Here is a 115,343-nt window from a genome sequence, read left to right as displayed (position 1 = left end):
GCAGGCCGGGATCCAGGTAGGCATGGGCGGGAATGAAGGATGACCATGTGTCGGGACCGCCGTGCCCGCCATCGTGGCACGGCCATCGCGGGCCGGGGCCGGCCGTTTCGACGCCCGTCACGTGGCGGGAAACCTGGATCCCGGCCTTCGCCGGGATGACGGTGTAAATGTCGGTGCAGAGGCCGGCAATTGCGAACAGGGCATGAATAAGAAGACATGGCGGACTCTGCGTAATGTGACGCACCGGTATAGATGTGGAGGCGTCATTTGCGGTGCGGCCGGACATGTCTTGAAGACAACAAAAGAAATGATCCGACGGGAGGATTGCATCATGACGACCACCAGGACCCCGCTGTCTCGAAAACTGGCCTCGCTGGCCGTGGCCGCCGGCGTTGCCGCAGCCGGTATTTTTGCAGGCCAGGCCGCGAAGGCCGAAGAGCTGCGCTATGCCATCGGCTTCCCGGCCAACACCGCTTCGACCATTGCGGCGGATGTGTATGTGAAGAAGGTGCAGGAGCTGAGCAAGGGGACGCTGTCGGTGAAGGTGTTCCCGCTGTCGCTGCTGAACCTGGCGGAAACGCCCGGCGGCGTGCGCGACGGCATCACCGATATCGGCTATGTGCTGACCGCCTACAACCCGGCCGAATTCGCCAATATGAACCTGGCCGGCGACCTGACCATGCTGCTGAACCTGATGGATACCGGCGGTCGCGACGGGCTGATCTTCCAGAGCGCCATGCTGGAATACATCTTCCTGCACTGCCCGACCTGCCAGAACGACATGAAGACCCAGAACCAGGTCTTCACCGCTTCTGCCGCCTCCACCCGGTATATGCTGTTGTGCAACAAGAAGGTGACCAACGCCGAGGAGATCAAGGGCAAGCGTCTGCGGGTCAGCAGCCAGAACTGGCGCCGCTGGTCGGAAAGCGTGGGCGCCACCGCGGTCTCCATGCCCGGTAACGAGATCTTTGAGGCCCTGACCCAGGGGGCGGTCGACTGCGCGATCATTTCCGCCCCGGAGCTTTCGGGTCTGGCGCTGATCGATGCGGTGACCGATATCACCCCTGAAGTGCCGGGCGGCGTGTTCGGTGCCTCGGCGATCGCCAACATCAATGCCGACACCTGGCAGGGGCTGAACGAAGACCAGCGCGCGGCGCTGCTCCGCGCCGGCACCTATATGTCGGCCCATGCCGGCTGGCAGTATGTGAACTTCGAAGGCCGCGATCTGAAGCGTGCCGAGGCCAAGGGCATCCGTGTCCACAAGGCCGATCAGGCGCTGATCGACCAGACCCAGAGCTTCGTGCAGGCCGATATGAAGACCATCGCCGAGTTCTACGCCTCGAAGTTCGGCGTGGCCGAACCGCAGGCGGCGATCGACACCTTCAGGCCGCTGCTTGAGAAATGGGCGAAGATCGTGAAGGAGGTGAAGACCCCGGACGAGCTGGCCGAGGTCTACTGGACGGAAGTCGTCTCTAAGGTCGATGTGAAGACCTACGGCATGTGATGACCCGGGGTGGGGGCATCGTGCCCCCGCCCTCTCTTCATCTTTCCGCAGGCCCCCTTTGGCCATGGGAGACCGCGCGATGCAGGCGCTTGGACGCGGATTGTCGCGTCTGATCCATTTCACGTCGGTGATCGGCGTGCTGGCGGTGACCCTGATGATGGTGCACATCACCGCCGATGTGGTGGTGCGCAACCTGTTCGGGATCGCCCTGCCCGGCACGATTGCCGCCGTGTCGAATTTCTACATGCTGGTGGTCGCCTTCCTGCCGCTCGCCTATGCGGAAGAGGGGGACAAGCATATCTCGGTGGAAGTCGTGACCGACCTGCTGCCGGCGCGCGCCCAGGCCGTGCTGCGCGGCTTCGCCTATGTCCTGTCGGCGGCGGTGTTCATTGCCATGACCCGCCAGTCCTGGCTGGAGGCGATGAAGAAACAGGCGGTCGGCGCCTTCGTCATCCAGGAAGGCTGGCGGATCCCGATCTGGCCCTCTTACTACATCCTGCCCGTCGGCACGGCGCTGATGGCGGCCGTTGTGCTCTACCGGCTGGCGACCCATGTGACCGGCGCCGCGTCGGGGCTCAGGGACGACACGCCCGATGATGTGGTGGTCAGTTCCGATCGCCACCTGCATCACGATGGCGCCCCCTCTGATCACAGGAAGCCCCGGGGATGAGTGACGTCGGTATCGGTCTGGCCGGCATCGGCCTGCTCTTCCTGCTGCTGGCCATGCGGGTGCCGATCGGCATGGCGCTGGTCAGCGTGTCTTTCGGCGGCATCTGGTATCTGCTGGGCTGGAAGGTCGCGTGGAGTTCGCTCGGCCTCATCCCCTATCAGTTCGCGGCAAACTGGGTGCTGAGTTCCGTGCCCGTCTTCCTGCTGATGGGCTTCGTCTGCTACCACGCCCAGCTGACCCAGGGGCTGTTCCGGGCGGCCAGGGTGTGGATGTCGGGGATCCCGGGCGGGCTCGCCATCGCGGCGGTGTTCGGCTCGGCCGGTTTTGCGGCCGTCACCGGCTCGTCGATCGCCTGTTCGGCGGCCATGGGGCGGATCGCGGTGCCGGAGATGATGCGCCACCGCTATGACGCCCAGCTCGCCACCGGCACGGTGGCGGCGGCGGGCACGATCGGTGCCCTGATTCCGCCCTCGATCCTGATGATCCTCTACGGCGTGATCGCCCAGGTGGCGGTGACCAAGCTGTTCCTGGGCGGGCTGGTCGCCGGGCTGCTGACGGCGCTGGGTTATATCCTGGTGATCCTGATCCGGGTGAAGCTCAACCCGGCGCTTGCCCCGCGGGTGCGTGAAGATGTTCCGTTTTCCGAAAAACTGGATGCGCTTCGCGATACCTGGCCGGTGCTGGCGATCATGCTGGGCGTGTTCGGCGGCCTGTTCGGCGGGCTGTTCACCCCCACGGAAGCGGGGGCGGTGGGGGCTTTCCTGTCCTGCGTGGTGGCCTTTGCCAAGGGCACCTTCACCTGGAAGATGTTCCGCACGGCGGCACAGGAAACCCTGGTCACCACCAGCGCCCTGCTGATCATCGGCATCGGCGCCAGCCTGCTCAGCCGCTTTCTGGCGCTGTCGGGCGCCGGCGACTGGATCTCGACCGTGGTCATCGAGATCGGCGCCGACCCCTATATGCTGCTGCTGGCGGTGACGATCATGTACCTGATCCTGGGCATGTTCCTGGAGCCGCTGGGCATGATGCTGCTGACCATGCCGATCGTTCTGCCGATCATCGATGCCGCCGGCTTCAGCCTGATCTGGTTCGGCGTGCTGCTGACCAAGTTCCTGGAAATCGGCATGATCACCCCGCCGATCGGCATGAATGTCTTCGTGATCAAGGGCGTGGTCGGAAACCTGGTGACGACCAGCCAGATCTTCCGCGGCATCATGTGGTTCCTGGTCGCCGACCTGGTTCTGGTGCTGGTGATGGTGCTCTTCCCCGGGATCATCATGTATCTGCCGGATATGAGCTGAGCGCGGGGCGGTTAGCGGACGTTGCCCCCAGCGGCGCAGGACATTGATGGCACCGTGCCTCATGTCCTGCGCCATCTGCTGAATGCCGGGCCCGGCACGATGACATCTCCGATCCGGAGCCGGTACGCTCGCATGAAGTTTCGGTGACAGGCGGGACATCGATCATGCCGGCCCTTGGATGGCAACCTGTACAGGCGTATGAGGGCGACGGTTCCGCCCTTCTTCGGATGTTCCCGCTCATGGCCCGTCCCAAACTTGCCGAAACTGTCATTGACCAGACCGCCAGCCTGCGCGAGGTGACGCTTGGTCGCTGTTGCGAGGTTCTGGCACGGTCCGTGCTGGAATACAGCGTGGTCGGCGACTACAGCTATCTCGGCCCCGACTGCATGGTCGCCGACGCTGAGATCGGCCGGTTCTGCGCCATCGCCGCCCGGGTGCGCATCGGTGCTCCCAACCATCCGATGGATCGGCCAAGCCTGCATCGTTTTACCTATTGCCCCGAATACTACGATGCGGGTGCCAGCCGAGATGCCAGCTTCTTTGCCGACCGTCGCGCCGACCGGGTTCGCATCGGCCACGACGTCTGGGTCGGGCATGGGGTCATTGTGCTGCCGGGCGTGACGGTGGGTGATGGTGCGGTGCTGGCGGCGGGGGCTGTAGTCACGAAAGAAGTGGCCCCCTATACCATTGTTGGCGGTGTACCCGCCAAACCGCTCCGTCGGCGCTTCTCCCGCGAGATCGCTATCCGCCTCGCCCGTATTGCTTGGTGGAATTGGCCCTTTGAAATCATTGTGGAGCGCCTGGAAGACTTCCAATCGACGGATATCGAGGCGTTCTGCGAACGGTGGGATCCCGCGCCGGAAGATCAGGGCTGAAGCTTTACCTACCCTTGGGTCGTCGGGGACGGACGGGCCCCAGCCGGGTGAGGCGTGGCGGCCCTGCAGCCGTTACCCGAATCTCCCTGTAATATAGTCCTGTGTCCGCCGCTCCCGCGGGGTCGAGAACACCGTCTCCGTATCCCCGAATTCGACCAGTTCGCCAAGATACATGAAGCCGACCTTGTCGCTGACGCGGGCGGCCTGTTGCATGTTGTGGGTGACGATCACCACGCAATAGCGCTTGCGCAGTTCCCGGAGCAGTTCGTCGATGAGCGCGGTGGAGATGGGGTCGAGGGCCGAGGCCGGTTCGTCGAGGAGGAGGACGTCGGGGCGGATGGCGATGGCGCGGGCGATGCACAGGCGCTGCTGCTGGCCGCCCGAAAGGCTGAGGCCCGAGGCGTGGAGCTTGTCTTTCACCTCGGTCCAGAGGGCGGCGTCGCGGAGGGCGGATTCGACGGCGTCGTCCATTTCGGCGCGGCTGAGGCGGGTGTACATGCGCAAGGGGAAGGCGATGTTTTCGTAGATCGACATCGGAAAGGGGGTCGGTTTCTGGAAAACCATGCCGACGCGGGCGCGCAGCCCGGCGATGTCGCCGTGATGGGCAAGGCCGCGGCGGGTGAGGATGTTTTCGCCGTCGAGCAGGATTTCGCCGTCGATCCGATGGCCCGGGTAAAGGTCGCAGATCCGGTTCAGCGTGCGCAGCAGGGTGGATTTGCCGCAGCCCGACGGGCCGATCAGCGCGGTGATCAGCCGGTCGCCGAAGGTGATGTCGACATCCTTCAGCGCATGATTGTCGCCGTAATGGAAATTGAGCTTGCGGGTGACGATTTTCGGGACGAGCCCGGCGGCGTCGACGGGGGTGGATGCGGTCATTTGCGGCCTCGGGCAGAGATCAGGCGGGCGGTGACGGAGAGCAGCAGCACGCCGGCTGCAATGAGCAGCGCGCCCGCCCAGGCGAGATCCTGCCAGTCGCGATAGGGGCTCATCGCGAACTGGAAGATCACCACCGGCAGGCTGGGGGTGGGACCGGTGAGGTCCCAGGCGTAGAACTGGTTGTTGAGCGCGGTGAACAGCAGCGGCGCGGTCTCGCCCGCGATGCGGGCGATGGCGAGCAGAACGCCGGTCAGGATGCCGCCGGCCGCCGCGCGCCAGGTGACGCCGACGATCATCCGCCAGCGCGGCATGCCGAGGGCAACCGCCGCCTCGCGCAGCTGGTCGGGCACCAGCGCCAGCATGTCTTCGGTGGTGCGCACGATCACCGGCACCGCGATCAGCGCCAGGGCCGCCGCCCCCGCCCAGCCCGAGAAATGGCCGAGCGGCACCACCAGCAGCACATAGACCGTCAGCCCGACGATGATCGAGGGCGCGCTCAACAGCGTGTCGGCGAACAGGCGCACCAGGCCGGCGGCGCGGCTGTCGCGGCCGTATTCGGCAAGCCATGTGCCGGTCAGCACGCCCACCGGGGTTGCGACCGCAATCGCCGCCGCGGTCATCGACAGGCTGCCCAGAATGGCGTTGAGCAGCCCGCCCCTGCTGCCCGGCGGCGGGGTCGCGCGGGTGAAGACATCGAGCGAGAGGGCGCCCGCGCCGCGGATCACCAGCTCCCACAGGATCAGCGCCAGAACCAGAAGCGCGGCCAGCGCCGCGGCGGTGCACAGCCCCGTCATCACCAGATTGACCATGCGCCGCCGGCGCAGCCGTGCAGGCGAAACCGGGATGGCGCCCCCTCTCATCGCCCCCTCCCCCCTCATCGACCCGCGCTCCCCGTGCGGTTCAGCAGCGCGCGGGCACCGAGCAGCACCACGAAGGTGACCACGAACAGGATCAGCCCCAGCGCGGTGAGTGCCGAGACATAGATGTCGCCCGAGGCTTCGGTGAATTCATTGGCGAGCGTCGCCGAAATCGTGGTGCCGGGTTGAAGCAGAGAGGCATGGATGCGATGGGCATTGCCGATCACGAAGGTGACGGCCATCGTCTCGCCCAGCGCGCGGCCGAGGCCGAGCATCACGCCGCCGATCAGCCCGCGCCGGGCATGGGGGATCAGCACGCGGCGCGATACCTCCCAGGTGGTGGCGCCGACGCCATAGGCGGCCTCGCGCAGCACCGGCGGCACCTCTGCCAGCACCTGGCGGGCGACCGAGGTGATGAAGGGCAGAACCATCACCCCCAGGATCAGCCCGGCGGTGAGCACGCCGATGCCGAAAGGCGGGCCCTGGAACAGCGCCCCCAGAAGCGGCAGCGGCCCCAGCGTATCGATCAACGCCGGATAGACCGTGGAGGCCAGCACCGGCGCCAGCACGAACAGCCCCCACATGCCGTAGATGATGCTGGGAATGGCGGCCAGCAATTCCACCGCCACCGCCAGCGGCGCGCGCAGCCGGTGGGGGCAGAGTTCGTTCAGGAAAATGGCGATGCCCAGCGCCGCCGGCACCGCCAGAAGCATGGCGATGGCGGCGGTGATCAGCGTGCCCGCCACCGGCGCCACCGCGCCATAGACATCGGTCACCGGGTTCCAGGCCTGTGTGACCAGAAACCCCGCCCCCATCCGATCGGCCACCGGCAGGGCACCGATCACCAGTACCACCAGCATGGCGGCCAGCGCCGCCACCACCATCAGGGCCGCAACCCCGGTCAGCCGCCGGAACGGCCCGTCCCAGCGAAGCCCCGCCGGCAGGGCGCTGAGCCGCAGCGGCCGGGCCACCGGATGGGCAGAAACGATGTCCGGCGAAATGATGCCCGGCGAAATGATGTCCGGCATGGGGCCGGCCTCTTCGACGCTCATGAAACCTCGCAGGGCCGCCGCCGGCAGGGGATGCCCCCCGCAGGTGGCGGCCGGACGACAGACGCAATGCACAGACAACGCCCGGATCAGTAGACGGGTTTGCCGTCCTTGCCCTTGATGCTGTCGGCCCAGGTCTTCTCGACCATCTGCACCACCGCCTGCGGCATCGGCACATAGTCGAGCTTCTCCGCCGCCTCGCCGCCATGGGCATAGCTCCAGGCGAAGAATTTGAGCGCGGCGGCCGCGCGGGCCGGCTGGTCGGCCTGGCTGTGCATCAGGATGAAGCTGGCACCGGTGATCGGCCAGCTGTCCCGGCCCGGCTGATCGGTCAGAACCAGGTGATAGCCTTCGGCATGGGCCCAGTCGGCATTGGCGGCAGCACTCTGAAAGGTCTTGCTTTCCGGGGCGACCACGGCGCCGTCGTGGTTCTTCATCTTCAGCCAGGCCAGCTTGTTCTGAAGCGCATAGGCGTATTCGACATAGCCGATCGAACCCGGGGTCTGGCCGGTGAAGCTGGCCACGCCCTCGTTGCCCTTGCCGCCCAGACCGGTCGGCCATTCGACCGCGGTGCTGGCGCCGATATCCTTTTTCCAGTCGGCACTGACCGAGGAGAGATAGGTGGTGAACAGGAAGGTGGTGCCCGATCCGTCGGAGCGATGGACCACGGCGATCGCCTGATCGGGCAATTCGACGCCCGGGTTCAGGGCCACCAGCGCCGGATCGTTCCACCTGGTGATCTTGCCCATATAGATCGCGGCGAGCGTCGGCCCGTCGATCTCCAGCGCACCGGCGGCGATGCCCGGGATGTTGACCACCGGCACCACGCCGCCCATGACCATCGGCCACTGGACAAGGCCGGCCGCCTTCAGATCGGCGGCTTCCAGCGGCATGTCCGAGGCGCCGAAATCGACCGTATGCGCCTTGATCTGCTTGATGCCGCCACCGGAGCCGATGGACTGATAGTTCAGCGAAACGCCGGTTTCAGCCTTATAGGCCTCGGCCCATTTCGCATAAACCGGATACGGGAAGGTCGCGCCGGCCCCGGTGATCTCGTCGGCGGCCTGGGCGGTGCCGATGCTCAGGCCGAGCAGCAGCAATCCTCCGGCAACAGCCGGAAGGCGACGAAGGACGGACATGTGCAAACATCTCCAGCGGGATATGGATCGGAAGCGCCGCGGCGAGGACACTATAGGCCCGCGTCTTCCGCCTCTGCATCCCGATTCCAAGTCGACGGGCCATAATTCATCAAACTGACACATATCGACTTGGAATATACGATTGTTCATTTTGGGCAGTCTTCAGACATACTCATTCTTGTCTGGTTCTCGTGGCCGCTGTTCTTGTAACGATGCGGCGGCTGCCATGAAAAACGGCCGCTTCCGAAACGGAAACGGCCGTCGGGCGGCAGATGATCGGGGTCGTTTCGCCTGGCCGCCGCCCCATTGGATTAGGGCGGGCCGCGAGACTATGCGGCGCCGTCGGCATGATGCTGGCGCCGTGAAGAAGATCGCGGCCGCAATCCCTGGCGACGATGAAGTCTCCGATCTGTTCGGGCGAAGTCGATCTGGAACGGACCAGGAGGACGTCCGCCCTCGTTGCTGCTTATGCGGTCCGGCAGGGCGGCAGCGGGCAGGTCTCGCCGCAATCGGCGACACCCGGCATCATGTAGCGCAGGCAGCAGACCTTGCGGGAATAGCTGGAGGCAGAGCCGGCCTTGGGCGAGAGCAGCATGTCGAACATGGGGTTCGGGGCACCCGATGCCAGCGCTGGTGTCGCGATCACCGCCTGGCGCGCCTCTGCCGCGATCCCGGCCAGATCGGTGTCCCCGGGGTCGGCCTCGACCGAGGCTTCCATCGCCCAGACCAGCCGGACGGCGGCATTGCACCACAGCAGGCGGGGGGCCAGCCGCCCGGCCTGGCTCATCGCCGTCACCGCCGGAACGTAATGATCGGTGATCAGCGCCTCCATCGCCGCCCGCGGGTTGCGATCCGGCTGGGGTGTGCCGGCCGCCGGGATCTTCACCGCCGCAGGCAGGCCATTGTCGCCGATCACCACCGCCATCTCGTCCAGCCCCACCGGCAGGTTGCGGCGGCCGCGCATCGCCGCCACCACCACCGGCACGCCCACCAGCGCGAAATAGAACTGAGTCCAGAGCGAGGCGGCGCCGCGGCGGGCCTGCGGGGTCGCGGCCTCGGGCGCCAGCCGGCGCAGCATCTTTTCGACCAGCGCCTCGGGGTCGGCGATCAGCGCCCGGATGCTGAGCGCCGGCCGCGGATCCTCGGGGCCGACGACCGATCTGCTGAACCGGTCGAACGGGCCGCTGAAGGCCGGGGCGAGATCTGCGAACATCGGACGGATTCCCTGCGATGAGGCATGATTTCATAGTGATATTGATAATTACTCGCATATTCAAGATCCGGTTTGCGCTGCGGCCGCATCACGCCGCACTGCCGCAGGGCGGCGGGACGTGGTAAAGAGGGCCGCAGACGCCCCCAAGAACACGACGGTGCGCCATGACGCGCCGCTGACCGGAGACCGCGCCCCATGACGACCAGCCGCCCCGATGCCTTCCGTGGATCGCTCGACATCGACCCCGTGGAAGAAAGGGCGGATGGAGTCCGCCTGTGGTCGGGCAAGACCGATCCGGTCTGGCGGAACATGATCGGTCCCTTCGGCGGCTGGATCGCAGCCCTGCTGACCCGCGCCGCCGGGCGCGCCGCCGCCGGCTGGCTGGCCGAGGCGGGCCCCGGCGCCGGCATCGTCGCCACCCAGACCCAGTTCATGGGGGCGATCGCCGAAGGGCCGTTCACCATCGTCACCTCGCCCGCGCGCGTCGGCCGGTCGGTGTCGTTCTGGCAGGCGGATCTGATCCAGGACGGCGCCATCGCCGCCCGCGGCAATTTCACCGCCGCCGCCCGCCGCGACACCGGCGATTTCACCGAACCCCGCTTCGCCATGCCCGAGGCCGTGGCGCCCGAAGACGCGCCCCGCCATGCCCATCGCAGCCTGCCGCCGTGGTTTTCGGCCTATGAAATGCGGATCGTCGAAGGCCCGCCCTTCACCGGTGCCGATACCAGCCGCAGCCTGGTCTGGCTGCGCCATGCCCTGGTCGAGGGGGCGCCCGCGGGCGCCGTGGATGCCGCCGTCGTCGCCGGGCTCGCCGATGCGATCTATCCGCGGGTCTTCGTGCTCGACCGCGGGCCGCGGCCGATTTCAACCGTCACGCTGTCGACCTATATCCATGCCCGGCCCGAGGTGCTGGACGGGCTGTCGGGGCAGTTCCTGCTGCTGGAAGCCATCGCCCGCCGGGTTCATGACGGCTTCTTCGACCAGCAGGTGACGCTGTGGGGGCCGGGCGGCACGCTGGTCGCCACCTCGGAACAGCTGGCCTGGTACAAGTGATCGGACGAGCGTGATGACCACCCCCGTCCGCCCCCGCAGCCCCCGTGCCCGTGCCGAGCTGGAGGCCATGGCGCGGAAGCTGGAAGCCACGGGCGATTACCGCATCCTGCGCCGGATCGAGCCGCGGGAGTGGTTCTCCACCGCCGGCGAGAAGGGTGAGTTCCAGCGCCGCGGCGAGGTGCGCAACGGCCTGATCCTGGATGTCGAGACCACCGGCCTCGACCACAAGAAGGACCGGATCATCGAACTCGGCATGATCGCCTTCGAGTTCGAACCCGGCGGCACGGTGTTCCGGGTGACCGGCGCCTATTCGGGGTTTCAGGATCCGGGCCAGCCCATCCCGCCCGAGATCACGAAGCTGACCGGCATCACCGACGAGATGGTGGCGGGCCAGGCGATCGACCCGGTGGAGGTGGCGGGTTTTGCCGATGCCGCCTCGGTGGTCATCGCCCATAACGCCGCCTTCGACCGCAAATTCGTCGAACATGTCTGGGAAATCTTCCGGGTGAAGGCCTGGGCCTGTTCCCAGACCGGCATCGACTGGGCGGCCGAGGGCGTGGAGGGCACCAGGCTCGGCTATCTTCTGGGCAAGGCCGGGCTGTTCCACGACGGCCACCGGGCGGCGGAAGACTGCCGCGCCCTGCTGGAAGTTCTGGCCCGGCCGCTGGCGGTGGCGGGGGTGACCGCGCTCGGCGCGCTGCTGGCGGGGGCCCGCCAGGCGACGATGCGCATCCGCGCCGAAGGCAGCCCCTTCGACATGAAGGATGCCCTGAAGGCCCGCGGCTATCGCTGGAACGACGGGTCCGACGGGCAGCCCAAGGCCTGGTGGCGCGACGTGCCCGAGCCGGAGCTGGAGGCCGAGATGGCCTTCCTGCGCACCGAGATCTATCGCCGCCAGGACCTCGATCTGCCGGTGCGCCGGGTGACGGCCTTCGACCGCTATTCCGACCGCGTCTGACCGCTGCCGGCCTGCCGGCGCCTGCATGCCGACGCCCGCACCGCCGTCCATATCCGATTGGCAATATTTTATTGGCAATCACGGCGTATCCTTCGGCTCTCAAGGGCCCTGATCAGGGGCTGTAACAGGGTCGTCCGGAGGGGGCGTTCATGACGGAAGCGGGTGTTCGGATACCGGATCTCGGCCGATGGCGGCCATCGGTGCCGCTGGCGGCGATCGTGTCACTGCTGCCGCTTGCCGCCTTCGCCGTCGCCGTGGTGCTGATGCTCCGGGCCGAGCGGGCCGACCGGCTGGCCACCGAAATCACCGCCGCTGCCGCCAATACCGCCGCCTCCATCCGTCACGAGGTGCAGCACCAGATCGACGGGTTGACCGCGCTCGCGATCAGCGAGGCGCTGGACCGCGGCGATCTGCCCGCCATCCGGCTGGAGATGCAGCGTCTCTACGACCGCCATCCCGAATGGGCCAGCCTGATCCTGACCGGGGTGACGCTTCCGGACCAGAACCCGGGCATACATCAGAATCCGGGCATGAATCAGAACCCGGTCATGCATCAGAACCCGGGCATCGATCTGCGCCCGATCATCGATCTGCGCCGGGCGGAGGGGGAGGCACTGCCATCCGATCCGGATCCGTCCGGCGCCGCCACCGCGATCGCCACCCGCCGTCCCCTGATCGGCAATCTTACAGACGGCCATCTTCCGGTCCGCGTGCCGGTGGTGCGCGGGGGGCAGGTGATCTTCCTGCTGACGGCGCTGGTCCGGCCGGGCCTGTTCAGCGATCTTCTGGCGGCACAAAGCGTGCCGCAGGGCTGGATCCTGGCGCTGGCCGATGCGCGCCATATCACGATCGGCCGGTCGGCACGGGGGCTGGCGTTCACCGGCAGTCCCGCGCCCGATGCCTTCCGGCGCGGGGCGACCGAAACCCCGGGGCAGGTCGTGGCCGGCCAGGGGCGTGACGGCCCGGTGGTGGCCCTGGCCACGCCCGTTGCGGGGACCGGCTGGAACCTCGCCGTGGTGGTCCCGCAGAAGATGGCGGTGGCCCCTTATTCCCGCGTCATGATCATGCTGTATCTGCTGGGGGGCGCGGCGCTGATCGCCGCCGTGGTGCTGGCCGCGCGCGGCATCGGCCGCGATCGCCGCAAACGCGCCGCGGCCGCGGCGGTCGAGGCGGATCTGCTGCGCCAGGCGGCGGAAGAAGCGGCATCGGAACGCGATGAACGCTCCATGCGGCTGGCGGTGATGAGCCATGAATTGCGCACCCCGCTCGCCGGCGTTCTGGGCTTCGGCGAATTGCTGTCGCGCACCGCGTTGAGCGCCGAACAGCGCCATCTGCTGGACCGCCAGGCAGAGGCCGGGGCGGCGCTGCGCCGGATCGTCGACGACGTTCTGGATGCCGCCCGCATCGAGGCCGGCGGCATGACGCTTCGCTCGGAACCGGTCGATCTCAGGGCGCTCGCCACCAGTGTCACAGAGGCCGCCCGCTCGGGCCTTGCCGCGGATCCCACGCGGCCGGCCATCGAGATCATCGCGGATCCGGCGCCGGATCTGCCCGCCCGCGTGACCGGCGATCCCGACCGCCTGCGCCAGCTGATGGCCAATCTGGTCGGCAATGCGGTCAAATACACCACTGAGGGGACGGTCCGGCTGCGGATCGGTCCGCGGGACGTCGGGGGTGGCCGGCCGCCGCGCCTTCAGATTCGTGTCTGCGATACCGGCCCCGGCATCCCTGCGGCGCTGCGCGACCGGCTGTTCCGGCCCTTCGTCACCGGTTCGGGCCTGGCCGGCCAGCCGGCCCGGGCGCGGGGCGGTGCCGGGCTGGGGCTTTATGTCTGCAAGCTGCTGGCAGAGGCGATGGGCGGGGGGATCACGGTCGGCGCCGGTGTCACGGGTGGAACCTGTTTCGATGTCGATCTGCCGCTTCTGGCCGCGGACATTCCCGTGGCGCCGGTGATGGATCTGCCGCCGGCTCCCCGGGCCGCTTCCCTGGTTCCCGATCCTGCGCCGGCGCGGGGGGTGAAGATCCTGCTGGCCGAAGACACCCCGGCCAACCAGATCCTGATCCGGGCGATTCTGGAAGGGCTGGGCCACCAGGTGGTGACGGCCGGCGACGGCGTCCAGGCGCTGGAACAGCTTGCCGCGGTGCCGGATATCGATCTTGTGCTGATGGATATGCAGATGCCGCGGATGGACGGGCTTGCCGCCACCCGCGAGATCCGCCGCGGCGCGGTGCCCGGCGCCGAAGCCGTGCCGGTCATTGCGCTGACCGCCAATGCCTTCCCCGAAGATGTCGATGCCTGCCTGGCCGCCGGCATGCAGCGCCATCTGGCCAAGCCGATCGACCCTGCGGCCCTGGCCGCGGCGGTGCAGGAGGTTGCAGGGGGTGCCGCATCCGGGCCGGTGGTCGGCCCCGATGCCGCGGCACGCGACGGGTTTCGGGCCTTCCTGCTGGATCTGGCACCCCGCCTGGCCGGGGCGTCGGCAGAGGAGCTGCGCCGCAGCCTTCAGGCCATCCGGGATCTGCCCGACATTCCGGATGCCCGCAACCTGCGTGCCGCTGCGCTGGAGCTGGAGGCGATCCTGCGCGAGGGCGGAGAGGCGCGCCGGGTGGCGGCGGCACGCGCCGCCCTGCTCGCCGGGCTTGACGAGAGCCTGGCCGCCCTGCGGGGCACACGCGCAAAGGTTTGACCAGATCCATTGCATTTTAGACTTCGTTAAACCAAGCATGGCAAGATGCGTTTGGCGAAGCGGATCAGCGGTTCGAGGACGCGGGGCGTGACGACAGGTGCAGATGACAAGCCGGGTGCGGCAGAGCGCACCTACACGCCTGCCGGGCGCGACCCGGCGCGCGAGCGCCGGCGGCTGGCCCATCTCGACCGGCTGGGCGTGCTCGACACACCGCCGGAGCCCGGCTTCGACCGGATCGTGAATATCGTCGCCGACATCTGTCAGGCGCCGATCGTGCTGGTTTCGCTGATCGACCGCGACCGGCAGTGGTTCAAGGCCCGGCGCGGGCTCGACGTCTCCGAAACTCCGCGCGACTGGGCCTTCTGCGATCACGCGCTCGCCCGCGCCTCGGTGCTGGAGGTACCCGATGCCGCGCAGGATCCGCGCTTCGCCGGCAATCCGCTGGTGGTGGGGCCGCCCTTCATCCGCTTCTATGCCGGGGCCCCCATCCGGCTGAGCGACGGCATCGCCCTGGGCACGCTTTGCGTGATCGATCCGGAACCCCGCCCCGACGGGCTCGATGACCGTCAGACGCGCATGCTCGAAGCCCATGCCGCCCTGGTCGCGGAACGCCTGCAGCTGATGGCGGCCAATGATCATCTGCGCGACCAGATGGATCTGGCGGTGCGGGTCCAGACCCGTCTGGTCGACATGGCGGCCGCGCCGGGACAGGCGGTGCAGGAACTGGCGCATGAACTGCGCACCCCGCTCTGCTCCACCATGGGTTATGCGGCCCTTATCGCCGCCGATGATCGCCTGCCCCGGGAATCCCGCAACTGGGCCGGATCGATCGAAGAGGCCGGGCGATGGATGCTGGGCCTGGTCAACCGGCTGCTGGCCCGCCCGGCCGCAGACGCCGGCCGGGTGCCGGGGGTGACCGATCTGCGCGAACCGCTTGCGGCGGCGCTGCGTCTCGTCCACGGGCTGTCGCTTGAAGCAGGCGTTCTGCTGGAGGACAGGCTGGCGGCCGGCCCGGTGATGGCGCGGGCGGATGCGGCCACGATACAACAGGTTGCGGTCAACCTGCTGGCCAATGCGATCAAATACACCCCGGCCGGCGGTATGGTCCGGCTCGATATCGAAAGCCGGGCGGGGCGGGTGGGCTTCACGGTGCTGGACACCGGCCCGGGCGTCGCGCCGGAACGGCTGGGCGATGGCGGCAACGCAATTCTTGGCCAGGGGGCCGAGCCGGCGGTCGGCGGCGGCAGCTCCGGCATGGGGCTGGATATCGCCCGCCGCCTGGTCGAAGGCCAGGGCGGGCGGATCGAGATTGGCAATCGCAGCGGATTGATGGGGCTGGTCGTCACCGTATGGCTTCGCCCTGCGGCTTCCTGAGCCCGACCTTCACTGTGCTGTATCCCTGCACAGCAGAACATCGTATTTTCGTATGCTGTCGCGGGGCGCCCAGGCGGGCATTCCGTCCGAAGACGTCCCGATCCTTTCCGAGTCTTTCCTTCATGCATGTCGTTGGACTGAATTTCGCTTTTCTCGTGCCGGGAGTTCCTGGCGGTATGGCAACCTATTCGTGGTCATTGCTCCGTGAACTGGCGGCCCTGAAACGATATGACCTGGTCGCCTTCGTTCAGTCCGGCACGACTTTCCCGGCCGATCTGGCATCGAAGCTGCGCGTGGTCACCGTACCGAAATTCAATGGGCGGTTTCAGCGGGTGATCTGGGAACAGACGATGCTGCCCGGCCTTGCCCGGCGCCATGGCGTCAGGCTGCTGTTCAGCCCCGGCAACACCGGACCCGTCCTTGGTGATTTCTGCAAGGTCGTCACCATTCATGATCTGATGTATGCTATGGTGCCCGGATCCGTGGACCGCCACCAGTCCCGTTTCCGGCGGGTGATGGACCGCCTGACGGCGCGAACCGCCGATGCGGTCATCGCCGTCTCGGAAACCACCGCCGGCGATATCCGCGCCACCGGGCTCCGGGTCGGCCGGCGCCTGCACGTGGTGCACGAGGCGGCTGGGCCCGGTTTTGCTCCCGGCGACCCGGAAGATGCCGCCGGCATCTGCGACCATGGGCCGTTCATCATGATGGTCGCAAGCGTTTTGCCCCACAAATCGCCGCAGACGGTGGTACAGGCCGCGGCCCTGCTGTGGCACCGTGCGGGCATCCGGACCGTCATCCTGGGGACCGACCCCTATGGAACCCTGGCTGCCGCACTCGCCCGGTCGGGCAATATCGGCATCACCCGGCTGCATGGCGTCTCCACACCGGTGCTGGCCGCGCATTACCGTCGGGCACTGTGCCTGGTCATGCCGTCGGAATACGAAGGCTTCGGCCTGCCGATCCTGGAGGCGCAGCTCTGCGGTTGCCCGGTCGTGACCACGCGCCGGGGTGCCCTGCCGGAAGTCGCCGGCGATGCCGCTCTTTACATTGAACCCGGTGACGCGGCCGGGCTGGTGGCGGCGGTGTTGCGCCTGTCTGAAGACACCGCCTTGAAGGCGGAACTGGCGACATGCGGCCGGGCCAATGTCGAGCGGTTTTCATGGACGCAGGCCGCGGCTCAGACGGCCGCGATCTTCGACGCCTGTCTCGCTTCCCCACGCCGCGGCATGGCCGCCCTCTGGCGGGATATGGATCGGAACGGCAGCTGATGCGGGGGCCACCAGCCCCCGCATCCCGCCGCGGTCACAGCGCCGCCGCCTTCTGCTTCAGCTCGCGGTTCAGGATCCGGTCGTTTTCGGAATAGTCGACCGGGCAGTCGATGACATGCACCCCCGGCGCCTCCAGGCAGTGGCGGAGCAGCGCCGGCAGTTCGCCGGTGTCGCCCACCCGGTGGCCATGGGCGCCATAGGCGCGGGCATAGGCCACGAAATCCGGGTTGCCATAGCTCAGCCCGAAATCCTTAAAGCCCATATCGGCCTGCTTCCAGCGGATCATGCCATAGGCGTTGTCGTTCAGGATCAGCACCACCAGCTGCATGCCCAGCCGCACCGCGGTTTCCAGCTCCTGACTGTTCATCATGAAGCCGCCATCGCCGCAGATCGCCATGATCTTGCGGTCGGGATAGACCAGCCGCGACGCCATGGCCGAGGGCAGCCCCGCACCCATCGAGGCGAGCGCATTGTCGAGCAGCACGGTGTTCGGTTCATGTGCGCGATAATTACGCGCGAACCACAACTTATAGACGCCGTTGTCGAGGGCGATGATGCCGTCGGACGGCATCACCTCGCGCACGATGCCCACCAGATGCTGCGGATAGACCGGATAGCGCATGTCGACCGCATCATGGGCGATGTTCTCCGCCCCGGCATCGCGGGCCTTGTGCATCATCCCGAAATCCCAGGCGGTGCTGGGGGTGATCTCTTCGGTGATCTGCCAGAGGGCATTCGCAATGTCACCCACAACTTCCAGCTGTGGGAAATAGACCGGGTCGACCTCGGCCGAGCGGAAGTTGACATGGATGACCTCGGCGCCGCCGGGCTTCATGAAGAAGGGCGGCTTCTCGATCACGTCATGGCCGATATTGACGATCACATCGGCCGACTCCAGCGCCCGGTGGACGAAATCCCCGGCCGACAATGCCGCACAGCCCACGAAATGCGGGCTGCGCTCGTCGATCACGCCCTTGCCGAGCTGGGTGGTGACGAAGGGGATGCCGGTCTTCTGCACGAAACGCGACAGCATGCGGCTGGTCTGGGTGCGGTTGGCGCCGCCGCCGATCACCAGAATGGGCGACCGCGCCTGTTCCAGCCGGCGCACCGCCGCGCTGATCGCCTTGGCCTCGGCGATCGGCCGGCGCTTCAGGCTGGCCGGCACCGGCCGGCTGTCGGTGGTCTCGCGCGCCACGTCTTCCGGCAGTTCCAGATGCACCGCGCCGGGCTTTTCTTCCTCGGCCAGGCGGAAGGCCTCGCGCATCCGCCAGGGGATGTTGTCGGCCGAGGCGAACTGATGGGTGAATTTGGTGATCGGCCCCATCATGTCGACCACGTCCAGGATCTGGAACCGGCCCTGCTTGGACTTCTTGATCGGCTTCTGGCCGGTCAGCATCACCATCGGCATGCCGCCCAGCTGGGCATAGGCGGCGGCGGTGACCAGATTGGTGGCGCCGGGCCCCAGCGTCGACAGGCAGACACCGGCCTTGCCGGTATGGCGGCCATAGGTGGCGGCCATGAAGCCGGCGGCCTGCTCGTGCCGGGTCAGGATCAGGCGGATGGTTTCCGACCGCGACAGGCTGTCGAGGAAATCGAGATTCTCTTCGCCCGGAACGCCGAAGACGTATTCCACGCCTTCATTTTCCAGGCATTGGACGACGAGATCCGAGGCTTTGGTCATCGGCTGGGCTCTCCCGCTGCGGCCAGATCGACCGTCAGTCAAGCATGCCCGGGCGCGGCTGACCACCGCAGACGGCCCGGGGGGAGCCATGCAGCCGGCGCGCGGCCCGCCTTCGGGCACGCGCACCGGCCCTCTGAGGTCAGCCTGCAGCCGCAGTCGCCGAGGGCGGCTGCGGGCCGTCCATGGGCGACCAGTTCGCAGGAACTGCCGTGGCGGGGTTGTCGAGCAGGCTCTGGACAAAGGGCAGGATGGTGTTCTTGACATAGGTCTGAACGGGCGTGTCCGCCGGCGGCTGATCCTTCTGCCAGAACACATAAACGATGGCCGCAATCACCCCCAGGATGGCGAAAGACACCGCCAGCGCCGCGGCGAGCGCCGATTCCACCGCCAGCGCCGCCGCCTCGCAGATCAGCCCGGCGGTGGTGGTGAAGGCCTGGATGCCGTCGAAGATCGTATCGACCGAGCCGTTGCCGTTGATCAGATCCTGGACGAAGCGATAGATGTTCACCCCGGCGATCACGGCGCCTGCGAACAGGCCGATGCCGACCAGCACCTTGCCCACCAGCTTCGCCATGGCCACGCTTTCGCGTTTCGCGATCTGGGTGACGGTGTCGTTGACAAGAACCTCGCTCGCCTCCAGGTCGACACCGGCGGCATCGGCGAAGAACTGCGCCGTCACCCGGGCGAGGGCCGGATCGGTGGAATACTCTTCCAGCCCGCTGACCAGGGCGCGGGCGCCGGCATTGGCGCCGTCGCCTGCCGCGCCGAGCAGGTTGGGGACCTTCTCGGTCATCTCCGCCACCCAGCGCACGGTGGTGGCGACCAGGGTCACCTTCTCCTCGTCGCTCAGCGTCGTCCAGTTCAGATAGCCGATGACGGCGAAGCTGACCCCCGCCAGGGCGCAGATCCCTGTGGCGAATTTGGCCAGCCGCGGCCCCCACACCGAGGTCGATGCATTCAGATTGTTGTAGAGTGCCGTCGAAGACGACGCCAGATTGAAGATCCGCGAGGCTTCGAAGGCCTGGATAAGGGCCGAACACAGATCGGTCATGCCGTCGGCCAGATCGACCGCGGCGCTCAATTCCGCGGCCATGGCCTGGCACGCGATCTGCCCCTTGGTCGGATCATCCGGCAGGGTGATCCAGGCGGTGATCGCCTTGCGCAGGATGTCGGGCATGACCAGCGCCAGAACATCACTGTTGACTTTGGCATCGGGGGTTGCCTGCTCCACCGCGGTCATCAGGCACAGCGCGTAGACCTGGGCATGATACTTCTTCGCAAGGTCGCCGCTCGGGTCCAGGGCGAACAGCAGATTGTTGTAATTGTTGTAGGTGGCGGTGTTCGAGGCGCCGACGATCTCCACCTTCACCTTGATCAACCGGGCCTTGGTGGTGATGTAATCATAGAGCTTCTGCGCCCAGGCGGCCGCGTCATCCGCGCTGGTCATATAGGCGGCGAGTGCCGCGCTGGAATTATAGGCGGCCTGGGCATAGATGATATTGTTGACCGACGAGTACCACGGGCTGCTGCTCATCACGTTGGAGAGCGCGTATTCAAGCTCGGTCGTCTGCTCGGTGCTGAACAGGCCGGAGAGCGACGTGGTGTTCGCAAAACCCCAGCCGGCATAGGTCGGCGTGTAGTGGTCGTTCAGGAACGAGGTCGGGCCGTCTTCGGTGATGGTATCGGTGATCCGTGTGGAAAGATTGGTCGGCCGGCTGCGGCCGAAGACATTGCTGCGGGTGTCGGCCGGCATGACATAGAGCATGCAGTCATACAGCAGGCCGTTCGAGGCGGTCTGCACGTCGTCGAGATGGATCGCCGCCAGTTCCTGCACCGTCCGCTCGTCGTCCTGCGAGACCTGGCCGGCGCTCAGATGGTCGCGCAGATCTGCCGGGGGGGCGAGGTCCAGCCCGGCCGCCATCGACATGTCATCGGCCAGGCTGCCGGTCCAGAGCCAGGCCTGCCCTTCCAGATCATAGACCGTGCCGGAAAAGCTGGCGCCGTCGTCGCTGAACACCACCTTTGCCGGTTCGTAGTCGCCACCGAAGGGGATCGGGGCGGTGAAATCTTGGGCGCGTGTCTCGCAGAGCGGCGGCACCACCTGTCCGGCGGTCAGCAGCATCACCAGCTCGTCGTCGTCCATCGAGAAGGTGGCATATCCCTGGTCGACATATTCGGCCGGGCCGCCCGCGGCCGGATCATCGGCCGACCAGTCGCAGCCATAGACCTCGGCAAACACGGTCGGATCGTTGGGATCCTGGTCGAAGGGCGCATCGGTCGATTGGGCGCGCACGCCGTAGGCGAAATCGGGTCCGGCCAGGGTGGGCGTTTCGACCTCTTCCGGCCCGTCATCCCGATTGGTCGGGCTGTAGGTGGTGGTGAACCGCACGGCATCCATGGTGCCGGTCAGCCGGAATTCGTGGAGCGGGCCGCCCGCCTCTCCGAGCGTGACGACGCCGAACACCATCATCAGATCGGCCCGGAACACCAGCTGGCCGATCGAGCGGACGCCCCCCGCGGTCTGGGACCAGTGGATCGTGCGGGGGCCGAAGCGCGGCGCGTGGATCACATGGCCGTCGAGCGCCAGCCGCCCGGCCAGGATCTTCAGCTGCGAGAAGGTGAAGGCCTGGCCGGCCAGGGTCAGCGCCGCCCTGTCCGTCGAGGTGTAGCGCTCGCCTTCGGCCGCGGCCGTCAGGCTGTAACTGCGCACCAGGCGGCACATCGCCGCTCGCTGGCGCATGCCGCGTGTTGCAAGCCGGGGGGAGGGCCGGCCCTGAGGCGTGGCGGGCCGTGACGAACGGCCGGATGCTGCGTTCATCGTGATGTCTCCGGAGACGGGTGTCGTCGGGCTGCGGGGAGTGGGGCTGGTCTGCATGGGGGGCGGAAGGCACGTCTTCGCGCGTGGTGCGGTCAGGTGCCGCATTCGAAGAACAGGTCGGGCCGCCATTCATTGACATTGTCGAAGCTGGCGCCGGGGCGGGTGATGCCCGCCTGCCGGCCCCAGCCGTTCAGGAAATCCGCCACATCGGGGCCGTGCCTGGTCAGGCAGACCTTGTAATAGGCCGGCAGGCCCAGGGGGACGAATTGCACCGACTGCTGGTTCTGCTGGCGTGCGATCGCGGCCAGAACGCCGCCGACCAGGCTTTCGCCGGTCAGCGCCCCGGGGGGGACGAGGTCGGTCCACCGGCCGTCATAGACCGGCAGATCCCTCATCAGATAGACCATGCGCACCCGGCCGGCCGTCGGCGGAAACAGCTGGTTGAGCTTGTAGGTGATCAAACGGGTGTCCAGCGCCCAGTCGGGTGCGCCCAGCGACCGCTCCACTTCCAGCTTGTCGATGAAGGCCGGGCTTTCGGCCAGGCGCATATAGCGGATCGCCCAGTCCTCGGGCCCCGACGCCAGATAGTCCGAGAACCAGATGCCGGTGTCGTCATGCGCCAGATAGGGAAAGAGCAGGCCGTAGAGAGCCGTGGCGATCTCGTCCAGGCGGATGCCCTGCAGCATCGCCTGCGCCGCCTGAACATTCACCGCCGCCCCGAAGCCATAGGGGGATGTCTGGGCGATGGCGAGGGCGGTGAGAACGCCCGAGAGGGTGACGAGCTGAGCGTTCAGCGCATCGCCGAGAACGGCCTGAAGTGCCCCCGACAGCTGGGCGTAGGTCTTGAACGGGGCATCCTGCGCAAAGCGGGCCGCCTCGGCATTGTCGGCATCGCTGAGCGTGATGGTCTGCCAGCCCGGGGTGCGATAGATGCCGCTGACATTCGGCGAAAAGGTCAGCAGTTCAAGCAGAAGGGCCGGCAGATTGCGCCGGAGGGTGTGGTCCCGGATCTCGTCGAGCGCATCCAGGCTGAGAATGTCGGTCGCAGCCTCCGCCGCCAGCACCGATCGTATGGCGGGTGCCGGTTGCGCGGGCCCGGCGGCATGGACGGGCGGGGCTCCGCCGACGGCAAACAGGAAGGTCGACGCCAGGGCTGCCCCTCGCACCCCGCGGCGGCAGAACCGTCTTCTTGAATACATGGATCCGCTTTCGTTTGTGGAAGTCGTCTGACTTTCTTCCGTCGGATTTTGATTTGCAATCGGAATGATATGATGCAAAATGCAAATGTATTTGGTATAATTCTACCGCCGAACGCCATTGCATTCGGCATCGGCGGACATGGGCGGCGCGTCGGCGCCAGCCCGCGGCCGCTCATTATGTTGATGATAAATAACATAATGGATCATTGACCCGATTTGGAATGCCGGCCGGCCGGCTTCTGTTTCCGTGACAGACAAGGTTGATGAAATTTTTGCGTCTGTTGCTGCATAGGGCACTGCGCGCCAGCCCGGACGGGTATATCATGTTTATATATGACAACATGATCGGCCGCCAGCCGAAGGAGCACGCCATGCGGTGCATCGTGAAATGGGTCGACCTGAACGGCGATCCGGTGTCCAGCCGCGAGGTCGATATCGACCTTAAGCCGGAGGATACGGTCGCAGAGGTCCGGCGGCTGCTGGTGGCCGGCGGGCTTTCTGAAAACTGCCGGTTCCGCGCGCCGAATGGTCAGCCATTATCCGAAGAGGCGGAGGCGCGACCTTACGAAGACGTCTTCGCGGTTGATCAGCCGGATGGCGGCCCGGAGCGCCTGACGATCATCTGTCTCTCTGATCCACCGGCGGAAATCCCCCCCGCCGAAAAGCCGGCGGAGGAAAATCCGCGCATCCGCAAGCTGGCGGCCGACAAGGCCGAGATCGAGATGCTCGCCAGCGACACCGCGGTGCTCACCGCCCGCAAGGCGAAACTGGATGCCGATCGCGCGGTGGAAGAGCATGCCGACGCGGCGATGCGCCGGCGCGAGGAGCGCGGCCGCGAGGCGCTGGACGACCGGCAGAAGCTGCTCGACCGGCTGCGGGTAACGGTCCCCGATCCGACCGCGCAGATCGCCACCGCCATGGCGGACACAGCGCTTGCAAAGCGCGACTTCGCCGCCGAGGCCGCAACCCGGGTCTTCACCGCCGGTGGCGGCACGCTTGCGGCCGACCATTCGGATTTCTTCACGCTCAACCTTGCCCAGCGCGACGATCTGCTGGACCGGATCGGCTTCTATCGGGGCATCGTGATCGACCACAGCCGCAGCGAGGTGGCCGCCCGCAGCTTCCGCGACGTGCTCTACCGGCTGGATCTGCGGGGCGATGCCGTCATGCGCCGCCGGCTTGCCGATCTGGCCGACACCAAGCCTGCAGCGACCACGCCTGCGACAGTTCCGGTGGTGCCTGCCCCCACGCCCTCCGTCACTCAAACTGTCGTCGCCCCCCCTGAAGCCCCGCGACCTTCCGGACCTGGACCGGCGGCAGCCGCGCCGACCGCGACCACGCCGCCCCAACCGGATGCATCCCGGCTTTCCACGAAGAAAGACGTGCTGCGGCCGCCTCAGGGGGCGCCCCGACCCGTGCCCCCGGCACCGACCCGGCCGACCCGGCTGTTCTATCTGAAGCCCCAGCTTTCGGGCTATTACGAGACCAGCTACACCTATTCAGAAGAGGTCCATCAGGCCCAGCGCAACGGCGTGTTCGGCCTGTCGATGTCGATGACCGCCGCGGCCGGCAAGCCGTCCTTCCAGGGCGGCGTCGGGGTGGGGGTCGGCATCGGCCGGCTGTCGCAGGCCACCAGCGCCGAGGCCGGCAAGACGGTCTTCGTCGTCACCAGCTATTTCCTGCCCAGGGTAGAGCTGTCCTTCGACGACCGCATGCCGTCGGCGGCGCCGGATTTCCTGGCGGCGGTGATGGTGGCGCTCGACCCGCCGGCCTCCACGGCCGCCGATGCCGACGCCGATCCGTGGCCCGATCTTGCCGACCCGGCCGAGCGGCTGATGGCGGTGCTGGCGATCTATGGCCATTTCGTCGCCCGCCGCACCCTGGTCGGCGGCCGGCTGTTCGGCACCAGGGTGCAGACCCTGTCGGCGACCGAGCGGGCGGCCGATGTCACCCGCAGCCTGTCGGTGGGCGTGAAGGCAGAGGTGTCGCATCTGGGTGCCGGCACGGTCCAGGCCACGGCCGAGATGAAGGATGCAACGCGCGAGCAGTCGCGGGCGCTGGCCGCCGCCGAGCGTCAGGGCCTGACCCTGAGTGCTGTGGGCGGCGAGGGGCAGTTTCTGTCCGATGCCGGGGAATGGGCGAAGTCTCTGGGCAATTACCGGCGCTGGTCGGCGGTGATGCAGGGCGATCCGATGCCGACCATCGATCTGCTGCCGCGGGATCTGGCGCGGCGCTGCCAGGTGGTGCTGCGCGATTATGCCAGCCGCCACACGGTGCAGGAGCTGCAGGCGAAGGGCGCCCATTTCCTGTTCTACAACGACTATCGCCGGATTGCGGGCGAAAGCGCGCGCCCGGTCTATTTCCGCATCCGCAACCGCATGGAACCCCATCGGGTGCTGTCGCTGCTGACGGATCAGCCGGGCAATGGCGTCGAGGTCGGGCTGCGCGACGCCAGCATCAAGGCCGACCCTGCGGCGCAGCTCTGGTACGAAAACGGTCTGGGGCAGATCGTCGCCTATTCCTGCTCCGCGACGGCCGAATTCGCCCTGACGGCGCTGACCGACGACGTCACGACCGGCCCCGCCGGCCGGCCGCCGGCGGACCGGTTCAGACTGGCGATCACCGTCCTCGACACCGCGCCCTATCAGAGCTGGACACTCACCGCCGCCGGCCATCTGGTCAATGCCGGCCTCGATGCCGGGCTGACCGCCGGGGGGCGTTTCGATCCGGCCGTCACGGGGGCCTTCCGTCTGTCGGATCTCTGGATGGTCGATCCGCTGTCGCCCGAAGAGCTGACGGCCCTGCTGAAGACGTCGGAAGGGGCCGATGCGACGCGCGATCCCTATCTGGCGCGCGATCGCCGCAAGGTGGAGGATACCCGGCCCGGTGTCGGGTTGACCACCGAGACCCCGTTCTGCATCATCGCCCGGCGCGCCTCCGACCCGGCGGCACCGCTTGCCGTGAACGTCGACATGGCGCTGTCGGTCGAAGGCGCCGGCAGCGGCAGTCTCGACGGCCACCGGGTGGTGCTCGCCCGCCTCGTCATCGGGCTGCATCAGGTCTGGACGACCGACGGTGCGGGCCGCCTGTTCCCCGGCCAGTCGCAAAAGGGCGCGGGCCAGCTGTGCCTGACCCACCGCAATGGCGCGCTGGTTCTGGCCCCGTGCGACGAGGCCCGCAACGACGACCAGCTCTGGCGGTATGATGCCCGCGGCGAACGGCTGGTTCTGGCGTCCACCGGCCGCATCGCCGGGCTCTTCACCCCCGGCTGCGACGCCGATCCGCAATCCAGCCAGCCGCTCCGGCTGCAAAGCCCGGGCGAGAGCAGTTTCGCCCGCTTCCAGCTGGTCGATGCCCGCCAGCCCGGCCACTGGCCGCAGCTGCTGCCCGACTGGGCCAGCGCCAATGACCGCACCTGGCTCTACAGCCTGGCCTTCGGCGGCCGCTATGCCTGCCGGGTGATCATCGTCAACGAAAGCACGGTGACGATCCGGCCGAAGGAGCGCAAGGGGCTGCGCGGTGGTTTTGCGGCCTGGCCGGTGATCGGGATCCCCGCTCATCAGGCAGCACCGGCGCGCTGGATCTTCGCCGATTACGTCTGGAACCCGGTATCCGACGGGGATGCGGTGGGCTGGCTGGGGTTCGAGATCGGCGATGGCGATGCGCGGCCGATCGATGTGGTCGTCGGCGTGCCGGGCAGCTCGAACATCACCAATGCCCGTGCGCAGATCTGGATCAATGACGGGGGAACCGATGCCGGGTCGCTGTTCGCTGTCTGGGATGGTTGCAGCTCCACGAAACATCTGACCAGAGACGTCTATGGCATGACCGTCGACTGCCGGGTCAGCGCCTATCGCGACGACGTCGTAACGTTCACCATCGGCTTCCACGGCCAGCCTGCCTGATGCCCTTCCTGCCGGACATCAGGGCTGCGGCCGGGAACCGGACATACGGAGACCACCCGGCCGTGATGATGTCCACCCGGCGGCGGCAGGCGGATCGCCTGCTGCTGCCGCTTCTTGCCGTCACCGTCTTCTTCGTCGGTGCGACCGAATTCATGCTGTCGTCGATGCTCGCACCTCTGGCGGCGGCTTTCGACACCACGCCGGCCGGGGCGGCCTGGCTGATTTCGGGCTATGCGGTCGCCTATGCGATCGCAGCGCCGGTGTTCGGCTGGCTGTCGGACCGGGTCGATCGGGGGCGGCTGCTGCTGACCGGGCTGCTGCTGTTCGCGCTCGACGGGCTGGCCATCGTCCTCGCGCCCACGCTGGGGGTGGCGGTGGCGCTGCGCATCTTCGGCGGCATCGCCTCGGCGATCCTGATCCCCACGGCCTTTGCGCTGATCGCCGAGGTGATCCCCCATCACCGCCAGGCCGGCGCGATGGGGCTGGTGATGCTGGGCATGACCGCCGGCATCGCCTTCGGGCCGGCCATGGCCGGGATCGCCACCGATCTGATCGGCTGGGCCGCCCCCTTCGTGATCACCGCCGGCGGCTGTGCCGCCGCCTTCGTCATGGGCCGGAGATGGCTGCCCGGGCGTGCATCGGCGATGCCGCGCCGGGTGGGCGGTGCCGGCTGGTCGTGGTTGCGCAACCCGTCGATCCTGCGCCCGCTGGTCGCCAAGGGCGCCTGGAACGGCACCGGGGTCGCGGCCTTCCTGCTCTCGGGAGAGGTGCTGCGGCTGCGCTATGGTTTCGGGCCGGCCGCGGTGGGGGTGACCGTCGCGGCCTTCGGGCTGGGGCTGGGGCTCGGCAACCTCGCGGCCGGGCGGCTGCGCCGGCTGTTCGGCGGCGAGGAGCTGGTGCTGGTTCTGGTGACCCTGGTCCTTGCCCTGGCCGTTACCCTGTTCATGGCCTGGACGCTGCCGCTCTGGGCGGCGCTTCTGTGCCTGGCGGCCTGGGGGGCGGCGCTCGGCACCGGTGCGCCGGCGGCGACGGTGGTGCTGGCCACGCGTGCCGGGCCCGACAAGGGCATGGTGCTGGCGGTGGCCGAAACCCTGAACAATGTCGCGATTCTGGTCGCGGTACCGCTCGCCACCGTCCGGCTCGCCGCCGACGGCCCGGCCGCGGCCATGGTCGTGCTGGCCGCGGGGCTCGGCCTCGGCCTTGCCCTGACGCTGACCGAGATCAGGCCGGCCGATCTCAGATCGCGTTGACGTCAGCCGGGCAGATCCGCCACCGCCGCGCCGATCCTCTGAATTGCCTGGTGCAGCACCGCGTCGGCGGCCGCGAAAGACAGGCGCAGATGCCCCGGGCTGCCGAAGGCGGCCCCGGGCACCAGGGCGACATGGGCCTCGTCCAGCAGCCACTGCGCCACGGCGCGATCGTCATGCAGCCCGATCCCGCTGCGCGTCGTCCGGCCGATCAGCCCCCGGATGTCGGCGAAGGCATAAAAGGCGCCGTCGGGTGCCGGGCAGCTTATGCCGTCGATCGCCTCCAGCCCGGCGGTGACCAGCGTCCGGCGGCGGTCGAACACCGCCAGATGGTCGGCCAGCACGTCCTGCGGCCCGTCGAGTGCCGCGGTCGCCGCCGCCTGCGACGGCGTGGCGGCGCCGGATGTGCTCTGGCTCTGCACCGCGGCCATGGCCTGGATCAGCGGCGCCGGGCCCGCCCCCCAGCCGATCCGCCAGCCGGTCATGGCATAGGCTTTGGAGACGCCGTTGACGGTCAGCACCCGATCGGCCAGATCGGGGGCCGCTTCGGCCATGGTCACGAAGCGGCGGCCGTCATAGATGATGTGTTCATAGATGTCGTCCGACAGCACCCAGACCTGCGGATGGTCGCGAAGAACCGCCGCCAGGGCCTTGAGATCGTTCATCGAATAGACGGCACCGCAGGGGTTCGACGGCGCGTTCAGGATCAGCCAGCCCGTGTTCGGGGTGATCGCGGCCGACAATGCCTCAGGCGTCAGCCGAAAGCCGTCTTCGGCCCGCATGCGGGGGGAAACGACCCGCCCGCCGGCCAGGGCCACCTGGTCCAGATAGGATGTCCAGAACGGCGCCGGCACGATGACCTCCTGGCCCTCGTCCAGCGTCGCCATCAGCGCATTGTGGATCACCTGCTTGGCGCCCGAGCCGACGATGATGTTCGCGGGCGTCAGATCCAGCCGGTTGTCGCGGGCATGTTTGGCGATGATCGCCGCCTTCAGCGCCGCGGTGCCGGTGAGCGGCGCATAGCGCGTGGCCCCCGCTTCCACCGCCGCCGCGGCCGCGGCCCGGATATGGGCCGGGGTCGGCAGATCCGGCTCACCCGCCGCCAGCACGATCACGTCGGCGCCCATCGCCTGCGCCCGGGCGCCGATCGCCAGAATCTCCGACACGCCGATCCCGCCCAGCCGCCGGGCGGCGCGAAAGCCGTAAGAAGCCTGTCCGGCCGCCCTGGCGGCGCCGGTGGTGTCGGTCATGGACATTGGAAAACTCCGGAAGAAGAGCGATACCCCTCGCCGGGTGGTGCCCGCATCCGCCCCGCGGATGCCAGCCGCCATTGAGGCGGCGGCCAAGGGCGCGGAGCGCCCGCCCGGCGAGGGCCAAACAGACTCCGGGTGGTGACCGCATCCGCCCCGCGGATGCCAGCCGCCATTGAGGCGGCGGCCAAGGGCGCGGCAGCGCCCGCCCGGCGAGGGCCAAACAGACTCCGGGTGGTGCCCGCATCCGCCCCGCGGATGCCAGCCGCCATTGAGGCGGCGGCCAAGGGCGCGGAGCGCCCGCCCGGCGAGGGCCAAACAGACTCCGGGTGGTGACCGCATCCGCCCCGCGGATGCCAGCCGCCATTGAGGCGGCGGCCAAGGGCGCGGCAGCGCCCGCCCGGCGAGGGACTAAAACGACTCCTCAGATATCGAAGGTGACGCCCTGGGCCAGCGGCAGGGTGCTGCCATAGTTGATGGTGTTGGTCGCCCGGCGCATATAGGCCTTCCAGGCGTCGGAGCCCGCCTCGCGGCCGCCGCCGGTTTCCTTCTCGCCACCGAAGGCGCCGCCGATTTCGGCGCCCGAGGGGCCGATATTGACATTGGCGATGCCGCAATCGGACCCGGCGGCCGACAGGAAGCGTTCGGCATCGCGCAGGTCGTTGGTGAAGATCGACGAGGCCAGGCCCTGCGGCACGTCGTTCTGGGCGGCGATCGCCTCGGCCAGATCGTCATGGCGCAGCACATACAGGATCGGCGCGAAGGTCTCGTGGCGGACGATCTCGGCCTGGGCCGGCATTTCCACCAGGGCCGGGCGGCGATACTGGCCCTGGCCCATCACCTCGACCACCTCGCCGCCATGGACGGTGCCGCCGGCGGCGCGGGCCGCTTCCAGTGCCGCATCCATCGCGCGGGCGGCATCGGCATCGATCAGCGGCCCGACCAGCACGCCGGCTTCGCGCGGGTCGCCCACCTTCACCGAGGCATAGGCGGCCTTCAGCCGGGTGATGAAGCCGTCATAGACGGAGCTGTGCAGGAACAGGCGGCGCAGCGTGGTGCAGCGCTGGCCGGCGGTGCCCATGGCGGCAAAGGCGATGCCGCGCAGCGCCAGTTCCAGATCGGCCGAGGGCTGCAGGATCGCGGCATTGTTGCCGCCCAGTTCCAGGATCGCGCGGCCGAAGCGTTCCGCGACCCGCGGGCCGACCTTGCGGCCCATGGCGGTGGAGCCGGTGGCCGAAATCACCGGCACCCGGCGGTCGTCGACCAGCTGTTCGCCGATCTCGCGGCCGCCGATCAGCAGGGCGGCCAGGCCCGCCGGCACCTTGCCATGGCGCTTTGCCGCCTTTTCGAACAGGGCGGTCACCGCCAGCGCGGTCAACAGGGTCTTTTCCGACGGCTTCCAGATCACCGGATCGCCGCAGACGAAGGCGAGTGCGGCATTCCACGACCAGACCGCGACCGGGAAGTTGAAGGCGGTGATCACGCCCACCGGGCCGATCGGGTGCCAGGTTTCCATCATCCGGTGGTCCGGCCGTTCGGTGGCGATGGTCAGGCCGTGGAGCTGGCGCGACAGGCCGACCGCGAAGTCGCAGATGTCGATCATCTCCTGAACCTCGCCCAGCCCTTCGGCCGGCACCTTGCCGGCTTCCAGGGTGACCAGCCGGCCCAGATCTTCCTTGGCGGCGCGCAGCTCTTCGCCCAGCAGGGCGACCAGCCGGCCACGCTCGGGGGCGGGGACCAGGCGCCAGGCCTTGAAGGCCTCTGCCGCACCGGCGATCGCCGCCTCGGCCTCGGCCGGGGTGGTGTCGGTCAGCCGCGCAATCTCGGCGCCGTCGAGCGGCGAGCGGGCGATGCGGTCGCCACCGGAAAGCCGCGCCGGGTCCACCCCCAGGCGGGCGAGGACGGCACGGGCATCGTCGGCAGGGCTGAGCCGGGTCTCGGTCTCGCGGGTCATGGCGCTCTGAACTCCTGGGTCGTGATCTTGTCCGGACGCGCCGGGCCGCCTCTTCAGGACGGGCCGACCGGCGCAATGGGCTGGCGGCATCATAGGGCGGGGCGGGGCGGCAGGCACGTGGCATTCGTGCCTGCCGGGGGGCGCACCCGATCATTCCCACAGGGAATGATGCCGTTAAAACAGTTGGTTAAGGTCTAAATCTCGCGTTCCGACGTCAGAACCTCGCGGCTGTGTCCGATTCGGTATCAGCCAGCCTCTGCACATCATTTGTACCGTCATCCCGGCGAAGGCCGGGATCCAGGTAGGCTTCCACAACAATGGGCGATGATCATTTGCGAGAACCGTATTGTCATACAGAGATCGAGCCTTCATCGTGACCCGATTCAGGCCGTTCGATGTCCTTCACGTGGAGACGAACCTGGATCCCGGCCTCCGCCGGGATGACGGTCCTTAGTTTGTGCGCTTGCCGGCAGCTTCGGTTTCTGACGTGAAGGGGTTCACCTCGGCGGCCACAGAAGGGAATGGCGCCCGACTTCTTCTTACGCCGCCGCCGTCATCTTGAAGATGCCCTGGGCGTTGCTGCTGTCGAAGCCCAGATCCAGCCGCCGGCCGGTCTCGGTCGCCAGAGCCTGGGGCAGGGGGTCGCGGGTGATGAACTCGTAGAAGCTGCCGGGCACGATGCGGGTGACGATCCGGCCCCCGGCGTCGCGGAACGACCGCTCCACCTCGGCGGCGCGATAGGCGGTCTGGCGCACGCGGCCCGAGGCCGAGACCTCCACCTTGTCCTTGATCGGCCGGCCGGCGGCGCGTTCTGCCTCGGCCAGGGCGTCGACATCGGCGACGCGGTCGGTGGCGTGGTTGAAGGCGTTGCCCTCGGTCGCGATCCAGGCCATTTCCGCCGACTGCGCCTTCAGCGCCTCGTAATCGGCCAGTGCCGGCAGGTCGTGCTGGCGGTCGAAACAGGCGACCAGCACCGGCAGCAGGGCGGTTGCGGTCTCGATGTCCAGCGTGCCTTCCGCGGCCAGCCGGTCGAGCGCCGCTGCGGCGTCGGGCGTCAGCGGATCGCGCGACGTGCCGGTCACCCGCAGCACCGTTGCCTCGAAGTCGGGGCCGAAACGTTCCGGGTGCAGCTCGCTCACGAAGAACTGGGCGATGTCTTCGGGCAGGTCCTTCTGGGCATAGGACCGGCCGGTCATCTTCAGCCGGTCGAGCGGATAATGCCCGACCCGGGCATAGCCCAGCGGCTCCAGGATGCGGGTGATCGCGGCCTCGCCGGCGGGCAGGGCGCCCTGGCCGGCCATCGCCACCGTGCGCACGGCGCCGTGATCGTGGCAGAGCGTGCCGCCGGCCGCCACCCGTTCGGCCACATAGGCCGCCGCCGCCGGCACCCGGTCGATCAGATCGGCGAAGAGCAGCATGTTCAGCGCCTGGGCGATCACGGCGCGCGAGGCGCGGTCGCCGGTGGCGCCGGCCAGCGCCGGATGCACGACCATGGTGGTCATCAGGCTGTCGGTCCGCACGGGGCCGGCGACGGAGGCGACGAGGCGGTGGAGCACGGTCGTGTCACGGGCGGTCATCTGCACACTCATTCCTGACGGGCCGGAAAGCCCAGGCGGGGGAGGTTTCGGAAATCGGGCCGCGGGGGGTGCCCGACGTCAGGGATCGTGCGATATTGGGGCATGGTTTGGGAAACGATGAATAATGGGGAGGTCATGAGTTTCGGGAATGATCTGCCGTCGAAGCGCGGGTTGATCCCCTCGCTCGGCGCGCTTCTGGCTTTCGAGGCCGCCGCCCGGCATGAAAGCTTCACCCGGGCGGCAGCCGAGCTGAACCTCACCCAGGGCGCCGTCAGCCGCCAGATCCGCCAGATCGAGGATCAGCTCGGCCTGGCGCTGTTCGTGCGCGTGCGCCAGCGGGTCACCCTCACCGATGCCGGCCGGCTCTATCTGGGCGATGTCCGCCGGGCCCTGGTCGATCTGGGCGAGGCGACCCACCGGGTGATGGCGCTGGCCGGCCGCGGCCGGATCCTCAACCTGGCAACGCTGCCCACCTTCGCCACCCGTTGGCTGGTGCCGCGCCTGCCGGATTTCTTCGCCCGCCATCCCGACATCTCGATCAATTTCGCAACCCGGCTGTCGCCCTTCGATTTTGCGGCCGACCCGTTCGATGCCGCCATCCATTACGGCCGCGCCGATTGGGCCGGCGCCACCGCGCACCACCTGATGCGCGAGGTGATCGTGCCGGTGGCAAGCCCGGTCTGGCGCGCCGCCCATGCCCCCGACCGGCTTGAAGATCTGGCCCGCCTGCCGCTGCTCCAGCAATCCACCCGCCCGGCCGCCTGGCCGGCCTGGTTCGCTGCCCAGGGGCTGGATGCGCCGGAAACCGTGCGCGGCATGGTGTTCGAACAGTTCGCGATGATCGCCCAGGCGGCCGCCTCGGGCCTGGGCGCCGCCCTGCTGCCCCGCCTGCTGATCGAGGACGACCTCGCCACCGGCCGCCTGGAGGTGCTGTTCGATCGCGCCATCGTGCCCGACGAGGCCTATTGGATCGTCATCCCCGACGCCAAGGCCGGCCAGCCGGCGGTGGAGGCGTTTCGCGGCTGGATCGTCGCGGCCGCCGGGGGGCATTCCGAGGGCAGGCCGTAACAAATCAGGGACGTCCCTCGCATCCGGGATCGCCCGGGCTCACACTGTTGTTGAACAAGGCGGGGACACATCCGCCCTGAACCAATAACGGAGCATCGAACGCCATGATCAAAACCATGTTGGGAGCGGCCGGCACGTCCGGGCTGGCGGTGGAGACCGTGCCGGCGCTGCGCGAGGTGCGGGTGGGGGAGGTGCTGGATGGCGTGGTGGAGATCGAAGGCGGTATTGCCCCCCTGCATATCGCGCGTGTGACGCTCGATCTGGTGGTGCGGGCGCTGATCCATCCCGATCCGCGCCGGCAGCCGGACGGCGAGGGGGCGGCGGGCGAGGGGGAAGATGCCCCGGAGCCCCATCACGGGCTGATCATGATCGCGGCAGAGACCATCGCCACCGACCTCGCGCTGGATGCGGGTCAGGCGCTGGCGCTGCCCTTCGCGATCGAGATCCCGGCTCATGCGCCGCTCTCGCTCGGCCTCTCCACCGCCGGGCTGCGCACGCGGGTGGAGGTGGACGGCGCCCAGGACGGCGCCGATGGCGATGCCGTGCGCATCCTGCCCGACCGCTGGACCGGCGCGGTGCTCGATGCCATGGAGCATCTTGATTTCCGCCTGGCGGAGGCAGAGATCCGGCACATTCCCGGCGATGCCTGCCCCTTCTTCCAGAGTTTCGTTTTCCGGCCGATGTCGCTGCGTGATCTGCGGGTGGAATGCGTGGACCTCGCCTTCCGCCCCCGTGACCATGGCGTGCATGTCGACATGGAGGTGGACAATCGCGGCAGCCTGTTCACGGCGGCGCGCGAAGGCCGGGTCGGGTTCGATATCGATGATGAACTGCTGCAGATGGGCGCCGATGCCGTCGCCGGCCTGCTGCGGGAAGAGATCGACCGGTTGAAGGGGCCGATCATGGCCTGATCGGGGCTCGTCCGGAGCGGATCCGTGCGGTCTGCGAACATCGACCGCAGCCGGTGCACATCATCTTGACCCTGCACGGCTTCGGCCGTGAGATGAGCGGGCAGTCCCGGCATCCCACGGAACCCCCGCCCATGATCGACAAACAGGTCCCCGACCCCGCAGCCGCGGTGGCCGATATCCCCGACGGTGCCACCATCCTGATCGGCGGCTTCGGCGAGGCCGGCAGCCCGATCGAGCTGATCCATGCGCTGATCGACCAGGGCGCCCGGGATCTGGTGGTGGTCAACAACAACACCGGCAATGGCCGGGTCGGGCTGGCGGCGCTGATCGGTGCCGGCCGCGTGCGCAGGATGATCTGCTCCTATCCGCGCTCGTCCAATTCCGAAACCTTCCCCGAACTCTACCGGGCGGGAAAGATTGAGCTGGAACTCGTGCCCCAGGGCACGCTGGCCGAGCGGATCCGCGCGGGCGGCGCCGGTATCCCGGCCTTCTTCACCGCCACCGGCGTCGGCACCGTGCTGGCCGAGGGCAAGGAGGTGCGCGACATCCGCGGCCGCCGCTATGTTCTGGAAGAGGCGATCACCGCCGATTACGCCCTGGTCCGGGCCGAGCGCGCCGACCGGCTGGGCAATCTGGTCTACAACAAGGCGGCGCGCAATTTCGGCCCGATCATGTGCCAGGCCGCCCGGGTCGCCATCGTCCAGGTCCGCGAGATGGTGCCGGCCGGCGCCATCGATCCCGAACATGTCATAACCCCCGGCATCTTCGTCGACCGGGTGGTCGCCATCGCCGATCCGGCGCAGGAATCGGTGCTGATCGCCCGTGGGGAGCAGTATCCATGACCGCCACGACCAACAGCGTCCCCCGCGGCATTTCCCGCGATGCCATGGCCCGCCGTGCGGCCCTCGACATCCCCGACGGCGCCGTGGTGAATCTGGGCATCGGCATTCCGGAACTGGTCGCGGGCCATGTGCCGGCCGGGCGCGAGGTGATCTATCACACCGAGAACGGCATTCTGGGCTTCGGCCCGCCGCCGCCGCCCGGGGCGGAAGACCCTGAGCTGATCAATGCCGGCAAGAAGCCGGTGACCCTGCTGCCGGGTGCCGCCTTCTTCCACCATGCCGACAGTTTCGCGATGATCCGCGGCGGCCATATCGACATCTGCATTCTGGGTGCGATGCAGGTGGCGGCCAATGGCGACCTCGCCAACTGGTCGACCGGGGCCGCCGATGCGGTGCCGGCGGTGGGCGGGGCGATGGATCTGGTGGCCGGCGTCCGCCGGGTCTTCGTCATCACCGAGCATGTCACCCGCGACGGCGCGCCCAAGCTGCTCGAAGCCTGCACCTACCCCCTGACCGGCGCCGGGGTGGTCCACCGCATCTTCACCAATCTGGCGGTCATCGACGTGACACCCGCGGGTTTCCTGCTCCGCGAGCGTGCGCCGGATGTGTCGGTCGACACCATCCGCGCGCTCACCGGCGCGCCGCTGGCGCTGGCGCCGGGGCTGCGTGTGATGGGTTGACGGCGGTGATGTCGCCGGTGATGGCCGCTGCGATCCGCGTGGCGGTGCGATCCGCCGTATGCTCGTCCATATGGCGGCGGGCGATCAGGTGGCGGGGAATGCCGGCGGCGAGGCGGGCGGTGGCATGCAGCAGGGGCGTGGTCCGGTCCAGCGCATGGGCCATGCCGGCGCGGTAGAGATTGTCGCGCAGCTGGCCGGCCGCCTTCAGCCCCCTCAGGGGGATCAGGGCTTCATCCGCCGGGTCGTCGCAGCGGTCCAGATGGACAAGGGCGATGAGCGGCAGAGGGGTGGTGTCGAAGGCGGGATCGACCGGCACGACGAATTTATCCAGGTCGAAGACGCAGCGGTCGAGCGCGCTGGTATCGATGGCGCTGCGGCTGGCGGCATCCTGCCAGAGGCGCATGCGCGGATAGGCAGGCCAGGCCTGGGTGCGGCCGGCGGCCTGCCGCAGCACCGTGACGTCATCGGCCAGCATGCGATGGCCGCGGGCGAGCAGGGTGGCGGCGAGGGTGGATTTGCCGGCGCCCGACTGGCCGCAGATCGCCACCGCCGCGTCGCCGAAGCGCAGGACGGCGGCATGCAGGATCACCTCGCCGCGCTGATGGCAGAGCGCGCCGAGCACCGGGCCCAGCAGATAGGTGTGGCAGTCGGCATCGTCGGGCGTGTCGGTATCGACGATGATCTCGCGGCCGCCGCGGATCAGGAAGACATGATGGCCCTTGATGTCGACCCGCATATCACCGTCTGCCGACACCGTGAACAGAGGCCGCTCGGCGCGGATCTCGGCAAAACGGGCCGGCACGGCCGCGCGGCGGATGATGATGTCGGCCGGCCGGTCATCGTCTTCCGCCCGCTCCGCATCCGCCCACAGGGGGAGTTCAGGCAAGGGAATCTCAGAGGCGATCCGCCACCCGAACAGTCGTCGATCCATACGGCCGCATTCCTTTGCCGGACATCGTCAATATCGGGCGAATATGACGGGAAATTGCCGGACTTGAAACAGGAAAGGGCAGGGTCCGTACCCTGCCCGAAGGTTTCCGGCCCGCGGTGACATCTGATCTCAACCGCGCGCCATGCGCTGGCGACGCAGTTCCAGCCGGCCGATCTGGTTGCGGTGGACCTCGTCGGGACCATCGGCGATGCGCAGCAGACGGGCGGTGGCATAGGCGGCGCCCAGGGCGAAATCATTGGTCACGCCGGCCCCGCCGAACAGCTGGATGGCCATGTCGATCACCCGGCAGGCCATGTTCGGCACCGCCACCTTGATCATGGCGATCTCGGCCCTGGCCTGCTTGTTGCCCACCGTGTCCATCATCCAGGCCGCCTTCAGGGTAAGCAGGCGGGACTGTTCGATGGCGATCCGCGCCTCGGCGATCCGCTCCAGCGTCACGGTCTGCTCGGCCACCGGCCGGCCGAAGGCGACCCGTTCCTCGGCGCGGGCGCAGACCTTTTCCAGCACCCGTTCGGCCAGGCCGATCAGGCGCATGCAGTGATGGATCCGGCCCGGCCCCAGCCGGCCCTGGGCGATTTCGAAGCCGCGGCCTTCACCCAGCAGCATGTTGCCGGCCGGCACGCGCACGTCTTCAAAACTCACCTCCGACGCACGATCGGGCATGCCGTAGAAACCGAAGACCGGCAGCGGCCGGTGCACGGTGATGCCGGGCGTATCCATCGGCACCAGGATCATCGACTGCTGACGGTGCCGGTCGGCATTGTCCGGGTCGGTTTTTCCCATAAAGATCAGGATCTTGCAGCGCGGATCCGTGGCGCCGGTGGTGAACCATTTGCGGCCGTTGACGACGTAATGGTCGCCATCGCGGGTGATGCGGCTTTCGATATTGGTGGCATCCGACGAGGCGACGGCGGGTTCGGTCATCGCAAAGCCGGATCGGATGCGCCCTTCAAGCAGCGGGGTCAGCCAGAGGGCCTGCTGTTCCGGCGTGCCATAGCGTGCCAACACCTCCATGTTGCCGGTGTCGGGGGCCGAACAGTTGAAGACTTCCGGCGCCAGATGCGAGCGGCCCATCACCTCGCAGAGCGGCGCGTAATCGAGGTTGGACAGGCCGGCGCCATGTTCGCTGTCGGGCAGAAACAGGTTCCAGAGCCCGGCCGCGCGGGCCAGGGGCTTCAGCTCTTCCACAACCGGTTGGACCTTCCACGGCCCCAATTCCTCACTTTCGCGATAGTAGCGGGCCTCGGCCGGGTAGATGTGTTCGGCCATGAAGGCTTCAAGCCGGGCCTTGAGATCGGCGGCGCGGGGGGAGGGGGAAAGCTGCATGGGCTGGCCTTCTTATCGGGGCAGATCTGGGGCCGCAGGGTGATCGTGCGGCTTGCAGGTATCAATACCTAATGATAGGTATATAGAAAATGCGGCCCGGCCGCGACAATAAACCCTCCCCCCGACATTGGAGAAGAGTGGCCATGAGCGACAGGATCGTGCGGATCGGCGGAGCCTCGGGCTTCTGGGGCGACAGCGCCGTGGGCGCGCCGCAGCTGGTCCGCCGGGCCGATATCGACTATCTGGTCTTCGACTATCTGGCCGAGCTGACCATGTCGATCCTGGCCTCGATGCGGGCGAAAGCGCCGGATCAGGGCTATGCCACCGATTTCGTCGACGTGGTCATGCGCGCGGTGATCAAGGACGTCGCGGCCAAGGGAATCAAGGTGTTGAGCAATGCCGGCGGCGTCAATCCGCGGGCCTGCGCCGCGGCGCTGGCCAGGCTTGCCGACGAGGCCGGCGTCAGCCTGAAGATCGCGATCGTCGAAGGCGACGACCTGCTGGGCAAGCTGGACGATCTGCGGTCGGCCGGTGTGACCGAGATGTTCACCGGGGCCGCCCTGCCCGAAAAACTGATGAGCGCCAACGCCTATCTGGGCGCCCTGCCGGTGAAAGCGGCGCTGGATGCCGGCGCCGATGTGGTGATCACCGGCCGCTCGGCCGACAGCGCCCTGGCGCTCGGCGCGCTGATGCATGAATTCGGCTGGGCGGCGGATGACTACGATCGTCTGGCAGCCGGCAGTCTGGTCGGGCATATCCTGGAATGCGGCTGCCAGGCGACCGGCGGCCTGCATACCGACTGGGATCTGGTGCCCGACTGGGCGGAAATCGGCTATCCCATCGCCGAATGCGCCGCGGATGGCAGCTTCGTGGTAACCAAACCCGAAGGCACCGGCGGGCTGGTGGTGCCGGCGGTGGTGGCCGAACAGATGCTCTACGAGGTGGGCGACCCGGCGGCCTATATGCTGCCGGATGTGATCTGCGACTTCACCGCGGTGACGATGGACGCGGTGGGCCCCGATCGCGTGCGTGTGCAGGGAACACGCGGTCGCGCGCCAACCGACAGCTACAAGGCCTCGGCCACCTATATGGATGGCTGGCGCGCGGTGGCCCAGCTGACCATCATCGGCATCGATGCCGCCGCCAAGGCACAGCGCACCGCCGATGCGATTCTGGACCGGACCCGGGCGATGTTCCGCCAGGCCAATCTGGCCGATTACCGGGCGACCTGCACCGAGATCCTGGGCGCCGAATCGATGTATGGTCCGCATGCCCGGGCAGGCGGTACGCGCGAGGTCGTCATGCGGTTGTCGGCAAGCCACGACGACCGCAAGGCGCTTGGCATCTTCGCCCGCGAGATCGCGCCGGCGGGAACCTCGTGGTCGCCCGGCACCACCGGGGCGGGGGGGCGGCCCAAGGCCTCGCCGGTGGTACGGCTGTTCTCGTTTCTTATGCCGAAACGCGATGTGACGGTCACCGTCACGCTGGGCGATGATGTTATGAATATCCCGATACCGTATGACGGCATGCCGATGCAGGAGGTGACGGCGGAGGTAATAGCCGATCCGACTATTAAAATCGGGGCTAAAATAGCCGAAACGGCTAACGCCGGGACGACGGAAACCGGCCAGTCGACGCCCGGTTTTGCGGAAATAGCCGAATCGGCTATTGATGGCGAAGAAATAGCCGAAACGACTATCACGTTGCCTTTGTATTCGGTCGCCTGGGCGCGATCGGGCGACAAGGGCGACAGCTCGAATATCGGCATCATTGCCCGCGACCCCGGCTTTCTGCCCTGGCTGCGCCAGGTGGTGACGGCCGAAAAAGTCCAGGCCTGGTTTGCGCATCTGATGGCCGCAGATGGCAGCGTGACCCGTTTCGACGTGCCGGGGGTGCATGCCATGAACTTCCTGCTGACCCGCGCGCTGGGCGGTGGCGGCATGGCATCGATGCGCAACGACCCGCTGGGCAAGGGCTTCGGCCAGATGCTGCTGGATATGGAGATCGAGGTGCCGGCAGGCTGGGCGACCCACCCGGCCGTGCGGCAACGCCCGGCCTGAAGCGGCCGGTTGCAATCAGGCCACCGCGATCAGGCCGACCGGCACCCGCCATGCCGCCGGCCTGAGACGGCGCCGTCCTGCAGGACGGCGCCGTTGTTTTTTGCGGCCACATTTTATCGGCCTTTGACAGGAAGCTGTTCGCATGGGTTCCGACAGGTCCGATCACCGGAGATCACGGTCGCCCAGAACCTGAATACATCGTGCCGCGACCATGCCAGCCGACAGAACGGAAAACGGCGACCCGTTGTGCGATATGCGAACCAGACGCCACAGCAGATGGCAAAGACCAGAGGGAGCAGCCACTGCCAGGTGGCGGGATCGCGACGGGCAAGCGTTCGCCAGAACCGCGCCGTTGCGCGGCCGCACGACCTGGCTGCGGCCATGGCTATGCCAATAGCGGGCAAGCCTGCGAAGGCGCGATAAGATTATCGAACCTGCACAGCCGATTTCGGGCGATATGCGTGGATCCCACATCAAGGGGAATAGATGAAAGCCCGACAGGCAGAACCAGCCATCCCCATTCCTGCGCCCGGCCCGTTGGCCATCGGGGAGGGGAGGTGGCGACCGGATCACGACCGGCCGACAGCACACATCCGGCCGTGCTCCGCCAGCCGACCGGCGCGCACCGGCGCAGAGCATGGCCGCACCGGACCCGCTCGCCTCTCCGACGTGAACCATCCCTGCGCGAACCCCAAGCTCCCATGAAATTCCCGGGAGGTTCGCGGAACAGATTTCCTCGATATTTCAGTCGCTTGGATTTTACGAGGAGTGATGCTACATACCAAGGCATGGCATTGGGGGGAGGTTCGCGCAAACCGGCTTTTTTTTCTCCGGAATCCAAGGTACTAAAGGGGGTAGGTCACACCCTTCGCGGGTGTGTGGATTGAAACCGTCTGCGATGAATTTCCTGGGCGGCCCGTGGGGGTCACACCCTTCGCGGGTGTGTGGATTGAAACGCCCCGAGCGTCCCTACCCGGAACTCCCCGGAAAGTCACACCCTTCGCGGGTGTGTGGATTGAAACTTCGACAATCCGAAGAATCTGCTCCATGCTGTCGTCACACCCTTCGCGGGTGTGTGGATTGAAACTATGAAGAGGTCAGGGGTCACCGCGGCACGCGCGCGTCACACCCTTCGCGGGTGTGTGGATTGAAACGGGGGCCGCGACTGCGACCCAGAGCGGCGACGCGGTCACACCCTTCGCGGGTGTGTGGATTGAAACCGTGTGGCTATCCCCCATGATCATGACGCGCGCCGTCACACCCTTCGCGGGTGTGTGGATTGAAACCCACGGATGCCCCGCTGTAGTTGTGAACCGAGATCGTCACACCCTTCGCGGGTGTGTGGATTGAAACTGGCAAGCCGTGCTCGATCGGGCGGCCGTGCGTGGTCACACCCTTCGCGGGTGTGTGGATTGAAACTTCCATGCGCCCCGCCCGGAAGCCCACGATCTGGGTCACACCCTTCGCGGGTGTGTGGATTGAAACACGCCTACACCCTCGTCGTGATGCGGGACACGCCGTCACACCCTTCGCGGGTGTGTGGATTGAAACAAGGCGGACACCAGACTTGACCTTGGTGTCGACGGGTCACACCCTTCGCGGGTGTGTGGATTGAAACACCGGACCCAAATGGGGGGGGAGCGGGCGGCCGGTCACACCCTTCGCGGGCGTGCGGATTGAACCTGGTCCCTTTCGGCCATCAAGATCGGGTTGCTCCACCCGGGTGCTGCGAGGGCGCCCCGATTCCTGCAAAGGTGGATCTCCGCCGTTTGCGGGGGTGATGATGTAAATGTCGTGCAGAATGCCGGCGGGTCGGTGTCGGCCAGGGTGCGATGTTGGCCAGGGTGCGATGTTGGAAAGCAGCGCCCCAGTGCCGGAACATCATGTCTTTTGCGGGTGCCGGGCTGGCGGTTTCTGTCAGGCGCAGGCCGTGCCTGGCGCGCAGCTTTGCCTCGTTCTCCGGCTGAAGAACGGTCTGCTGCGCGGGAGCCGCCGGGCTGCTCCGGGCTCGTCAGCTGCGGCGCGGGCGGTTTTCCTGGAATTGGTCGGCGCCGGGGATCGGGCGGAGCCAGGGTTCGCGGCGTTTGACCCAGAGTTCGTAGCCGGGCACCAGTCAGGTCGGGGCATTGGAGAGAATACCCGCGTTGATTTCGGTTTCATCGCCATCCCGGCCGAAAAGCCGCGCGCCGCAATGTGGACAGAAATGCCGGCCGCCGTGTTCGGTGGTCCGGCCGGTGTGGCGCACCCGATCTGACGGCCAGACGGCGTCGTATGTGAAGGCGGCGCCGCTTTCCTTCCGACAGTTCGTACAATGGCAGATGCCGATGCGCAGCGGCTCACCTTGGGTGGTCAATCTGACCTGACCACAAAGGCATTGGCCGTTCGGATGGTCACGGCGGCGAACCCTCATATTTGTTGTGTGGGATGGTGCCCGTGCGGCCGGAAGCCTGGCGCGTGTCGGCAAGGATGCCATGTATGGAAGGTGATATGGCGAGGCTCTGGCGGGTCGGCTGATATCCCGTGGTCCAGCCGTTCATATGATTTATCGTCAACGTTCGATAATCATCTATTATCGACTTTAATCACGCCGCCAGAGGCGAGGGGGTCGGATATGGATCCGCCCGCGGGCCATGAATCTGGCCGGTAACCAGCGGCCCTTGCACATCCCGTCTTATGAATGATGGTTGATCTGATATGGATGTCGAGATCGACGCTGATGCCGCATATTGCAACAATCCGCGACCGCAATCGCCGTTCGAGACTGGACGATTGCGGCGGCTGACCGATATTGCCGGTTGGCCATCTTTTGAGACGACATCGACAGGACCATCACAGCATGATCAGCCGCCAGGAGGCGGAGCGCCGGATTTTCGACCGCGCCGCCCGCGATCCCGTTTTTCGCCACAGCCTGAAAATTGCGCCACACGCCACTCTGGAAGCCATGTTCGGCGTGGACCTGCCCCCCGATCTGGAGATCGAAATCCTGCAGGATGATCCGCAACGCGTTCATATCGTGCTGCCCGAAAACGACCTGACCGACGATGCGCTGAAAGCCCTGGCCGCCCGCATGAGCGGCTGGAACCAGCCCGGCTGACGGTCGGGGGTTGCATCAATCACGGTTGATAATCGCCCTGCCGTATGTTCGACAGCCGCGTTGCGCCTTGCCAGAGTGTTGCAGGACACAAGGGAAACTGACGAGGCGTGACACATGATCAGCCATGACGAGGCCCACCGGAAAATCGTCGCCAAGGCCGCGGAGGACCCGGCGTTCCGCGCGGCGCTGGTTGCCGATCCACGCGCGGCGGTTGCGTCGCTTCTGGGTATCGAGATACCTTCAGCTGTGTCGGTGACCGTGGTCGAGGACAGCCCGACACATCTGCACATCGTGTTGCCGGCGGAAAACGATCAACTTTCAGATGCAGATCTTGAGGCGGTGGCCGGCGGCGCCGGGGTGAACTGGGGCATCGCCCGGGACTTCTTCAACACCGGGCCGACCGCCGCATCAGGCGGGCGGCCGATGGGCTGGGACGAGGCCTGAGCCGGCCGCATTCAACACCGATCGAAAGAGGTTCGCCATGATCGCTCATGACGAGGCCCTGCGGCGGATCATCGCCCGGGCGCAGGAGGATACCGGTTTCCGGGATCAGTTGAAGGCCGAGCCGCGCGCGGCCCTGAACGCGCTGCTGGGGATCGAGATCCCGTCGGTCATGACCGTGTCGGTGCTGGAGGACACGCCGACCCATCTGCATATCGTGCTGCCCGCCGACGACAGGCTGAACGACGGGGCGTTGGAGGACGAGGCATTGGAGATGGTGGCCGGCGGCGCCTGGAACCCCTTCGAAGAACGAACGATGGATTCCCCTCTGCCGCCCCCGGACGCCGGGGATCCCCGCTGGAGCACCTTCGGGGGCGGCAGTTGACGCAAGGTGGATCCCCGCTTTCGCGGGGATCCACCTTCGCCCCTCCATGCCGGCCATGCCCGGCATGGCCTTAACACCGATCGAAAGGGCATCCCGATGATCGATCACGACGAGGCCCTGCGGCGGATCATTACCCGGGCGCGGGAAGATGCCGGCTTCCGGGATCAATTGAAGGCCGACCCACGCGCAGCGGTTGCGTCACTTCTGGGTATCGAGATACCTTCAGCTGTGTCGGTGACCGTGGTCGAGGACAGCCCGACACATTTGCACATCGTGTTGCCGGCGGAAAATGATCAACTTTCAGATGCAGATCTGGAGGCGGTCGCCGGCGGCGCCGGGGTGAGCTGGTCCCCGACGGGGCCAAGCACCGCTTCGGGCGGCAGTCTGTTGGCCGACTGGAACGATGCCTGACTCAAAACGAGGTTCCCGATGATCGACCATAACGACGCCCTGCGGCAGATCATCGCCCGGGCGGGCGAAGATGCCGGCTTCCGCGCCCGGCTGAAGGCGGACCCCCATGCCGCGCTGACGGCGCTGTTCGGCATGGAGATCCCGGCCCGGCTGACGATTTCGGTGCTGGAAGACACGCCCGGCCATATCCACATCGTGCTTCCGGTTCAGGGCGAGTTGAGCGACGAGGCGCTGGAGCAGGTGACCGGCGCCGGGCGGGCCTGGAATACCGATAACGGCATTCAGGACGCCCAGCCGCCGGGCATGCATCAGCCGATCATCCTGCCGGGGCAGTGACGCAGGGCCGGTTTCCGACCTTCAGATATCAGGGCAGGGTGTTCATGGAACCCCCTGCCCTTTTTGTCTTTTTTGAGACGGGATATCAGCCGGCGCGGGCCGGGCGCGGCTCTGCCTGCGCTGGCGCATCCTGGTCCGGCCCGTCGGCGGCAATCACCCGGCCGGCCTGCATCCGGATATGGCGGTCGGCGATGTGGAAATACCGGTCGTCATGAGAGATGGCGATGATGGTGCGCCCCTGGGCCTTCAGCGCCGGCAGCAGTTCGGTATAGAAGATCCGGCGGAATTCCGGATCCTGATCGGCCGCCCATTCGTCGAAGACCAGCACCGGCCGGCCCTCCAGCCAGGCATGAACCAGGGCCAGGCGCTTGCGCTGGCCGGTGGACAGATCGGTGGTGGTGAAACGGCCGTCCTTCACCGAGACCTTGTGGGCAATCTCCAGGTCTTCGAGATAGCGCCGCGCCTCATCCGGCAGCACGCCGTCGGGCAGGTTCAGATCGTCGAAGAGATAGTAGTCGGTGAAGATGGTCGAAAACATCTGGCGGTAATCGTCGCGCAGCTCGGGCGTCAGCGGCCGGCCGTTATAGCGCACCTCCCCCGCCACCGGTTCGTAAAGGCCGAGCAGCAGCTTGATCAGCGTGGTCTTGCCGCCGCCATTTTCGCCGGTGATGAACACGATCTCGCCGCGGCGGATGGTGAGATCGATGGGGCCGAGTTCAAAGGCGGTGCCGCCCTCGGGCGCCGGGAAGGCGAAACGGGCGCCGGACAGGTCCAGCCGCTCCAGCGGTTCCAGAGCGGTGGCACGGTCGGTGAGCGGCAGATGCGGCTCCGCTTCCGAGAAGCGGGCGCGCAGATCGGCGATGCGGCGCAGCGAGACCTGGGCGCGGCCCAGCAGCGGCAGCATGGCGACGATGCCCTCGATCGGCCCCTTGACGTAGAGCAGGACCAGGACGAAACCGCTGATCACCTTCTGATCGGCCGAGGGCGACATCGACTGAATGGCGAGCATCAGCCCGATGACCACGAAGAACAGCGCCGAGCCGAAGGCATTGGCGGTGCAGAAGATCCTGACCGCCCGCATGCGCAGGTCGCGGATCAGGGAAATCGTGCGGTCGAGCTGAACATTGTACATCTCCGCCCGGCGGCGGCGGTTGATGCGCAGCTCCTTCGCCCCCTCGGTGATGGCGCGATACTGCTTCTGCAGCTCGTCTTCGGCCTCGCGCGCCGCGGCAAAGCCCAGAAAACCGTTGCGGCGGGCATAGGTGTGGCCGGCGGTGCCCAGAATGATCGCCACCAGCGCGATCAGGAACATCATGGGCGAGAGCACGGCCAGATAGGCGAAACAGCCGAGCGCGATGGCGATCGAGATCGCGAAGCCCGAGAAATTGAAGGTGAACTGGGTGATGGTGTCGACATCCTGGTTGAGGACGGCGGTCAGGCGATGCAGGCGATAGCGTTCAAGCTCCGCCACCGGCGCCGTCAGGATGCGCGCACAGAGATCATGGCGCAGCCGGGCGACCACACGCTGACCGACCAGGCTGTTGCCGATATCGGACACCGTCTCGCCCACCAGGGTCAGCACGGCGAGGCCGGCGAAGAGCAGCAGCAGCGCGGTGGTGGCGCCGCCCTGGGTGTGGAGCGCATCATTGATGGTGGCGAGCAGCGCGGTGGTGGCGAAGCCGCTGGCCGTGCCCATTAGGGTGGAGACCAGGGCGAGCGGCCAGAACGGCTTCAGGATCCGCAGCAGTTCGGCAAACATCCGGGACAGGTCCTTTCGGGGTTTGGGCCCGCAGCCACTTGCGCGGTGCCGGGTGCGGCGCTCAGGCGCGGCGCCACAGCAGCCACATGAAATACGGACCGCCGACCAGGGCGGCGAGCAGGCCGGCCGGCATCTGACGCGGGAACAGCAGGGTGCGGCCCAGCCAGTCGGCCCCGACCAGGATCGCCGCGCCGATGATCACGGCGGCGGCAAGCTGGGGCAGAACCCGGCGGAAACCGGCGAGACGGGCGATATGCGGGGCGATCAGCCCCACGAAACTCAACGGGCCGATCACCAGCGTGGCCGCGGCCGAGAGTGCGGCTGCAATCAGCAGCACCACCAGCCGCGCGACCTTGAGCGGGACACCCAGCGCCCGCGCGGTGGCGGTGCCAAGTGGCAGGATGTCGAGCCAGCGCGCGGCAAGCGGCGCGAGGAGGAGGAGTGCGGCGACGACCAGGCCGGTTGCGACGGCATCGGCCGGGCCGACGACATAGGTGGAGCCCACCATCCAGGCGAGCAGCTGGGTGGCGCGCGGATCGCCGGTGGCAAGCATGGCGACCACCACCGCATCGAACAGCGCCCCCATGGCGACGCCGGCCAGCAGCACGCGTTCAGGCCCGAAGCCCGAGCGCCGGGCCAGGCGGATGATGAACAGCAGGGTGAGCACGGCGCCGGCAGCACTGGCCAGGATCTGCGCCGGCCGGTCGACCACCGGCAGCAGGAAGCCGGCGAGCACGGTGGCGATGGCGGCCCCGCCCGAAATGCCGAGCACTTCGGGACTGGCCATGGCATTGCCGGTGAAGCGCTGCATCAGGCAGCCGGCCGCGGCCATGGCCGCCCCGGCGGTGACGGCGGCCAGCACCCGCGGCCAGCGCCAGCGCAGCATGTCGGAGGTCAGCGGATCGCTCCAGAGCCAGACGGACTGCCCCGTGACCGCGCCCGAGGGCGCGCGGCCGAGAGCCAGGGCGATGACCACCAGCAGGGCCAGAATGGCGAGGCCGATGATCGCCGCCGGCAGAAAACCCGGGGCGCGGCCGGGTTCGGCGGCCATCGGCGGGGTTTCGGGGCGACCGCCCAGCGCCAGCCGCGGCAGCATCCAGAGCAGCAGCGGCGCGCCGAGCAGGGCCGTGACCGCCCCCGTCGGCAGCTGTTCGCCCAGGAACCAGACCAGCTGATCGGTGAGGCAGAGCAGGGCCGCGCCGATCAGCGGCGCCCAGAGCAGCCGGTCACGCACGCGGCGGGCGCCGGCAAGCCGGGCGAGCGCCGGCGAGGCCAGGCCGACGAAGCCGATGACGCCGACGGCCGCGACCACGAAACCGGCGAGCGCCACCGCCAGCAGCAGGGCCAGGAAGCGCACCCGGCCGAGCGACAGGCCAAGGGCGGCGGCCCCCTCGTCATCCAGTTCGAACAGGGTGAGCGGGCGGACCATGGCGGCGATGAGCACCGCACAGACGGCCAGACGCGGCAGCAGCCAGAGGGTCGTCTGCCAGTCCTGCTGGACCAGCGAACCGCCGCCCCAGATGAACAGCGCCGTGAGATAGGGTTCGTACAGCAGGGTGAGCGCCGCCCCCAGCGCGCCGCAATACAGGCTGACGATCATGCCGGCCAGGATCAGCGACACCGGCGACAGCCCCCGGCGGGCGGCAAGGCCGAACACCGCCAGCGTGGCAAGGCCGCCGCCCGCCACCGCGACCAGCTCGCGGCCGGACCCACCCCACCCCGACTGGCCGGCGGCATCGACCGCGACCAGCGCCGGCGCCCAGAGCGTGGCGAGGGTGAGCGCCAGCCGCGCACCGGCGGCCACGCCCAAGGTCATCGGCGAGGCGATGGGGTTGCGCAAGACCTGCTGGAAAACCGCCCCGGCCAGGCCAAGCGCCGCCCCCGCGAGCAGCGACACCGCCACACGCGGAAGCATCGAATAATGGACCAGAAGTTGTGCCATATCGACGGCAGCGCCGATATCCGTACCGGCGCCGGGACCCAGGATCGCCGGCCACCAGCCCCCGCGCGGCAGGGTGAGATCCAGCCGCAGCAGCGCCAGCGCCAGCGCCGGCAGGGCCAGCAGCAGGACCAGAAGGCCCGGATGGAAACGCCGGCGGGGCAGATCGAGGGCAAGGCTCATGACACGGCCTCCGCAGCCAGCGCCTGGCTGAGACAATCGGCGAAGCGCAGGGTACAAGGCACGGCGCCGAAAGGAAAAACCGCCGGCAACCCCACCACCCTGCCCGCCCGGATCATGTCCAGATGGCGCCAGAGCGGGCTGGTCCTGAGGCGGGCGTCGAAGCCCGCGGGGCCGGGGGCGACATGGACCAGCCGGGCGTTCGGGTCGGCGGTCAGACGTTCCAGCCCGACGGTGGCCATGCCCCAGGGGCCGCTGTCGCCGGTCCAGGCATTGACAAGGCCCAGCCGGTCCAGCGCCTCCTGCCAGAGACCCGTCTGCCCCAGCACCCGGACATGACGGTCGTCGAGCACGTTGACGACATAGAGCGGGCGGCCGTCATAGTGATGGAGCCGCGCGCGGGCCCGGTCCAGGCGCGCCTCTGCCTCGACCAGGGCGGTTTCGGTGGCATCTTCCAGCCCCAGCAGCTGCCCCAGACGGCGGGTTTCGGCGATGGCGGCCGGAAAGGCCGGGCGGCCGGGGGTGAAGACCTGCAGGCGCAGCGTGGGGGCGATGCTCTCCAGCCGCGCGCGCACGGCTTCAAGGCCGGGCGCGATCAGGATCAGATCGGGGGCGAGCGCCTGGACGACCTCCAGATTGGGCTCCAGCCGCATGCCGACATCGGCGATACCCTCGGGCAGAGGCGGCTCCACCACCCAGGCCCGATAATCGGGAATGCGCACGATCCCCACCGGCGGCCGGCCGAGCATGATCAGGGTTTCGGCCGATGACCAGTCCAGCGCCACGATGCGGCGCGGCAGATCGACGGGACGGGCAGCCGCCCGGGCTACCGCCGGTAGAAACGGCACCGAAACCAGCCCGGCAATGAGGTGACGGCGGGTGATGGTCATGGTCGGCCGCACATCTTTTCGGGGAAGCCGGCGGCCGGCGGCAGGCTGGTCGCGGCGATCATGGCCGGCACCACGGTCCCGCCCCGCCTTCCGCCCCCTCTCCCGCCATCCCCGCGAAGGCGGGGATCCAGGTTTGCTGCCCTGTGGAGGACGGCGACATGGCGGGCACCGGCCGGGAGGACGGGGGTGTCGGAGGGCTGACAGGGGCGTGGTCGCGAGCGGTCATCGATCATTCCGGCGGTCATGTCCGACACCACCCCCACCCGCCTGCGCACACCCCCTCCACCGTCATCCCCGCGAAGGCGGGGATCCAGGTTTGCCGCCGCGTGAAGAACGGCGACATGGCGGGCGCCGGCCGGGATGACGGGGGCGGCAGCGGGCTGACAGGGGCGTGGTCGCGAGCGGTCATCGATCATTCCTGTGGAGGCCTACCTGGATCCCCGCCTTCGCGGGGATGACGGTGTTTCTTTTGTGCGGACAGGGTCGACGGCGGTGTCGGACAGGGGCGATGGTGGTCGGGCGGTGCGGGGGTGATCGACGGCGGTGGCGGGGCGGTGGGCAGGGTCGACGTTTCCGCAGAACCCGGCGGTCATGTCCGACACCCCCCCACCCGCCTGCGCACACCCCCTCCACCGTCATCCCCGCGAAGGCGGGGATCCAGGTTTGCTGCCCTGTGGAGGACGGCGACATGGCGGGCGCCGGCCGGGAGGACGGGGGCGTCGGGCGGCTGACAGGGGCGTGGTCGCGAGCGGTCATCGATCATTCCTGTGGAGGCCTACCTGGATCCCCGCCTTCGCGGGGATGACGGTGTTTCTTTTGTGCGGACAGGGTCGACGGCGGTGTCGGACAGGGGCAGTGGTGGTCGGGCGGTGCGGGGGCGGTCGACGGCGGTGGCGGGGCGGTGGGCAGGGTCGACGTTTCCGCAGAACCCGGCGGTCATGTCCGGCGGCGCCCCTGCCCGCCTGCGCACACCCCCTCCACCGTCATCCCCGCGAAGGCGGGGATCCAGGTTTGCTGCCCTGTGGAGGACGGCGACATGGCGGGCACCGGCCGGGATGACGGGGGCGTCGGGCGGCTGACAGGGGCGTGGTCGCGAGCGGTCATCGATCATTCCGGCGGTCATGTCCGACACCACCCCCACCCGCCTGCGCACACCCCCTCCACCGTCATCCCCGCGTAGGCGGGGATCCAGGTTTGCCGCCGTGTGAAGAACGGCGACATGGCGGGCGCCGGCCGGGATGACGGGGGTGTCGGAGGGCTGACAGGGGCGTGGTCGCGAGCGGTCATCGATCATTCCTGTGGAGGCCTACCTGGATCCCCGCCTTCGCGGGGATGACGGTGTTTCTTTTGTGCGGACAGGGTCGACGGCGGTGTCGGACAGGGGCGATGGTGGTCGGGCGGTGCGGGGGTGATCGACGGCGGTGGCGGGGCGGTGGGCAGGGTCGACGTTTCCGCAGAACCCGGCGGTCATGTCCGACACCCCCCCACCCGCCTGCGCACACCCCCTCCACCGTCATCCCCGCGAAGGCGGGGATCCAGGTTTGCTGCCCTGTGGAGGACGGCGACATGGCGGGCACCGGCCGGGATGACGGGGGTGTCGGAGGGCTGACAGGGGCGTGGTCGCGAGCGGTCATCGATCATTCCGGCGGTCATGTCCGACACCACCCCCACCCGCCTGCGCACACCCCCTCCACCGTCATCCCCGCGTAGGCGGGGATCCAGGTTTGCCGCCGCGTGAAGAACGGCGACACGGTGGGCGCCGGCCGGGATGACGGGGGCGGCAGCGGGCTGACAGGGGCGTGGTCGCGAGCGGTCATCGATCATTCCTGTGGAGGCCTACCTGGATCCCCGCCTTCGCGGGGATGACGGTGTTTCTTTTGTGCGGACAGGGTCGACGGTGGTGTCGGACAGGGGCGATGGTGGTCGGGCGGTGCGGGGGTGGGTCGTGTGGGGTGTGCGGTGCATCGTTTTCATCCCCGTCAATACACGAAGCCCACCGGCCAGCCGCCGGTGGGATGGGGCAGGATGCCCATGCGGACGCCGTAGATGCGGGCGAGCGCGTCTTCGGTCATCAGGTCGGCGGGGCCGCCGCGGAGCAGGACGTGGCCGGATTTGAGCGCCAGGATGTCGTCGCAGAAGCGCGCGGCCATGTTGACGTCGTGAAGGATGACGACGACGCCCGGCCCCTCCCCCGCCCCGTCTGCGCCGCCACCGCGGGCGAGGCGGTGGACGAGGTCGAGCACCTCGATCTGATGGGCGACGTCGAGGGCGGAGATCGGCTCGTCGAGGAGCATGAAATCGGCGTCCTGGGCCACCAGCATGGCGATCCAGACCCGCTGACGCTCACCGCCCGACAGGCTGTCGACCATGCGGTCGGCATAGCGGGTGGTGTCGGTGGCGGCGAGTGCCGCATCGACCCGGTCGGCATCGCGGCGACCGAAGCGGCCGAGCGCTCCATGCCAGGGATAGCGGCCGAGCCGGACCAGTTCGCGCACCGTCATGCCGGCGGCGGCCGGCGGGGTCTGCGGCAGATAGGCGACCTTGCGGCCGAAGGCGCGATCACCCCAGGCGGAGAGCGGCCGGCCATCCAGCGTGACCTGCCCCGCCGTCGGCACGATCTGGCGGGCAAGCAGCTTCATGAGCGTGCTCTTGCCCGACCCGTTATGGCCGATCAGCCCCAGCACCCGCCCCTTGGCGACGCCCAGATCGACATCGGCCAGCAGCTGCCGCCCGCCCACCGCGAAGCCGAGCCCGCGAGCCTGAAAGGCCCCCTCCATCACCGCCCTCACCGGCACGGCCGCCGGCGGCGGCAGGTCAGACCCACCGCCGCCGGTTGCAGAGTGATGCGGATGCTGATTACCACTGGTAGCTGAGCGTGGCATAGACCTTCCGGCGCGATCCGTAATAGCAGTTGGTGAGGTTCTGGCAGTCGGCGACGTAGATCTTGTCGGTGAGGTTGGTGGCGTTGATGCTGAACTTCGCGCCCTGAAGATCGGGGCTCAGATAGCTGAGGTCGTAGCGAACGGCCGCGTCATAGACCGCATAGCCCGGCACCTCGAAGGTGTTGGCGGCATCGCCCCAGGTCTTGCCAGACACGCGGATGCCGGCACCGAGGCCCAGACCCGCGGCGTAGCCGTCGAGGAAACGATAGTCGGCCCAGAGAGAACCCGAATGTTCCGGCATGTAGACGGGGGTCTTGCCCTCGGTCACGTCCGCAGGGCCGGCATCGGTCACCTCGGCATCCAGGTAGCTGTAGGCTGCCGTCAGGCTGAAGTTCTCATCGATCGCGATCTTGGCCTCGGCGTCGAGACCGCGGGACCGGACTTCGCCTGTCTGCATCGAATAGAGAAAGAACTCGCCATTTTCCTCACCGACATAGGAAGCTGCGACGTTCTGCTGCGTGAGATGATAGAGCGACACCGCGAAGAAGCTGTTCCAGCCCTTCGGCTGGTACTTTACACCCACTTCATACTGCTGACCGGTCGTCGGCTTGAACGGCGTGCCGTCGCGATCGGTCCCTGCCAGCGGTTCGAAGGATTCCGAATAGCTCACATAGGGTGCGATGCCGTTGTCGAAGAGATAGAGCAGGCCGGAGCGGACGGTCAACTCTGAGTCGTCAATGTTGGTATTTCCGCCATCTGGATCGCTGGGCCGGCGTGCGAAAGTCCTGGTTTCAAGCCAGTCCTGGCGAGCGCCCAGGGTCAGGCGCCACCGGTCGTAAGCTATCTGATCCTGGACATAAACGCCGGTCTGCTCCAGCCGCTGGCTCGACTTCAGCCAATCCCAAGGTGCCGAGAAGTCGATGCCCGGGCTGCCATATTGCGGATTGGTGTAGTCAATCGGATTGGCCGCATAATAGGCGACGTCACTCTCATTCTTATTGTTCTGGTAATCCAGGCCGAGGATGGCGACGTGCTTCACGTCACCCGTGCTGAACTTCGCCTGCACCTGATTGTCGACGGTGATGGCGTCGTTGACCTCGTCGGCAATAACCGCGTTGCGACGGATGTTACTCGTGCCCGCCACAAGCGGGCCGGTGAAAAGATATCCGAAATCGCCATCCGTCCGCAGAAAGCGGGCATTCTGCCGAAAGGTGAAAACATCGTCGAAACGATGTTCAAACTCATATCCCAGCGAATATTCCTTCCGCTCCTCCTTGTCGAAGGTCGGGTCACCGACATAAAGATCGGTCGGAATGTCGCCGAAGGCGCTGGAGAGCGCGGTGCCAATCGCCGGCAACCGCTGATAACCGCCCAAAGCCGGATCGTTCTGATACTTGCCAAGGATGGTCAGAGTGGTGTCGTCATCCATCAGCCAGGTGAGCGAAGGGTTGATCGCATAGCGTTCCTCCTTCACCTGATCCATCTGGGTATCGGCACCGCGGGCGAGGCCGGTGATCCGGTAGAGGACATTGCCGCGCGGGGTCAGTTCGCCGGTGCTGTCGAAGGCCGCCTGAAGGCGGTTGTACTCACCATACTGGAGCTGGACCTCGTTGAGAGCCTCGGCCTGCGGGCGCTTGCTCACCAGATTGGCGAGACCGCCGGGCGAGACCTGACCGTAGAGAACCGAGGCCGGCCCCTTCACCACCTCGATCCGCTCCAGCCCATAGCTGTCGATCTGCGGCACCGCCCAGGTGCCGTTGATCAAACGCAGACCATCCAGATACTGGCTGACCTGAAAGCCGCGCGAATACAGGAAGTCGGTGCGCTCGTCCGCGCCGTTGCGATCGGTCTGCATGCCGGCGGTATAGCGCAGCGCCTGTGGCATGGTCTGTGCGGCCTGGGCGTCCATCTGGTCCCGGGTCACGACCGAGATGGTCTGCGGGGTTTCGATCAGCGGCGTGTCGGTCTTGGTCGCCGTGGCGCCGCGGGTTGCCACGAAGCCGGCGACGGGCCCCCAGGGGCTTTCCACCCGCCGATCGGCATCCACCTCCAGCGGGTCCAGCACCTGGGCGCCCTGGCCGTCCACCGGCGTCAGGGTGACGGTGCGGGCGTCGACGAAGCGGTAGGTGACGCCCGTGCCCTGAAGCAGGCGGCGCAGCGCCTCTTCCGGCGTGTAGCTGCCGCGCACGCCGGGTGAGCGCAGATCGCCCGCGACGGCGGCATCCAGCGTGACCTGAAGGCCCGACTGCCGGCCGAAGCTGGTGATGGCGCCGGTCAGCGACTGGGCGGGGATGTCGTAGCCCTGCCCGGCCTGCGCCAGCTGCACACCATCGGCCCCGGCCGCGCGCGCCGCCGGGGCCTGGGCCAGCACCATGCCGGCCATGCCGACCGCAAGGGCCACATCCGCCACGATCTCGGCCCGCCGCCGGCGCGCCGTCTGCGCGCGTGCCTCTGTCCTGTTCCGACCAGTCATGGCCCAACCGGCTCCCGTCTTCTGCATTTTTTGCGTCAATCTTCCGTGTCCCGTTGCGACTGCCTGGCAATCGCATTCCCGGATAGGACGGCCGGCCGCGTGACTTTTTCAGGGCAGACGACATTTTTTTCCGGAGCGGCGTCAGTCGGGCAGGTCGAGCACGGTTTCGCTGCGGGCGGGGTCGGCGGCGATATCCTCTGCCGTGAAGGGCAGATCGTACAGCCGGCCCGCGGCGTAAAGCCGGGTCTGGTCGGTGTGGAAGGGCGAGGCCGGGTCGGCCGACTGGCCATAGGTGAGCAGGCCGCGCGCGACCGGCACGGTGCCGCCGTCGGGCAGAGCGCGCCAGCGGACCAGCTGCACCCAGCTGGTGCCATAGGCCCGGGCGGTGTCGAAGCCGCCTGCCGGGCCCAGGGCGCCGAGGCCCAGATTGTCGAGCATGCCTTCGGCATCGTCGCCGCCGCGCAGGGGAATGCCGTCGCGCTGCTGAAGGGCACCGAGCGGGGCATCCAGGGCAAGCCCGGCGGCGCGGAAATCGGCGACGGCCCCGCGGAGTGCGGCGCGCAACAACCCGGCCGTCGCCGGATCATGGGCATCGGGCGCGCGCGGGGTGTCGAAGGGCCGTGCGGGATCGAAGGGGACCGACCAGAAACGGCCGCTCCGGCCCGGATCCGCCCCGAGACGGCGCCAGAGCTGGCGGAACAGGCCCGCCCCGCGCGCGGCCGGCGCGCTCACCCGGTCCCAGCGGGCGAGAACGGTGCAGGCTTCGGCCAGATCGGCCTGCCCCGCACAGCTGGTGAGCACGGCATCCAGCGCCAGATCGGCGGCCAGGTTGCGTTCCGAGAACAGCATGGCTTCAAGATCCGAGGGCGCGACGGCCGGGCCGGGCCTGCCGGTCAGCTCACCCAGCTGGCGGGCGCTCATGCGGGTGCGCAGGCGCTGGGGAACCTCCGTCGGCCCCAGGATCGAGGCCAGCCCGGTGAGCGGCGCCTCGGGATCCGACAACCAATAGGAGTCATTTGCATTCATGAACAGCCTACGGCTGTTTCGGACCGGCATCATCGCGGCCGGCATCAGCCCCGGCACCGCGCAGGCGGCACGGTCGCCGGCCAGAATGGTGATGTGGCCGGCACGGGCGATGGCCTCCGCCCCGGCGGTGGGGGCACAGCTGCGGGCAAGCGCATCGGTCACCGGCGGCACGCCGGTCAGATCGGCATAGCCTGCCCGACCAGACTGGTCGGCCATCAGCGTGTTGGTCCAGGGCGTGCCGCGGGTGGCGATCAGCGCCGCCTGGGCTTCGGCGACGCTGCCCGCCTGGCCGAGGCGCAGCCATTGCGCCACCAGGCGGGTGTCGCTGCGTTCGGGATCGGCGATCGCCCAGGCGGTGTCGGCCGTCCAGGCGAGGCCGCGCGCGGGCATGGCCAGCACGGCGCCGAACCGGCTCTCCCACACCCGGCGGGTGATGATGGTCTCGCGGCCGTCAGCCAGACGGGCAGGGATGGCGATGTCTCGTGCCACCATCCGTTCCGGCACGCCGTCGACCAGATAGGCGGTGGGATCCCCCGGCACCAGGCGGAGTTCATGCAGCACGAAGCGCCGGCTGGTCGAGACGGTATGGGTCCAGGCGAGCCGGGCATTGAAGCCGATCGCGGGCAATGGCAGCGGCGCCAGCGTCGCGCCCATCACGTCGATCACCCCCGGGACGGTGACATGCAGGGCGAAGAACCGCAGGCTGCCGGCCCATGGGAAATGCGGGTTGCCGAGCAGCAGCCCGCCGCCATCGGCGGTGAGGTCGCCGCCCAGCGCATAGCCGTTGCTGGCGAGCGCCGGCGGCGGGGTCAGCGGATCGGTCGCGGCCTGCGGCGCGGGATCGGTGCCCGGCGGCGCCGCGGTGGCGATGGCTTCGGCGAAGCGGCCGCCGCTTGCCTGGATGGCCCGTTCCGCGAGCAGGCGACGGAGCGCCCCCTGGGTAGCCGGCACCACCCAGGGCGCACCGCGGCAGGCTTCCGGCAGCTTCTGCGGGTCGGTCCCGGCCAGAAAACGGTTATAGCCGGCGGCATAGCCGCGGATCAGCGCATCGGCCTCAGGATCGGCGATCGTCAGGCGCGCATCGTCGAGATAGGCCCGGAAGAAGGTGTCGGAGACGAGGTTCGACACCCGCCCGCCGACCAGATCGACGGTGGCATCGGGGCCGAAAACCCGCGATCTTTCCCCCCGCACCGTGACCAGCGCATCGGCCAGCAGGCAGGTATTGCCGGCCGCGGCATAGGCATAGCCGGCGCCATGGCCCGCCGCTTCCAGATCGGGGGCCAGGATATGGGGGATGCCATGGGTGGTGGTGGTGATGACCACCTCGCGGGCATGGACGGTTGCAGGCAGAAGGGTGAGGCAGAGGGCGGCGGCGAGGGGACGGAGGGGGGAGAGGAGCATTCAGGGGGGAGGTCCGGAAATCGGAGGGGGGCCCGCCCTACCCCCGCGCGGTGCGGGCGGCTTCGGCGCGGCGGCGTTTGGGGCAGCTGCCGCAGAAGTCTTCGCCGGGCATGGCATAGCGCAGGCAGCAGACCTTGCGGGTGCGCAGGCCGTTCATCAGGCGGACAGGTTCATGCAGCAGGTTGGGGCTGCCGTCGGGGCGATGGGGTGCGGCAAGCAGGGCCTGAAGCCCCGCGGCCGCGGCCTCGCGCCCCGGCCAGGCGGCCGCCAGGGGCACGAGCATACGGGCGGCGCGGTCCAGATAATCGGCGGCGTTGGACCAGATCATCCGCTGGGGCACCCCGCCCGCCGCGGCGAAAACCGGAATGATCACCGCCAGATGGTCGTCGATCAGCCCGGAAAACCGGGTGAAGCCGCACCCCGTCTCCCGCCGGTCGGGGCCGAGCGGCAGGGCGTCGCCGGGCAGGCGGAAGCGGGAGGGACGGCCGGTTTCGGCCAGCACCATGGTGATGCCGCCGGCCGGCGCCAGCGGCAGATCGCAATCGAGCAGGAGCGTCGCTGCAACCGAAGGAAGAGTCAGTGCCGCAAAATACGACTTTGTCCATTGCGACACCGCCGCCACCCGCCGGGCGGGCCCGAGCGGGGCGGTGAAGGCGGTGAGCGCCGCGCCCACCGCCGCGGCATCGGCGAGCGGAACCCCCGCCTCCCCATCCTCGGCCGCCAGGGCGAAACTGTCGCGATGGCCGGCGTAATCGCCGGTGAGGAACGGGTCGAGCGGGAGAAGGGCCGGAATCATTGGTCAGCCACCCGCCCCCGCCAGTACAGGCCGCCGCACCGGGGCTGCCGCATCATCCACCCGGTCCAGATGCGCCGCCAGCGCGGTGGCAATCTCATGCACCCGGATCACCACAACCGAAAGAAGAGTGTCACTCAACCCATGACTGTCCTCACAGGCGCCCTGGAGATGCAGCACCGGCCCGGACGGATCGGCCATGGGCACACGATAAAGCCGGTCCGGCTCCCAGCCGGTGACATGGGGGTCGAGCGCGCCGACAAGGTCGCGCGGCAGATCGCGGTCATAGCCGGTGGCAAGGATGACGGCCTGATAGCTTTCGGTTGCAGCGGCCCCCGAAAGCGTGTCGCGGGTGGCGAGCGTGATGCCGCCCTCCCCGGCCGAGACGCCGGTGATCCGCTGGCCGGCACGGATGCGCAACCGGTCTTCCCCCGTCACCTTCTGCTGATAGAGGTCTTCATAGATCGCCTGGATCAGATCGAGATCGACGACCGAATAATTGGTGCCGCGGAATTCATCGATCACCGCCCGCCGCCGGGCGGGGGCCTGCGAGAAGATCAGATCGGTGAAGCCGGGGTTGAAGATCTCGTTCACGAACGGGCTGTCATCGGCGGGTTTGAGCGCCGCGGCGCGGAGGACCAGATCGACTTTTACGCGCGGAAACCGGCTGCGTATATCCGAAAAGATTTCCGCCGCACTCTGCCCGCCACCGATCACCGCCACCCGGCCACCCGCCTGATCGGCCAGGCGGATGCGGTCCAGATGGCGCAGATAGCCCGAGGAATGGAACAGGCGCGGCTCCCCCTTCAGCGGGCGGAAGGGCTCCGGGATGCGCGGCCGGCCGCCCATGGCGACGACGGCAGACCGCGCCCGCACCACCCGTTCACGCCCGGCGGCATCGGCAATGCGGATCGCGAAGGCGGTGAGACGGCCATTGGTTGTAAATGGCTCTACAGCCACAACTTCCGTTCCATAGGTGGCGCGATCCTCGAACTGCGCCGCCGCCCAGCACAGATAGTCGTTGAACTCAATCCGGCTGGGGAAAAAAGTCTTCTGGTTGATGAAGTCCACCAGCCGGCCGCGGGCGTGGAGATAGTTCACGAAGGTGAAGCGGCTGGTGGGATCGTGCAGCGTGACCAGATCCTTCAGGAACGAGACCTGCATCCGGCTGCCGGGCAGCAGCATGCCGCCATGCCAGCGGAATTCCGGCTGTTTTTCGAAAAAGCACGACCGGCGGCCCGGCGCCAGCGCATCGAGCGCGATGGCCAGCGCCAGATTGGAGGGGCCGAAGCCGATGCCCGCCACATCCAGCATGGCGGCGGTGTCGTCGATGATCATCGGGCGATCGTCCTCGGTTCGGGGGTGGCGGCGGCGGCCCAGATGTCGGGGCTTGCGGTCGCGAAATCGGGCAGCCAGAGCCGGTCGCCGAAAAAGCGCTCGCGCAGCAGCATCACCAGGGTGGCGCGCTTGTGGGGGAAATCGAAATCCTTGATCCGGGCGAAGCCGCCGCGATCCAGGTTTCGCAACTGTTGGCTGTGATCAGACCGCGGTTCACCCACAATGCGCGTGGTGCGCGGATCGTCGAGGAACAGGTAATGCATCAGCGAGGGCAGCCAGGCGGCGACGTATTGGCGGCCGCGAAAGCTGTCGTCACCGACCAGCACATGCCAGCCGCGGTCGTAATCCTGCGCATCGTAAAAGGGCGCGATGCGGTTCTCCTTCGCCCAGTAGATCTCGAAATAGCCGAAGGGCCGGTCGCCGAAACAGCCGATCATCGGGATCATATGCGGGTCGGCGACCAGGCCCGACAGATAGGCGCGGTGATGGTCGATCGGCCCCGCCTCTTCCCAGATCGCGGCGACGCGCGGATCGTTCATCCAGCGGTGCACCAGATCGAGATCGGTATCCAGACCGGCAGCGCGGAACGAGATGTCGAGGCCGAGCCAGGGCACGAAGCGGCGATAGACTTCGCCCTGGGGCTTGGGCGGGCGCTGCGGATGACGGAAGGCGCCCGAGAGCACCGGCCGCGCGGGATAGGGCACGGGCGGCACCTGCGGTGCGAAACCCGCCGGCTGCTGCCAGAGCAGATCGACCGGCAGCACCAGCCGCCCGGCCGGATCGCTGAGCGCCAGACCGCGGGCACGCAGCCCCGGCGCCACCGCCGCCCACCCCGCCCCGGCCAGAACCAGGGTGGTGGCGGCGGGATGGCGGGCCGACAGCCGCCCGAGCAGGGCCGCCGCCCCGTCGAGCAGAAGGGCGGGATCGGCCACCTCCTCCAGATGCAGCGTCGCCTCGCCGGCGGCCGGGCCGGGGGTGACCGCAACCTCCGGCACGAAACGGGTGGGCAGGGGTGTCACGGTCATGCGGGGTCTCCCGAATGTGATGCGAAGGATGATGCCGGTTCGGCTGCCCGCGCCCCCTGCCCGCCCGCCCACGGCCCCGTCATCGTCCTCCGGGCGAAGGCGGCATCCGGCCGGGATGACGAGGGCATCGGGCGGCTGACAGGGGCGTGGTCGCGAGCGGCGTTCATCGTCAGTCCTGTGGTCATGTCCGACACCACCCCCACCCGCCTGCGCACACCCCCTCTACCGTCATCCCCGCGAATGCGGGGATCCAGGTTTGTCGCCGTGTGGAGGACGGCGACACGGTGGGCGCCGGCCGGGATGACGGGGGCGTCAGGGGGCTGACAGGGAGGTGGTCGCGAGCGGTCATCGATCATTCCTGTGGAGGCCTACCTGGATCCCCGCCTTCGCGGGGATGACGGTGTTTCTTTTGTGCGGACACGGTCGGCGATGGTGTCGGACAGGGGCGGCGGTGGTTGGACGGTGTGGGGGTGGTCGACGGCGGTGTCGGACAGCGGCGGTGGCGGTGGCGGTTGGACGGTACGGACACGATCGACGGCGGTGGCGGACGGTGGCGAGGCGGCGGGCACGTTCGATCGTTGCCGCAGAACCCGGCAGTCATGTCCGGCGCCGCTCCTGCCCGCCTGCGCACACCCCCCTCTACCGTCATCCCCGCGAAGGCGGGGATCCAGGTTTGTCGCCGTGCGAAGAACACCGACAAACCGGGCGCCGGCCGGGAGGACGGGAGCGGCAGGGGGCTGACAGGGAGGTGGTCGCGAGCGGTCATCGATCATTCCTGTGGAGGCCTACCTGGATCCCCGCCTTCGCGGGGATGACGGTGTTTCTTTTGTGCGGACACGGTCAGCGATGGTGTCGGACAGGGGCGGCGGTGGTTGGACGGTGCGGGGATGGTCAACGGCGGTGTCGGACAGCGGCGGCGGTGGTTGGACGGTACGGACACGATCGACGGCGGTGTCGGACAGCGGCGGCGGTGGTTGGACGGTACGGACACGATCGACGGCGGTGGCGGACGGTGGCGAGCACGTTCGATCGTTCCCGCAGAACCCGGCCGTCATGTCCGGCGCCGCTCCTGCCCGCCTGCGCACACCCCCTCTACCGTCATCCCCGCGTAGGCGGGGATCCAGGTTTGCCGCCGTGTGGAGGACGGCGACATGGTGGGCGCCGGCCGGGATGACGGGGGCGGCAGGGGGCTGACAGGGGCGTGGTCGCGAGCGGTCATTGATCATTCCGGCGGTCATGTCCGGCGCCGCCCCTGCCCGCCTGCGCACCCCCCCCTCCACCGTCATCCCCGCGAAGGCGGGGATCCAGGTTTGTCGCCGTGCGAAGAACACCGACAAACCGGGCACCGGCCGGGAGGACGGGAGCGGCAGGGGGCTGACAGGGAGGTGGTCGCGAGCGGTCATCGATCATTCCTGTGGAGGCCTACCTGGATCCCCGCCTTCGCGGGGATGACGGTGTTTCTTTTGTGCGGACATGGTCGGCGGTGGTGTCGGACAGGGGCAGTGGTGGTTGGGCGGTGTGGGGGTGGTCGACGGCGGTGGCGGACAGCGGCGGTGGCGGTGGCGGTTGGACGGTACGGACACGATCGACGGCGGTGGCGGACGGTGGCGAGGCGGCGGGCACGTTCGATCGTTGCCGCAGAACCCGGCAGTCATGTCCGGCGCCGCTCCTGCCCGCCTGCGCACACCCCCTCTACCGTCATCCCCGCGTAGGCGGGGATCCAGGTTTGCCGCCGTGTGGAGGACGGCGACATGGTGGGCGCCGGCCGGGATGACGGGGGCGGCAGGGGGCTGACAGGGGCGTGGTCGCGAGCGGTCATTGATCATTCCGGCGGTCATGTCCGGCGCCGCCCCTGCCCGCCTGCGCACACCCCCTCTACCGTCATCCCCGCGAAGGCGGGGATCCAGGTTTGTCGCCGTGCGAAGACCGCCGACAAACCGGGCGCCGGCCGGGAGGACGGGAGCGGCAGGGGGCTGACAGGGAGGTGGTCGCGAGCGGTCATCGATCATTCCTGTGGAGGCCTACCTGGATCCCCGCCTTCGCGGGGATGACGGTGTTTCTTTTGTGCGGACATGGTCGGCGGTGGTGTCGGACAGGGGCGGTGGTGGTCGGGCGGTGCGGGGGCGGTCAACGGTGGTGGTGGTCGGACGGTGCGGCCACGGTCGACGGCGGTGCCGGACGAAGGCGGTGCCGGACGAAGGCGGTGCCGGACGAAGGCGGTGGTGATGGGCCGGCGGGGTCAGGTGGTGGGTGGGGGCGTGGCGGAGATGGTGTGCAGCACCAGGGCGGCCGTGTCGGGATCGGCCAGGATGGTGTCGTGGGTGGCGGCGAGGTCGTGGAGGGTGAGGCCGGCCGGGGCGGCGTTGTGCCAGCCGGCCGGGTCGAGCGCCCGGCCGGCGGCGGTGGCGCGGAGCAGGGTGACGGGGAGGGCCAGGCGCGGCAGGGTCCAGCCGGTGAGCAGGCGGGCGTGCAGGCCCACGAGGTCGACGGCGGCGGCGACCAGGGTGTCGTGATCGCCGGTGCCCATGGTGCTGGCGGCCTCGGCGGCGAGGTCGCCGATGCTGCCGGCGGCCAGGTAGGCGCGGATGCGGCTGGCGGTCTCGGCGGGGTCGGTTGCAACTGAAGGCACGGTTGATTGTGTGTCGATAATGGTAAGGGTTGCAGCACCCTGCCCGTCTTCCCGGTCGGCTTCGGCCGCGATCGCCGCGGCGAGCCAGCCGCCGAGCGACCAGCCGGCGAGGTGCAGCGGGCCTTCCGGCTGCACCAGGCGCAGCCGGGCCAGATAGTCGCGGGCAAGTGCGGCCAGGTCGGCCGGCGCCCAGGCGGGATCGGAGAGGCGCGGCGCCTGAAGGCCCCAGACCTCTACCCGGCCATCCAGGGCGGCGGCGAGGTGGCGGTATTCACGCACCAGCCCATAGCCCGGATGGATGCAGAACAGACGCTGCGGCGCCGGGCCGTTGAGGCGGCGGAGGCCGGCGGGCGGTGTGGCCCCGGCCGGGTGGGCCTGGGCCTGATCCTCGGCCAGGCGGCGGGCCAGGCCGGCGATGGTCGGCGTCTCGAACAGGGCTTCGAGGGAGAGGCCGTCCAGCCCGTCGGCCCGGGCGGCAGCGGCCAGACGCAGCGCCTTCAGCGAATCGCCGCCGACCGCGAAGAAATCGTCGGTGACGCCCAGCGCCCCCACGCCTTTCAAGTCCTCGGAGGCGAGCACCTTCCGCCAGAGGCCGAGCAGGCGCGCCTCCAGCGCATCGCGCGGGGCGACCGCCTCGGACAGGGTCTCGGGCTCGGGCAGGGAGGCGAGGTCGATCTTGCCCGAGGGCTGAAGCGGCAGAGCGGCAAGGCGGATGACCCGCTGCGGCACCATCCAGCCGGGCAGGTGCCCGGCGAGGCGAGACCGCAACTCTATTGGGTCGATTTTCTCATCACCCGCAACCCAGGCGAGCAGGCGATCCCCCCGCACCGCCACGACCGCATCCTCGACACCGGGTTCGGCCCTGAGCAGCGCCTCGATCTCCCCCGGCTCGATCCGGAAACCGCGCAGCTTGACCTGGGCGTCGATGCGGCCGAGGAAGACCACCACACCATCTTCGCGCAGGCGGCAGAGATCGCCGCTGCGGTAGAGCCGCGCGCCCGGCGCCCCGAAGGGATCCGGCACGAAACGCTCCGCCGTCTGGCCCGGGCGGTTCAGATAGCCGCGGGCCAGCGCCGGGCCGCCGATGCAGAGTTCACCCATGCCGCCCAGGGGCACGGGGCTGCCGTCGGTGCCGAGAATGACGGCGCTGCGGCCGGGATAGGTGCGGCCGATCGGCACCGGCGGCCGGGCCCCGTCTTCGGCCCGGGTTTCGTGATAAAGCGCCGAGATGGCGGCTTCGGTGGGGCCATAGCGGTTGTCGAGCCGGACATGCGCCAGGGGGCCGGCCTTCCAGCGCGCCAGCGCATCGGGCGGCAGCGCCTCGCCGCCGACCGTCACCCGGCGCAGATGCGGCAGGTGAAGCGACGGGTCGCGCGCCCAATGCTGCCAGAAACCGGTTGGAATGTCGGCGATGGTCAGCCGTTCCGCGACCAGCACGCGGGTCAGCTCTTCCGCCGACCACATCCCGGGCCCGCGCAGCACCACCCGACCGCCCAGGGTGAGCAGCGGCAGCATCTGTTCGATCGCCGCATCGAAATTGACCGTCGAGAACTGCAGCCCGGCATCCTCTGGCCCATAGGCGAAGGCCGGGATGAAGTCGTCGAAATGGCGGCTGAGCGCGGCATGGGAAATGCCGACCCCCTTGGGCAGGCCGGTGGAGCCCGAGGTGTAGATGACATAGGCCAGCTGATCGGGCAGGACCGGCATCGTCACCGGGCTGTCGTCGAGAGGGTCGGGGGCGTCGAGGGCGGTGACGTCGATCAGCCTGCAACCATTTGGAAGCGTTTCCACAACCGGTGCGAGCAGTCGCGCCGCTTCGGGACCGACCAGCAGCAGGGTGAGCCCGGCATCGGTGATCATGTGGCGCAGCCGGTCGGCCGGGTAGTCGGGATCGAGCGGCACATAGGCCGCGCCCGCGCGGAGCGCACCCAGAATGGCCGCGACCAGCCCGACCGAGCGTTCAACCGCAAGGCCCACCCGGGTTTCGGGCCGCACCCCCGCCGCCAGCAGCGCCCGGGCGATGCGGCTGGACCAGCGATCGAGCTGGCCATAGTCGAGGCGCCGGTCGCCGCAGGCCACCGCCTCGCGATCGGGCAGGCGGGCGGCGATGGCGGCGAAACGCTCATGCACCGGATGAACATCGTGGATGACGGCCGGGGCCGGCACCGGTGCCGGCAGCGCCACCGCGCCGAGCGGCAGCCGGGCGGCATCGGCGGCGGTGAAGGCCGTGAGCAGGTCGAGGAAGGCATCGGCCAGACGGGCGACCGCATCGCCCGCCAGCCGCGCACCATCCCACCCCCAGCGCAGATCGAGCCTCGTGCCGGGTAGATCTGGCCGGGCCCCGGGCACTGCCGCCAGCACCAGCGGGTAATGGGTGCGCTCCACCATCGACATGGCGCGGGTGCGGGCGCCGAGGCGGGTGCCGCCGGCGGCGGTTTCCACCGGATAGGTTTCGATCACCAGCAGGCTGTCGAACAGGCCGTCGCCGGAACGGCCGGTCTGGCGCTGGATGTCGGCAAGACTGCTGTGTTCAACCGAACGCATTTCTACGTTCAACTTTTGGATGTCGCGCAGCCAGTCGCCCAGCCGGGCGGCGGGGGGCAGATCGATCCAGACCGGCAGGCTGTTGATGAACGGCCCGGCCATGCGCTCCACCCCCGGCAGATCGGCCGGGCGGCCCGAGACGGTGAGGCCGAATCCCGCCTGGCCCCGCCCGCCCATGCGGCCGAGCAGCAGCGCCCAGGCGCCCTGAAGAACGGTCGCGAGCGTCACCCGCTCGCGCCGCGCCAGTGCCTCGACGGCGCGGGTCAGCGCTTCGGGCGCCGGGCGGTCCAGGCGGTGCGTGGCGGGGACCGGCGCGCCAGGGGAGATGCCGGCAGGCGGGGGCAGTACCTGGGTGATGCCGGCCGGGTCGGCGATGCGTGCCGCCTGGGCCCGCCACCAGGGCGCCGGGTCGGGCTGGCGGAGCAGCCAGGCGATATAGTCGCGATAGGGGGTGGGGGCCGGAATGCCGGCACCGGCGCCGGCCGGCTCCGGATCGGTGAAGGCCTCGTAGTCGCGGGCGATTTCATGGAGCAGACGGGCGGTGCTCCAGCCATCGGTCAAGGCATGGTGAAGGGTCCAGACCAGATCGTTCCCGCCATCCGGGCGGCGGAACAGGGCCAGGCGCATCAGCGGGGCAATGGCGGGGTCGAAGCCGCGGGCGCGGTCTTCGGCCAGCCAGCCGGCCAGTGCGGCCTCGTAATCCTCTGCCCCCGACCATTCATGCACGTCGATCGGCAGGGTGACGCGGCGGTGGACCAGCTGCAGCGCCGCGCCGCCATGGCGCCAGTCGAAACTGGTGCGCAGGATCGGATGGCGGGTCATCGCCGCGGCGAAGGCCCGGCCCAGCGCATCGATATCGGGCGTGCCGTCCAGCGTGACGCGCAGCTGGTTGACATAAACCCCCTGCCCCGGATGGCGCAGGCTGTGGAAGAGCAGGCCCTGCTGCACGGGGGTGGCGGGGTAGATGTCCTCCACCTCGCCCGGCGCCAGTTGAAGCCGGCCAAATCCGGCCTCATCCAGAGCTGCCAGCGGGAAATCGGCCGCGACCGGGATCGGGTCGGCGGTCAGGCAATGGCTGACGAGATCGGTCAGCGCCGCTTCGAAGCCCTCGACGATCCGGGTCATCACCGCTTCGGTCACGACGGCCGGATCATGGCGCCAGCCGATGCGCAACCGGCCGTCGGTCACCGCGGCGTTGATCTCGATCGCATGACGCATGGGGCCGCGGCGGCCGATATTGCGGCCGGCGGTTTCGGTGCCGAGCGAGAAACGCCCCCCCTCTTCCAGACTGCCGTCGAAGCGGCCGAGCCAGTTGAAGCCGATATCGGCGGCCGGCAGCGCCCGGGCGGCTTCGACGATGGCGGGGTCTGCCGCCAGCGCCAGCAGGCCGCGATCGGCACCGCGCGCCGGCAGGCTGCGCAGGCGGCTGCGCAGATCGGCCAGCAGGCGGGCATCGTCGCCCCCCCTCTCATCGCTCCCGGTCGGCAGAGCGACGTCGTAATGGGTGGTGAACCAGCCGATGGTGCGGGAGAGATCGGCTCCGCCGTTTTCCCCCGCGCGATCGTCTCTGCCATGGCCCTCCAGCGCCACCAGCACGCTGTCGCGGCCGGTGGCCCGGCCGAGCGCGCGGGCAAGGCCGGCCAGCAGCACCTCTTCGACCGTGACCCGGTAGCGGCGCGGCACATCGCTGAGCAGGCGGCGGGTGACGGCTTCGGCCACCACCCGTTCCTGTTCCAGCCGGCCGCCGGAACGGGCGGGACCCCAGACCGGGGCTGCCCCCGAGAGATGATCCTGCCACCAGCGGAGTTCGGCGCCGAGCGCCGCGCCATCGGCCAGGCGGCCCGCCTGGCGCAGGACATGGCGGCTCCAGGCCGCGGGCGGGGCCGGCAGGTCGATCGGCCGGCCGGCCAGCGCGGCATCATAGGCGGCCTGAAGGTCGTCGAGCAGGATGCGCCACGACACGCCGTCGACGGCCAGATGATGGATGGCGATCAGCAGGCGGTCGCCCCCCGGTTCCCCACCGGGTTCGGCACCGTGACCGGGGAGGCTGAAACAGCCGGCGCGGAGCAGCGGGCCGGTCCTGATGTCCAGGCTGGCCTGCACCGCATCCCCCGCCGCATCCAGGGCCGCGGCATCGTCGAGGCGGGCGACGCGGAGCAGATCCGCGGTCTCGATTTCGGCCACATGCTGCCGCCAGCGCCCGGCCTCGTCGGTTTCGAAGCGCAGGCGCAGGGCGTCGTGACGGGCGACGATCGCCTTCAGCGCCCGGTCGAGGGCGGCGATGTCGATGGCCTCACGCGAGCGCAGCAGCACCGACTGGTTCCAGTGGTTCGGGCCGTCGGGATGGCGGTCGAAGAACCAGGCCTGGATGGGGGTCAGCGGCAGGGGCGTGCCGGTCATTTCCGCCTCGGCGGCGGCGGCTTCGGCGGCACGGGCGGCGCGCGCCAGACGGTCGATGCGCGGATGGTCGAAGATCTGGCGGGCGGTGATGCGGATGCCGGCGCGGGCGGCACGGGCGACCACCTGCAGGCTCATGATCGAATCGCCGCCCAGATCGAAGAAATCATCGGTGACGCCGATATCGCGCCGGTTCAGCACGCCCTGCCAGATGTCGAGCAGCGCCGCTTCAAGCGGGTCGGCGGCGGCAACGCCCTGCCCCGCCTGGCGGTCGGGATCGGGCAGCGCCCGGCGATCGAGCTTGCCGTTGACGGTCAGCGGCAGATCATCCAGCAGCATGACCTGCGCCGGCACCATGTAATGCGGCAGCCGCGCCGAAAGATGGGCGAGCAGGGCCGCCGGATCGGCGGCCTCAGCGGATCTGGGCACGGCATAGGCCAGAAGGCGCAGGGCGCCGGCGGGGCCCGGGCGCGCGATCACCGCGGCGCGGGCGACGGAGGGATGGGCGGCCAGCACCGCCTGAATCTCTCCCGGTTCAATGCGATGGCCGCGGATCTTCACCTGATCGTCCAGCCGGCCCAGATAGTCCAGGCTGCCATCTTCCCGCCAGCGGGCCAGATCGCCGGTGCGATAGAGACGCGCCCCCGGGTGGAAGGGGTCGGGCAGGAAGCGCTCGGCGGTCAGGCCCGGGCGGCCCGCATAGCCGCGGGCGAGCCCCGCCCCGCCGATATAGAGCCCCCCGGCCGCGCCGTCGGGCAGCGGGCGGAGATCATCGTCCAGCACCAGCAGGCGGGTATTGGCGATCGGCCGGCCGATCGGCATGATGTCGCCGGCAAGATCGGCCGCGGTGACCTGATGCACGGCACAGCCGACCACGGTTTCGGTGGGGCCGTATTCGTTGATCAGCCGGGTGGCCGGGGCGTCGGCCAGCCAGGGTGCCACCGCCGCGGCGGTCAGCGCCTCGCCGCCGATGATCAGGGCACGGGCATGGCCGGCATAGGCGCCGGCCGGGTTCAGATGGTTCAGCGCCTCGACATGGGCGGGGGTCAGCTTGACCAGGCTGAAGTCATGAGAGCCTGAGAGACGAGAGCCTGAGAGAAGGGCGGCCAGGGCCTCGATCTCCCCCGTCTCGGGCAGAAGATGGACCGCGCGGCCGGTGACCAGCGGCAGAAACAGGCTGGTGATGGTGGCATCGAAGCCGAGCGCGGTATTGACCGGCGCGCCCGCCCCCGCCGCCCGGCCGGGTTCCGCCGTGTCCGCATCCATATAGGCCGCAGCGCCATAGCGCAGATAGTTCACCGCCCCACGATGCGGGATCATCACCCCCTTCGGCCGGCCGGTGGAGCCGGAGGTGAAGATGACATAGGCGAGCGTGTCGGGCGTGGCCGGGCAGAGCGGCGCTGTGGCCGGGTGGTCGCCGCCATCGGGGCCGATCACCGGATGGGCGGGGAACCGCGCCGCGGCATCGGTCGCAGCGATCACCAACCGGGCACCGGCCGTTTCGACCATATAGGCCAGGCGGTCGTCGGGCAGGGCCGGATCGAGCGGCAGCCAGGCGCCGCCCGCCTTCATCACCGCCAGCATGGCGATCACCGCCTCGGGCCCGCGCGGCAGGCACAGGCCGACCACGGCGTCGGCACCGATGCCGGCGGCCTGAAGGCGATGGGCCAGCCGGTTGGCGGCGGCATCCAGCCCGGCATGGTCCAGCACCCGGCCATCGGCGGCGATCACCGCGGGGGCATCGGGGCTGCGGACGGCCCAGGGCGCGATGAGGTCGTGGATGCGGCAATCCAGATCCCAGGCTTCGGCGGTGCGGTTGCGGGCCAGGACCAGTTCGGCGCAATCGTCGGCATCGAGCATGTCGATGCGGCCCAGCACGCCCTCCCCCTCTGCCAGACGGTCGAGCAGGCGCAGGAAATGGCGGTGCAGCTGCGCCACCTGCGCGTCGCCGAGACGGGCGGCATCATGGTTCCAGCGCAGATCCAGCCGGTCGCCCGGCACCACCATCAGTTCCAGCGCATAATGGCTGCGGGTCCGGGCATCGGCATCGGCCAGCCCAAGCTGGGTTTCGAGATCGGCCAGTGCCGCCTCGACGGGGAAGTTCTGGAACACCAGCAGCGTGTCGAACAGCCCGTCACCCGCAAGGCCCGACCAGCGCTGGACATCGGTCAGGCTGGAAAATTCAACTGAACGGAGTTCAGCATTCAACTTTTGGATGTCGCGCAGCCAGGGGCCGGGGGCGGCATCGGCGGGCAGGTCGATCCAGACCGGCAGGGTGTTGAGGAAGGCGCCGGCCATCGCCTCCACCCCCGGCAGATCGGCCGGCCGGCCGGCGAGGGTCACGCCGAACACGGCCTGGCTGCGGCCGCCATAGCGGCCGAGCAGCAGCGCCAGGGCGCCCTGGATCAGGGTGTTGAGGGTGACCCGTTCGCGCTGCGCCGCGGCGGTGAGGCGGTCGGTGATGTCGGTGTCGAGCAGGACACGCAGCTGATGGTGGTCGGGGGCGGCCTCTGCCGGGGCGGCCAGGCCATTGGTGATTAGGGCTTTGGTGATCAGCGCTTCGGTGATCAGGGCCGGCCGGTCGATGCGGGCGATCTGGCGGCGCCACCAGGGCTCGGGGTCGGGCTGGGCGGCAAGCCAGACGGCATAGCTGCGGCTGTGGGGCGGTGCCGGCAGATCGATGCTGCGGCCCTCGATGCGCGCGGCATAGTCACGGGCGAGTTCGGCCAGAACCAGGCTGGTGCTCCAGCCGTCGGTGATGGCGTGGTGGTTGGTCCAGACCAGGTCGTCGCCGCCATCGGGACGCCGGATCACGGCAAGGCGCATGGCGGGGGCGCGGGTCAGATCGACGCCGCGGGCGATGTCGTCGGCCAGCCAGTCTTCCATCCGCGCCAGGGCCGCCGCCGCCGGCAAAGACGACCAGTCGAGCACGGTGACCGGCGCCGCGGCCGCTTCATGCACGATCTGGAGCAGGTCGCCGCCATGGCGCCATTCGAAGCGGGTGCGCAGGGCCGGATGGCGCGCGATCGCCCCCGCCCAGGCGGCATCGAGGGCGGCAGGATCGATGCGACCGCGGAAGGTGAGGCGCAGCTGGTTGACATAGACGCCGGAGCGACCGGCATCCAGCGTGTGGAAGATCATGCCGCGCTGCACGGGGGTGGCGGGCAGGATGTCGGTCACGCCGTCGAGGCTTTGGCCCACCCCGCTTTGGGCCACACCGCTTTGGGCCACCCCGCTTTGGGCCAAAGCTTCGAGAACGGCGACATGCTCGGGCGGCAGGCGCGGGGCGTCCGGCTGCGCGGCCGGGGCGACGGCCGGTGCCGCGCCGTCGATCAGCGCCGCCAGACGCGCAATCTCGGGATGATCGAAGACCTGTTTGGGGGTGAGCTTCAGCCCGGCCTTGCGGGCGCGGGCGACCAGCTGAAGGCTGAGAATCGAATCGCCGCCGCTTGCGAAGAAATTGTCGGTGACGCCGATATCGTCGCGCTTCAGCACCTGGCACCAGATGGCATGAAGCGCGGTTTCGGTGGCGGTGCGCGGGCCCGGTGTCGCGGGGGCCGCCGCCGCCGCCTCGGCGCCCGGCTCGTCGGGCAGTGCCTTGCGGTCGATCTTGCCGTTGGGGGTGAGCGGCAGGCGGTCCAGCACCATCACCGCCGCCGGCACCAGCGCATCGGGCAGGCAGTCGGCCAGCGCCTGGCGGAGGGCGGCGCCGTCGAGCCCCTGACCCGCGGCATAGCCCAGAAGCCGCAACCGGCCATGGGCATCGGGACGGGCGATCACGGTTGCAGCCGCGACGCCGGGCAGACTGCGCAGCACGGTCGCAACCTCTTCCGGTTCAACGCGATAGCCCCGGATCTTGACCTGATCGTCGAGCCTGCCCAGGAAGTCGGTCCGGCCGTCGTCGCGCATGCGGCCGCGATCGCCGCTCAGATACACCCGGCTGCCGGGCAGGCCGGCGTCGTCGGGGATGAAGCGCTCGGCCGTCTGGCCGGGGCGGCCGACATAGCCATGGGCGAGCGTTGCGCCGCCGATGACGATTTCGCCGGCCATGCCCGGGGCGACCGGGTTGCCGGCACGGTCGAGGATGCGGACCGTGGCATGGTCGAGGGGGCGCCCCAGAGGATGGCGGCCGGCATCGGCCGTGCCGCCTTCGTCGGTGAGCACGCCGACGGTGGTTTCGCTGGGGCCGTAATGATTGATCAGCCGGCAGCCGGGGGCGAGGTCTGCGATGCGGGCGGCAAGCCCTGCCGTCAGCGCCTCTCCCCCCAGCACCAGCGCCCGGCGGGGAAGGATGCGGGCGGGCTCCGCCGCCTCCAGCAGGGCCGCCAGATGGGCCGGCACGATCTTGATCAGATCGATGGCATGATCGGCCATCCAGGCGCCGAAGCGGTCGGGATCGAAGATCCGCGCCTCGTCGGCGATATGCAGTTCGGCGCCGAGGCGGAGCGCGCCGAAGAGCGCGGTATGGCCCAGATCGGCGGCCGGCGTCGACACCCAGCCGACCCGGAGCGGATCGTTGCCGAGAGCGAGCCGGGCCACCAGCCCCTCCAGATAGGCGGCGAGCGCGCCATGCGACACGGCGATGCCCTTGGGCCGGCCGGTGGAGCCCGAGGTGAAGATGACATAGGCCTCGGCCGCCGGGTGCAGCGGCACGGCCGGGGCTTGCTCATCGCCCCACCCGGCCGGATCGGCCGGCAGATCGCCATCGGGGCCGATCACCGCGCGGGCCCGGCAATCGCCGATCTGATCGGCGAGGCGTGACGCCGGGGCCGCGGGGTCGAGCGGCACATAGGCCGCACCCGCCCGCCAGATGCCTGGAACCGCCGCAACGAACCCGGCCGAGCGGGGGGCGATCAGCGCCACCCGGTCGCCGGGCCTGACCCCGAGCGCGCCGAGCCGGGCGGCGAGCCGCGCGGCATCGCGGGCGAGGTCCCCATAGGTGATGGCGCGGGCGCCGTCGACCACCGCGACCGCCGCCGGATCATGGCGCGCCAGATGGTCGGGCAGCACTGCGGCCGGCACCGGCGACGCCCGGCGCGGCGCCGCGCCGAAGGGGGAGAAGCAGCCGAGCGGCCGGTCGGCGGCGGCGGGCAGCGCCGCCAGCACCTGAACCAGCTGCGCCATCAGCCGGGCGATGTCGTCATGGCCATAGCGGGCGAGATCATAGGCCAGAACCAGTTTCAGCCGCGGGCCGGTTTCGGCGATCAGGCTGAGTGGATAATGGTTGCGGCCGTCGGTGGCGATGACGCCGTCATCGGGCATGGCCGGGCCGGGCACGCGGATGGTGATGTCACCGTCCGCCGCACCGAGGGCCGCATCGACCGGGAAGTTCTCGACCACCAGAATGGTGTCGAAGAGCGGGCCGTCCACCGCCGGCGCCAGGCCGCGGATGCGGGCGAGCGGCACATGGTCATGGGGGCGAAGCGCATTCATCCGCCGCCCGGCAGCCGCCAGCCAGTCGGTGACGCTGAGGCTGCGATCGAGCGTGACGCGCAGCGGCAGGGTGTTGATGAACAGGCCCGCGATCTGCTCCACCCCGTCGAGTTCCGCCGGTCGGCCCGAGAGGGTGACGCCGAAAAGCGCCGTATCGGTGCCGGCATGGGTGGCGAGCAGCCAGCCCCAGGCGGCCTGAAGCAGGGTCGACAGCGTGGTGCCGGCCCGCCGGGCCAGCCGGTCGAGGGCGGCGGTGGTATCGGCCTCCAGATGGCGGATACGCTCGGCATGGCCCGCGCTGAACGGCCCCAGGGCGGGGGGCAGCGGGGTCGCGGCCTCGACGCCGGCCAGCTCCGCCTGCCACCAGGCATCGGCGGCGGCGAGGTCGCGCCCCTCCAGCCATTTGATGTGGCTGCGGAACGAGGGCGCCGGGGCGGCCGGCGCCTCGCCCCGATAGGCGGCCAGCAGGTCGGCCAGGATGCGGGCGACGCTCCAGCCATCCAGCTGGACATGGTGAAAGCGCCAGGTGAACCACCAGCGGTCATCGGCGATGCGGATCAGCTGCACGGCCGGATCGGCGGCGCGGGCGAAATCGAAGCCGGCCGCACGGGCGGTGGCCCGGTCGGCATCCAGCCGCGCCGCCTGCGCCGCCGGGTCGAGGCCACGCCAGTCGGCCGTGGCGAGCGAACCGGCGGTGCGGCGATAGACGATATGCACGGGCTTCGGGATCTCGCGCCAGCGGATATCGGCGCGGAGCATGGCATGGCGGGCGACCACCGCGCCCCAGGCCCGGGCGAAGCGCTCGGGATCGAAATTCCCGGCGATTTCGAAGACATGGCGGATGTGGTAGGCGTCGTCGCCGCCCTTCAGCGCATGGGCGAGCATGCCCTGCTGCAACGCCGACAGATAGAAGATCTCGGCCACATTGCTCTTGTCGCGGAAACCAGGCAGGGAAGCGGCCGGGGTCGTGTCCGGCGCGTCGTCGTGGCGGTGATGGCTGTCCATGGTCATCCGTCGATCTCCGCGAGCAGGTCGTCGAGCGCGTCCTGGTCGATATCGATGTCGAAATCCTGCGGGGTGGCCCGCATCTCGTTGGCAAGGGCGTGGTCGATGAGGGCGGCAAGCCGCACCGCGAAACGCCCGGCCAGGGCGGCCAGCCGGTCGGGGCCAAGCGCGCCGGTATCGTGGCGCCACGACACCGACAGCCGGCCGTCGACCACCATCGCGTTCACGTCGAGCGCCAGGCCCGCCGGTGTCTCGACCCCCACCGAGCGGCCGGCGGCCTCTCGTGAGAAGCCGAAGCGGCTGTCGGCCCCGTCACCGGCCCCGGCCTCGCCGAACCGACCCAGATAGTTGAAGCCGATATCGGGCGCGGGCAGCGCCCGGGCGGCGGCGGCCAGCGCCGGATCGGCGCCATGGCGCAGCCAGCCCCAGTTCAGCCCCTTGACCGGCACCGATCGCAGGGCGGATTTGACCCCGGTGAGCAGGTCGCCCGGATCCTCCCTCACCGGCACGACCACCGGGAACCGGGTGGTGAACCAGCCGATGGTGCGGCTGAGATCGGCGCCTTCCACAACCTCTTCACGACCATGGCCTTCAAGAGATACCAACAGTTGCGAACCCGCCTCGGCGAGGCTGGCGGCGAGTGCGGCGAGCAGCACCTCGTCGACGCCGATCCGCCAGCGGCGCGGCAGATCGGTGATCAGGCGGGTGGTGAGCGCGGTGTCGAAGAGCTGGTCGTGTTGGCGGCGGTCGCCGCTGCGGGTGGCGGGGAAGGCCGGCGCGGCCTGGCCCAGGGCCGCCTGCCACCAGGGCAGTTCGGCGGCGACGGCCGGCCCCGCGGCATAGGCCGCCTGGGCGTCCACCCAGCGGCTCCAGGGCAGAACCGGGCGGGTGGCGGCGCCGCGGGCCAGATCTTCGAGCAGGATCCGCCACGAGACACCGTCCACCGCCAGATGGTGGATGGCGATCAGCAGCCGGTCGCCCGATGGGCGGCGGAACAGCCCGGCGCGGATCAGCGGGCCGGTACGGATGTCGAGCGAGGCCTGGATCGCCTCGCCCGCCCGGTCCAGATCGGCCGCCTCGTCGCCGATCGCCATGACCCGGAGCAGTTCTGCCGTCTCGTCCGGTGCAACGCTCTGGGTCCAGCGCCCCTGACCGTCGGTGGCGAAGCGCAGGCGCAGGGCATCCTGGGCGGCAACCAGCGCGTCGAGCGCATCGCGGAGATCGTCGGGCCCGACCGATCCGTCGATGGTGAGCAGCACGGACTGGTTCCAGTGCGACGGACCTTGCGGGTACATCTCGAAGAAGGCCGCCTGGATGGGGGTGAGCGGCAGGGCGCGGCCGATGATGTCGCCCTGCGCCAGGATCCCGCCGCCCCCCGCCGCGTCGATGCGGCCGGCCGCGGCCGCGAGGTCGCGGATGCGGGGATGTTCGAAGACCCGGGCGGGGGTCAGCACCAGCCCGGCACGGCGGGCGCGCGAGACCAGCTGCAGGCTGAGGATCGAATCGGCGCCGAGGTCGAAGACGTCATCGTCGATGCCGAAATCCGCGCGCCCCAGCAGGCCGCGCCACAGATCGAGCAGAGCGGTTTCGACGGCATCGCGCGGCAGGGTGACCGGCAGCGCCGGGGGTGCCTCCGGGGCCGGCAGCGCCTTGCGGTCGAGCTTGCCGGCCGGGGTCAGCGGCAGCCGGTCGAGCACCACGATCGCCTGCGGCACCATATGGCCGGGCAGACGGTGGCCGAGGGCCTGTTTCAGCCGGTCGGGATCGGCCGTGCCGGTGACATAGGCCACGAGCCGTGCGGCCTCGCCATCCCGGCCCTGATCCGCCAGAACCACCACGGCATCGCGGATGCCGGCCTCGTTGCGCAAGGCGGCCTCGATCTCGCCCGGCTCGATGCGGAAGCCGCGGAGCTTGATCTGTCCGTCCATGCGGCCCAGGAAGCGGATCGCGCCGTCGGGGCCCCGGCGGGCCAGATCGCCGGTGCGGTAGAGGCGGCCGCCGCCGGGGGCCGGCACGAAGCGTTCGGCGGTCAGCCCCGGCCGGCCCGGATAGCCGCGGGCCAGCGCCGGGCCGCCGATGCAGAGTTCACCGGTTCCGCCTTCCGGAACCGGGTCGCCCTCGGCATCCAGGACGGCGAGGCTCCGCCCGCCCCAGGCGGTGCCGATCGGCACCACCGGCAGCAGGGCGTCGGCCGCCCGGCTGCGATGGGCCGAGACGGTGATGGTCGCCTCGGTCGGGCCATAGCTGTTCAGGAAGGGCACGTGGCCGAGGGGGCCCGCCAGCCAGTCGGCCAGCGCCGCCCCGGCCAGCGCCTCGCCGCCGGTGGTGACCAGGCGGAGGGCGGGCAGATCCGCCCGGCCCGGCGCCGCCTGCCACATCCGCCAATAGCCGGTGGGCAGATAGGCGACCGTCACCGCCTCGGCGGCCAGTTCGGCGGTGATTTCTTCCGCCGACCAGAGGGTGGGACCGCGCATCACCACCCGTGCCCCGATGGTGAGGGCGGGCAGCAGCTGCTCGATCGCGGCATCGAAGCCGAAGGTCGAGACCTGCAGCACGCGATCCTCTGCGGTCAACCCATATCCGGCGATGTAGTCATCGACATGAACCGCCAGCGCGCCATGCGACACCGCAACCGGCTTGGGCCGGCCGGTGGAGCCGGAGGTGTAGATCAGATAGGCGATTCGGTCAGGGTGAAGATGGGCGACGACCAGCGGCGCGCCCTCGCCCGCGACGTCGACGAGGATCAGATCCCGGGCAAGGCCAGAGAGGCGCGCGCGGCCCATGGCATCGACCACCACCCGGGTCACGCCGGCATCTTCCAGCATGAGATGCAGCCGGGCATCCGGCAGATCGGGATCCAGCGCCAGCACCGCCCCGCCCGCCGCCAGAATGCCCAGGAAGCCGGCGACGAGGTCGGGCCCGCGCGTGACGCAGAGACCGATGGGGGTGTCGGGGGGCAGGAGGTGCCCCTCGGCAGTGGCCCGATCGGCAATGTTCTTCGGGCGGTGAGGAACCTGGATCCCGGCCTTCGCCGGGATGACGGTATTGATTTTGGAGAACGGAACGGCACCGCCCTCGTGTGACAGCGGCGATGGGGCGGCCATGGCCGGCACGGCGGCGCCGCCCTGCCCTCCTTCCTCTCCCCCGTCATCCCGGCGAAGGCCGGGATCCAGGTTTGCGGTGGCAGGGGCCGTGATCAGCCGCCGCGCAATCCCGCCGGCCTGGTGGCCGAGGGTGGCGCCCTCATCGTGTGACAGCGGCGATGCGGCGTTCATGGCCGGCACGGCGGCGCCGGCCTGCCCTCCTTCCTCTCCCCCGTCATCCCGGCGAAGGCCGGGATCCAGGTTTGCGGTGGCAGGGGCAGAGCGCAGGCGCCGCGCGATCCCGCCGGCCTGGTGGCCGAGGGTGGCGCCCTCATCGTGTGACAGCGGCGATGCGGCGTTCATGGCCGGCACGGCGGCGCCGCCCTGCCCTCCTTCCTCTCCCCCGTCATCCCGGCGAAGGCCGGGATCCAGGTTTGCGGTGGCAGGGGCAGAGCGCAGGCGCCGCGCGATCCCGCCGGCCTGGTGGCCGAGGGTGGCGCCCTCATCGTGTGACAGCGGCGATGCGGCGTTCATGGCCGGCACGGCGGCGCCGGCCTGCCCTCCTTCCTCTCCCCCGTCATCCCGGCGAAGGCCGGGATCCAGGTTTGCGGTGGCAGGGGCAGAGCGCAGGCGCCGCGCGATCCCGCCGGCCTGGTGGCCGAGAGTGGCGCCCTCATCGTGTGACAGCGGCGATGCGGCGTTCATGGCCGGCACGGCGGCGCCGGCCTGCCCTCCTTCCTCTCCCCCGTCATCCCGGCGAAGGCCGGGATCCAGGTTTGCGGTGGCAGGGGCAGAGCGCAGGCGCCGCGCGATCCCGCCGGCCTGGTGGCCGAGGGTGGCGTAGTCGCAGCCCTCGCCGCCCGTGCGGAGCGCGATGGTCGCGGGGGTGGCGGCGATCCGGGCGGCGATGCGGGTGACGACGTCCGGGCTTGCGGGGGCGTTGACCTCTGGCATGCCCTGGTCGGTGAGGCGGAGCGCGCCGAGAGGCGTATCATCGGCCGCTTCCGCCAGACGCCCCAGCAGGTCGCGATAAAGGCCGGCGATCCGCGCCACCAGATCGGCCGGCAGCCGCGCCGGATCGAAGCCGAAGCCCAGGGTGATGGCGGCATCGGGCGCGATGGCGAGCGTCAGCGGGTAATGGGTGCGCTCGGTGGTCTCGACCCCGGCGATGCGGCCGCCGAAGGCGGTGTCGCCCAAAGCGCGGTCGGCGGGGTAGTTCTCGAACACCAGCAGGCTGTCGAACAGCGCATCGCCGCTCCGCCCCATCCAGCGCTGCACCCGGGCCAGCGGGCTGTGTTCCACCTCGCGCAGCGCGCCGCCCAGCGCATGGAGATCGCGCAGCCAGGCGCCGAGCGCCCGGCCCGGGGCGGTGTCGACCAGCAGCGGCAGGCTGTTGATGAACGGCCCCTGCATGGCCTCGACCCCGTCGAGTTCGGGCGGGCGGCCGGCGGTGGTGATGCCGAACAGCGCCTGCCGGCCGCCGCCCGCGCGGGCCAGCAACAGGCCCCAGGCGCCCTGCATCACCGTGGCGAGGGTCACGCCGTTCCGACGGGCGAGACGTCGCAGAGACTCCGAAAGATTGTCATCCAGGATAATCAAATGATCATCGGTTGCAGCCGGCTCGGCCGGGGTGACGTCGCCGAAAGCGGTGGCCAGCGTCACCGGATCGGCCAGCCGCGCCGCCTGTTCCTGCCACCACGCCGCCGCATCGGGGCGGGCGGCCGCCCAGGCGACATAGTCGCGCCAGGGGCGCGGCGCCGGGATATCGGCCACGCCGCCGGCCCGGCGGGCGGCATAGTCGGTGGCGATTTCGGCCAGCAGCCGCGCGGTGCTCCAGCCGTCGGTGATGACGTGATGGGCGGTCCAGATCAGCTCGTTGCCGCCATCGGGACGGCGGAGGATGGCGAGCCGGGCCAGCGGCGCGCGGGTGAGATCGAAGCCGCGGGCCAGATCTTCCGCCCGCCAGGCGCGAAGCCGGCTCTCATGCGCCGCCAGGTCGGCAAGGCCGTGATCCTCTTCGATCACCACCGGTTCAGCGACGCGCTGGACAACCTGCAAGGCCTCGCCGCCATGCCGCCATTCGAAACGCGTGCGCAGGATCGGATGGCGGGCGATCGCCGCCCGCCAGGCGCCGGCCAGCGCCTGCCGATCGACCGGGCCGTCGACGGTGATGCGCAGCTGGTTGACATAAAGCCCGTCGCGGGCACCGGTGCGGGCGTGGAACAGCAGGCCCTGTTGCAGAGGGGTGGCGGGATAGACATCCTCGACCGCGTCGAAAGGCTCGCCCAGCTCGGCGAAGACCTGGCGGACGGCCGCGAAGGGATCGGCGGCCGCGCCATCGGCCACCGGAAGATCAGGCGTTTCGCTGATCGGAACGGCAAGCCGGGCCAGATCCTTGATCCGCGGATGTTCCAGGATCTGCCGGGTGGTGAGCTTCAGCCCCGCCGCGCGGGCACGGGCGACCAGTTGCAGGCTTTGGATCGAATCGCCGCCGAGCGCGAACCAGTCGTCGGTGACGCCGGGATTTTTAATGCCGAGCACGGCCGACCAGAGGCCGGCCATAAGGCGTTCGGCCCCGGTCCGCGGCGCCTGATGCGCCGGGAGATCTGCCGCCGGTACCGGCAGGGCCCGGCGGTCGAGCTTGCCCGCCGGCGTCAGCGGCAGCGCGTCGAGGGGCAGGATCGCCTGCGGCACCATCCAGCCCGGCAGATCGCGGGTAAGTGCGGCACGCACCGCCTCGGGCGTCGCATCGCCGACGATATGGGCGACGAGGCGTGCCGCCTCCCCCTGCCCGATCACGCCGGCCGCGGCATCGCGGATGCCGGGCAGGGCACGGATCCGGGCCTCGATTTCGGCCGGTTCGATCCGGTAGCCGCGGAGCTTCACCTGATCGTCGAGACGTCCCAGATAGCGGAACACATCGCCGGCCTCGCGCCGGCAGAGATCGCCGGTGCGATAGAGCCGCGCGCCGGGGCGGCCGGTCGCGTCGGGCACGAAGCGCGCCGCGGTCTGGCCGGGGCTGCCGCTATAGCCGCGGGCCAGTGCCGGGCCACCGATGCACAACTCGCCGATACCGCCTTCGGGCACCGGATTACCATGGGTGTCGAGGATCAGCACCCGCCGCGACGGCCAGGCCCGGCCGATCGGCACCTGGGCGGCGGCGATGTCGGCAGCCCCGGTCAGATGGCCGGTGGCGGTGATGGTGGCCTCGGTCGGCCCATAGGTGTTGAGCAGCGGCAGATGGCCGAGCGGCCCGTCCCGCCAGCGGCCGAGCGCGGCCCCGCCCAGGGCTTCCGCCCCCACCGCCAGCATGCGCAGCGATGCCGGCGCCGTCGCGGGCAGGCCGGAGAGCCAGCCCCGCCAATAGCCGGTCGGCAGATAGGCGACGGTAACGCGATCGGCGGCAAGTCGCTGATTGAGCGTGGCGTAATCCCACAGATCGGGGCCGCGCATCACCACCGTGCCGCCCAGCGCCAGGATCGGCAGCAGCTGTTCGAAGGCGGCATCGAAGGCGAGGGTCGAGAATTGCAGCACGCGATCATCGGCGCTGAGCCCGAAACGGGCCGCATGGTCATCCAGATGGGCGGCCAGGGCACCATGGGGAATGGCGACACCTTTGGGCGTGCCGGTCGATCCGGAGGTGTAGAGCAGATAGGCGAGCGCCTGGGGGTGGCGGACGGCATCGACCGCCGGTGCCGCGTCGCTGCCCTCTTCTGCGGAGATGATGGTCAGGCCGAAGCCGGCGAGACGATCGCGACCGGCGGCATCGGCAACGACCAGCGACAGCCCGGCCCCGGCGATGATCTGCGCCAGACGCGCATCGGGCAGATCGCCGTCCAGCGGCACCGCCACGGCGCCGGCCTTCAGAATGCCGACCAGCCCGGCCACCAGCGCCGGCCCGCGGGTGACGCAGAGGCCGATGGGGGTGTCGGTCAGGTCGGGGGTGCCGGGGTGGGCGGCGGTCTTCGGGTGGAAAGGAACCTGGATCCCGGCCTTCGCCGGGATGACGGTATTGGTTTTGGAGAACGGAACGGCACTGTCGGCGCGTGACGGGGGCATCGTGACGGTCGCAGGTGCTGCTGCGTCGATGGCCGGCAGGCCGGTGCCGTCGCCCACCCCGGCCTCTTCCCCGTCATCCCGGCGAAGGCCGGGATCCAGGTTCGCGGTGGCCGGGGCGGCGGCCACGCCTTCGGTGGGCAGCATCGCCGCGACGGCTACCACATGCCCTTTCGCCGGGATGACGGTATTGGTTTTGGAGAACGGAACGGCACTGTCGGCGCGCGACGGGGGCATCGTGACGGTCGCAGGTGCTGCTGCGTCGATGGCCGGCAGGCCGGTGCCGTCGCCCACCCCGGCCTCTTCCCCGTCATCCCGGCGAAGGCCGGGATCCAGGTTCGCGGTGGCCGGGGCGGCGGCCACGCCTTCGGTGGGCAGCATCGCCGCGACGGCTACCACACGTCCTTTCGCCGGGATGACGGTATTGGTTTTGGTGGACGGAACGGCACTGTCGGCGCGTGACGGGGGCATCGTGACGGTCGCAGGGGCTGCTGCGTCGATGGCCGGCAGGCCGGTGCCGTCGCCCGCCCCGGCCTCTTCCCCGTCATCCCGGCGAAGGCCGGGATCCAGGTTCGCGGTGGCCGGGGCGGCGGCCACGCCTTCGGTGGGCAGCATCGCCGCGACGGCTACCACACGTCCTTTCGCCGGGATGACGGTATTGGTTTTGGTGGACGGAACGGCACTGTCGGCGCGTGACGGGGGCATCGTGACGGTCGCAGGGGCTGCTGCGTCGATGGCCGGCAGGCCGGTGCCGTCGCCCGCCCCGGCCTCTTCCCCGTCATCCCGGCGAAGGCCGGGATCCAGGTTCGCGGTGGCCGGGGCGGCGGCCACGCCTTCGGTGGGCAGCATCGCCGCGACGGCTACCACACGTCCTTTCGCCGGGATGACGGTATTGGTTTTGGTGGACGGAACGGCACTGTCGGCGCGTGACGGGGGCATCGTGACGGTCGCAGGGGCTGCTGCGTCGATGGCCGGCAGGCCGGTGCCGTCGCCCGCCCCGGCCTCTTCCCCGTCATCCCGGCGAAGGCCGGGATCCAGGTTCGCGGTGGCCGGGGCGGCGGCCACGCCTTCGGTGGGCAGCATCGCCGCGACGGCCACCACACGCCCTTTCGCCGGGATGACGGTATGAAGGTTGGTGGACGGAACGGCACTGTCGGCGCGTGACGGGGGCATCGCGACGGTCGCAGGTGCTGCTGCGTCGATGGCCGGCAGGCCGATGCCGTCGCCCGCCCCGGCCTCTTCCCCGTCATCCCGGCGAAGGCCGGGATCCAGGTTCGCGGTGGCCGGGGCCGGGGCGGCGGCCACCACACGCCCTGCCACCTGGTTCGCATGGCGATCCAGCGCGGCATGGGTGATCGACACGCCCTCGCAGGTGATGGCGATGGCATGCGGGTGTGCGGCCGCGGCCGCGGCGAGGCGGGCGGTGACGGGCCGGAAGGGGTGTTCCGCCGCCTGGGGGGGCACATCGCCCGCCCAGGCGAGGCGGCCCAAAGCCTGGTCGAGATGGTCGGGCAGCGCCGCCAGCAGGTTGAGGAAGCAGGCGGTCAGCCGATCGGCATCGGATGGCGAAACGCGGGCGCCGTCGAAGCCCCAGCGCAGATCGAGGCCACGGCCCGGCACGGCAGCCAGGGTTGCGGCGTAATGGGTGCGTTCCTCCATCGCCAGGCTGCGCACCAGCCGCCCCAGCCGGCTGTCGGCCAGCGCACCGTCGACGGGGTAGTTCTCGAACACCAGCAGGCTGTCGAACAGGGCATCGCCGGCCAGCCCGGTGACGCGCTGGACGGTGGCGAGCGGTGTCGCCTCGGCAGCACGAAGGCTGGCGGCGTCGGTCTGGATGTTCTGCAACCATTGGCTGACCGGCATCGCCGCGGGCAGATCCACCACAAGCGGCAGACTGTTGATGAACAGGCCGATCATCCGGTCGATGCCGGGGAGGTCGGCGCCGCGGCCGGACATGGTGACGCCGAACACGGTCTGGTTCCGATGGCCGAGACGACCGAGGGTCAGCGCCCAGGCGGCCTCGACCAGGGTGGCGAGGGTGACGCCGGCGCGCGCGGCCGCGGCGGCGAGGCGGGCGGTCGCCGCCTCGCCCTGCGGGGTGTGGCGGGTGAAGGGGCCGGCGGCGACCTCGCCGGCCGGTAGGGCGGGCGCATTCAGCAGCGGCAGCAGCAGGGCCGGATCGTCGCGGCGCGCGGCTTCCGCCTGCCACCAGGGGGTGAAGCGGCGACCGGCATCCAGGGTGGCGGCGACATGGTCGCGCCAGGGGCGGACCGGCGGCAGACCGGCCGGCGCGCCGTCGATGCGGGCGGCATAATCGGCGGCAATCTCGCCCATCAGCAGGGCCAGGCTCCAGCCGTCGCTCAAGGCATGATGGCTGGTCCAGAACAGGTCGTGGCCGCCGTCGGGGCGCGCGATCACCGTCAACCGGGCCAGCGGCGCCACGGCGGGATCGATGCCGCGGCGACGGTCTTCGGCGGCCCAGGCGGCCAGGCGGCGGTCGTGGCCGTCGGCGTCCAGAGCCCGCCAGTCGAGACGCGCGACCGGCAGCACGGCATCGCGCATGACGATCTGCAGCGCGGCACCGCCATGATCCCAGGCGAAGCGGGTGCGCAGGATCGCATGCCGGCGGATGGCGGCCCGCCAGGCGTCGATCAGGACACCGATATCCGCTTCCGGTTCAAGAACCAGATGCAACTGATTGATATAAAGACCGTCCTGTGCGTCGCCGGCATGAAGCAGCAGCCCTTCCTGAAGGCCGGTCGCCGGATAGACATCTTCCGTCGCGCCAAGGGTGAGGCCAAGCCGCGCCAGGGCCGCCGCGTCCAGCCCGGCCAGCGGCACATCCGCCGGCACCAGCGCCGGCGGCGTGGTGCGGCAGGTTTCGACCAGTTCGGCCAGCAGGGCGCCGAACTGCTCGGCCAGGTTGCGGAGCGCGGCGGCATCGGCAAGGGCGCCGTCGGAGCGCCAGTCGATCACCAGCCGGCCGTCGCGGATCAGCGCGTCGGCGGCAAGCGCATGGCCGCTGCCCCCGATGCCCGGCGCGGTGCGCCGCCCGGTGCCTTCCGGGGCGAGCGCGAAACCGCTGCCGCCGGCAAGACCCAGATCGACCCGGCCCAGATAGTTCAGGCTGACATCGGCCCGCGGCAGATCGTCCAGCGCCCTGATCCAGCCCCGATCGCGGCCGCCATGGGGCACCGATTTCAGCATCTGGCGGATGGCGGCCAAGACGGCGGCGGCATCCCCCGCCCCCGGCAGCGCCAGGGTATAGCGGGCGGTGAACCAGCCGATGGTGCGCGAGAGATCGGCGGCCGGTGCAGTATCGGCAGGGTCCGTATCGCGGCCATGGCCTTCCAGATCGATCCCGACATGGGTGCGTCCGGTGATGGTGGCGAGCAGACGCGCAAGGGTTGTGGCCAGCAGCTCTTCGACCCCCAGGCCGAAGCGGCGGGGCAGATCCTGGATCAGGGCGGCGGTGAGCGCGGGATCGGCCTGCCAGCTCAGGGTCAGGCCGCGGGGGCCAATGTGCTCTGGGAAGGCGTTGCGCTCAGGGAAGCAGGGGGGCTCAGGGAAGCAGGGGCGCTCAGGGAAACAGGGTCCGGCCCCCTCTGCCGCCCGGCGCCACCAGGCGGCCTGGTCATCCAGTGCGGGTGTCGCGGCCAGGGCGGCACGCCCGGCGACCCAGCGGCTCCAGGGGGTGGGCACGGGGGCCAGCGGTGCACCCGAAAGTGCCGTGGCGAGATCCGCCCCCAGGATGCGCCACGACACGCCGTCCACCGCCAGATGATGGATGGCGATCAGCAGCCGGCGTTCGCCGCCGGGCAGGTCGAAGAGGCCGGCACGGAGCAGCGGCCCGGTCCGGATGTCGAGGCTGGATTGCACATCGCTGCAGGCGTCTTCAAGCGCATCGGCGGCGATGGCGCGATGAACCAGCAGCGTCGCGGTTTCAACCGGCGCAACGCGCTGGGTCCAGCCCCCGGCATCGTCGGCCGCGAAGCGCAGGCGCAGCGCATCATGGCGCGCGACCAGGGCGGCCAGCGCTGCCCCCAGGGCCTCGGGCGTCACGGCCGGGTCGGGGATCAGCAGAACCGCCTGGTTCCAGTGTGACGGGCCATCGGGGTGGCGGTCGAAAAAGCCCTGCTGGATGGGGGTGAGCGGCAGGGGCGTGTCGGTGATTTCGGCCGCGACCTCTCGGGTGACCGCAGGGGTGGCGACCGCGGCCAGGCGGTCGATGCGCGGATGGGTGAAGATCTGGGTGGGCGTGATCACCCAGCCGGCGGCACGGGCGCGGGCGACCACCTGAAGGCTCAGAATGCTGTCGCCGCCGAGTTCGAAGAAGCCGTCGGTGACGCCGAAATCGTCGCGGCCCAGCACCTCTTGCCAGACATCGAGCAGGGCGGCTTCGGCGTCGGTGGTGGCCGCGACGGCCTCGCCCGCCGCGGCAAGCCCGGGCTCGGGCAATGCCTTGCGATCCACCTTGCCATTGGGCATCAGCGGCAGCGCGGCGAGCGGGGTGATGGTGGCCGGCACCATATGGGCCGGCAGGCGCCGGCCCAGCGCAGCCGCCACCATGGCCGGGTCGGCCGTGCCGGTGATGTAGCCGGCAAGCCGCGCGCCCTCTCCCGCGCCGATCAGGGCAACGACGGCATCCGCCACGCCCGGGCAGGCACGCATCGCGGCCTCGATCTCGCCGGGCTCGATGCGGAACCCGCGCAGCTTCACCTGGGCGTCGAGCCGGCCCAGGAAGTCGACGGTCCCGTCGGCGCGCATGCGGCAGAGATCGCCGGTGCGGTAGAGACGCGCCCCCGGCGCGCCGTTCCCGCAGGCCTGTTCGTCGGGCACGAAGCGCTCGGCGGTCTGGCCGGGGCGGCCCAGATAGCCGCGAGCCAGGCTGTCACCCTGGATGCAGAGTTCCCCGTAACCACCGACAGGTACGTGATTTCCGTCGGCATCGATGATCGCGACCGTCCGGCCGGGATAGGCGGTGCCGATCGGCACGATCAGGCACGCCGCATCCTCCTGCGTGGTGATGCGGTGCATGCAGGCGACGGTGGTCTCGGTGGGGCCGTAAAGATTGTCGAGACGGATATGGCCGAGCGGCCCCTCCCGCCAGCGGCGCAGCGCATCGCCGGGCAGGCCCTCGCCGCCGACCGTGACCTGGCGCAGATGCGGCAGGTCGCGCGGCGGATCGCGCAGCCATTGCTGCCAATAGGCGGTGGGAATGCGCGAGACGGTGACCCGCTCTTCCGCCAGCACCCGGCTGAGGGTCGCGAGGTCCCACATCGCGGGACCACGCATGACGATGCGGCCGCCCATGATCAGCGCCGGCAGCATTTCGTGCAGCGCGACGTCGAAATTGAGCGTCGACTGCTGCAGCACCACGTCGGTATCGGCGATGCCGTAGGTGGCCAGGAAATCGTCCATATGCAGGCTGAAGGCATCCTGCGAGATGGCGACACCTTTGGGCCGGCCGGTGGAGCCGGAGGTGTAGATGACATAGGCCAGCTGATGGGGGTGGACCTGGGCCAGCACGGGTGCGACGGGGCCTGCCGCCCGATCCCCGTCCGGCAGGGCGTCGAGGCGGATGACCTGCCGGCCGGCCAGCAGCGGCCCCAGGGCCGCGTCGGTCGCGGCATCGGCCAGCACCAGGCGGATGCCGGCATCGGCAGCCATATCGGCCAGCCGGTCTTCCGGATAGGCGGGGTCCAGCGGCACGAAGGCGCCGCCGGCCCTGAGCACGCCGATCAGCGCGGCCGGCAGTTCGGCCGTGCGGGTGAGCAGCAGGCCGACCCGCTCTTCCGGCTGAAGCCCGGCGGCGATCAGCGCCGCGGCGACGCGGTTGGAGAGCCGGTCCAGATCCCCATAAGAGACCCTTATACCCTCGCAGGCGACCGCCTCCCGGGTGGGAAGCTGCGCGGCACGGCGCAGAATCCGGGCCGCGACGGGGTCGAAGCGGTGGCGGACCGGGGCGGCAGGCAGGGCGGCGGGGCGCGGTGCCGGCAGGGCAAGAGCGGCGATCAGCGGGTCGGCGCCGCTGGTGATCTGCCCCAGAAGATAGAGGTATTGATCAGCGAGACGCGCAACAGTGGTGGCCTCGAAGATGTCGGCGGCATAGTCGAAGGCCAGCCGCAGCCCGTCGGGGCGCTCCACGACATCGAGCACCAGATCGAAACGGGCGGTGGCGACCGGGTTTTCGACGATGTCGACATGGATGCCGTCCCCCGGCGAGGCGGCGGAGGGATCCTGCTGCTGCAGGTTGAACATCACCTGGAAAAGCGGCGTGCGCTCCAGGCTGCGCTCGCCCCCCAGCCGGTCGACCAGCACGGCAAACGGCACATCCTGGCGTGACCAGGCCTCCAGGCTGCGGCGGCGGAGCTGATCGACCAGATCGCCGAAGCGCATGCCGCCGGTGATCTCGGCCTTCAACACCAGGGTGTTGACGAAAAAGCCCACCATGTCCTCGGTGCCGGGGCCGGTGCGGCCGGCGACCGGCACGCCGATGCGGATATCGCTGTCGCCGCCCTGGCGGTGCAACAGGATGTCGAAGGCGGCGAGCAGGGTGACGAACAGCGTGGCACCGCGGCCGGCGGCACGGATGCGGGCCATGGCGGCGGCATCGATCCGGCGCTCGACCCGGCCGCCGGCATCACTGCGGGCGCCCTTGCGCGGGCGATCGACGGGCAGGCGCAGCACCGGATGGTCACGGCCGAGTTCGGCCTGCCACCAGGCGATCTGATCGGCGAGCCGGCCCTGATCGAGCGCCGCGCGCGCGGCCGCCGACCAGTCGCCCCAGCCCGAGACCGGCGCCGGCAGCGGGCGGCCCCGACAGAGGGCCGCGATCTCGCGTGCCAGAACCGTCATCGACCAGCCGTCGGCGACGATGTGATGGGTGGCGAGCGCCAGCACGCGATGGTCGGGCGCGAGCCTGACCAGCCGGGCGCGGAGCAGCGGACCGGCGGTGAGGTCGAAGGGCTCGGCCGCGAAACCGGCAAGCAGATCGGGCAGCGTCTCCGGCGCGGCGGTGAGGTCGATCTCCTGCCAGACGAAGCGCGGCGCGGGGTCGATCAGCTGCACGGGGCCGGCCGGGGTGTCGGCGAACCGCACCCGCAGCGCCTCGTGACGCGCCACCACATCGGCCACCGCCCGGCGCAGGGCCGCGGCATCGACCGCCGCCGCCCCGGCACCCGCACCCGCCCCCGCACCCGTCAGCGACAGCGCGCCGGCGACGGTATAGGCGGTGCTGGCCGGATCGAGGCGCCAGAGGAACCACAACCCGTCCTGGCCGGGGGTGAGCGGCGCGCGGCCGGCATCCGCACGCAACGGCAACAGCTGAAGATCGTGCTTTGCGGCCTCATCAACAACTTTTGCGAGTTCCGCCACCGTCGGATGGTCGAACAGCGCCTTGAGGCCCGGGTCCACCCCCAACTCGCTGCGGATGCGGGCGAGCGCGCGCATGGCCAGCAGGGAATCGGCGCCGTTCACGAACGGATCCTCGGTGCGGCCAAGCTGTGCCAGGCCCAGCACGGAGGCCCAGATCCGGGCCAGCGCCCTCTCGGTCGCATTGGCCGGCGTCTCGTATGCCGGACCATCCCCCTCACCCGCTTCGGGGGCGAGGGTCATGGGCAGGCGCGCGCGATCGAGCTTGCCGTTGACGGTGAGCGGCATGCGGTCGAGGGCGATGAAGCCCGCCGGAATCATATGCGGGGCGAGGCGCGCGGCCAGATGGCCGCGCAGGGCCGCCGCATCGAGCACGGCGCCCGGCTGCATCACCAGCCAGGCGAGGATGCGCCGGCCCCCCGCACCGTTATCGACCGCCAGCGCCGCAGCCTCGCGGATGCCGGGCGCGGTGAGCAGGGCGGCGTTGATCTCGCCCAATTCGATGCGGAAGCCGCGGATCTTCACCTGGAAATCGTTGCGGCCGACATAGTCGAGCATGCCGTCGGCCATCAGATGAACCAGGTCGCCCGAGCGGTAGAGCCGCGCCCCGGGCGCGCCGAAAGGGTCGGGGATGAAGCGTTCCGCGGTCAATGCCGGCCGGCCCAGATAGCCGCGGGCAAGGCCCGGCCCGCCCACCAGCAGTTCGCCGGTGCCGAAGAGCGGGGTGGGGTTCAGATCGGCATCGACCACGTGAAGCGTAAGATCGGGGATCGGCACGCCGATCAGGCTGCGCGGCGGCAGGCGGGTGGCATCGGCGGCAGTGGTTTCGCGATACGTGACATGCACGGTGGTCTCGGTGATGCCGTACATGTTGACCAGCACCGGCGCGGTCGCCCCGCGCAACGCCAGCCAGCCGGCCAGGCTTGCCGGTTCCAGCTTCTCGCCCGCGAAGACGATCACCCGGATATCGGTCAGCCGTTCCGCGGCGGCCGTGTCGGCCTGCATCAGCGGCAGGAAGGCGGACGGCGTCTGGTTGAGCACGGTGACCCGCTCGGCGCGGAGCAGCGCGTGGAAGGCGCCGGCATCGCGCGCCGTCCACCAGGGCACCACCACCAGCCGGCCCCCCGTGCTCAGCGCGCCGAAGATTTCCCAGACCGAAACGTCGAAGGCGAAGGAATGGAACAGCGGCCAGACGTCGTTCGGCCCGAAGCCGTACCAATGGCTGGTCCGGGTCAGCAGCCGGGCGAGGTTGCGATGGGTGATCCCCACCCCCTTGGGCCGGCCGGTGGAGCCGGAGGTGTAGATGACATAGGCGAGCTGGTCGGGGTGGATGGGGGTTGCCAGCGGGCGATCGTCGGTTTCATCAGGCGCATCGACCAGGACCAGGGTCCGGCCGGCGAAGAGGCCGCCCAGGGTATCGGCGGTGGCCCGGTCGGTGACGATCACGGCCAGGGCGGCATCGTCGAGACTGCCGGCCAGCCGCTCGGCCGGATAGGCCGGATCGAGCGGCACATAGGCGCCGCCCGCCTTCAGAATGCCGAGGGCGCCGGCCACCAGCGCCGGCGACCGGTCCAGGCAGAGGCCGACCAGCCGGTCGGTGGCGACGCCCGCGCGGGCGAGCTGCCGGGCGATGCGGTTCGACAGCCGGTCGAGCGCGCCGCGGGTCAACCGGTCATCCCCCATGGTGACGGCCGGACGGTCGGGATCGGCCGCGGCATGCGCGGCGATGGGGGTGAGGATGGGGGTGAAGGGGGTGGCGGCACCAGGATCGGCGATGTCCTTCGGGCGGACAGGAACCTGGATCCCCGCCTGCGCGGGGATGACGGTATGGGTTTTGATGGATGGAACGGCACCGTTTGGATGTGACAGGGGCGCCGCAGTGTCGAGGGCCGGAGCGGCGGCATCCGGCAGAACCAGCGCGATATTGCCCAGATTCTGGTTGATATCCGCCGCCAGCCGCCCCAGCAGACCGGCCAGCCCCTCCGCCAGGGCGGCGATGGTCGGGGGGTCGATGCGGGTGGCGTCGTGGTCGAAGCGCAGCGCCAGGCGCTCACCCTGCCCCCCAGTCCCTTCGGCAGCAGTCCCTTCGGCAGCAGCCCCTTCGGCAACTGCCCCTTCGGCCGCCGCCTCGGGGATGACGGCGAGAGTGAGGGGGAAATGGGTACGCTCGACCATTTCCGCGGCGATGACCGGGGCGCCGAAGCCGCGGGTCATCAGGCGCGGGTCGAGGGGGTAGTTTTCCACCACCAGCAGGCTGTCGAACAGCCCCTCGGCACCAAGGCCGGTGATGCGGCCGATCTCGGCCAGGCCGGCATGGGCCTGGTCGGCCAGGTCGATGGTTTCGGATTGCAGACCGCGCAGCCAGGTGGCGAGCGGTGCCGCCCCGGGCAGATCGACCCAGACCGGCAGGCTGGCCAGGAACGGCCCCTGGATCGCTTCCACACCGGGCAGATCGGCCGGACGGCCCGACACGGTGACGCCGAACGCCACCTGATTGCGGCCGCCCAGCCGGGCGAGCATCAACGCCCAGGCGCCCTGCACCAGGGTGGCGAGCGTCACGCCGGCCGCGGCGGCGGCGGCCTTCAGCGCGGCGGTCCGGGCGGGATCGAGCCGGATGGTCCGGCAGGCGCGACCGGGCACCGGGGCCTCGGGCCGGCCCAGCGCCGGCAGCAGCAGAACCGGGTCGGTCACCGCCGCCGCCCGCGCCCGCCACCAGCCGGCATCCACCGGCCGGGCGCCGGCCCGGGCGACATGGTCGCGATAGCTGCCCCCCTGCCCGGCCCCTGCCGGCGCAGTATCGGCCAGACCCGCGATCTCGGCCAGCAGGCGGGCGGAACTCCAGCCGTCGGTGATGGCGTGATGGCAGGTCCAGACCAGGGTGTCGGCCCGCGCGCCACGGAGCAGGGTCAGGCGCATCAGCGGCGCCGTGGCGGTGTCGATGCCACGGGCGGCATCGGCGCTGAGAAATGCATCGACGTCGATGTATCTGCCACCGGATGCATCGACATCGATGTAATGTCCAACTGCATCGATATCGATGCAGGTGAGCCGAAGCTGTGCCTCCGGTTCCACGATCTGGATCAGACTGCCATCCCCGGCTTCGGCGAAGCGGCTGCGCAGGACGGGGTGGCGGGCCAGGGCCGCGTTCCACGACGCCTCCAGCCCGGCCGGATCGACCCGGCCGGCGAGGTCGAGACGCAGTTGGTTGATGTAGAGCCCGTCCGCGGGGGCAAGCCGGGCATGAAAGATCATGCCCTGCTGCATGGGCGTGGCCGGCCAGGCATCCTCCGGCAGGGCCAGACGGCCGAGCCTGTCGAGGGCGGCGGCGAAACGTTCCGCGAAATGATCCAGATCCGGCACCACCTCGTCGGCATCGAAACGCAGATGCAGCCGGTCGCCGATGGTCAGCGCATCCAGCACCAGAGCCTGTTCCGGGGCGATGCCGCCGGTGGGGTCGCCGATCATGTCGGTGACAAGGCGCAGCACGCCCGCGCCTTCGGGGAAGCGGCCGAGATTGTTGACGGCGATGTCGGGGCGCGGCAGGTCGTCGAGCCCGTCGACCAGGGCGTGCGCCGCCCCGCCCAGCGGCAGACCGATGCGGGCAGCCCGCAGACTTGCAACCAGAACCCGGTCGTCATCCTGGGGAGTGACAACCATCGGATGTGTAGCGGTGAACCAGCCGACCGTGCGGTCAAGGGGCGTGTCGGGGCCCGCCAGATCGCGGCCATGGGTTTCGATCTCGACCAGCGCCGGGCGGCCGAGGGCGCGGGAGAGGGCCGCCAGCAGCAGCTCGTCGCGGCCCGCGGCGGCATCGACGATCAGCTCCACGCGCCGGCGGCGGCCGGTACGGTGAGGGCCGAATGTCGGGGCGGCCCCGGCAAGACGGCGGCGCCAGAGACTGGTCTGGTCGTGATCGGCCCGGCCCTGAACCGCGGCGGCGCGGGCCGGCTGAGCGGCGGCCCAGCGGCTCCAGGGCGTCGTGGCCGGGGCCGGCTCGCGCCCGGCAAGCAGGGTTGCAAGATCATCGAGCAGGATGCGCCACGAGACGCCGTCCACCGCCAGATGGTGGATGGTGATCATCAGCCGCCGGGGGCTGCCTTCGATCAGCGCGGCGCGCAGCACCGGCCCATGAACCGGATCGACCATGGCATGAAGATCGGCCGGATCGGCGGGGGCGACGAGCAGTTCCGCGCCCTCCTCCTCCGCAATCTGCTGGTGCCAGCCCCCGTCCGGGTCGCGGCGGAGACGCAGGCGCAGCGCATCATGCAGGGCGACGAGCCGGCCGAGGGCGGCGGCGATCGCCGCCGCCGCGACGTCGTCGGCCCCGATGTCGTCGGCCAGCTCCAGCAGCACGGCCTGGTTCCAGGGGCTGGCCGGTTCGGCATGGCGGGCAAGGAAACGGCCCTGGATGGGGGTCAGCGGCAGGTCGGTGCCGGTCAGCGGTGGCAGCGATGCCGGGGCGGCGGCGGCCCCCGCAACGGCGGCCAGACGATCGATGCGCGGCCGGTCGAACACGGCGCGGGGCGTAAGGGCAAGCCCGACGGCACGGGCACGGGCGACCAGCTGCAGCACCAGGATCGAATCGGCCCCGGCCGCGAACAGATCATCGGTGACGCCCAGATCGGCGCGGCCGAGCAGCTCGCGGGCGATGGTCAGCAGTAGCGTCTCATTGGTGGTTTTTGCTTCCTCTCCCGCAACTTCTGCGAGCGCAGGCTCGGGCAGCGCCCGGCGGTCGATCTTGCCCGCCGGGGTCAGCGGCAGGGCATCGAGCACCAGGATGGCCTGGGGCACCATCCAGCCCGGCAAGTCGGCGGCCAGCGCAGCGGTCAGGGCGGCGGCATCGGCCTCGCCCGCCACATGGGCGACCAGCCGGCCGGCGATCAGCCCGACCACGGCATCGCGCACGCCGGGCTGGCGGCGGAGCGCCGCCTCCACCTCTCCCGGCTCGATCCGATAGCCGCGGAGCTTGATCTGGCTGTCGGCGCGGCCGAGGAAATCGAGCGTGCCATCGGCGCGCGGCCGCACCAGATCGCCGGTGCGATAGAGCCGCCCGCCGCCCGCGGCCGGCACGAAACGTTCGGCCGTAAGCCCGGGGCGGTTCAGATAGCCGCGGGCAAGCGCCACACCGCCCAGGCAGAGTTCGCCGACACCGCCGACCGGCACCGGATTGCCATGGGCATCCCGCAGCTCGGCCAGGCGCCTGGGCCAGGGGCGGCCGATGGCGACCTGGGGCGACGGGATGTCGGCCGGGCCGGTCTCGTGATCGGTGGCGGTGATGGTGGCCTCGGTCGGGCCATAGCTGTTGCGCAGGGGGATATGGCCGAGCGGGCCGGCGCGCCAGAGGCCGACGGCATCGCCACCCAGCGCTTCCGCACCCACGACCATCAGGCGCAGATCCGGGAGTGACGCCGGCAGATCGTCGAGCCAGCGGCGCCAATAGCCAGTGGGCAGATAGGCGAGCGTCACCCGGTCTGCGGCAAGGCGCGTGTTCAGCGTGGCATGGTCCCAGATCTCGGGGCCGCGGAGCACGGCGGTGCCGCCCGCGGCCAGCACCGGCAAGAGCTGCTCAAACGCGGCATCGAAGCCGAGGGTCGAGAATTGCAGCACGCGATCGGCCGCGGTCAGGCCATAGCAGGCTGTGTAGTCGTCGAGATGGGCCGAGAGGGCGTCCTGCGGAATGGCAACACCCTTGGGCGTGCCGGTGGAGCCGGAGGTGTGGATCACATAGGCGATCTGACCGGGGACGACCGGCTCCAGAACGCGCGGCAGATCCGGGCCATCGGGTTCGGTGGCATCGGGTTCGGTGGCATCGGTCAGCACGCGGCGGATGCCGGCATCGGCCAGGATCAGGGCGCGGCGGGCGGGCGGCAGGGCCGGGTCGAGCGGCACCACCGCACCGCCGGCCTTCAGGATGCCGAGAAGCCCGGCGACCATGGCGGCACCGCGCGGCAGATCGAGCCCGACCCGCTCTTCGGGGGCAAGCCCGGCATCGAGCAGGTCGCGGGCGATATGATCGGACCAGCGGTCCAGACGGCCACGGCTCCAGCTCTCGCCTTCCACAATCAGCGCCGGGGCGGCAGGGTCGGCGGCGGCCCGGGCGGCGATGCGGGCGGCCGCCGGCAGGAAGACGGGCGTCGCCGCCGGATGCGGCGCGGGCAGGCCGACCGGCAGCGCGCCCAGCGGCCGCGCGGGGTCGGCGGCCAGGGCCTCCAGGATGGCCAGATAGTCGTCGGCCAGGCGTTCGATGTCGGCGGCGGCGAAGGCGGCCGCGGCATGGTCGAAGGCGACGGCCAGGCCGTCGGCGGTTTCGCTGATGCCCAGCGACAGCTCGATCTCGGCCGTGCCCGGGTCCAGCTCGATGCCGGCAAGCGCGGCCGGGCCATCGGCCAGACGCCGGTCCAGCCGGCCGGGCTGGTGGTTGAACATCACCCTGACCAGCGGGTTGCGGCCGGCGCGGCGATCGGGGCGCAGCGCCGCCACCAGCCGCGGGAAGGGCAGATCGCCATGGGCTTCGGCCTCCCTCAGCCCGTCGCGCACCCGGTCGATCAGCCCGCCGGCATCAAGCCCCGCAGGCAGATCCGTGTGCAGAACCAGGGTGTTGACGAAGAAACCGACGACGTGACGTGAAGCGGCGCCACCCCGCCCCGCCCGCGCGATGCCGATACGGGTGGCGGCCGTACCGCCATGACGGTGCAGCAGCGCGGCGAAACCCGCCAGCAGCACGACAGCCCGGGTGGCGCCCCGCGCCCGCCCGGCCTCGGCCAGGCGGGCGGCGAGCGTCGCGGACACCATGCGCGACACGCGCCGCCCGGGGCCACCCGGCGTTGCACCCGCACGCCGGGGCAGGTGAAGTTCAGGGGTTTCACCGGCAAGCCGGTCGCACCACCAGGCCAGCTGGCGGGCAAGGTGATCCGGATCGAGCGCCGCCGCCCGGATGGCGGCGGCATAGTCGGGCGCCGGGCGCAGCCGGCGCCCGGCCAGCGCCATCATCATGTCGCGCAGCATGATGCCCGCCGACCAGCCATCGGTGACGGCGTGATGAACGACCACCTGCAACAGGTGCCGGCCCGGCCCGTCGGCGACCAGATCGGCGCGGAGCAAGGGCCCGCGGGCCAGATCGAAGGGCCGGCGGGCGGCCTCGTCCAGATCGGCATCGGCACCGGCCCGCCACTCGAACTGCGGCTCGGGCGCGATCAGCTGCCAGAGCGTGCCGTCTTCCTCGGCGAAGCGGACGCGCAGCGCATCATGGCGGGCGATCATGACGCCGATCGCCGCCCGCACGACCTCGGGCGCCAGATCACCGGCCAGGCTGAGCCGGGCGGAGACGTTCCAGCGGGCATCCGTGGGGTCGAGCTGCCAGTCGATCCAGAAGCCCTGCTGGCCGACGGTGGCGGGGATCGCGGCGGCGGCCTTCGCGCGGAGAGGAACCTGGATCCCCGCCTGCGCGGGGATGACGGTATCAGGGTTGGGGGACGGATGGGCAGCGTCGGCGCGGGACAGGGTCGTTGCCGGCTCAAGGGCCGGTTCGCCATCGCGGGACGGGGGCGCTGACGCCTCAAGGGCCGGTGCGTGGTCGCGGGACGAGGGCGTTGCATCCGTGGCCGGCACGGCGGCGCCCGTCACCGCACCGCCCTCTCCCCCGTCATCCCCGCGAAGGCGGGGATCCAGGTTTGCGGTGGTCGGGGCCGGGTCGGCGGTGCCGGCCGGTTCTTGCAGGCCGGGCCGCGTCGCAGTCGGGACGGCCGGGTCGGCGGCGGCCTTCGCGCGGAGAGGAACCTGGATCCCCGCCTGCGCGGGGATGACGGTGGACGTGGCAGAGGATGGCGCGGCGCCGGTGGTGTCCGACATGGGTGCCGGCGCGATGAGGATCGGGGTGTCGGTTGCACCGCAGACCAGCAGTTCGCCGTCGATCAGGGCGCCGAGGCTGCCGGTTCGCAACCAAGGCGTGTTGTCGCTGTCGTCACTACCGGCAATGCGAGCATCGAACGTCGCGGCGGTGGCGTCGGAGCGGTTCCAGTAGCCGCGGGCGATGGCGGGGCCGCGGGTCCAGATCTCGCCGATGGTGCCGGCCGGCAGGCGGTGGCGGGTGGCGGGGTCGATGATGGCGATCTCGTGGCCGGGAGCGGCCGGGCCGCAGGCGATCAGGCGGGGGGCGGCGGCGGTGACGGTGCCGATGCGGGCGGCATTGCGGGGGGCCGCGACGATGCGGGCCCCCTGGCCGGGCCGGTCACCCGCGATCAGCAGCCCGGCCTCGGCCAGGCCGTGGCAGGGGTGGAAGGCGGTGGCGGGCAGGCCGGCGGGGGCGAGACGGTCGTGAAGGGCCGCCGGCATCTCTGCCGGCAGGGCGCCGCTGGCGCACCAGGCGACGCGCCAGCGGGAAAGGTCCAGCCCGGCCAGATCGGCGGTGCCCACCCGATCGAGGCAGAGCCGCCAGAGGGCATCGCTGCCGCCGGAAACCGTACCACCCTGCCCGGCGATCGCCCGCAGCCAGAGGACGGGATCGGCCTGCACCCGGTCGGGATCGGCCATCACCAGCTTCAGCCCGGCGAAGATCGCCGCCAGCACCCCGCCGATCAGCCCCGCCGCCCGGTCGAGCGGCAGCACATTGACCACCACATCGCCGCGGGCGAGCCCCAGCAGCCGGCGGGCGACCAGCAGTGCCGCCATGACGCTGCCATGGCTGTGCATCACCCCCCGGGCTGCGGCAGAGCCGGGCGCGGCCGGGCCGGGTTCGTAGAGCAGAAAGGCCAGGCTTTCCGCCGAGGCAACCACAGGTTCGAAGCTGCGGGGAGCCGCGGCGAGGTCTGTATCAGAATAGATGACTGTTTCATCACCTGTTGTGGCCATATTGGCCACAAGCCACCCGGACGCCTTATCCGCCAACAGGATACGCGGACCGGCATCGGCGCGGATCGCCTGCAACCGAGCCGGATCGGCCCCCCTCCCTGCCCCGACGGGCACGGCGATCAGACCGGCATAGAGGCAGGCGAAAAGGGCTGCGACATAGTCCGGCCCCGGGGACAGAAGCAGCATCACCCGGTCGCCCGGGCGGGCATGATCGGCCAGCCGGGCGGCCAGATCGCGGGCGCGGGCGTCGAGCCGGCCATAGGTCAGGTCGGGGCCATAGGTCAGGTCGGGCCCATCGGTCACGACGGTGATCGCTGGCAGATCGGCCTGATGGCGGCCGCGGCCCACCAGCAGGGCGGTCAGCGTGTCGGCGAAGCTGCGGTCGCGCCGGACCAGGAAGGGGCAGCGCCCGGCTTCCGGGTCGTTGCCGTCGGCCAGGAAATACTGCTTCCATTCCCGGTTGTCGGTGTCGCCATAAACGCCCAGATCGGGATGGACCGGCTGGCCGTCCCAGGCGAGCAGGCGTTTGCGCACCACCGCCCGCGCCTCGGCCCCGATCTCGCGTTTGGTGATGGTGTCGATGAACACGCTGCGCGGCTGGAACAGGATCACCATGCCCGGCCCCAGATTGCGGCTGTCGCGCGCCTTATAGGACGGCGCGCAGCCGACCGCGAACATCTGCTCGCCGCCGAAACCGAATTCCCAGGCGGCGTCGTCGGGCTCGGTCTCCAGCGTTTCGAAAGTGGGCGCCGGGTCGTGATCGTGCAGGTGCTGCAACACCCGCCAGAAACGGTCACGATAGCCGGCATGCGGCAGCGGCTCGGGATCCGGCGGGAAGAACAGCGCGAAGTTGTTCTTCTCCTCCGGCCGTTCGGCGGCCAGCCGCAGGAACGTGGCCATCGCCGCGGGCACGCCCGAGAGGTCATCCGCCCGGTCGACCCAGGCATAGAACATCTCCCCCTTGCGCTCGGCCAGGGTGCCGAAGAAGCAGGGATAGGCGGGGTCGGTGACCTTGGCATGGAACAGGTCGTAGAACGGCGGCAGCCAGGCCGGCGGCGGCGTCGCCACAAGCCCGTCATCCCGGATCAGCCGGGCGGTCCAGGGGGTGGGCTTGCGGCGGCGGTCTTCGGGGAGGATGCGCCCGCTGTTCATGGGGGTCCGTACTCCAGGGTCCTGTCGGCGGCGGGGGAGAAGCGAGACGGCGGAATTGAACCGGCTCAGGCGCGGACGCCGAGCTTCAGATCAGCAACCAGAGGATGTATCCATTCCTCGGGGATAATCGGCTGGTGGTAGACGCATTCCTCGGAGAGGATCGAGGAGCCGTGCAGCCGGCCCATGGGCACCAGCACCATCTCGCCGGGCGCCAGCTTCAGCTCCATGCCCAGATTGCCCCAGAACACCATGTTGCCGGTCTCGATCGCGACCAGCCGGTAATCGTCGTGGACATGGGTGGTGGAGCACATCTCCCGCGGCTCGACGAAGGTTTCGCGGTCGATATCCGGGCATTCGGCCTGGATGCGGGCATCGATCTTTCCCGCGATCTCGCGATAGGCGGGAATGGCCGACAGCCATTCCAGCTGCTCGCCCAGATCACGCTCGGCGGCATCGCGCAGCCGCGCGGCCGCCGCCAGGCCCTGGCCGATCCGGGCCAGCCCCTCTTCGCCCCAGCGGGCCTCCGCCAGCTCCAGCGCCCGGCCGAAACGCCGGCCCAGATCCTCCAGCGCCTCGGCCGGATGGCGATTATGGCCGGCGGGCGCGGCGCCCTCGATGCCCAGCGCCTCGCCCGCCTGGGCGAGCAGGCAGCCGAAGGCGATCCATTCCGCCTCGGCCGCGAAACCGGCCCCCCACAGAGCCAGCGCCCGGTCGGGCCGGCGGGCCAGCGCGTGGAGCAGATTGGCACGGGCCATGCTGGTCGAGAGATAGAACTGCCAGTAGGAATGCGGCTTGAGATCGGCCCCGCAGCGCCGCGCCAGGCGCGCGATCGCCCGGTCGTCGACGGCATCGAGCACAAGGCGGGGCGCGCCGTCGCCCAAGGGCGCGAACCAGCCGCCCGCCCCGGCGCGGGCCATGGCGAGCCGGCGGCTTTCGGCCAGGCACCAGTGCTGGATGAGGGTGAAGCGCATGCCCTCTTCCAGATAGTCGGCGCGGTTCAGATGCGCGAAGAGCTTGCCGAGGAAACCGGCCTCGCGGTTCAGCACGTCGCGAAGCAGATCCGCCTGATCGGCCGGCGCCACCGGGGTATCCCCCGCAGCCAGATGGTCGAAGACGAAATCTTCCAGGAAGGGCCGGATACGGGCGCCGAGCAGGCGGCTTTCCTCGCTGTAGAAATGGTCGAAATCGGCAAGAGCCTCGGGCGCGCCGTCGCGCGGCAGCCGGGCGATGTCGAGTTCGTTGATCGACAGCAGCAGCCGGTGCGAGGCGAGCGAGGGCAGCAGGGTGACGGTGTCGGGCGTGACCGCCTCGTCGAAGCGGATGAAGGAGAGGTCTTCGGGGCGCAGCGGCCGGCGGTAGAAATCCTCGTCCAGAACAAGCTCTTCCACCATGGCGCTGCGATAGGGGTGGAGGTCGGCGAAGCTGCGGATCAGGTCGAGCTGGTCATCGGCCTGGTGCACGCGCGGGGCGAAATCGAAAAGGCGGGTCGCAGACATGGCGGAGATGTCCCGTTGGGAAGCAGGGGAGACGGCGGAAGCAGGAGATGAGGCGGTCTGGTCAGGCGGGGCCGGTGGCGCCCCAGGGTTCCGCCATGGCGACCAGGATCCGCCGCGGCCCCGAGAACGGGGCCCGGCCATGGGTCATCAGCATGTTGTCGAGCATCAGCACGTCGCCGCGCGCCCAGGGGAAGCACAGCATTTCGGCCGCATAGGCGGCGCGGATCTCGTCCAGCACCGCATCCTCGATCGGGCTGCCGTCGCCATAACAGGCGTTGCGGGGCAGATCCTCTTCATCGACCACGGCGAGCAGGGTGTCGCGCAGATCGGGCTCCAGCGCCGAGACGTGGAAGAGATGAGCCTGGTTGAACCAGACCGTTTCGCCCGTGCGCGGATGCACGGCTTCCGAGGCGCAGATCTGACGGGTGCGCAGCCGGCCGTCATCCTGCCATTCCCAGGCGATGCCACGGGCCCGGCAGGTGCGCTCCACCAGGGCCGGGTCGTCGGTGCCGAAGACCTGTTGCCAGGGCAGATCCAGCCCGCCGCCGTAATTGCGGACATACATCACGCCATGGCGGGCAAAACGGCGGCGGATCGCCGGATCGATCCGGGCCAGCACCGCCCGGGCATCGGCAAGCGGGGTCTCGCCGCGATCTTCGGGCGCCACATCGCAGAAGAACCAGATCCGCATCGCCCAGCGGTCGGTATAGGACTGTTCGTTATGCTGGGGGATCCACTGATGGGCGGGATATTCGGTGGAGGAATAGACCCCCGCCCCCACCCGGCTGCGCGGGGTGGAGCCGAATTCATAGGTCAGCAGATCATGGCCGAAGCCGCGGGTGAGATCGTAGAAGGCGGCGGCATCGGCGACATCGAAGCCGCGGATCAGCAGCCCGCCCGCGGTCTCGACATGGCAATCGGCCAGGCGGCGCAGCTCGTCGAGCCGCGTGGCCGCCGGCATGGGGCGGGCGGCCCGGACGGTGACGATGCGGGTCGCGCCGGCCGCAAGACTGCCGACCGTGAGGTCGGCAGCCAGAGGGGGAACGGTGGCGTTCACGGGGATCTGACCCTTCGCAGGCGGGGAGTGCGTCAGGACGGGATACAGATCACGGCGCCGACGGGCCGGCATCTCCGGCCGCGCGCGCCTCCATGGCCCGGCGCAGGCTCAGGGGCCGCATATCGGTCCAGACCTCGTCGATATAAGCGAGGCACTCGGCCTTGGGCCCCTGCTTGCCGACCGCGCGCCAGCCCTCCGGAATGGGCTTGTAGCTCGGCCAGATCGAGTACTGCTCCTCGTGATTGATCACCACGTCGAACACGGTGGTCTCGTCGCCCCAGCTCATGCCGTTTCACCTCTGCTGGTTGTGATAATGCAAACGATTCTCATTTGCAGTACCTGAGGAGACGGATGGGCTTCCGGAATTTTCAGGGGGTGGGACGATTTTTTTGCAACCGCAGGCATAGTTTTGCCGCGCCACAGGCATGGTTTTGGCGAGGCAGGTTGGCTGGGCTGCAAGCCCGAGGCCAGGCGGCCATCCAGGAGCCGCCTCTGAACATCCTGATCGCATCTGTCAGGCGCCGTCGCTGCCGGGGTCGCCCCACCCTCGCCGCCGTCGTCCGCACATGTCAGGTGCGGGCCCCGCCATCTTCGCCCCACACCCCACCACCGTCATCCCCGCGCAGGCGGGGATCCAGGTTGGTTTCCGCGAGAATGAACGGGCGACCAGATGCGCGGGCGGTCATGTCGGCCATCACCGGTGGACCGGGGGGGGTCGGCGTTCTTTATGGGGGGACGAACCTGGATCCCCGCCTTCGCGGGGATGACGGTATAGGGGGTGTGCAGAGGCTGGCCGAGGCAGGGCCGGACAGGAGCACCGTATGCTGTGGCGTGTGGCGGTCAGACGGGCCCATGGTGCTGCTCCACACTGCTCGTGTCAGGCGCCGTCGCTGCCGGGGTCGCCCCACCCTCGCCGCCGTCGTCCGCACATGTCAGGTGCGGGCCCCGCCATCTTCGCCCCACACCCCACCACCGTCATCCCCGCGCAGGCGGGGATCCAGGTTGGTTTCCGCGAGAATGAACGGGCGACCAGATGCGCGGGCGGTCATGTCGGCCATCACCGGTGGAGCCGGGGGGGGGCAGCGTTCTTTATGGGGGGACGAACCTGGATCCCCGCCTTCGCGGGGATGACGGTATAGGGGGTGTGCAGAGGCTGGCCGAGGCAGGGCCGGACAGGAGCACCGTATGCTGTGGCGTGTGGCGGTCAGACGGGCCCATGGTGCTGCTCCACACTGCTCGTGTCAGGCGCTGTCGCTGCCGGGGTCGCCCCACCCTCGCCGCTGTCGTCCGCATATGTCAGGTGCGGGCCCCGCCATCTTCACCCCACGCCCCACCACCGTCATCTCCGCGCAGGCGGGGATCCAGGTTGGTTTCCGCGAGAATGAACGGGCGACCAGATGCGCGGGCGGTCATGTCGGCCATCACCGGTGGAGCCGGGGGGGGCAGCGTTCTTTATGGGGGGACGAACCTGGATCCCCGCCTTCGCGGGGATGACGGTATAGGGGGTGTGCAGAGGCTGGCCGAGGCAGGGCCGGACAGGAGCACCGTATGCTGTGGCGTGTGGCGGTCAGACGGGCCCATGGTGATGCTCCACACTGCTCGTGTCAGGCGCTGTCGCTGCCGGGGTCGCCCCACCCTCGCCGCTGTCGTCCGCACATGTCAGGTGCGGGCCCCGCCATCTTCGCCCCACACCCCAATACCGTCATCCCCGCGCAGGCGGGGATCCAGGTTGGCGTCCACGGGAATGGTCGGGCGACCGGGTGCGCGGGCGGTCATGTCGGCCATCACCGGTGGACCGGGGGGGGTCGGCGTTCTTTATGGGGGGACGAACCTGGATCCCCGCCTGCGCGGGGATGACGGTATTGGGGGTGTGCAGAGGTCGGCCGAGGCAGGGCCGGACAGGAGGGCCGTCTGCTGTGGCGTGTGGCGGTCAGACGGGCCCATGGTGCCGCTCCGCACCGCTCGTGTCAGGCGCTGTCGCTGCCGGGGTCGCCCCACCCTCGCCGCCGTCGTCCGCATATGTCAGGTGCGGGCCCCGCCATCTTCGCCCCACACCCCACCACCGTCATCCCCGCCTGCGCGGGGATGGCCGGTTCAGATGATCTGATCGAACAGATCACGCCAGTCGGGGTTGGCCTCCTCGATCAGGCGGATTTTCCACGCCCGTCGCCAGCGTTTCAGGTGTTTCTCGCGCCGGATGGCGTCGTCGATCCGGTCGGGATGTTCGGCATAGACCAGCCGCCGGGCGTCGTACCGGCCGACGAAGCTCTCGCGCCCGGCGTCGCGATGCTCGCTCATCCGTCGGGCAAGATCGGTGGTCACGCCGATATGAGAGTCCCCAGGTAGCCGCTGGCCAGGATGTAGACGCACGGCCGGCGGGGCATCCCCCTATGCCCCACCCACGATCAGCACATAGGGGGTCAGCGTCGAAACCCGCCCGCCATGGGGGAGAAGGGCGGTGCGCAGGGCGGCTTCCGGGTTGCGCAGGTCGTAAACGCCGGTGACGCGGCGGGTCATCAGGGCGTCGTCGCGAACCAGGATCAGGCCGGGATAGCGGCGGCGGATCTCTGCCACCACATGGCCCAGGCTCTGGTTTTCAACCACCAGCAGCCCGTCGCGCCAGAGCGCGATCTGGCCGGGTTGAACCTGATCCTGGTTGAACCGGCCGGTGGCACGGTCGATCTGCAGCCGCCCGCCGGGATCGAGCCGGGCGTCACGGGGGCCGCCATCAGGCACCGGGCCGGCCCAGGCGACATGGACCGCGCCGCTTTCGACGCCGACATCCAGTGTCTCCGGGTCGATGCCCACCGCGAAGGCGGTGCCGATATCCACCACGCGCAGATCCTCGCCCGTCACCGCGAAGGGCCGGCTGCGGTCTTCGGCGACGGTGAAGAAGGCGTCGCCGTCGATCAGCTCCACCCGGCGTTCGGCCGGGCCATAGGCGACACGGATGGCGCTGTCGGCGGCCAGCACCACCTCGGTGCCGTCTTCCAGCACGATCCGGCGCTGTTCCCCGCGGGCGGTGACATAATCGGCCTGAAGATGCCGTTCGATCGCCGGCAGCAGCGCCACCACCACCGAAGCGGCGAGCGCCGCAGCGGCGGTGACGGCGACCATCCGGCCCAGGCTGCGGCGACGGCGGCGCATCGGCACCACGCGCCCTGCCCCGGCAGCACCGGCGGCCGGGCGGCCGGGCAGTGCGCCGGTCAGCTTCCAGACCCGTTCGGCCCGTCGCCAGGCCTGTTCATGGGCGGGATGTGCCGCACGCCAGACGATGGCAGCCGCACGCAGCCGCTCGTCATGCGGGCATGCCCTGGTCTTCAGCAGCCAGTCGACGGCGGTCTCCAGGATCGGATCGACCGGTGCGTCTTGATCTTCCTCGGCGTGGCCCGTCATGGTCCTGCGGCGTCCGGAGCGTTCAGCCTTCTGGGGTGACCGGGTGATCCCCCCTCCCTCCGTTCAGACGGGCCGGCCGCGGGTTTTTTCAGCCATATAATGCGCGGACGCAAGTTCAATCACACGCGTCGAGGCGTTGTGCACAATGAACCAGGGCCTTCCTGACCATCTGATGCACCAAAGTGACGGACACACCCAGATGATCTGCAACCTCTTGCAGGGACTGGCCGGCCATGCGGTGCATTTCAAAGGCGATGCGGGTGCGTTCGGGCAGTTCGTCCAATGCCTCGGCCACCACCCGCAATTCGTCGCGATCGATCGCCTCCTGCTCGGGCGTGGGGGTGGCGGCCGGCAGGGCCTGGAGCGCATCGTCACCGACATCGGCGATGCGGGCCAGCGCGCGGTGGCGATCCCAGTCCATGGCAATGTTGCGCACGATGCGGTAGAGATAGGCGACGGGATGCAGGATCGGGCTGCGCCCCCGGCGCTCGGCCTCTCCCGCGCCCACGAAGCGCAGCCAGGCTTCCTGAACGGCATCTTCCGCCCAGGCTCGGTTGCCGAGCAGCGGGGCGGCATAATCCACCAGGGCCGCGCGATGGGCCAGGTAGACTTCGAGCTTCCGATCGGCATCGGTGGTCGGCGGGGTTACCATGCGGCCGCTCGCTCATCGTCGGTTCCGGACGCCGGCCGCGCTGTTTCGTCGCAGCCTGTGCAATTGCAACTTACTCGCATCTTTTGCAGAGGGCAACGGCAGAAGCGATCAACCTGCGGCGGACCGGGTGGACCGTCGGTTACGGCCAGATCAGGTTCAGGCTGCGATCGGCCACGCGCAGCAGGGCCGGCGCCGGCGGCAGCGGGTCGCCATCGGCCTGGATGGCGAGGCCGGCGGGGCCTTCCACCACCAGTTCGCGGGCGGGCAGGATGCGCACATCCGAAAGCCGGTCCAGCCGCCCGGCCGCCAGGGCCGCCCCCTGGCGGAGCAGGGCCGGCACGCCCCGGCCACCCAGCAGCACCACATGCATGCCGGGCCGGGTGATGTCGCCCTCCGGCACCGCGCGGAAGGCGCCGCCATAAAGCCGGCCGTTCACCGCCACCACGCCATGGGCGCGATGGGGCGCGCCGTCGATGCGCACGGAAATCTCGGGCCAGTCATAGTGGCGGATGCGGTCCAGCACCGGCGGCAGATAGGCAAGCTTGCCCCAGCGCCATTTGAGCGCCGGCCGCGCGGCCAGCGCCGCCACCACCGCCCCGTCGAAACCGGCGCCGACCATCAGCAGGGCATGACCCGCGGGGGTTTCGATCGGCGTCACCCGCCGCAGCCGGCCGTTGAGGAAAGGGGCGGCCAGCGCCCGCGGCGTGCGCTTCAGCCCCATTTCCAGGGCCATGACATTGGCCGTGCCCACCGCCAGCACGCCCAGTGGCAGCGGAAACGCATTCTGCATCAGGCCGTTGGCGGCGGCATTGACGGTGCCGTCACCGCCGGCCGCAACCACCGCATCGGCATCTTCGGGCCCGGTGCCGCCGGCCAGCGCGGTGATCTCTTCAGGCGTGCGGGCCTCGGCGATCAGCAGCCGGCAGCCTTCGGCGCGCAGCACGTCCAGCGTCCGCTGCAACAACCGCCGCCCTGCCCCGGTGCCGGCCAGCGGATTGGCGATCACCAGCAGCCGCGGCGCATGCGGCAGGGCACCGCCGCCCTGGTCCAGAACGGCGAGGTCATGGGTGGATCTCATCCTGCGGCACATCTCCGGGCGCACGACGCCGCCCCCATCGGGCCGGCCGCCGCCGAGTGTCGCAGAGCGGCGGGGAAGTTACCAGTGACGGTGGTGCTACAGTGGTGGGAGGCCCAGGGGGGTCATATGCCGTGACGTATGGGCGGTGTGGCATGCGGGGCGGCAGATCAGCCGGACCCGCGCCAGCGCTCCGCGCCGCACATGTCAGGTGCGGGCCCCGCCATGTTCGCCCCACACCCCACCACCGTCATCCCCGCCTTCGCGGGGATGACGGTATTGGGGGTGGAGAACGGAACGGCACCGTCATCGCGTGACAGTGGCAGGGCGGTGCCGTCCCCCTTTTCCCCGGCCCCTCACCGCCCCTTGAATTCCGGCGTGCGCTTGTCGAGGAAGGCGCTGACCGCTTCGTGCTGGTCTTCAGTGCTCTGGACCAGGGCCTGCATGCAGGAGGCCATTTCGAGGGCGGTGGGCAGCGGCACGCCCTGGCTGTCGCGGAGCAGGCGCTTGTTCAGGCGCAGGCTGTGCGGCGGGTTGGCGGCGATGCGGCGGGCGAGTTTGCGGGCCTCGTCCATCAGCTGGTCGTCGGGCACGATGCGCGAGACCAGACCGATGCGCTCGGCCTCTTCCGCCTTCACAAAATCGCCGGTGAAGGTCATCTCGGCGGCACGGGAATAGCCCACCACGCGCGGCAGGAACCAGGCCCCGCCATCGCCCGAAACCAGGCCCACGCGCATGAAGCTTTCGGCAAAGACCGCCTTCGTATTGGCAAGCCGGATGTCGCACATCAGGCTGAGATCACAGCCGGCGCCGACCGCCGCCCCGTTGACCGCCGCGATCGCCGGAACTTCCAGCGAATACATCGCCATCGGGATGCGCTGGATGCCGTACCAGTAGCCGCGGCGGATCTGCACCGGCTCGTTGCCGAACATGCCCTCGCGGTCGCGCATCTGCTTGACGTTGCCGCCCGACGAGAAGCCGTCGCCGGCCCCGGTCACGATCACGCAGCGCACCGACATGTCGGTGTTGATCCGCTCGATATGGCCGACCAGCGCATCCACGATCGCCGGCGAGATGGCGTTGCGGGTCTCGGGCTCGTTGAGGGTGAGGGTGACGACGCCGTCGACTTCGTCGTAGAGCACGGCTTCGGACATCTGGGCGTTTCCTTCCGGGTTATCGAGGCGGCAGAGCCGGGGCGACCGGCCGATGGCCGCGCTCAGCCTATATGGAGCGCGATCCCCTCGCGCAGCAGGGCGACGAACCGGTCGAGATTGGCGTCGAGCACGCTGGTCAGGCCGGCCAGGCCGATCACCAGGGGCTTGTCGCCGGGCAGCGTGGGCAGAAGCATGGCGATCAGCCCGCCATTCGCGGTGACCTGATTGGCCGAGAAGGCATACCCCTTGGCCCGGACATCGGCAATCACCTCCATCAGCTCGTTGATGTCCACACGCTTGCCGGGAAGCGACAGGGCGCCGGTTTCGGGCGAGGCGACGGGGGCCACATCGGCATTGTGGCGCTGGGCGAGCTTGCGGATCGTGTCGTCGTCGAGCGTGGACAGCAGCATCCAGCCCGATCCCGACCAGCAGAGCGGCCGGACGGTGCCGTGGCGCACCGACATGCGCATGGTGTTGGTGGCCTGGATCACCTGGATGTAGTGGACACCCAGGCCGTTGCGCGCCGCGAGCACCACGGTCTCGCCGGTCTTCTCGCTCAACCACTCCATCAGATGCATCAGCTGGCCGTCCTTGAACAGGTTGGCCTGGATCCAGTTGCCGAGCAGGGCGACGCGGGTGGTGGGCATGTAGGTGCGGGTGCCCGCCTCGTAATCGAGATAGCCAAGCGTGACCAGAGAGCGCATCAGCACCGAGGTGCTGGAGATCGGCCAGTCGTGATGCTCGGCAATCTCGGACACCGACGCCGCCCGGCGGACGTCGTCGAAGTATTCCAGCACGTGGATCACACGCGCCGCCGACTTGACCACGTCGCTGCTCATCAGGGCTCTCCCGAGGGGGCTGGTTCCTTCGCACCCTACCGGTGACGTGTCGATTTGTCAAAACTCATATATGAAATCGCACTGCACAAACGAATTTTTGCCTACACAGATAACGGCGTTTCGGGCTGTCATTGCCGGGCAGAACAAGCACGAGAGCATATTGGCCAGCCCTTTGATGCCGCACGTCTTCCCCCGTGCGGTATGAGGGCAGAGGTATGCCCGCCACCCGGCGGGCCTTCCGGCCGCCCGCTTTCGCCGTGCGCATCCCCCGGAGAGAGCCGAGATGCAGGAATTCACCTTCGCACCGACGGCCATGCCGCCGGCCGCCGAAGCCATCAGGACCGAGGTCCGCGCCTTCCTGAAAGAGGCACGCGACACCGGCCTCTACACGCCCAGACGCCATTCCTGGTCGAGCTTCGACCCCGCCTTCAGCGCCGAATGCGGCCGCCGCGGCTTCATCGGCATGACCTGGCCCGAAGAGTATGGCGGGCGCGGACGGTCGGCGCTGGAACGCTATGTCATGACCGAAGAAATGCTGGCGGGCGGCGCGCCGGTGGGCGCCCATTGGGTGGCCGACCGCCAGAGCGGCCACCAGATCCTCCACCACGGCAGCGAGCGCGCGAAGCGCGAGATCCTGCCGAAGATCTGCGCCGGAACCTGTTTCTTCGGCATCGGCATGTCCGAGCCGGATTCAGGCTCGGACCTCGCCGCCGCCCGCACCCGGGCGGTGCAGGTCGATGGCGGCTGGCGGATCACCGGCCGCAAGATCTGGACCAGCAACGCCCACCGCGCCCATTACCTGATCGTGCTGGCCCGCACCGCGGCCCGCAGCGACAGCAACCGCCATGCGGGGCTCAGCCAGTTCATCGTGCCGCTCGACGCCGAGGGCATCGAGGTGCGGCCAATCTACAACCTCTATGGCGGGCATGATTTCAACGAGGTGGTGTTCGACGGCGTCTTCGCCCCCGACGACATGATGATCGGCGAGGAAGGCAGCGGCTGGACCATGGTGACCGGCGAGCTGGCCTTCGAACGCTCCGGCCCCGACCGCTTCCTCAGCACCGTGCAGCTGCTGCTGGAGATCATCGACGGCGCGGGCCCGCAGCCCGACCGGATGGCGGCGGTGGAAATCGGCCGCAAGGTCGCGGAACTGGCGACGCTCCGCCGCATGTCGACCTCCATCGCCGGCATGCTGGATCGCGATCTGCGCCCGGCGACCGAGGCGGCGCTGGTCAAGGATCTGGGCACCGCCTTCGAACAGTCGATCCCCGAAATGGCCCGGCGGCTGCTGGCGCTGGAACCCCGGATCGACCGCGAGGATGCCGATCTGGCCGCGCTGCTGGGCCACACGATCGTGGCCGCACCCGCCTTCACCATCCGCGGCGGTACCCGCGAGATCCTGAGAGGCATGATCGCAAGGGGGCTCGGCCTCAGATGAGCGACGATATCCTGGACATGATGCTGCGCACCGTCGACCGGCTGGTTGCGGGAGAGGCGACCCGCGATATGCGCGAGGGTGCCGATGGCGGCGCTTTGCCGGAACGGTTGTGGCAGGCGATGGAAACCGCCGGCATCACCGATGCCGACACCATCGACGACGACATGACCGGCCCGACCGAAATGCAGGCCCTGGTGCGCCACGTCGCCCGCCATGCCCTGCCGGTGCCGCTGGCCGAGGTGATGGCGGCCCGCCGGCTGCTGAAAGCGGCAGGGCTGGCCGAGGCCGCAGAAGGGCTGACGGGGATCGGGGTCGGCGATGCCGGGGGCATGTCTCTGGACGGCGGGCGGCTGACCGGCACGCTGCGCCGGGTGCCCTTCGGCCGCCATCTGTCGCAGGTGGTGTTCGCCGCCCGCGACGGGAACGGGGCCGAACACATCGTCGTGGCGGCCCGGCCGGCTTCGGTCTCTGCCGACGTCAACCTGGCCGGCGAGGCCCGCGACGACCTGACTTTCGCGGGCGATGCGCCGGTCGCCTCGGCGGCGGTCGAGGGCGCGGCCGATCAGGTGCTGGCGATGGGCGCCGCCTTCCGGGCGGTCCAGATCGCGGGCGCCCTGTCGGGCGCACTCGTCCAGGTGCTGACCTATGCGGGCGAGCGCGAGCAGTTCGGGCGCCCGATCGGCAAGTTTCAGGCGGTGCAGCACATGCTGGCGGTGCTGGCGGCCGAAACCGCCGCGGCAAGCGCCGCCGCCGGGATCGGCTTTGCCGAGGACGGCAGCAGCTCGGCTCTCAGGGCCGCACTCGCCAAATCGCGCGCCGGTCAGGCGGCGACCGAGGGGGCAGCCCTCGCCCATCAGATCATGGGCGCGATGGGCTTCACCCGCGAACACCCGCTGCACTATCAGACCCGCCGGCTGTGGAGCTGGCGCGACGAGTTCGGCAACGAGGCGATGTGGCAGGAACGGCTGGGCCGCGAGATCGCGGGCCGGGGCGGCGATGCGCTTTGGCCGATGTTGACGAGTCTGTGAGTCCCTCGGCCCAAGCGGGCGCTCCGCGCCCTTGGCCGCCGCCGCCGCAATGGCGGCTTGCAGCCGCGCAAGGTGCGCGGCTGCGGCTGGCCGGCCCGGCCGTACCGCGCACCACCGATGTCGGCCGCCGCTCTTTCCACAATCTGGACAACATAGATGCCGTCATCCCGGCGAAGGCCGGGATCCAGGTTCGTCACCGCGTGAAGGACATCGAACAATCTGCCCCTCCCCAGATCGACGGGTTTACCTGAAAAGATGACATGCCTGTCCTCAAAATACTCACTGTCCATTCTTGTGGACACCTACCTGGATCCCGGCCTTCGCCGGGATGACGGTTTAAATGTCGTGCAAAAGACGGCCAGGAGCGAATCGGACAAAGCGCCGATCAACGACTAAAATCCGCGCCCTTCCCTCCTTCCCAAGATGGTGATCCGTCCGATATGACCACCACAACTTCCCAAAGCGCCGATATCGCCCGCCTGCTCTCCCCGAAGCGGATTGCGGTGGTCGGTGCCTCCGACGATATCGTGCGCATTCGTGGCCGGGTGATGCACCTGCTGTTGAAGCGGGGCTATACCGGCGAGGTATTTCCCGTGACCCCCAGCCGGGCCGAGGTTCAGGGCCTGAAGGCTTATCCGCGGGTGGGCGATGTGCCGGGCGGGGTGGATCTGGCGCTGGTCGCCGTGCCCGCCGGTCTGGTGCTGGGCGTGCTGGAGGATTGCGCCGCGGCGAAGGTGGGGGCGGCGGTGATCTTCTCGTCCGGCTTCGCCGAAGAGGGCGGCGAGATGGCCGAGGTTCAGGCAGAGATGGTGGCGCTGTCGCGCCGCACCGGCCTGCGCATCATCGGCCCCAATGCCATGGGCTTCTACAACATCCTGGACCGCACCGCCGCCACCTTCAGCCCGGCGGCCGAGATCGCGCCGGTCGATGCGCCCTTGCCCGATCACGGTATCGCCGTGGTCGCCCAGAGCGGCGGGCTGGGCTTCGCGCTCTACAATCGCGGCGTGCGCCGCAGCCTGCCTTTCACCCATGTCGTCGCCACCGGCAACGAGGCCGATCTGGAGGCGCTGGATTTCGCCGATGCCCTGCTCGACGACCCGCGGGTCGCCCAGCTGATGATGTTCATCGAAGGGGTGAAGAACGGCGACAAACTGGTTCCCCTGGCACGGAAAGCCGCACGGCTGGGCAAGCCGGTGATCATGGCCAAGGTCGGCCGCTCGGTCGCGGCCCAGCGGGCCGCCGCCTCTCATACCGCAAGCCTGACCGGATCGGATGCCGCCTATGACGCGATCTTCGACCGCTATGGCGTGATCCGCGCCGACGATCAGGACGAGATGATCGACATCGCCGCCGCCTTTTCGGTGGGCCCCCTGCCCCGCGGCCGGCGGGTGGCGATCGTCACCTCGTCGGGCGGGTCGGGCTCGTGGATGGCGGATGCGATCGAACAGGCCGGGCTCTCCGTGCCGCTGCTGTCGGAAGAATTGCAGGCCCGCATCCGCCCCCTGATCCCAAGCTATGGCGCAACCCAGAACCCGGTCGACATCACCGCCCAGGGGCTCGCCGCCTTCGATACCGTGATCGAGGCGCTGGCGGAAAGCGCCGAGACCGATGCGGTGGTGATCGTGGCGCCGCTGGGCAGCGTGGGCGCGGTTTCCGCCTTCTCGCCCGAGGCGCTGAAAGCGGCGATCGCAAAAGCCGGCAAGCCGGTGGTGTTCTATTCTTACACCCCGCCTTCGCCCGATGTTTCTGCCCTGATGGCCGGGCTCGGCACCACCATCTTCACCACGCTGACCGGCTGCGCCGCAGCCCTTGCCCATCTGGTGCGCTATCGCGAGGCGGTGGAACGGCTGGCCCATGCCGATCCCGGCCCCGCCGCCGCCCCCGACAGCTCAGAGGCGCTGGCCGGGCTGCCGGCGGGCGCCTGCATGCTGACCGAGGTTCAGGCCAAGCGCCTGCTCGCCGCCGCCGGCATTCCGGTGACCGAGGAAGAGCTGGCAACCAGCGCCGATGCGGCCGTGGCCGCCGCCACACGGCTTGGCGGCAAGGTCGCGCTGAAGCTGATGTCGCCGCAGCTGCCGCACAAGACCGATGCCGGCGCGGTGCTGCTGAACATCGAGGGCGAGGCGGCCATAAGGGATGGTTATGCGCAGTTGACCGGCCCGGTCGCGGCCGCCCTTCCCGGCATCGACATCCATGGCGTGCTGGTCCAGCGCATGGCCGCCCCGGGGGTGGAGATGATCGCCGGCGTCACCGTCGACCCCGATTTCGGGCCGCTGGTGATGATCGGCGCCGGCGGCATCTTCGTCGAGATCCTGAAGGATGTCGCGGTCTCCCCCGCCCCGATCGACCGGGCGGAGGCGCTGCGCATGATCGGCCGGCTGAAATCCATGGCCCTGCTCGACGGCGCCCGCGGCCGGCCGCGCGCCGATATCGAGGCACTCGCCGATCTGGTGGTGCGGCTGTCGGATCTGGCGCTCGCCACCGCCGACCGGGTGCGGGAGATCGACGTGAACCCGATCTTCGTGCGCCCGGACGGGGTGGTGGCGGTGGATGCCCTCGCCCGCCTGGAGGCAGCCGCCCGCCCCGCACCCGCCATCCGGCCTCAACCGCTTGCCGCCGCCGGGGAGTAACCCCGGCAGCGGCACCGCCTACCACGCCAACGACAACGCCGGGCAGGCCTCCGTAAAAGAAGAGGTCCGCCGGCACTGGGAGGAAGAAAACCCATGTCATCCTGGACCCGCCGGCTTGCCGGCGCCGCCACCTTCGTCGCCGCGGCCGTCGCCCTGACCACCGGCCCTGCTGCCGCAGAGGATCCGATCACGCTGCGCGTCGCCCATTCCTACCCGACCCGCCACACCGGCGCGATCGCGATGGAATACTGGGGCAAGCTGGTTGACGAACAGTCGAACGGCCGTCTGAAGTTCGAGATCTATCCCGCTGAACAGCTTGCGAAATCATCCGATCTTCTGGATGCCGCGATCAACGGCATCTCGGACATTTCTTATGCGGCGCCGCTCTATATCTCCGACCGCCTGCCGCTGTCGACGGTCTCGGCCATCCCGCTGGTCGGCAACAAATCGGACCCGCGCGAACAGGGTGCCGCCTATTCCGAACTCGCCCTCGGCACGCTGAACGAGGTGGAATACGTTCCCCAGGGCGTGCGGGTGATCCAGGCCTCCGTCACCCATGCCTATCAGCTGATGACCACCAAGACCAAGATCCTGACGCCCGACCAGTTGAAGGGCGTGAAGCTGCGCTCGTCGGGCGGCATTCAGGAACGCAGTGTCGAGGCGCTGGGCGCCATCGCGGTCGCCATCCCGGCGCCGGACCTGTATCCCGCACTTCAGCGCGGCACGGTCGACGGCTCGCTGTTCAACATCCCGACCGCCGGCGGCTACAAGCTGGAAGAACAGCTGCGCTATTCGACCAGCAACCTGAATTTCGGCCTGTTCCCGACGCTCTATGTGATCAACGAAAACGTCTGGCAGAAGCTGCCCAAGGATCTCCAGGACCTGCTGATCAAGACCGGCAAGGAGATGGATGAATACGTCCAGAAGCTTTATGTCGAGCGCGCCGAGACCTTCGCGGCCGACCTGAAAAAGCGGGGTGGCGAGGTCTATGCCATCCCGGCCTCGGGCGTGCCGGTCTGGGCCGGCAAGCTGAAGCCGGTTCAGGCCGCCTGGGTGAAGGATTATGACGGCCGCGGCCTGCCCGGAACCCGCGTCTTCCACGAATGGGAAGAGCTGATGACCAGCCGCTGAGGGCCGGCACCGGCCCTTTCGCCGCACCGGCAGGCCCCCCTCGGGACCTGCCGGCATTGCTGCATTACCCCTTCGCAACCGGCCCGCCCCGGGAAGGAGACGCGCCCCATGAGACTGATCGACCGCGCGGTCAGCCATCTGGAAACCCTGCTCGACGGCGCCGCGATGGCGGCGCTTATCCTGATGATGGTGCTGACGGTGGCAGATGCCGGCGGCCGCTATCTGTTCGCCTCGCCGGTGACGGCGGCTTACGAGAT

The 115,343-nt window shown here is 69.6% G+C and carries 59 protein-coding genes, 1 pseudogene and 1 CRISPR repeat array (1 of these 61 running past the window's edge); of the genes and pseudogenes, 26 read left to right on the top strand and 34 right to left on the bottom strand.

From position 1 onward, the window contains the following. Positions 1 to 331 precede the first annotated feature (331 nt). From P7L68_RS02000 to P7L68_RS01985, 4 genes are all read left to right on the top strand, one after another. Positions 332 to 1,504, top strand: coding sequence for a C4-dicarboxylate TRAP transporter substrate-binding protein (locus P7L68_RS02000; RefSeq protein WP_371998761.1), 1,173 nt, complete (start codon positions 332 to 334; stop codon positions 1,502 to 1,504). Between the two features lie 79 nt (positions 1,505 to 1,583). After that, entirely contained in the window at positions 1,584 to 2,174 is a 591-nt protein-coding gene (locus tag P7L68_RS01995; RefSeq protein ID WP_371998760.1) for a TRAP transporter small permease, read from the top strand. After that, positions 2,171 to 3,475, top strand: coding sequence for a TRAP transporter large permease (locus P7L68_RS01990; RefSeq protein ID WP_371998759.1), 1,305 nt, complete (start codon positions 2,171 to 2,173; stop codon positions 3,473 to 3,475). The genes P7L68_RS01995 and P7L68_RS01990 overlap by 4 nt, the downstream gene beginning before the upstream one ends. A gap of 239 nt (positions 3,476 to 3,714) precedes the next feature. Further along, positions 3,715 to 4,350, top strand: a complete 636-nt coding sequence (locus P7L68_RS01985; RefSeq protein ID WP_371998758.1) for a DapH/DapD/GlmU-related protein — start codon at positions 3,715 to 3,717, stop codon at positions 4,348 to 4,350. 72 nt (positions 4,351 to 4,422) lie between these two features. On the opposite strand, the gene pstB is transcribed toward P7L68_RS01985, so the two are convergent. The 5 genes from pstB to fhuF (P7L68_RS01960) form a co-directional block, all read right to left on the bottom strand. Beyond that, positions 4,423 to 5,226 (bottom strand): phosphate ABC transporter ATP-binding protein PstB, encoded by an 804-nt coding sequence (gene pstB, locus P7L68_RS01980; RefSeq protein ID WP_371998757.1) that lies wholly within the window; start codon positions 5,224 to 5,226, stop codon positions 4,423 to 4,425. Continuing rightward, entirely contained in the window at positions 5,223 to 6,086 is an 864-nt protein-coding gene (gene pstA / locus P7L68_RS01975) for a phosphate ABC transporter permease PstA (RefSeq protein WP_371998756.1), read from the bottom strand. Before pstA ends, pstB begins: the two co-directional genes overlap by 4 nt. 14 nt (positions 6,087 to 6,100) lie before the next feature. Next, entirely contained in the window at positions 6,101 to 7,135 is a 1,035-nt protein-coding gene (gene pstC, locus P7L68_RS01970; RefSeq protein WP_371998755.1) for a phosphate ABC transporter permease subunit PstC, read from the bottom strand. 86 nt (positions 7,136 to 7,221) lie between these two features. Continuing rightward, entirely contained in the window at positions 7,222 to 8,271 is a 1,050-nt protein-coding gene (gene pstS, locus P7L68_RS01965; protein ID WP_371998754.1) for a phosphate ABC transporter substrate-binding protein PstS, read from the bottom strand. Positions 8,272 to 8,737: 466 nt separating this feature from the next. After that, entirely contained in the window at positions 8,738 to 9,484 is a 747-nt protein-coding gene (gene fhuF, locus P7L68_RS01960) for a siderophore-iron reductase FhuF (protein ID WP_371998753.1), read from the bottom strand. Between the two features lie 195 nt (positions 9,485 to 9,679). On the opposite strand from fhuF (P7L68_RS01960), the gene P7L68_RS01955 reads away from it, so the two are divergent. From P7L68_RS01955 to P7L68_RS01935, 5 genes are all read left to right on the top strand, one after another. After that, on the top strand, positions 9,680 to 10,537 hold the full coding sequence (locus P7L68_RS01955) for a thioesterase family protein (RefSeq protein ID WP_371998752.1): 858 nt from the start codon (positions 9,680 to 9,682) through the stop codon (positions 10,535 to 10,537). Between the two features lie 13 nt (positions 10,538 to 10,550). Beyond that, positions 10,551 to 11,495: a 3'-5' exonuclease gene (locus P7L68_RS01950; RefSeq protein ID WP_371998751.1), complete on the top strand. Its 945-nt coding sequence runs from the start codon at positions 10,551 to 10,553 to the stop codon at positions 11,493 to 11,495. Between the two features lie 149 nt (positions 11,496 to 11,644). Further along, on the top strand, positions 11,645 to 14,182 hold the full coding sequence (locus tag P7L68_RS01945; protein WP_371998750.1) for an ATP-binding protein: 2,538 nt from the start codon (positions 11,645 to 11,647) through the stop codon (positions 14,180 to 14,182). Between the two features lie 87 nt (positions 14,183 to 14,269). Further along, on the top strand, positions 14,270 to 15,556 hold the full coding sequence (locus tag P7L68_RS01940; RefSeq protein ID WP_371998749.1) for a GAF domain-containing protein: 1,287 nt from the start codon (positions 14,270 to 14,272) through the stop codon (positions 15,554 to 15,556). 176 nt (positions 15,557 to 15,732) lie between these two features. Continuing rightward, positions 15,733 to 16,827 carry a glycosyltransferase family 4 protein gene (locus P7L68_RS01935; protein ID WP_371998748.1) on the top strand — a complete coding sequence of 365 codons (1,095 nt, stop codon included), beginning with the start codon at positions 15,733 to 15,735 and terminating at the stop codon, positions 16,825 to 16,827. A gap of 34 nt (positions 16,828 to 16,861) precedes the next feature. On the opposite strand, the gene P7L68_RS01930 is transcribed toward P7L68_RS01935, so the two are convergent. The 3 genes from P7L68_RS01930 to P7L68_RS01920 all read right to left on the bottom strand — a co-directional run bounded on the left by P7L68_RS01930 (position 16,862) and on the right by P7L68_RS01920 (position 22,525). Next, positions 16,862 to 18,508 (bottom strand): acetolactate synthase large subunit, encoded by a 1,647-nt coding sequence (locus tag P7L68_RS01930; RefSeq protein WP_371998747.1) that lies wholly within the window; start codon positions 18,506 to 18,508, stop codon positions 16,862 to 16,864. 139 nt (positions 18,509 to 18,647) lie between these two features. Continuing rightward, a complete protein-coding gene (locus P7L68_RS01925; protein ID WP_371998746.1) occupies positions 18,648 to 21,326 on the bottom strand; it encodes a hypothetical protein in 2,679 nt (892 codons plus the stop codon). A 92-nt stretch (positions 21,327 to 21,418) separates the two neighbouring features. After that, positions 21,419 to 22,525: a hypothetical protein gene (locus tag P7L68_RS01920; protein ID WP_371998745.1), complete on the bottom strand. Its 1,107-nt coding sequence runs from the start codon at positions 22,523 to 22,525 to the stop codon at positions 21,419 to 21,421. Positions 22,526 to 22,848: 323 nt separating this feature from the next. Between P7L68_RS01920 and P7L68_RS01915 the strand changes: the two genes are divergently transcribed. Both P7L68_RS01915 and P7L68_RS01910 read left to right on the top strand, forming a co-directional pair. Beyond that, entirely contained in the window at positions 22,849 to 26,430 is a 3,582-nt protein-coding gene (locus tag P7L68_RS01915) for a hypothetical protein (RefSeq protein WP_371998744.1), read from the top strand. 68 nt (positions 26,431 to 26,498) lie between these two features. Next, the gene (locus tag P7L68_RS01910) at positions 26,499 to 27,680 is read left to right on the top strand and encodes an MFS transporter (protein ID WP_371999239.1); all 1,182 of its coding nucleotides are present in this window, start codon (positions 26,499 to 26,501) and stop codon (positions 27,678 to 27,680) included. Positions 27,681 to 27,682: 2 nt separating this feature from the next. Here the strand turns inward: P7L68_RS01910 and P7L68_RS01905 are convergent, their stop codons facing one another. The 3 genes from P7L68_RS01905 to P7L68_RS01895 all read right to left on the bottom strand — a co-directional run bounded on the left by P7L68_RS01905 (position 27,683) and on the right by P7L68_RS01895 (position 32,458). Beyond that, positions 27,683 to 28,933 (bottom strand): pyridoxal phosphate-dependent aminotransferase, encoded by a 1,251-nt coding sequence (locus tag P7L68_RS01905; protein ID WP_371998743.1) that lies wholly within the window; start codon positions 28,931 to 28,933, stop codon positions 27,683 to 27,685. A gap of 418 nt (positions 28,934 to 29,351) precedes the next feature. Next, positions 29,352 to 30,881 (bottom strand): aldehyde dehydrogenase family protein, encoded by a 1,530-nt coding sequence (locus P7L68_RS01900; protein ID WP_371998742.1) that lies wholly within the window; start codon positions 30,879 to 30,881, stop codon positions 29,352 to 29,354. 539 nt (positions 30,882 to 31,420) lie between these two features. Continuing rightward, the gene (locus P7L68_RS01895) at positions 31,421 to 32,458 is read right to left on the bottom strand and encodes a DUF1338 domain-containing protein (RefSeq protein ID WP_371998741.1); all 1,038 of its coding nucleotides are present in this window, start codon (positions 32,456 to 32,458) and stop codon (positions 31,421 to 31,423) included. Between the two features lie 135 nt (positions 32,459 to 32,593). Between P7L68_RS01895 and gcvA the strand changes: the two genes are divergently transcribed. The 4 genes from gcvA to P7L68_RS01875 all read left to right on the top strand — a co-directional run bounded on the left by gcvA (position 32,594) and on the right by P7L68_RS01875 (position 35,959). Then, a complete protein-coding gene (gene gcvA, locus P7L68_RS01890) occupies positions 32,594 to 33,526 on the top strand; it encodes a transcriptional regulator GcvA (RefSeq protein ID WP_371998740.1) in 933 nt (310 codons plus the stop codon). Positions 33,527 to 33,630: 104 nt separating this feature from the next. After that, on the top strand, positions 33,631 to 34,437 hold the full coding sequence (locus P7L68_RS01885) for a sporulation protein (protein WP_371998739.1): 807 nt from the start codon (positions 33,631 to 33,633) through the stop codon (positions 34,435 to 34,437). A 131-nt stretch (positions 34,438 to 34,568) separates the two neighbouring features. After that, entirely contained in the window at positions 34,569 to 35,279 is a 711-nt protein-coding gene (locus P7L68_RS01880) for a 3-oxoacid CoA-transferase subunit A (protein ID WP_371998738.1), read from the top strand. Then, complete coding sequence (locus P7L68_RS01875; protein ID WP_371998737.1) at positions 35,276 to 35,959, top strand: 3-oxoacid CoA-transferase subunit B; 684 nt, start codon at positions 35,276 to 35,278, stop codon at positions 35,957 to 35,959. The genes P7L68_RS01880 and P7L68_RS01875 overlap by 4 nt, the downstream gene beginning before the upstream one ends. Here P7L68_RS01875 and P7L68_RS01870 read toward each other — a convergent pair. Both P7L68_RS01870 and P7L68_RS01865 read right to left on the bottom strand, forming a co-directional pair. Further along, positions 35,910 to 36,845, bottom strand: a complete 936-nt coding sequence (locus tag P7L68_RS01870; RefSeq protein WP_371998736.1) for an HPr kinase/phosphorylase — start codon at positions 36,843 to 36,845, stop codon at positions 35,910 to 35,912. The genes P7L68_RS01875 and P7L68_RS01870 overlap by 50 nt on opposite strands. A 174-nt stretch (positions 36,846 to 37,019) precedes the next feature. After that, a complete protein-coding gene (locus P7L68_RS01865) occupies positions 37,020 to 38,237 on the bottom strand; it encodes an acyl-CoA dehydrogenase family protein (RefSeq protein ID WP_371998735.1) in 1,218 nt (405 codons plus the stop codon). 143 nt (positions 38,238 to 38,380) lie between these two features. Between P7L68_RS01865 and P7L68_RS01860 the strand changes: the two genes are divergently transcribed. Continuing rightward, positions 38,381 to 40,297, top strand: coding sequence for an acyclic terpene utilization AtuA family protein (locus tag P7L68_RS01860; RefSeq protein ID WP_371998734.1), 1,917 nt, complete (start codon positions 38,381 to 38,383; stop codon positions 40,295 to 40,297). Between the two features lie 858 nt (positions 40,298 to 41,155). After that, positions 41,156 to 41,980: direct repeats of the CRISPR family, unit length 32 nt; unit sequence GTCACACCCTTCGCGGGTGTGTGGATTGAAAC. A 328-nt stretch (positions 41,981 to 42,308) separates the two neighbouring features. On the opposite strand, the pseudogene P7L68_RS01855 reads toward P7L68_RS01860, so the two are convergent. Then, positions 42,309 to 42,707 (bottom strand): annotated as a pseudogene (locus P7L68_RS01855) (GFA family protein). A gap of 426 nt (positions 42,708 to 43,133) precedes the next feature. Between P7L68_RS01855 and P7L68_RS01850 the strand changes: the two are divergent. From P7L68_RS01850 to P7L68_RS01830, 5 genes are all read left to right on the top strand, one after another. Next, positions 43,134 to 43,391, top strand: a complete 258-nt coding sequence (locus tag P7L68_RS01850; protein ID WP_371998733.1) for a hypothetical protein — start codon at positions 43,134 to 43,136, stop codon at positions 43,389 to 43,391. 114 nt (positions 43,392 to 43,505) lie between these two features. Then, positions 43,506 to 43,835, top strand: coding sequence for an NHLP leader peptide family RiPP precursor (locus P7L68_RS01845; RefSeq protein ID WP_371998732.1), 330 nt, complete (start codon positions 43,506 to 43,508; stop codon positions 43,833 to 43,835). Between the two features lie 37 nt (positions 43,836 to 43,872). Beyond that, the gene (locus P7L68_RS01840; protein ID WP_371998731.1) at positions 43,873 to 44,217 is read left to right on the top strand and encodes an NHLP leader peptide family RiPP precursor; all 345 of its coding nucleotides are present in this window, start codon (positions 43,873 to 43,875) and stop codon (positions 44,215 to 44,217) included. 96 nt (positions 44,218 to 44,313) lie between these two features. Next, positions 44,314 to 44,628 (top strand): NHLP leader peptide family RiPP precursor, encoded by a 315-nt coding sequence (locus P7L68_RS01835; protein WP_371998730.1) that lies wholly within the window; start codon positions 44,314 to 44,316, stop codon positions 44,626 to 44,628. Positions 44,629 to 44,646: 18 nt separating this feature from the next. Next, positions 44,647 to 44,964 carry an NHLP leader peptide family RiPP precursor gene (locus P7L68_RS01830; protein WP_371998729.1) on the top strand — a complete coding sequence of 106 codons (318 nt, stop codon included), beginning with the start codon at positions 44,647 to 44,649 and terminating at the stop codon, positions 44,962 to 44,964. Positions 44,965 to 45,049: 85 nt separating this feature from the next. Here the strand turns inward: P7L68_RS01830 and P7L68_RS01825 are convergent, their stop codons facing one another. From P7L68_RS01825 to P7L68_RS01730, 20 genes are all read right to left on the bottom strand, one after another. Next, a complete protein-coding gene (locus P7L68_RS01825; protein ID WP_371998728.1) occupies positions 45,050 to 46,723 on the bottom strand; it encodes a cyclic peptide export ABC transporter in 1,674 nt (557 codons plus the stop codon). A gap of 61 nt (positions 46,724 to 46,784) precedes the next feature. Next, positions 46,785 to 48,845 (bottom strand): Fe(3+)-hydroxamate ABC transporter permease FhuB, encoded by a 2,061-nt coding sequence (fhuB, locus tag P7L68_RS01820; RefSeq protein WP_371998727.1) that lies wholly within the window; start codon positions 48,843 to 48,845, stop codon positions 46,785 to 46,787. Then, positions 48,842 to 49,732: an ABC transporter substrate-binding protein gene (locus P7L68_RS01815; protein WP_371998726.1), complete on the bottom strand. Its 891-nt coding sequence runs from the start codon at positions 49,730 to 49,732 to the stop codon at positions 48,842 to 48,844. The genes fhuB and P7L68_RS01815 overlap by 4 nt, the downstream gene beginning before the upstream one ends. 1,979 nt (positions 49,733 to 51,711) lie before the next feature. Further along, entirely contained in the window at positions 51,712 to 52,509 is a 798-nt protein-coding gene (locus P7L68_RS01810) for an ATP-binding cassette domain-containing protein (protein WP_371999238.1), read from the bottom strand. Positions 52,510 to 52,588: 79 nt separating this feature from the next. After that, positions 52,589 to 55,087: a TonB-dependent siderophore receptor gene (locus P7L68_RS01805; RefSeq protein WP_371998725.1), complete on the bottom strand. Its 2,499-nt coding sequence runs from the start codon at positions 55,085 to 55,087 to the stop codon at positions 52,589 to 52,591. Between the two features lie 141 nt (positions 55,088 to 55,228). Beyond that, on the bottom strand, positions 55,229 to 57,514 hold the full coding sequence (locus P7L68_RS01800; RefSeq protein WP_371998724.1) for a penicillin acylase family protein: 2,286 nt from the start codon (positions 57,512 to 57,514) through the stop codon (positions 55,229 to 55,231). 37 nt (positions 57,515 to 57,551) lie between these two features. Beyond that, positions 57,552 to 58,310, bottom strand: a complete 759-nt coding sequence (gene fhuF, locus P7L68_RS01795; protein ID WP_371998723.1) for a siderophore-iron reductase FhuF — start codon at positions 58,308 to 58,310, stop codon at positions 57,552 to 57,554. 3 nt (positions 58,311 to 58,313) lie between these two features. Next, positions 58,314 to 59,645, bottom strand: coding sequence for a lysine N(6)-hydroxylase/L-ornithine N(5)-oxygenase family protein (locus P7L68_RS01790; RefSeq protein WP_371998722.1), 1,332 nt, complete (start codon positions 59,643 to 59,645; stop codon positions 58,314 to 58,316). Further along, the gene (locus P7L68_RS01785) at positions 59,642 to 60,670 is read right to left on the bottom strand and encodes a GNAT family N-acetyltransferase (RefSeq protein WP_371998721.1); all 1,029 of its coding nucleotides are present in this window, start codon (positions 60,668 to 60,670) and stop codon (positions 59,642 to 59,644) included. The genes P7L68_RS01790 and P7L68_RS01785 overlap by 4 nt, the downstream gene beginning before the upstream one ends. A 2,239-nt stretch (positions 60,671 to 62,909) precedes the next feature. Further along, positions 62,910 to 74,684 (bottom strand): amino acid adenylation domain-containing protein, encoded by an 11,775-nt coding sequence (locus tag P7L68_RS01780; RefSeq protein WP_371998720.1) that lies wholly within the window; start codon positions 74,682 to 74,684, stop codon positions 62,910 to 62,912. Further along, positions 74,681 to 99,190 carry a non-ribosomal peptide synthase/polyketide synthase gene (locus P7L68_RS01775; RefSeq protein ID WP_371998719.1) on the bottom strand — a complete coding sequence of 8,170 codons (24,510 nt, stop codon included), beginning with the start codon at positions 99,188 to 99,190 and terminating at the stop codon, positions 74,681 to 74,683. Before P7L68_RS01775 ends, P7L68_RS01780 begins: the two co-directional genes overlap by 4 nt. Before the next feature lie 65 nt (positions 99,191 to 99,255). Beyond that, positions 99,256 to 100,686, bottom strand: a complete 1,431-nt coding sequence (locus tag P7L68_RS01770) for a non-ribosomal peptide synthetase (protein WP_371998718.1) — start codon at positions 100,684 to 100,686, stop codon at positions 99,256 to 99,258. 61 nt (positions 100,687 to 100,747) lie between these two features. Beyond that, entirely contained in the window at positions 100,748 to 101,743 is a 996-nt protein-coding gene (locus P7L68_RS01765) for a TauD/TfdA family dioxygenase (RefSeq protein ID WP_371998717.1), read from the bottom strand. 49 nt (positions 101,744 to 101,792) lie between these two features. After that, positions 101,793 to 102,029: an MbtH family protein gene (locus tag P7L68_RS01760; protein ID WP_371998716.1), complete on the bottom strand. Its 237-nt coding sequence runs from the start codon at positions 102,027 to 102,029 to the stop codon at positions 101,793 to 101,795. A 1,808-nt stretch (positions 102,030 to 103,837) separates the two neighbouring features. Beyond that, positions 103,838 to 104,065 (bottom strand): GIY-YIG nuclease family protein, encoded by a 228-nt coding sequence (locus P7L68_RS01755; protein ID WP_371998715.1) that lies wholly within the window; start codon positions 104,063 to 104,065, stop codon positions 103,838 to 103,840. A gap of 66 nt (positions 104,066 to 104,131) precedes the next feature. Further along, positions 104,132 to 105,139, bottom strand: a complete 1,008-nt coding sequence (locus P7L68_RS01750) for a FecR domain-containing protein (RefSeq protein ID WP_371998714.1) — start codon at positions 105,137 to 105,139, stop codon at positions 104,132 to 104,134. 115 nt (positions 105,140 to 105,254) lie between these two features. After that, entirely contained in the window at positions 105,255 to 105,791 is a 537-nt protein-coding gene (locus tag P7L68_RS01745; protein WP_371998713.1) for a sigma-70 family RNA polymerase sigma factor, read from the bottom strand. A gap of 139 nt (positions 105,792 to 105,930) precedes the next feature. Beyond that, the gene (locus P7L68_RS01740) at positions 105,931 to 106,869 is read right to left on the bottom strand and encodes a diacylglycerol kinase family protein (RefSeq protein ID WP_371998712.1); all 939 of its coding nucleotides are present in this window, start codon (positions 106,867 to 106,869) and stop codon (positions 105,931 to 105,933) included. A 353-nt stretch (positions 106,870 to 107,222) separates the two neighbouring features. Then, positions 107,223 to 108,020, bottom strand: a complete 798-nt coding sequence (locus P7L68_RS01735) for a crotonase/enoyl-CoA hydratase family protein (protein ID WP_371998711.1) — start codon at positions 108,018 to 108,020, stop codon at positions 107,223 to 107,225. Positions 108,021 to 108,082: 62 nt separating this feature from the next. Then, on the bottom strand, positions 108,083 to 108,859 hold the full coding sequence (locus P7L68_RS01730) for an IclR family transcriptional regulator (protein ID WP_371998710.1): 777 nt from the start codon (positions 108,857 to 108,859) through the stop codon (positions 108,083 to 108,085). Between the two features lie 283 nt (positions 108,860 to 109,142). Between P7L68_RS01730 and P7L68_RS01725 the strand changes: the two genes are divergently transcribed. The 5 genes from P7L68_RS01725 to P7L68_RS01705 form a co-directional block, all read left to right on the top strand. Continuing rightward, positions 109,143 to 110,297 carry an acyl-CoA dehydrogenase family protein gene (locus P7L68_RS01725; RefSeq protein ID WP_371998709.1) on the top strand — a complete coding sequence of 385 codons (1,155 nt, stop codon included), beginning with the start codon at positions 109,143 to 109,145 and terminating at the stop codon, positions 110,295 to 110,297. Beyond that, a complete protein-coding gene (locus P7L68_RS01720) occupies positions 110,294 to 111,325 on the top strand; it encodes an acyl-CoA dehydrogenase family protein (protein ID WP_371998708.1) in 1,032 nt (343 codons plus the stop codon). Before P7L68_RS01725 ends, P7L68_RS01720 begins: the two co-directional genes overlap by 4 nt. A 440-nt stretch (positions 111,326 to 111,765) precedes the next feature. Further along, complete coding sequence (locus P7L68_RS01715) at positions 111,766 to 113,955, top strand: acetate--CoA ligase family protein (RefSeq protein WP_371998707.1); 2,190 nt, start codon at positions 111,766 to 111,768, stop codon at positions 113,953 to 113,955. 93 nt (positions 113,956 to 114,048) lie between these two features. Further along, entirely contained in the window at positions 114,049 to 115,086 is a 1,038-nt protein-coding gene (gene dctP / locus P7L68_RS01710; RefSeq protein ID WP_371998706.1) for a TRAP transporter substrate-binding protein DctP, read from the top strand. 108 nt (positions 115,087 to 115,194) lie between these two features. Next, positions 115,195 to 115,343, top strand: the start of a protein-coding gene (locus P7L68_RS01705) for a TRAP transporter small permease subunit (RefSeq protein WP_371998705.1). The gene runs 454 nt beyond the window's last position; only the first 149 of its 603 coding nucleotides appear in the window; its start codon is at positions 115,195 to 115,197; its stop codon lies beyond the right edge, outside the window.

This window comes from Tistrella mobilis (genome assembly GCF_041468085.1).
In the GTDB taxonomy this organism is placed as follows: Bacteria; Pseudomonadota; Alphaproteobacteria; order Tistrellales; family Tistrellaceae; genus Tistrella; species Tistrella mobilis_A.
The sequence above is the reverse complement of the archived record's forward strand: the minus strand, read 5'-3'. Positions and strand labels throughout refer to the sequence as shown.

Coding starts and splice junctions, on each gene's coding strand:
- P7L68_RS02000 (WP_371998761.1), top strand. CDS start 332: ATGACGACCACCAGGACCCCGCTGTCTCGAAAACTGGCCTCGCTGGCC.
- P7L68_RS01995 (WP_371998760.1), top strand. CDS start 1,584: ATGCAGGCGCTTGGACGCGGATTGTCGCGTCTGATCCATTTCACGTCG.
- P7L68_RS01990 (WP_371998759.1), top strand. CDS start 2,171: ATGAGTGACGTCGGTATCGGTCTGGCCGGCATCGGCCTGCTCTTCCTG.
- P7L68_RS01985 (WP_371998758.1), top strand. CDS start 3,715: ATGGCCCGTCCCAAACTTGCCGAAACTGTCATTGACCAGACCGCCAGC.
- pstB (WP_371998757.1), bottom strand. CDS start 5,226: ATGACCGCATCCACCCCCGTCGACGCCGCCGGGCTCGTCCCGAAAATC.
- pstA (WP_371998756.1), bottom strand. CDS start 6,086: ATGAGAGGGGGCGCCATCCCGGTTTCGCCTGCACGGCTGCGCCGGCGG.
- pstC (WP_371998755.1), bottom strand. CDS start 7,135: ATGAGCGTCGAAGAGGCCGGCCCCATGCCGGACATCATTTCGCCGGGC.
- pstS (WP_371998754.1), bottom strand. CDS start 8,271: ATGTCCGTCCTTCGTCGCCTTCCGGCTGTTGCCGGAGGATTGCTGCTG.
- fhuF (WP_371998753.1), bottom strand. CDS start 9,484: ATGTTCGCAGATCTCGCCCCGGCCTTCAGCGGCCCGTTCGACCGGTTC.
- P7L68_RS01955 (WP_371998752.1), top strand. CDS start 9,680: ATGACGACCAGCCGCCCCGATGCCTTCCGTGGATCGCTCGACATCGAC.
- P7L68_RS01950 (WP_371998751.1), top strand. CDS start 10,551: ATGACCACCCCCGTCCGCCCCCGCAGCCCCCGTGCCCGTGCCGAGCTG.
- P7L68_RS01945 (WP_371998750.1), top strand. CDS start 11,645: ATGACGGAAGCGGGTGTTCGGATACCGGATCTCGGCCGATGGCGGCCA.
- P7L68_RS01935 (WP_371998748.1), top strand. CDS start 15,733: ATGGCAACCTATTCGTGGTCATTGCTCCGTGAACTGGCGGCCCTGAAA.
- P7L68_RS01930 (WP_371998747.1), bottom strand. CDS start 18,508: ATGACCAAAGCCTCGGATCTCGTCGTCCAATGCCTGGAAAATGAAGGC.
- P7L68_RS01925 (WP_371998746.1), bottom strand. CDS start 21,326: ATGAACGCAGCATCCGGCCGTTCGTCACGGCCCGCCACGCCTCAGGGC.
- P7L68_RS01920 (WP_371998745.1), bottom strand. CDS start 22,525: ATGTATTCAAGAAGACGGTTCTGCCGCCGCGGGGTGCGAGGGGCAGCC.
- P7L68_RS01915 (WP_371998744.1), top strand. CDS start 22,849: ATGTTTATATATGACAACATGATCGGCCGCCAGCCGAAGGAGCACGCC.
- P7L68_RS01910 (WP_371999239.1), top strand. CDS start 26,499: ATGTCCACCCGGCGGCGGCAGGCGGATCGCCTGCTGCTGCCGCTTCTT.
- P7L68_RS01905 (WP_371998743.1), bottom strand. CDS start 28,933: ATGTCCATGACCGACACCACCGGCGCCGCCAGGGCGGCCGGACAGGCT.
- P7L68_RS01900 (WP_371998742.1), bottom strand. CDS start 30,881: ATGACCCGCGAGACCGAGACCCGGCTCAGCCCTGCCGACGATGCCCGT.
- P7L68_RS01895 (WP_371998741.1), bottom strand. CDS start 32,458: ATGACCGCCCGTGACACGACCGTGCTCCACCGCCTCGTCGCCTCCGTC.
- gcvA (WP_371998740.1), top strand. CDS start 32,594: ATGAGTTTCGGGAATGATCTGCCGTCGAAGCGCGGGTTGATCCCCTCG.
- P7L68_RS01885 (WP_371998739.1), top strand. CDS start 33,631: ATGATCAAAACCATGTTGGGAGCGGCCGGCACGTCCGGGCTGGCGGTG.
- P7L68_RS01880 (WP_371998738.1), top strand. CDS start 34,569: ATGATCGACAAACAGGTCCCCGACCCCGCAGCCGCGGTGGCCGATATC.
- P7L68_RS01875 (WP_371998737.1), top strand. CDS start 35,276: ATGACCGCCACGACCAACAGCGTCCCCCGCGGCATTTCCCGCGATGCC.
- P7L68_RS01865 (WP_371998735.1), bottom strand. CDS start 38,237: ATGCAGCTTTCCCCCTCCCCCCGCGCCGCCGATCTCAAGGCCCGGCTT.
- P7L68_RS01860 (WP_371998734.1), top strand. CDS start 38,381: ATGAGCGACAGGATCGTGCGGATCGGCGGAGCCTCGGGCTTCTGGGGC.
- P7L68_RS01850 (WP_371998733.1), top strand. CDS start 43,134: ATGATCAGCCGCCAGGAGGCGGAGCGCCGGATTTTCGACCGCGCCGCC.
- P7L68_RS01845 (WP_371998732.1), top strand. CDS start 43,506: ATGATCAGCCATGACGAGGCCCACCGGAAAATCGTCGCCAAGGCCGCG.
- P7L68_RS01840 (WP_371998731.1), top strand. CDS start 43,873: ATGATCGCTCATGACGAGGCCCTGCGGCGGATCATCGCCCGGGCGCAG.
- P7L68_RS01835 (WP_371998730.1), top strand. CDS start 44,314: ATGATCGATCACGACGAGGCCCTGCGGCGGATCATTACCCGGGCGCGG.
- P7L68_RS01830 (WP_371998729.1), top strand. CDS start 44,647: ATGATCGACCATAACGACGCCCTGCGGCAGATCATCGCCCGGGCGGGC.
- P7L68_RS01825 (WP_371998728.1), bottom strand. CDS start 46,723: ATGTTTGCCGAACTGCTGCGGATCCTGAAGCCGTTCTGGCCGCTCGCC.
- fhuB (WP_371998727.1), bottom strand. CDS start 48,845: ATGAGCCTTGCCCTCGATCTGCCCCGCCGGCGTTTCCATCCGGGCCTT.
- P7L68_RS01815 (WP_371998726.1), bottom strand. CDS start 49,732: ATGACCATCACCCGCCGTCACCTCATTGCCGGGCTGGTTTCGGTGCCG.
- P7L68_RS01810 (WP_371999238.1), bottom strand. CDS start 52,509: ATGGAGGGGGCCTTTCAGGCTCGCGGGCTCGGCTTCGCGGTGGGCGGG.
- P7L68_RS01805 (WP_371998725.1), bottom strand. CDS start 55,087: ATGACTGGTCGGAACAGGACAGAGGCACGCGCGCAGACGGCGCGCCGG.
- P7L68_RS01800 (WP_371998724.1), bottom strand. CDS start 57,514: ATGCTCCTCTCCCCCCTCCGTCCCCTCGCCGCCGCCCTCTGCCTCACC.
- fhuF (WP_371998723.1), bottom strand. CDS start 58,310: ATGATTCCGGCCCTTCTCCCGCTCGACCCGTTCCTCACCGGCGATTAC.
- P7L68_RS01790 (WP_371998722.1), bottom strand. CDS start 59,645: ATGATCATCGACGACACCGCCGCCATGCTGGATGTGGCGGGCATCGGC.
- P7L68_RS01785 (WP_371998721.1), bottom strand. CDS start 60,670: ATGACCGTGACACCCCTGCCCACCCGTTTCGTGCCGGAGGTTGCGGTC.
- P7L68_RS01780 (WP_371998720.1), bottom strand. CDS start 74,684: ATGACCATGGACAGCCATCACCGCCACGACGACGCGCCGGACACGACC.
- P7L68_RS01775 (WP_371998719.1), bottom strand. CDS start 99,190: ATGAACAGCGGGCGCATCCTCCCCGAAGACCGCCGCCGCAAGCCCACC.
- P7L68_RS01770 (WP_371998718.1), bottom strand. CDS start 100,686: ATGTCTGCGACCCGCCTTTTCGATTTCGCCCCGCGCGTGCACCAGGCC.
- P7L68_RS01760 (WP_371998716.1), bottom strand. CDS start 102,029: ATGAGCTGGGGCGACGAGACCACCGTGTTCGACGTGGTGATCAATCAC.
- P7L68_RS01750 (WP_371998714.1), bottom strand. CDS start 105,139: ATGACGGGCCACGCCGAGGAAGATCAAGACGCACCGGTCGATCCGATC.
- P7L68_RS01745 (WP_371998713.1), bottom strand. CDS start 105,791: ATGGTAACCCCGCCGACCACCGATGCCGATCGGAAGCTCGAAGTCTAC.
- P7L68_RS01740 (WP_371998712.1), bottom strand. CDS start 106,869: ATGAGATCCACCCATGACCTCGCCGTTCTGGACCAGGGCGGCGGTGCC.
- P7L68_RS01735 (WP_371998711.1), bottom strand. CDS start 108,020: ATGTCCGAAGCCGTGCTCTACGACGAAGTCGACGGCGTCGTCACCCTC.
- P7L68_RS01730 (WP_371998710.1), bottom strand. CDS start 108,859: ATGAGCAGCGACGTGGTCAAGTCGGCGGCGCGTGTGATCCACGTGCTG.
- P7L68_RS01725 (WP_371998709.1), top strand. CDS start 109,143: ATGCAGGAATTCACCTTCGCACCGACGGCCATGCCGCCGGCCGCCGAA.
- P7L68_RS01720 (WP_371998708.1), top strand. CDS start 110,294: ATGAGCGACGATATCCTGGACATGATGCTGCGCACCGTCGACCGGCTG.
- P7L68_RS01715 (WP_371998707.1), top strand. CDS start 111,766: ATGACCACCACAACTTCCCAAAGCGCCGATATCGCCCGCCTGCTCTCC.
- dctP (WP_371998706.1), top strand. CDS start 114,049: ATGTCATCCTGGACCCGCCGGCTTGCCGGCGCCGCCACCTTCGTCGCC.